Origin of the sequence: Xanthomonas sp. 3307, from assembly GCF_014199735.1 — a bacterium.
Taxonomy (GTDB): domain Bacteria; phylum Pseudomonadota; class Gammaproteobacteria; order Xanthomonadales; family Xanthomonadaceae; genus Xanthomonas_A; species Xanthomonas_A rydalmerensis.
In genome coordinates this window covers 573,912-660,491 of the sequence record NZ_JACHOG010000003.1, presented here as the reverse complement: position 1 = coordinate 660,491, position 86,580 = coordinate 573,912, and the positions used below count along the sequence as shown (strand labels likewise).

Here is an 86,580-nt window from a genome sequence, read left to right as displayed (position 1 = left end):
CGGGTGTGCGTGCTCAACCCGGCGCAGACGGCCGCGTACGCACGCAGCCAGCTCAGCCGGGTCAAGACCGATCGCAGCGATGCCAAGCTGATCGCTAGCTATGCCCTGCGTCACCGCGAGCAGTTACGCCGTTGGCACCCTGATCCGCCGGCGCTCAAGCAGCTCAAGGCACTGGTGCGCCGGCGCCAGGACTTGCAACAGATGCTGCAGATGGAGCGCAACCGGCTGGACGTCGCTCCGGCCCAGGTGAAGGACTCGATCCAGGTCCATCTGGCCGATCTGCAACATCACATCGCCCAGATCGAGCAGGCCATCGATGACCATATCGACCAGGATCCGACCTTGCGGGGGCAACGCGAGTTACTGGTGAGCATCCAGGGCATCGCCGACACCAGTGCGGCCTTGATGCTGGCTGAGCTTGGCGATGTGAGGCGCTTTGCCGATGCCTCGGCGGTGACCGCCTTCGCCGGCCTGAATCCGTGCCTGCAGGAGTCGGGCGACCGCAAAGGCCATGTCTGCATCTCGCGCACCGGCTCGCCCCGCCTGCGCGCGGGCCTGTTCATGCCGGCCCTGGTGGCCATGACCCACAACCCGGTCATCCGGGCGCTGAAACAGCGGCTAAGCGAACGCGGCAAAGCCGGCAAGCAGATCGTGTGCGCCGCTATGCGCAAGCTCCTGCACCTCGCCTATGGCGTCCTCAAATCGGGCACCGCGTTCGACCCGAAAAGGGGCCTTGCCTGCTAGGGGGTAAGACGGTATCTACGAGGACAACGCCACGTCCCGCTGAGCCGCGGCAAAGCGCGTTGCTCGAAGCTCCCTCAGCCACCGACGCCGAGCTTGCGCAGCGCCTCGCCCCAGATCGCGTAGCCCGCTTCGCTGGGATGGGTGCCATCAGGCATCAGCGCCGCCGGCAGCGTGCCGTCCGGCTGCAGGAAGCGCGCGCCGATGTCGAGCCAGCGCACCTGCGGGTCGTGACCGAAGCGCGCGGCCAGCAGGCGGTTGGTCTCCAGGATCGGCGCACGCTGCGGCGCATCGGCGGCGAAGCCGCGCGGGAAGATCCCCATCAGCACGATCCGGCTGCGCGGCAGGCGCCGCCGGATGTCGGCGACCACCGCCGCCACGCCGTCGGCGGTCTCCTGCGGCGTATTGGTGCGCGCATGTTCGGTGCCGGCGAGATTGTTGGTGCCGAGGTTGATGACCACCCAGCGCGGCGCCAGACCGTCGACCTCGCCCTGGCGCAGCCGCCACAGCACGTTCTGGGTGCGGTCCCAGCCGAAGCCCAGATTCAGCACCCGCGCATCGCCGAAGGTGCGCTGCCAGGCCTGCGGCCCGCTCACCCGGATCGCCTGCGGCGCGCCAGCCCAGAAATGGGTGATCGAATCGCCGAGCATCACCACCTGCGGCCGCAGCTGTCGCGCCGCGTCCAGCGCGGCACGGTGGCGGCCGTACCAGTCGTAGGAATCCTGCTCCAGCCAGGGCACCGGGATGCGTGCGGTATCGATGTCGGTCATCGCGTCCAGCGGCACCCGCGGCGCTTCGTCGAGCAGCCGTGCCAGGGTCGGCTCGATGGCTTCGGCCATGCGCCGCTGCCCGCGCGTGTCCGGGTGCAGCGCGCCGCTACCCGGACGCTGCCGCGGGTCGTAGAACAGGCCCTGCTCCAGCGTGCCGTCGGCGCGCTGGAACACCGTGCCGATGTCCAGATAGGCCACGCGCGGATGGTCGCCGTAGCGCACCGCCAGCGCGCGGTTGACCTCGGCATCGCGCGCGCTCTTCTGCGCCGACAGCGCGCTGGGCAGCAGGCCCAGCAACAGGATGCGCGTGCGTGGCAGGCGCTGCTCCAGCGTGGCCACCACCGCATCGATGCCGCGCACCGTGTCCGCGGCGCTGTGCCCGTCGCGGCCGGTGTTGTTGGTGCCGATCAGCAGAACCGCGACCTTGGGCCGCAGACCGTCGACTTCGCCGTGCTGCAGGCGCCACAGCACGTGTTCGGTGGCGTCGCCGCTGAAGCCGAGGTTGAGTGCGCCACGGCTGCCGTAGAAGGTCTGCCAGGTCGACTGGAAGTCCTGGTCCGGCGCCTGCGCCTTCTCGTAGTTCTGGGTGATCGAATCGCCGATCAGCAGCAGCGGTGCATCCGGATGCGCGCGCACCTGCGCCAGCACTTGCTGATGACGGTCGGCCCACCAGGCTTCCTGCAGGCGATCGGCCGGGGTCACCGGAACCTGGGAGGCCGCGGGCGGCGGCGCGGCCTGGACGCTGCCCGGATGCGCAGCGAGACAGAGCAGCGAGAGGACGGCCGCACGCGGGAGCGATACGGCGAAGCGGGCGCCGAGGGCGCGGAGAAAGCGCTGCATGTGCGGGGCTGCCGAAGCCTGCGAAGAGCCGCATTCTGGTGTGCGGGCCGCAGCAGCGGCAAGTGCCCCGCGCCGGAGCGCGACGCCGGGCACGCATGCCGTGCCGGCAGCGTTGGCACGGCATGCCGGGCGCTACGCCAGCGTGCAATGGGACGCACGCGACGCGATCGCATCACCGGCGCGGACTGTCTGCAGCCCGCGCCGGCCGAACCCCGGACTCAGTGGCCGCCGGCCGCCGCCGCGCCACCACCGCCGCCGAACGGCGGCTTGGCCAGCCACAGGAAGAAGATGATCCCGAGGAAGGTCCAGCCCAGCAGGTAGAAGATGTCGTTGAAGCCCATCTGCGAGGCCTGGTGGTTGATGGTGTTGTTGAGAAAGGCCGCGCCGCTCTGCAGGCTGCCGTTGCCCATCATCTGCACCTGTTCCTGCATGCCCGGCGTGTAGGTGGAGATGTGCTCGGTCAGGTGCGCATGGTGCAGCTGCGTGCGCTTGGCCCACAGGTAGGTGGTCAGCGAGGCGGCGAAGCTGCCGCCCAACGTACGCAGGAACGTGGCCAGGCCGGAACCGGCGGCGATCTCGCGCCCGTCCAGGTCCGACAGCAGGATCTGCAGCACCGGCATGAAGAACAGCGCCACGCCCACGCCCATCAGCAACTGCACCCCGGCCACGTGCGGGAAATCCACCTGCAGGTTGAAGTCCGAGCGCATGAAGCTGGTGGCGGCCATGAAGATGAAGGCGATACTGGCCAGCATCCGCAGGTCGAAGCGCGAGGCGTACTTGCCGACGAACGGGGTCATGATCACCGGCAGGATGCCGATCGGCGCGGTGGCCAGGCCGGCCCAGATCGCGGTATAGCCCATGTCGCGCTGCAGCCACTGCGGAATCAGCAGCGACACGCTGAAGAACGCGGCGTAGGCCACGATCAGCGCCATGGTGCCGGCGCGGAAGTTGCGGTGGCGGAACAGGCGCAGGTCGACGATCGGATCCTTGTCGGTCAGTTCCCAGATCAGGAACACCGCCAGCGCCACCGCCGAGATCGCGGCCAGCACGATGATCTTGGTCGAATTGAACCAGTCTTCGTCGTTGCCCAGGTCCAGCACCACCTGCAGGCAGCCGACGCCGATGATCAGGGTGATCAGGCCGACGTAGTCCATGCGCGGGCGTTCGGTCGGCTCGGGGCGATCGCGCAACTGCGAGCCGACCACGGTCGCGGCGATGATGCCCAGCGGCACGTTGATCAGGAAGATCCATTCCCAGCTGTAGTTGTCGGTGATCCAGCCGCCGAGGATCGGCCCGGCGATGGGCGCGACCACGGTGATCATCGCCAGCAAGGCCAGCGCCTGGCCGCGTTTCTCGCGCGGGTAGATCGACACCAGCAGGCTCTGGGTGATCGGGTACATCGGGCCGCAGACGAAGCCCTGCAGCGCGCGCGACACCACCAGCATGCCCATGCTCTGGGCCAGGCCGCACAGCAGCGAGGCCGCGGTGAAGGCCAGCGTGGCCCACACGAACAGCTTGGTCTCGCCGAAGCGGCGGCTGAGGAAGCCGGTCAGCGGCAGCGCGATGGCGTTGCTGACCGCGAACGAGGTGATGACCCAGGTCGCCTGCTGCGAACTGGCGCCGAGGTTGCCGGCGATGGTGGGCAGCGAGACGTTGGCGATGGTGGTGTCGAGCACCTGCATGAACGAGGCCATCGCCAGGCCCACCGTGCACAACGCCACACTGGGCGGACGAAACGCGGCGGCCGGTGCGCCCGGAACCCCGGGCGCGGCGGGAGCGGCTGCTTGGTTGGACATGGCCGGGCTCAGTTCGCCTTGGCGGCGTCGGGCAGGTTGGCGTGGATGATCTGCTTCACGGCCGCATCGGCCTGCTGCAGTTGCTGGGCATAGACGTCGGTATCCAGCAGCACGCCGCTGGCCGGCTTGCTCGGCAGCACCGAGCCGTTCTGGTCATGCAGGTTGACGTTGACCTTCATCGACAGGCCGATGCGCAGCGGGTGCTGCTCCAACTGCTTGGCGTCGATGGCGATGCGCACCGGCACGCGCTGCACGATCTTGATCCAGTTGCCGCTGGCGTTCTGCGCCGGCAGCAGCGAGAACGCGCTGCCGGTGCCGATGCCCAGGCTCTGCACGGTGCCGCGGTAGCTCACCGCGCCGCCGTACAGATCCGACTCCAGCTCCACCGGCTGGCCCAGGCGCATGTGCTTGAGCTGGGTTTCCTTGAAGTTCGCGTCCACCCACACCTGGTTCAGCGGCACCACCGCCATCAGCGCGGTGCCGGGCTGCACGCGCTGGCCGACCTGCACCGAGCGCCGCGCCACATAGCCGGACACCGGCGCGACGATGGCGCTGCGGGCGTTGTTGAGGAAGGCCTGGCGCACCTGCGCGGCGGCACCCTGCACGTCCGGCTGGTCGGCCACGCCGTTTTCGTCGATCAGCGCGCGGTTGCGCGCCAGGCTCTCGCGCGACCCGCTGACCGCGGCCTCGGCAGCGGCCAGCTGATCGCGGGCATGCGCCAGCTCTTCGGCGGAGATCGCACCGGTGGCGACCAGGCTGGCGCGGCGGGCCACGTCGGCGCGGGCACGCTGCAGGGTCACCTGCTGCGCGGACAGTTCGGCCTGGGCGCCCTCGACCGAGCGGTACAGACCGCGTACCTGGCGCACGGTGCGCGCCAGATTGGCCTCGGCCTGCTGCAGCGCGACCTCGGTGTCGGCCGGGTCGAGCTTGACCAGCGGCTGGCCGCGCTCCACGCGCATGCCGTCGTCGGCGTCGATGCGCACCACGGTGCCGGCCACCATCGGGGTGATCTGCACCAGGTTGCCCTGCACGTAGGCGTCGTCGGTGTCCTCGTGCCAGCGGCCGACCAGGAAGTACCAGATCGCCAGCGCGATCAGCACCAGCACCACTACCACGGCCAGGCCGCGCAGCAGCTTGCCGCGCCGGCTGGTGGCGGGAGCGGGGGAAGCGGGGGTCGTTGTCTGATTCATTGCAGCGATCTCAGGAATGCGAAGGTGCGGAAGAAGAAGAGCTCGGCGCGTCGGCGGCGGAGGTGGCGTCGTAGCCGCCGCCCAGCGCCTGATTCAGGCGCACCGAGACCAGGATCTGATTGGATTGCAGCGAGGCCAGGCGCTGCTGCGCGTCCAGCAACTGCTGCTGCGCGCTGAGCACGTCCAGGTAGTTGCCGATGCCGGCGCGATAGCGCTGCTGCGACAGGTCGAAGGCGGCCTGCGCGGTCTCCAGCGCCTGCGTCTGCTGCTGCACCTGTTCGGCCAGCGAACGCGCTGCGTTGACCTGATCGGCCACCTCGCGCAACGCCGCCACCAACGTCTGGTTGTAGTTGGCCACCGCCAGGTCGTACTGCGCATCGCGCTCGGCCAACTGGCTGCGCAGCCGCCCGCTGTCGAACAGCGGCAGGCTCACGCCCGGGCTGAGCAGGCCCAGCACCGAAGAACTCTTGAACAGGTCGCCCGGATTGGTGGCGGCAACGCCGCCCAGCAGGGTCAGATTGATGCTGGGATAGAACTGCGCCTTGGCTGCATGGATGCCCTGCGAGGCGGCTTCCACCCGCCAGCGCGCGGCGACCACGTCGGGCCGGCGGCCGAGCAGGTCGCTGGGCAGCACCGAGGGCACCCGCGCGGCCTGCGGATCGAGCAGGCGCGGCCGCTCGATCTGCAGCCCGCGGTCCGGGCCGCGGCCGAGCAAGGCGGCCAGCGCGGTGCGCGCTTCGTCGATCTGCTGCTGCGCCGCCGCCTGCTGCTGCCGCGCCGCCGGCACCCGCGCTTCGGCCTGGCGCAGTTGCAGGTTGTTGTCGATGCCGGCATCGCGGCGCTGCCGCACCAGCTTCAGGCTGTTCTCCGAGCGCGCCAGTTCGGCGCCGGCCAGGTCGTACAGATGCCAGGCATACCCCAGCTGTACGTAGGCGCGGGCGACGCCGGCCGACAGGTCCAGGCGCGCGGCCTGCGCGTCGACCTCGGCCGCATGCGCCTGGTCCACCGCCGCTTCCCAGGCCGCGCGCTTGCCGCCCCACAGGTCGAAGCCGTAGCTGAAATCCAGCAGCGCCTGTTCGTTATGGAGGTACTTGCCGCCGATCTCGTCGCCGGCCAGGCCCTTGGGCAGTTGCAGGCCGGTGTAGCCGGCCGACAGCGACAGCTTGGCACCGCGGTCGGCATCGGCGGCGCCGGCCTGCGCCTGCGCCAGGCGCAGCCGCGCATCGGCCGCGTCCAGGCTGGGCGTGCCCTGCAGGGCCTCGGCGATCAGGGCGTCGAGCTGCGGGTCGCCCAGCGCCTTCCACCAGTCCTGCTGCGGCCACGGCGCCGGCGCCAGGGCGTCGGCGGCCAGGGTCTTGCCGATGTGCAGTTGGCGATCGGCATCGAGCCGGCGCCCCTGCGGTTCCAGGCCGCGGCTGCTGGCGCAGGCGGCCAGTGCCAGGGTGAGGGCCGCGACCGCGAACGGGCGCAGGCGGGAGAGAGAAGGAGACAGAGTCATGTGGGCGGGTTCAGGGCGAATTGAGGGAATCGCGGACGCGGGCCAACAACGAAAACAGGTGCTCGCGCTCTTCGGCGGACAGATCGCGCAAGGCGTCGGCGATGGCGTCGTCGCCGCGGCGCTTGAGCTGCTGCCACAACGCCTGGCCTTCGTCGGTGAGCACCAGCCGCAGCGCGCGGCGGTCCTGCGCGTGCGCCTCGCGGCGTACCCAGCCCAGGTCTTCCAGCTTGTCCAGCAGGCGCGTCACCGCGCTGGGGTTCTGGTCGATGGCCTGGGCCAGTTCGTTGGCGGTGCACGGCGCCATGTGGGCCAGGGCCTTCATGCCGATGTAGTGGCTGAAGCCCAGGTCGGGCTCCAGCCCGGCCATGGCCTGGTCGAGACGGCGCATCAGGCCGTCACGCACCTGGCGCAGCAGCAGGCCGAACGACGGCGGGCCAGGCAGGGAGGGAGCGCAGTTCATGGGCGCCTATTATTTTCATTTAGAAATATATGTCAAGAAAATATCCCTAAGGAAAGTAGATGCTGCGTTGCAGCGGAGGAACGCTGGCGGCGAACGCACTGTAGCGGCGCGCGGCCATGGCTCGGTATTACAATCCGGACAATGGATATCGAAATCGAGCCATCCCACTCCACCCCCACCCCCGCTACTGCCGGCTCCGACAGCGCCCTGGACCCGCGCGCCATGGAGTGGTTCGAACGCGCCGATGGCCCGCCCGCGCTGGCGTTCATGGCGCATTCGCCGGTGTCGCTGCGGCGCGAGGTGGACTGGCATCGCCACGTGCGCGGGCAGTTGATCTACGTGGAGGACGGCGTACTGGGCACCCGCACCGCGCACGGCCAGTGGTCGTTGCCGCCGGGCTGCGCCGGCTGGATGCCGCCGCAGGAACTGCACACCGTGCAGGTGTCCGGGCGGGTGCGCAGCTACCTGGTGCTGATCCGCCCCGACGTCTGCGCCGACCTGCCGCCGCGGACCTGCGTGATCGGCATGAACGGCCTGTTCCGGGAGCTGCTGCGGCGGATGACCCAGTGGGGCGTGCCGCTGGAACTGGAAGCCGAGCAGCAGCGCCTGTGCGCGGTGCTGCTGGACGAGGTCCGCAACGCCCCGGTCGAGCACCTGCACCTGCCGATGCCGCGCGACCGGCGCCTGCTGCGCATCGCCACCCAGTTGCTGGAAACCCCCGCCGACGACCGCTCGCTGGCGCAATGGGCGCACTGGGCCGGGCTGTCGCCGCGCAGCCTGAGCCGGCACTTCCGCGACGAGACCGGCTTCGGCTTCGCCGGCTGGCGCCAGCAGGCGCGGCTGGCCGAGGCGCTGCGCCGGCTCAGCGATGGCGCCAGCGTCGCCGATACCGCCTTCCGGCTGGGCTACAGCAGCCCCAGCGCCTTCGTCACCGCCTTCCGCGGCCGTTTCGGCCATCCTCCGGCCCGTTACCTGGCCAGCGCCGGCGGCACGCGCGGCTTGGCATCGCCGGCCGCATCCGGATAATCGACCGGCTGACCTGCGGCGCCTGGCGCCGCGTCCCCCTATAGGTACTTCCCACGCATGACCGATCTCGCCCGCCCCGCCTTCCACGGTTTCGAACAGCTGCCGCTGCGCGAATACGCCGAACGCGCCTACCTCGACTACTCCATGTACGTGGTGCTGGACCGCGCCCTGCCCTTCCTCGGCGACGGGCTCAAGCCGGTGCAGCGGCGCATCATCTATGCGATGAGCGAGCTGGGCCTGAACGCGACGGCCAAGCCGAAGAAGTCCGCACGCACCGTCGGCGACGTGATCGGCAAGTACCACCCGCACGGCGACAGCGCCTGCTACGAAGCGCTGGTGCTGATGGCGCAGCCGTTCTCCTACCGTTACCCGCTGATCGAAGGCCAGGGCAACTTCGGCTCCACCGACGACCCGAAGTCGTTCGCGGCGATGCGCTACACCGAATCCAAGCTGACCCCGATCGCCGAAGTGCTGCTGGGCGAACTGGGCCAGGGCACGGTGGACTGGTCGCCGAACTTCGACGGCACCATGGACGAGCCGACCTGGATGCCGGCGCGGCTGCCGCACCTGCTGCTCAACGGCACCACCGGCATCGCCGTGGGCATGGCCACCGACGTGCCGCCGCACAACCTCAACGAGATCGTCAGCGCGCTGATCCGCCTGCTCGACGACCCCGACGCCAGCGTCGCCGACCTGTGCGAACACGTGCGCGGCCCGGACTACCCGACCACCGCCGAGATCATCACCCCGGCCGCCGACCTGCGCACCCTCTACGAGACCGGCCATGGCAGCGTGCGCGCCCGCGCCACCTACCAGAAGGAAAACGCCAACATCGTGGTCACGGCGCTGCCCTACCAGGTGTCGCCGTCCAAGGTGATCGAGCAGATCGCGCAGCAGATGCGCGCCAAGAAGCTGCCGTGGCTGGAAGACATCCGCGACGAGTCCGACCACGCCAACCCGGTGCGGGTGGTGCTGGTGCCGCGCTCCAACCGGGTCGATGCCGACCAGTTGATGGGCCACCTGTTCGCCACCACCGACCTGGAGCGCAGCTACCGGGTCAACCTCAACGTGATCGGCCTGGACGGCCGTCCGCAGGTCAAGAACCTCAAGACCCTGCTGGAGGAATGGCTGCGCTTCCGCAGCGACACCGTGGTGCGCCGCCTCAACCACCGGCTGGAGAAGGTCGAGCGCCGCCTGCACCTGTTGGAAGGCCTGCTGGTCGCGTTCCTCAATCTGGACGAAGTGATCCGCATCATCCGCAGCGAGGACGAGCCGAAGCCGGCGCTGATCGCGCGCTTCGCGCTCAGCGAGGAACAGGCCGACTACATCCTGGAGACGCGCCTGCGCCAGCTGGCGCGGCTGGAAGAGATGAAGATCCGCGGCGAGCAGGACGCGCTGGCCAAGGAACGCGAGCAGTTGCAGGCGGTGCTGGCCAGCAAGACCAAGCTGAAGAAGCTGATCAAGGACGAACTGATGGCCGACGCCAAGAAGTTCGGCGACGCGCGGCGCTCGCCGCTGGTGCAGCGTGGCGCGGCCCAGGCCATCGACGAGACCGAACTGGTGCCGAGCGAGCCGATGACGGTCGTGATGTCGGAGAAGGGCTGGATCCGCGCGGCCAAGGGCCACGACGTGGACCCGGCGGCGCTGTCCTACCGCGACGGCGACGGTCTGCTGGCCGCGGTGCGCGGACGCAGCACGCAACAGGTGGCGTTCCTGGATTCGGAAGGCCGTGCCTATTCGACCCTGGTGCATACCCTGCCCTCGGCGCGTGGCAATGGCGAACCGCTGACCGGACGCTTCTCGCCCGCGGCCGGCGCGTCGTTCCAGGCGCTGGCGAGCGGCGAGAGCGATTCCCGCCTGGTGCTGGCGTCCTCGCACGGCTACGGCTTCGTCACCCGCTTCGAGAACCTGACCAGCCGCAACAAGGCCGGCAAGGCCATGCTCAACCTGACCCCGAACGCCAAGGTGCTGCCGCCGGCACCGGTGAGCGGCGCCGGCAGCGACCGCATCGTCGCGGTCACCAGCGCCGGCCACCTGCTGGCCTTCCCGGTCGCCGACCTGCCCGAGCTGGACAAGGGCAAGGGCAACAAGATCATCGACATCCCCAAGGCCAAGCTCAGCACCGAACGGGTGGTGGCAATCGCCGCGGTGGCGCCGGGCAACACCCTGCTGGTGAAGAGCGGCCAGCGCACCATGTCGCTGTCGTTCAAGGACCTGGACGCCTACCTCGGCGCCCGCGCCAGCCGCGGCGGGCTGCTGCCGCGCGGCTGGCAGAAGGTCGACGATCTGGCGGTGGAGTAAGCGCGGCTTCGCTGGACGAACGTCCAGAGCCGGCATGGCAATCATCTCAACGAAGGACCGTAACGATGAACGAGAACGTGATCAATGCCGACAATGACGCTTCCTTGATGGCCAGGGTGGAGCGGCTGGAGCAACAACTCCAGGCCAAGGATCAACGCCTGCGCCGTGCCGTGACCGTCAACCGGGTGCTGCTGTTCGGCGTCGCCGCCCTGGTAGTCGCCAGTGCCGGTGCCATCACCAGCGTCGGCGAACAACTGAGCCAGTACATGGATTTCTCCAGCACGCCGGTGTCCACGCCGGCGCTGGACACCTCGGTGCGCTGGGGCCGGCGCGATGCGTCCAATGTCGGCCCGGGCTACACCAACGAGATCCTGTCGCTGATCTCCGAGTCCGACCAACAGAACTCCTATAGTTGGCCGCTCTACATCCAGCTCAATGCGACCACCCATCCCAGCGCGACCCAGAACAGTTCGCAGAGCGTGGGCGCCACGGTCCGCGCGTTCCAGCGCAGCACCGGTTCGCCGTGGCTGGCGGGTTTCCACAGCGAACTGTTCCACGGCTACGACGGGATCGCGGGACAAAACGTCGCAACGCACGGCACCAGCATCCTGTTCAACGGCGAACTGACCTCCTACACCAACGGCGGTTCCACGATCGGCCTCAATCTGTTGAACACGCCTGGCTCGAGCGTTGCCGGCACGCATGCGATCCAGATCCAGCCAGGCACGCACGGCTGGCAGAACGGCATTCACTTCGACAGCGGCGCGCTAGGCAATGTCGGCATCAACTTCGACCAGTCCACCTACAACATGGGCATCGACCTTGGCGACAACAGTCTGAGAATGAATGCCAATCAGCGCATCATCCTCGAGAAGTACGGCAGCGTGTATCTGCGCTACAACAGTGCGAACGAAAAGGTGGAACTGGTCAAGAAGGGCAGCGTCGTCGCTTCCTGGTGAGGCATTGAGCGGGTCGACACTGTCCGCGTCGGCCAGCAGGTCCGTTTTTATCGTAGGAGCAACTTCAGCCGCGATGGCTCAGCGTGTCGCGGCTGAAGCCGCGTTTCACTGATTCACACCGATGTAAGCGCCGCGTGTAAGCGCCGCGTCCGTCCGCGTCGCCTGGGCTGCACCATACGCGGTCGCCAGTGCGCGAATGCGCACGGCCACATCGGCGTCGACCGGCGTGTAGACGATCATGCCCAGGTCCGGCCGGCCCTCCACGGCGAAGGCCGAGTACTCCAGCGCGATATCGCCGAGCAGCGGATGCCTGAGACGCTTTTCGCCATCGCCCTCGCCGTGGCTCAGCACCTCGTGGTCGTGCCACAAGGCCGCGAACTCGGCGCTGAGCGCGCACAGTTCGGTCACCAGGGCTGCCGCGTCCGACGCGACGCCAGCACGCACCACGTCGGCACGAAACGCACCCACCACGAAGCGTGCCACCCTGCCCCAATCGTGCTGCTTGGCACGGGTGGCGGGATGACAGAACAGGAAGCGCAGGATGTTGCGCTCGCCGACCGGCAGTTGGCCGTAGTCGGTTAGCACCACGGCCGCCGCGCGATTCCAGGCCACCACGTCCCAGGTCGGCGTCTTGACGATGGCCGGACTCGTTTCCAGCGCATCGAGCACGCGCTGCAGCCGCGGGGCGACGCCCGTCACCGCGCGGTAGCGCACCTCAGGCTGGCGCCCCAGCGCGACCATGAACAGGTGGTCGCGTTCGGCCTCGGTCAGCAGCAGCGCGCCGGCGATGCGCTCCAGCACCTGCGCCGACGGCGCGCCCCCGCGCCCCTGTTCGAGCCAGGTGTACCAGGTCGGGCTGATGTTGGCGCGCTGCGCGACTTCCTCGCGGCGCAGGCCCGGCGTGCGCCGACGACCGGAGAAGCCGAAGCTCGCGGGGTCGAGCCGGGTCCGCCGGCTGCGCAGGAAGTCGCCCAGGGAATTGGCTGGATCGGAATTCATGGCAAGCCTGTTAATCGTTTTACTACGATGATGTCCCTACTTTAACGGGATAAGCGAATACCGGAGAGTCGCTCGCACTGACCCAATGGAGTTCACGATGCGTATCTTTCTGACAGGCGCGACTGGTTTCATCGGCTCGGCCCTGGTTCCCGAACTGCTCCAGGCCGGCCATCGCGTGCTCGGCATGACCCGATCGGAGGCCGGCGCGCAGGCGCTGCGCGCGGCCGGCGCCGAGGTCCACCACGGCACGCTCGAGGATCCGGACAGCCTGGAGCGTGGTGCCGCCCAGGTCGATGCCGTGATCCATGCGGCGTTCGACCATGATTTCAGCAACTTCGCCGCCAACTGCGAGAAGGACAAACGCGCGATCGCGGCGCTCGGCGCGGCGCTGAAGGGCTCCGATCGCCCGCTGTTGATCACCTCGGGAACGGGCGTGGGCAGCGGCGAACACGGTGCGCCGGCCAGCGAGGACGTGTTCAACGCCACGCACCCGAATCCGCGCATCGCCTCCGAGCAGGCCGGCAACGCCTTGCTCGAGGCCGGCGTCAATGTCTCGGTGATGCGGCTGCCGCAGGTCCATACCCCGTACCGGCAAGGGCTGATCACGCCGCTGGTGGCGATCGCGCGCGACAAGGGCGTGGTCGCCTATGTCGGCGACGGCAGCAACCGCTGGCCAGCCGGCCATCTGTCCGACGCGGTGCAGCTGTATCGTCTTGCGATCGAGAAGGCGCAGCCCGGCGCGCGCTATCACGCGGTCGGCGAGGAAGGCGTGCGCATGCGCGAGATCGCCGAGGCGCTCGGGCGCGGCCTGAAGCTGCCGGTGGTGTCGATCGCGCCGGGCGAGGCGGCCGCGCATTTCGGCTGGATGGCGATGTTCGTGCAACTCGACATGCCGGCCTCGAGCGCGCTGACGCAGGCCAGGCTCGGCTGGACGCCGACCGGCCCCACGCTGATCGCGGATCTCGACGAAGGCACGTTCGCCGCCGCGCCCTGATCGCGGCCGCAGCGGCATGCGTACCAAGTTGCAGGCGCCGCGCCTTGTGCGCTGACGCCTCGCCTGCTGGCGGCCGTGTGGCGACGCGTGGTTCGCGACGTCGGCTGCCGCGCCTTGCGGTTCGGTTCCCTGGCCGCGTGCGCCAAGCAGGAGCCCACATCAGGAACCGCAGCCGAGGCTCACCCAGCCGATGCTCCATCGCGCAGCTGCTCGATATGGCTGGCGATCATCGCCGCCACGGTGTCGGCCACCGCGCGGGCGCTCAGGCGGGTGTCGAACAACAGTTCCACGGTGGCGTAGATCAGGTCGACCACGATGCGGCTGACCAGTCGCAACTGGCGCGGATCGGCGTCGGGAAAGGCCTCGCTGAGGAAGCGCACCTGGCCCTTGGTCACCTGCGCATGCGAATCCAGGCGCACCTGCTGCAACGCCGGCACCGCGCGCAGGGCGCGCAGCACCCACACTCCGCCCTCGGTCGCCTTGGTGACGCGGTAGGTATCCAGCACCAATCCGGCCAGCGCACGCTGCAGGTCCTCGCGCGTGCCGCTCATCGCCGGCAGGGTGATCCACTTGGGGATGAGCTGGTTCTGCCGCTCCATCAGCCGCCGGCCCAGTTCCGACAGCAGCGCGTACTTGTTGGGGAAATAGCGGTACAACGCCGGCGGCGTCAGCCCGGCACGCGCGCACACCAGGTTGGTGGACAGCCGCTCCACGCCAACGTCGCCGAGCAGTTGCGCGGTGACCGAAAGGATCTGTTCGTAGGTCTCGGTGGCGCGATGCTGGGCCGGCACCTTGTTCCCGGTCAGGCGCGGGCGGTGCGGTGCGGGAGGACGCGGCGTGTCGGCGGGCATGGGATCTCGATGGTGGTGAAGCGGCAGGCGCCGCGGTGGCGGCACTACGCCAGCCTCACGGCACGCATCGCCGCGGCAATGGGTGCGCGGACTGCGCCGCGAGGTCGCTGCACGCGCCGACATCGCATCTTACCGCGCCCGCACCTGGCACACCGGTAACGCCGCTCAGCGCCGCGCCAGCCAAGCGCTGAGGCCGGCCGCCAGCCGCTGCTGCAACGCGCTGTACGGAGGAAAGAATGCCTTGACGATGGGCAGGCGGCCGCCCTGCAGCAGTGCGCGCTCGTGCGAGAAGGTGCGGAAACCGTGTACGCCGTGCGCGCTGCCGAACCCCGAGGCGCCAACGCCGCCGAACGGCAAACCGCTGTGCACGAACTGCTGCAGGCAATGGTTCACGACCGCGCTGCCGGAACTGGTACGCGACAGCACCCGGGCGATGCCGGCGCGGTCGCGGCTCCACAGATACAGCGCCAGCGGCTTGGGCGCGGCGTCGAGGCGGTCGAGCACGTCGTCGAGACGTTCGAACTCGATCACCGGCAACACCGGACCGAAGATCTCTTCCTGCGCGATCTTCGCCTGCGCTGGCACCTGGGCCAGCAGCGTCGGCGCCACGTAGCGCCGCCCCGCGTCGTGCTCGCCACCGGCCAGCAGCTGCGCGCCGCCGGCGCGCGCCTCGTCGATCAGTGCGGCCACGCGCGCCGCATGCGCCGGGTGGATCATGCGCGCCAAGTGCGGACTGGCGGCGACCGCCTGCGCATCGGCACCGTAGCGCTGCGCCAGCAGGGCGCGGCAGTGGTCGAGCAGGCGCGCGCTGACGTCGCGATGCACGAACAAGGTATCCGGCGCGATGCAGGTCTGCCCGGCGTTGACCAGCTTGGCCCAGACGATCACCTCGGCGGCACGGCGCAGGTCGGCGCTGCGGTCGACGATCACCGGCGACTTGCCGCCCAGCTCCAGTGTCACCGGGGTCAACTGCCGCGCTGCCGCGGCCATCACCTGCCGGCCGACCGATGCCGAGCCGGTGAAGAACACATGGTCGAACGGACACGCCAGCAAGGCCTGCGCGGTCGCCGCGCCGCCCTGCACCAGGGCCACCTCCTCCGGCGCGAACGCTTCCTCCAGCACCGCCTGCAGCACCGCATTGACCTGCGGGGTGAACTCGGAGGGCTTGATCAACGCCGTGTTGCCGGCGGCCAGCGCCGACACCAGCGGCCCCAGCACGGTGGCCACCGGGTAGTTCCAGGGCCCGATGATCAGGCAGCGGCCCTTGGGCTGGAACGCGATGCGCGCACGCGTGCCCAGGGCGAGCAGGGTCGGCGCGACCTTGCGCGGACGCATCCAGCGCGGCAAGTGCGCGATGGCGGTGGCGATCTCGTCGACCACCGGCAACACCTCGGTCAATTCGACTTCCAGCGCGGGCTTGGCGAAATCGGCGGCGAAGGCCGCGATCAGCGCCTGCCGCCGCGCCAGCAGCGCATCGCGCAGCGCACGCAGATGTGCGCGCCGTGCGTTCGCCGAAGAGTTGCGCCAGGCCAGCGCGGTGGCCTGCTGCGCGGCGAACAGCGCCGCGATCGTCTCCGGCGCGGTGTCCTGCACGGGCTCAGGCGACATCGCCACGCTCCTGCTTGTCGGACATCGGCCATCGCCCTGTGCGTGGCAGCATCCTGCCCTGCACCACGCGCGGCCTGCCGGCGCGCGTCGCGATGGCGACCAGCGCGCTCACACGGCCACCATCACCGCGCATGCGATCCAGCCTCCACGACGGCCGGACGGTGTTGCCGCCGGCCGATCCACAGCGCCAGCAGCGCCGCGGCCAGCGCAAATCCCAGGCCGACCAGCGGCACCGGCGCCGGATCGTCGGCGTGCAGCAGCAGCGAGGCCAGCAACGGCCCGCAGGCCGATCCGATCAACTGCGCGGCCGGCACCAGCACCGCCACCCGCCCCTGCGCATCGGCGCGCAGCGCCAGACCCACATGGAACGGCATCAGGAACATCCAGGCGAAGCCGAACGCTACGCACACCGCGGCAAAGCCCAGCGCCGCATTGCCGGGAACCCGGTACATCGCCGCGGCGACCAGGCACAGCGCCACGCTGCCCAGGGTCAGGGTCGCCGTCACCGACAACCGGCGCACCCAGTAGATCGCCGCCAGCCCGCCGACGATCTGCATGCCCAGCACCCACGAGGTCTGCAGCTGCGCCGCGTGCGCATCCAGCCCCGCGCGCAGCGCCAGCGGCTCCAGATAGGCCCACAGCGCGCCGATCGCCGACATCTGCAGGAAGGCGACCAACAACGGCGCCAGCGTCGCCGGCGACCAGCGCAGCCTGGCGGTGGCGGTCGCCGCGCAGTGGGCAGTGGCTGCGGGGGCCAGGCGCGCCGGCGCCGGCAGCGCCGCCGCCAGCGGCAGCACCAGCAGGCAGGTCGCGGCCATCGCGACGAAACCGCCCTTCCAGCCGGCCGCCGGCAACACCCACAGCGCCAGCGCCGACGCCAGCGCGATCTGCGCCAGCGCCTGCAGCACCATGAACACCGCGGTGATCCGGTCCGGCGTGGCCGCGCGCACGATGCTGACGGTGGCCACCCAGACCAGCAGGCCCTCGGCCAGGCCGGCGATGGCGCGCAGGGCGACGAAGGCCGCATCGCCCTGCGCCTGCACGGTGGCCAGGTTCAGCAGCGCCGCCAGCAGCGCCGCCACGATCGCCGTGTTGCGCTGCCAGGACACCGGCAGTAGCGCATCCCCCAGCGCCACCCCGATGCCCAACGCGATGATCTCGCCCATCGCCACCACGCCCACCCCGGGCAGGGTGATCAGGTGCTGTTCGACCAGCGCGCCGAGCACGATCGGCTGCACGCCGAGGATCAGCAGGGCGATGGCGCCGATCGACAAGGCCGCGGCGAGCGGACGCGCCGCCTGCGCGGCCGCGGGCAGGATGGACGTTGGAGAGGGCGTGGCGGTCATCGCAGCGATTCCTCAATACCCGGTGGTTTCGGCCGGCAGTTCGCCTGCGGCAAAGGCCGCAGCGGTACGCGCCTGGTCCTTGCGCAAGCGCCCGTTGGCGATGCGCCGCACCCACCATGGCAGTTCCCGCACCTGCCCGCCGGTGGCCGCGGCAAGCACATAGGCCTTGGCGCACTTTTCGAACAGTTCCACGTTCAGTGCCAGCCGTTGCGCACTGGTCCCCAGGCACAGCGGGCGCCCGCCCAGCAGCAGGGCGTTGCCGATCTGCGACGGCGCACCGGCCAAGGCGTCCGCGGCCGCCAGCGGCGCCGGCATCGGCCCGATGTGCCGGGCCTGCTCGTCGAACACCTGCGGCAGCACGCCGCCGACGTCGGCCAGGCGGTTGCCGAATACGCCGGCCGACCAGGCGCTGGCCCCGATATCGGGACGCCGCAGGTAGACCTGCGCGTGCACCTGCGCCGACGCCGGCATCGCCGGGTCGCGCCAGTCCAGCCACTGCGGCCGCTCCGCGTCGAGCGCGCCGCAGCACATCGCCGTGGTGCCTGGGCAGCGCAGCGAAAGCGCTGCCGCATCGTCGCCAAGCAGGCGCTTGGCCACGAGCCGCTCGCGGGTGTGCAGCCACAGCGCTTCGATTTGCGGGACGGTGGGCATGCGCTACACCAGCTTGAATACGTCGTCGAAGCGATTCAGCGCCTCGTCGACCACCGCGTCGGTATCGGCACGGCTGGTGTAGATGCGGCTGCCGGCCAGGGTGATCAGCCCGTGTGCCGAATACGCCGCGCCCATCTCCTCCATCATGTGCTTGCGCTCCTTGGCCTCGTTGCGCACGCGCCACAGCTTGTACAGGTTGCCGGTGTCCAGCAGCAGCACGCCGGAGGTCTGCAGGTGCACGATCGAGCCCATGTTGTAGACCACGTACGGCAGGCCGAGACGGCGGATGATCGCCTCCAGGCCCTGGCGCAGGCGATCGCCGGCCCGGCCGGCCTGGCCGGCGGCGTCGCTGCGCTGCGCTTCCAGCAAAGCGTGGTAGCCGGCCACGCAGGACAGCGGATTGGCCGACAGCGTGCCGCCGACGAAGGCGCGTCGCGCGGTGGTGCCGATGCCGCCGACCAGGCTCATCATCACCTCGCGGCGGCCGCCGATCGCCCCGGCCATCGGATAGCCGCCGGCCAGGCATTTGCCGAGCACGGTGATGTCCGGCAGCACCCCGAAGTAGCCCTGCGCACCGCCCGGGCCGAGCCGGAAGCCGGTGACCACTTCGTCGAAGATCAGCAGCGCGCCGAACTCGTCGCACAGCTTGCGCACCTGCCGGTTGTAGTCGTGGTGCACCGGCCGCGTGCCGCTCTCCGGCCCCAGCGGCTCCAGCAGCACCGCCGCGGTGCCGCCGCGCAGGCGATTGAACTGCAGCTTGCGGCGCAAGGCCTCCAGATCGTTGGGATGGCATTCCTGGGTGTAGGCGGTGGCGCCGCGCGGGATGCCGATCGCCTCCATGCGCCCGGTGCCCGGCAGGCGCATGCCGTACACCAGCTGATCGCTCCAGCCGTGGTAGGCGCCGCCGATCTTGATGATCCATTTCTTGCGGGTGTGGGTGCGGGCCAGGCGCACCGCGCCCATCACCGCCTCGGTGCCGGAGCCGAGCAGGCGCAGCATCTCCACGGCCGGCATGCTGGCGCAGACCAGTTCGGCCAGCTTGACCTCGTACTCGTGCAGCAGGCCGGTCACCGGGCCGCACTGGTCCAGCACCGCCTGCACGTGCTCGCGCAGTTCCGGCGGATTGGAGCCGAGCAGGGTCGGACCACCGGCCTGCAGGAAGTCGATGTAGCGGTTGCCGTCCACGTCGGTCAGGTACGCGCCCTCGGCGCTGTGCATCGCCAGCGGGAACGGATGGTTGAACGCCAGGTTGTGCTGCACGCCGCCGGGGATCACCTGCTTGGCCGCCTCGCCCAGGCGCCTGGAGCCCTGGCAGCGCTCGTCGAAATAGCGCATCACCTTGGCCATGCCGGCGGCGCCGATCGGGCGCATCGGCTGGTTCACCAGTGCATGGAAACGCGCGTACAGCTGGTCCACATCGGGCCATTGCGAAATGGCGGGAGTCTGGCTCATGGTCGGTGCCGGGTTCGGGGGAACGGAAACGGAAAGGGCGTGCATGGGTTCAGGCCTCCAGTGCGGTGAGGACGGCGCGCAACGGCGCAGCCATTCCGGCGTCGTGCAGCGCGCGGCGTTCGATGCGGCGTGCCAGGTGATCGCGCGCCACCTGCTCCAGCGCATCGACCGCCGCCACCGCCTGTTCCAGGCTGCGGCCGCAGCACAGCACGCCGTGGTTGCGCATCAGATAGGCGTTGCGCGACGGGCGCAGTTGCCGCGCCAGCAGCCAGGCCAGCAACCCGGTGCCGGACGGGAAGTAGCCGACCATCGGCACGCGCGCGCCGATTACCGCCTGCAACGCGGTGTCCTCCACCGGCAGCGCCGCGCCAAGCAGCGCGCAGGCGCTGGCCACCGGCTGATGGGTGTGGATGCTGCAGGCCACGTCGGGCCGGCGGCGCAGCACCTGCGCATGCAGCCCGGTCTCCACCGACGGCGTGGCGGCACCGTCCAGTTGCCGCAGATCGGCCAGGCGCACCACGCAGATGTCCTCGGCGCGCATCGCCAGGTAGTCGGTGGCCGACGGCGTCACCGCGAAGCGCTCGGCGTCCAGGCGCAGCGCGACGTTGCCGCCGGTGCCGGCCAGGTAGCCGCGCCGCGACAACTCCACGCACAGCGCGACCACGCGCGCACGTTGTTCATGGGCAAACATGCTGGGGAACCTCCGGCACGCACTCGGGAGCGGGATTCATGCGCCGGTAGATCGGCGCCAGGGTGCGCTGCAATTCGCGGAACGTCGCATAGCGGTCGTCGTATAGCGCGCGGTTGCGCGGCGACGGCTCGTATACCCGGCGCGCGCGTTGCAGCGCCGGCAGGTCGGCGAAGCGCAGCCGGCCCAGGCCAACGCCGGCGATGAAGGTGGCGCCGATCGCATTGGCCTGGATCGGGTTGTGCAGTTGCCGGATCGGCTGGCCGCCGACGTCGGCGATGATCTGGCACCACAGGTCCGACTGCGCGCCGCCGCCGACCGCGGCGATCACGCCGGGATCGCGCCCGAGCAGGCGCGCGAACGGCTCCATCATCCAGCGCGTGTTCAACGCCACCCCTTCCATGAAGGCGCGGATGATGTCCTCGCGGGTATGCATCAGCGACAGGTTGACCAGCCCGGCGCGCAGGCTGTGGTCCTCCACCGGGGTGCGCTCGCCGAACAGCCACGGCATGTACACCAGGCCATTGGCCCCGGGCGGCACGCGCGCGGCGATGACGTTGAGCACTTCGTACACGTCCGGACGATCCTCGTCGCGGAGCAACTCATCGGGATGGAACAGGATGCGGTCGCGCAGGAACGACAGGTTGGCGCCGGCGGTGGACTGCAGCGCGGTGGCCAGGTAGCGCCCGCTCACCGCGCACGGCACCGCGGCGATGTTGCTGAACACATCGGTCTTCATCCGCGGCACGTGCGCGCCCAGCCATGACGAAGTGCCCAGGTACAGATGCGCGGCATAGTCGTCGACCGCCGCGGCCACCGCCACCGCCGAGTTGTCGATGGCGCCGGCGATCACCCGGGTCTGCGGCGACAGCCCCAGTTGCGCGGCCACCTGCGGCAGCAGCGGCCCCAGCACCTCGGTGGAGGCCACCAGGTCCGGCAGCTTGTCGCGCTCGATGCCGAGCAGCCGCAGCAAGCCATCGTCGTAGCGGATGCGCATCGGGTCGCGGTTGTCGGTGACCCAGGTGGTCAGCACCGAATCGGCGGTGGCGCAGAAGCGCCCGGTCAGCCGCAGGTTGAGATAGTCCAGCGCGTTGAGGAACTTGTGCGTGCGCTGGTAGCGCTGCGGTTCGTGGTCGCGCAGGTAGGCGATGTGGCCGGCGCAATCCTTGCCGCTGCCGGCCGGCGCGCCGCCGCTCAGGCGCAGCCAACGCAGCAGCTTCAGCGGCGCATAGCCGCGCACGTTGAGCCAACGCCCGCGCAGGCGCCGCGCGATCGCCGCCTGCCCGCGCATGTCCAGCCACAGCATGGCGTTGCCCAGCGCCTGGCCGTCGTGGTCCACGCACACGGTGCACTCGCCCTGGGTCGAGCAGCACACCGCGGTCACCCGCCGGCGCAGCGCCTCGCCCCCTTGCAGCACCGCCGCGGCGGTGACCAGCAGCGCGTTCCACCAGTCGCGCGGATCCTGCTCGGCACAGACCCCGTGCACGTGCAGCGGCACCGGTTCGAACGCCCAGGCGATCACCTGGCCGTCCAGCGTGACCAGCGCGCACTTGCAGCCGGAGGTTCCCAGATCCACCGCCAGCACCAGCGGCTGGTCGCCGCCACGGTCGGCATCGAGCAGTTCGCTGCGCATGGGTCAGAACGTGTAGCCGATCGAGGCCACGAGGGTGTCGCCGTCGGTCTTGCGGATGCGTCCGCCGTCCTGCACCCAGTACAGTTCGTGCGCGTTGACCCGGGTGCTGACCCAGTCCAGGTTCCAGTCCAGGCCCCAACGCTTGTGGGTGACGCCGATCTGGTAGTCGGCGAAGCTGCCCTCGCTGAAATTGCGCAGCTTCTGGTAGCCGGCGTGCAGGCGCAGCGTGGTCGACGGCAGCACCGACGGCAGCAGCGGGGTCTGGTAGTTGAGATCGCCCAGCAGGGTGCCGCGCGAGTCATGTTCGCCGCGGGCGAAGCAGCGCAGCGCCGTCGTCGGGTCGGCGGCGAACTGCAGGATCTGCGCGCACACGCCGCCGGTGTCGGCGCCGCGGTAGGTCTTGGAGAACACGTACAGCACGCGGCCTTCGATCGCGCCGTAGCCGAGTTCCAGCACGCCGAAATTGCTGTCGTAGTCGGTGCGGCGGACATCCGCCGGCGTGCCGGTCTGCAGATCGATCCGATGCGGGGCCAGGAAGCTGGCGCCGGGGAAGCGCTCGGTGGCCAGGCCGACGCCGGCATGCCAGGCATCGGGATTGCCGAAGCGGTAGCCGGCCGCCGCGGTGATACCCAGGCCGTCGCCGTCGAGGAACTGCTTCTTGCTGACCTTGGCCACCTCCAATAGCGCAACGAAGCCGCTGGCATGCACGAACTGGGTGGTCCACTTCAGCGACGGACGCATCAGCGAGTCGGACACGCCTCGCGTGCGCTGCTCGCTCATCAGCTTGATCTGGTTCTGGAACTCGTAGTTGACCATGCCATCGGTCTCGGCCTGCTGGGCGTGGGCCTGGGCGCAGCACGCGCCGTGCAGGGCCAGTGCGCCCGCGAGGGTCGCCATGAAGCGGACTGCCGTCATCTCAATCTCCCCTGGTTCGCTGAGGAAGGTGGGACGTGCGGTGGCCGTCGTCGGCCCCGCACGTCGATGGCGCCGGCGCGTTGCGCGCGCGGCGAGTCAACTACTTGGCGCAGACCGGCGTGCTGGGCAGCGCCTGCACGCGGGTGAAGCGTTCGGTCTCGCCGAGCACTTCCACGCCGACGAAGGCGCGCAGGTCCAGCGACTTGCCGCTGGCGCGCAGCGTGGCCTTGTAGCGCTTGCCGCTGCGCGGATCGAAGGCCCAGCCGTCGCGCCAGGTGTCGCCGTCCTCGCGGCCCAGGCGCGCGATCTGCACGCCGCAGGTATCGGTGGCGGTGCCGGCGTCCTTGTCCCAGACGATGCGCCCGCACAAGGCGCTGGCCGCATCCGCGCAAGGCGCGAACTCCACCACCGCATCCTTGGCCGCGGTCAGCCACAGCCCCTGCGCCGCGGCCGGTGCGGCGCCCGCCGCGGCCGGCACCAGCAGCCATCCCGCGACGAACGCACCGACCGCGCCGTACCGCTTCATTTCCAGATTCGCCTGCATCGAACGCCCCCTCGCCATCGCGCAATTCAGTAGTGAAAACTACCGTATAGCGATCACTACTGTTTTGCAAGCATTGCCGGTACGGCGCTTGGCGCGGACCTGACGAGGCGCGCAAATGCCTGGATTTCAAGGGATTCCGTGCGTAGCGCCATGCCGGCGCCGGCCGTTTTTTGCGGCATTGCAACAGCAGCCAGCGGGGGCTTCGAAGTGGCTCGGTGCGCTTTGTGGCCGTGTCCCAACCCTTCAGGCCGACTGAATCCGTCGATCGCACGTCCTCGGACAACGCAGCCACGCGTGCGCAGCCGAACACGGTCGGCAACGGCACGAAATGACCAGGGAAGCGAGGTTGGTCCGCGTTCGCTGCAGTCTGGCTGCAGCGACCAACGCGACGACATCGATGACACGCATCGCCCGCGAGTGCGGCAGTGCCGATGCGGGCCAACGAGAGAGATGGCGACGGGTACGATCGACCGGTCGCAAGCAGCCGGCGATGGCGCGGCCGCGGTGGCGGGAAGCTCCCGCTCAACGCATCGGCGCCTCCCGCAGGCGGGAGGCGCGCGCCTGGATCAGGCGTCCTTGCCGGACACGTGCCCGTCGATCTTCGAGGTCTGGTACAGCGCCATGCCGATGCGCTTGATCAGGCCAAGCTGCTGCTCCAACCACCACGCATGGTCTTCCTCGGTGTCGCGCAACTGCGCCAGCAGCACGTCGCGGCTGACGTAGTCGCCGTGCTGCTCGCACAGCTTCATGCCGGCGGCCAGGTTGGCGCGCACTTCGTACTCGACCTTCAGGTCCTTCTCCAGCATCTCCTCGACCGTGCGCCCGGGTTCGAACGCATGCGGACGCATGTCCGGGTCGCCCTCCAGGAACAGGATGCGCCGCAGCAGCGCATCGGCGTGCTCGGTTTCCTCTTCCATTTCATGGTTGATGCGCTCGTACAGCGCCTGCAGGCCCTGGTCCTCGTAACGCCGCGAGTGGATGAAATACTGGTCGCGCGCGGCCAGTTCGCCGCGCAGCAGCTCCTTGAGGCATTGCACAACGTCGGGGTGTCCCTTCATGGGGCGGGCTCCGTGGGGTCGACTGAGGGCGCCATAGTGCCCGATGCCGCCACGCCGCGTTCCAATCGGAATCATTCACATCCCGACTCGCACGTCCGCGATGCGTGACCCCGCGCACAGCGCGCCGCACCTACGCGGGAACGACACGCACTCGTGTCTAGAATCGGAGACTTGCCTATCCGGAGAGAGACGATGCGCGGTCGATGGAAACGCCTGCTGCTGGGGACGCTGCTGCTGGCGGCGGCCGTGGCGCTGGGCGTCTGGCTGCTGCTGCGCGGCAGCCTGGCCACGCTCGACGGCACCGCGCCGCTGCAAGGCCTGCGGGCGCCGGCGAGCATCCAGCGCGACGCGCTGGGCGTGGTCACCATCGATGCCGCCGACGAGGCCGATGCGATGCGCGCGCTCGGCTACGTGCACGCGCAGGAACGCTTCTTCGAGATGGACCTGCTGCGCCGCGCCGCCGCCGGCGAACTGTCCGAGCTGGTCGGCCCACATGCGCTGGGCGTGGACAAGGCGCGGCGCGCGCAGCGCCTGCGCGCCCGCAGCAGCGCGCAACTGGCCACGTTCGCCGGCACGCATACAGCGGCGCTGCAGGCCTACAGCGCCGGCGTCAACCAGGGCCTTCACGCATTGCGGGTGCGGCCCTGGCCGTACCTGATGCTGTTCGCCACGCCGCGCGACTGGCAGCCGGTGGATTCGGCGCTGGCCGGCCAGGCGATGTACTTCGATCTGCAGGGCAAGCAACTCGAGCGCAAGCTGGACCTGTACCGCCTGCAGCAGCGCTTGCCGGCGCCGCTGTATGCCTTGCTGCGCCACGAAGGCAGCAGTTGGGACGCGACACTGGACGGCAGCGTGCGCGGCGACGCGGTGCTGCCCGATGCCGGCCAGGTCGATCTGCGCCGCCTGGCCGACGCGCCCGCGCCGGCCGCGACGGAAGCGGTCGCCACCAGCGCGCCCGGCAGCAACAACTGGGCCATCGCCGGCAGCCGCACCGCCGACGGCCGTGCCATCGTCGCCAACGATATGCACCTGGCCCTGCGCGCGCCCAGTCTGTGGTTCCGGGTGCGCCTGCGCTATGCCGATGCGCAGGCGCCGGGCGGCCGCGTGGAGGTGTCGGGGTTCTCGCTGCCGGGCCTGCCGGCAGTGATCGTCGGCAGCAACGGCCACATCGCCTGGGGCTTCACCAACAGCTATGCCGATACCGCCGATTGGTACCGACTGACCCCATGCGCCGCCGTGGCCCAACCCGGCTGCACGCCGGTCACCGTGCATCGCGAACTGATCCGCGTCTCCGGCGCTCCCGACACCACGCTGCAGGTGGAGGACACCGCTTACGGCCCGATCCTGCAGCACGAGCCGGACGGCAGCGCGCTGGCGCTGCGCTGGGCCGCGCAGTTGCCGGGTGCGCTGAACCTGGGCCTGGCCGACTTCGCCCGCACCGAGACGCTGGGCAGCGCCTTCGCCCACGCGCAAGCCATCGCCACGCCGGCGCAGAACCTGGTGCTGGCCGACCGCGACGGCCACATCGGCTGGCGCGTACTCGGCCCGCTGCCGCTGCGCGGCCCGCACTGCGCGGCCGATGCGGTGATGCACGACGTGCGCGCGACGGTGCCGGCGCAGGCCCGCTGCGCGCCATGGCCGCTGTCCACCACCCAGTCGCCGCAGCGCATCGATCCCGCCGACGGGCAACTGTGGACCGCCAACGCTCGCGTGGTCGGCGGCGCCGAACTGGCCCCGATCGGCGACGGCGGCTACGCGCTGGGCGCGCGCGCGCAGCAGATCCGCGACGACCTGCGCCTGCACCCGCATCTCGACGAACAACAGTTGCTGGCGATCCAGCTCGACGACCGCGCGTTGTTCCTGCAGCGCTGGTGGGCACTGCTACGGCAACGCGATGCCGGCGCGGCCACGCCGGCGCTGCACGCCGTCGCGCAGGCGGCCGCGCACTGGGAAGGCCGCGCCAGCACCGGCTCGGTCAGCTACACCCTGGTGCGCGCATGGCGCCTGGCGGTACTGACCCGGATCCGCGACGGCCTGATCGCGCCGGCCCGGACAGGATCGGACGCCGATGCCGCGCCACCGCCGCTGCCGCAACTGGAAGGCGTGGCCTGGCCGCTGCTGCAGCAACAGCCCCTGCACCTGTTGCCGCGCCGCTACGGCAGTTGGCAGGCGCTGCTGGAGGACGCCGCCGCCGAGGTGCGCACGACGCTGCAGGCCGACGGCCCGCTGGACACGCGCCGCTGGGGCCAGCAGAACCGTGCGGCGATCTGCCACCCGCTGGCGCAGGGCCTGCCGGCGCCGCTGCGTGGCTGGCTGTGCATGCCGGACACGCCGCTGGCGGGCGACGACGACATGCCGCGGGTGCAGCGCCCGGCCTTCGGCGCCTCCGAGCGCATGGTGGTGGCGCCGGGCCACGAGGCCGACGGCATCGTGCACATGCCGGGCGGCCAGAGCGGCCATCCGCTGTCGCCGTTCTGGGGCGCCGGCCACGCCGACTGGGTGCAGGGCCGCGCCACAAAGTTCCTGCCCGGTCAAACCCGGCACACGCTGACATTAAGCCCGTCCACGCCACAATGACCCGATGTTTCCGCGCCGGCGTTCGTCCCATGCGCCGGTCCGCCGCCTCCCCTCCCCCCACTGCCGAGTCTGCCTACCGATGAAGCGCCCTCCCCTGCTCGCCCTGTTGCTGCCGCTCGCCGCGGCCGTGTCGTTCTCCGCCTGTGCCACGCCGGCCGCCGACGCGCCCGGTGCCAACTCCGACTGCAGCGTGCGCGCCGAACCCGGCGACGATCTGCAAGCCGCCATCGACCGCGTCCCCAACGACGGCAAACCCGCCACCGTGTGCCTGAGCGCCGGCGAATTCCCGGTCGGCAAGCTGATCTCGATCCAGCGCGACGGCCTGCGCCTGCGCGGCCAGGGCGACAGCACCGTGCTGCGCATGCGCGACCACGTGCAGCAACCGACCATCGTCATCGGCGATTACCAGAACGAGCGCCCGCTGAAGCCGATCCGCGACGTCCGCGTGGAGCAGTTGCAGATCGTCGGCGGCACCATCGACAAGGAGTTCATGCCCGAGCGCCCGTACCTGAGCAACAGCCTGGTGGTGGTGCGCAACGGCCAGGACATCCAGCTGACCCACCTGCGGGTGAGCAAGTGCCGCAGCGCCTGCCTGCTCAGCGAGTTCGACAGCCGCGACCTGCTGATCGCGCACAACGACGTGTCCGGCGCAACCTGGGATGGGGTGTCGTTCAACCGCACCGCCAAGGTCAAGCTGATCGACAACGTGATCCACGACAACGTCGCCGCCGGCATCACCACCGAGCACCTGGAAGACAGCGAGATCCGCGACAATCGGCTGGAGCGCAACGGCAGCCAGGGCGTGTACCTGGCCGACGCGCGGCGCAACCTGTTCGCCGGCAACCAGTTCATCGACAACAAGGGCGCCGGGCTTTACCTGACCTGCTCGATCCGCCAGCGCACGCCGCAGATCCTGTGCTGGGACAACAGCATGAGCCAGGACAACACCTTCGAGAACAACACCTTCCGCGGCAATCCCTACACCTACACCATCGGCGTGGACAGTGCGGCCAACTGCACCGGCCCGGACTTCCGCCCCAACCTGTGGCGCAAGAACAACCAGGCCGACGCCTCCGGCATCGATATCCAGCCCGAACGCTACGGCCACTGCGTGCGCTTCGAGTAAGGCCGGGACCCGGGACGCGCCCCCCCGGAAAGGCGGTGCCGCGACCCGAAGCACTGCCGACTCCCGCTGCTTGGATCCCGAGTCCGACACGTCCCGCCGGCGTATCGCCGGCGGGACGTGCGAGTTCAGGCTCCCAGCGCCTGCGCGTGCACACCCGCCACCGCACGGCCGGAGGGATCGGCCATGGCCGCGAAGCTGGCGTCCCAGGCGATCGCCGCCGGCGAGGAGCAGGCGATCGACTTGCCTCCGGGCACGGTCTCGGCCGCGGCCGGCGTCGGGAACACGCGCTCGAACAGGCTGCGGTAGTAATAGGCTTCCTTGGTCTGCGGCGGGTTCACCGGGAAGCGCTTGTCGGCCGCGGCCAGTTCGCGGTCGCTGACCTGGGCTTCGGCATGCGCCTTCAGGCCGTCGATCCAGCCGTAGCCGACGCCGTCGCTGAACTGCTCCTTCTGCCGCCACAGGATCGATTCGGGCAGATAGCCCTCGAAGGCCTCGCGCAGTACCGCCTTCTCGATGCGCTTGCTGCCGTCGGCGCGGGTACCGGCCATCTTGTACTGGGCGTCCATGCGCATGGCCACGTCCAGGAACTCCACGTCCAGGAACGGCACACGCGGCTCCACGCCCCAGGCCATCATCGACTTGTTGGCGCGCAGGCAATCGTAGTTGTAGAGCGCGTCGAGCTTGCGGATCAGTTCCTCGTGGAATTCGCGCGCGTTCGGCGCCTTGTGGAAATACAGGTAGCCGCCGAAGATCTCGTCGCTGCCTTCGCCGGACAGCACCATCTTCACTCCCATCGCCTTGATCCGCCGCGCCAGCAGGAACATCGGCGTGGAGGCGCGGATGGTGGTGACGTCGTAGGTCTCGATGTGCCGGATGACTTCCGGCAATGCGTCCAGGCCTTCCTCGAAGGTGTATTCGAAGCCGTGGTGCACGGTCCCCAGGGCCTCGGCCGCGATCGCCGCGGCGGCCAGATCCGGCGAGCCCTTCAGGCCGATCGCGAACGAGTGCAGACGTGGCCACCAGGCCTCGGCCTCGTCGTTCTCTTCGATGCGCTTGCGCGCGAAACGCGCCGCCACCGCTGCCACCAGCGAGGAATCCAGCCCACCGGAGAGCAGCACGCCGTACGGCACGTCGGTCATCAACTGCCGATGCACGGCACGCTCGAACGCCTCGCGCAGTTCCTGCTTGCCGACCTCCACGCCCTGCACCGCCGCATAGTCGCGCCAGGGCTTGCGGTAGTACTGCACGAGCTCGCCGCTGGCGCTGTCGTAGTAGTGGCCCGGTGGGAACTGGGCGACGTCGGCGCAGCTGTCGGCCAGCGATTTCATCTCCGAGGCCACCCGCAGCCGGCCCTGCGCGTCATGGCCCCAGTACAGCGGGCACACACCCATCGGATCGCGCGCGATCAGCACGCGGCCGGCGGCCTTGTCCCACAGTGCGAAAGCGAAGATGCCGTTGAGGCGGTTCAGCAGCGCGTCCGGCGTGGTTTCGCGGTACAGCGCGTTGATCACCTCGCAGTCCGAACCGGTCTGGAAGGCGTAGGGCTGGACGAGTTCCTTCTTCAGCTCGCGATGGTTGTAGATCTCGCCGTTGACCGCTAGCGCCAGGCGTCCGTCGTCGGAGAGCAGCGGCTGCGAGCCGCCAGCCGGGTCGACGATGGCCAGGCGCTCATGGACCAGGATCGCGCCGTCGTCGACATACACGCCGCTCCAGTCCGGGCCGCGATGGCGCTGCCGCTGCGAGCAGTCCAGCGCCTGCCGCCGCAGCGCCTGCAGGTCGTCGCCCGGTTGCAGGCCGAAGATGCCGAAGATCGAACACATGGGAAAGCTCCTGATCGTGGGGTAAGGGTTGCGAGGGAATCCACACGCCCAGGCACAAAAAAACCCGCATCGGCCGATGCGGGTTTTCTGGTGGCTGGGCGTGGTGTTTCTGGTAGCGCCTAGTCGCAGACCCGCATCGGCCGCGCACGATTATTCGCCAGCGCATTATTGCGGCCGTTGGCGGTGGTCGAGCGGAGGACGGACAACGAGGTCATGCGGCGACCGTAACCCGGCGCGCGGGCCGGCGCAACTGTTACCGCAGCAACCGTTCGATCAGGCGCAGATACAGATCCGGCAGCGCCTCCAGGTCGGCCACGCGCACGTGCTCGTCGACCTGGTGGATGCTGGCGTTGACCGGGCCGACCTCGATGCATTGCGCGCCCAGTGGCGCGATGAAGCGCGCATCGGAAGTGCCGCCGCCGGTGCTCTCCTCCGGCGGCGCGCCGGCGACCTCGCCCAGCACCTCGCGCGCTACCCGGCGCAGCGTGCCTTCCGGGGTGTAGAACGGCTCGCCGCTGCGGTGCCAGCGCAGGTCGTAGTCCAGGCCGTGGTGATCGAACAGCGCGGCGATCTCCGCTTCCAGCCGCGGCGCATCCCAGTGCGGGGTGTAGCGCAGGTTGAAGGCGACCTGCAGTTCGCCGGGGATCACGTTGTTGGCGCCGGTGCCGGCATGCACGTTGGAGATCTGCAGGCTGGTCGGCGGGAAGCTTTCGTAGCCGTCGTCCCAGTGCCGCGCGACCAGTTCGGCCAGCGCCGGCGCGGCCAAGTGGATCGGGTTACGCGCCTTGTGCGGATAGGCCACATGCCCCTGCACGCCGCGCACGCGCAGCGCGCCGGAGAGGCTGCCGCGGCGGCCGACCCGCAGCAGGTCGCCGAGACGTTCGGTGGACGAGGGTTCGCCGGTGACGCACCAGTCGATGCGTTCGCCGCGCTCGGCGAACAATCGCGCCACGTGGCGCACGCCGTCGATCGCATCGCCTTCCTCGTCGCTGGTCAGCAGCACCGCCAGCGTGCCCGGGTGCTGCGGCTGCGCGGCCACGAACCGTTCGGCGGCGACCACGAAGGCGGCCACGCTACCCTTCATGTCGGCAGCGCCGCGCCCGTACAGCACGCCGTCGCGAATCTGCGGTACGAACGGATCGCTGGCCCAGGCCTCGCGCGGCCCCGGCGGCACCACGTCGGTATGGCCGAGCAGCGCCAGCACCGGGCCATCGCCACCGCGATGGGTCGCCCACAGGTTGTCGACCTGGCCGCAGCGCAAATGCTCGATGGCGAAACCAGCGCGTTCCAGCCGGCGCGCGATCAGTGCCTGGCACCCGGCATCGTCGGGAGTCACCGACGGGCGGGCGATCAGGTCGCGGGCGAGTTCAAGGACATCGGACATGCAGGGACACCGTTGGGGAAAGCGCTAGGGCGCGATGATGATCGGGGCCGGTAACGTCGCGTGCGGGCGACGCAGCAAGTGCAGTGTACGAGCGGGACTGGCGGATTCGAAGTCTCGGCCCGGGTCGCCCTGGCGGATGCACGTTCGCGAGCCTGACCTTCGCTACGGCGCGACACCCGGCCAGCGCATGCAGCGCACGCGCACCGCGAAGGCCTCGTTGCCGGGCATGCGCCCATGCTGCACGCCGGTTTCGACGAAGCCGCAGGCACGGTAGAACGCGAGTGCCGCGACATTGCCATCCAGCAATTCCAGCGTCAGGCCAGCCGGGCTGGCGTCCTGCACCGCGGTCACCAGCGCCTGGCCGACGCCGCGCCGGCGCGCGGCCAGATCCACGTACAGCCAGGCCAGTTCCTCGCCGTCGTCGGCGACGAACCCCAGCACCTGGCCTTGCCATTCGGCGACCTGCACGCGGTAGTCGAACAGGTGTTCACGCTCGGCCGCGATCGGCAGCGGCAGGAACGCATCCGCCAACACCGCCGCCTGCAGTTCCTCCAGGCGCGCGGCGTCGTGGATGACGCACAGGCGTGCCCAGTCGTCTGCCCGGTACGGGCGGATGTTCACGCGATACCGAATCGTTGCTTGAAGCCGTTGTCGGAGAAGCCCTGGCTGAGCCGGCCGTCGTCGGTCACCACCACCGGCCGCCGGATCAGCTGCGGATACTCGCGCAGCAGCAGCTTCCATTCGGCATCGGAGCCAGGCGCTTTCTTGTTGTCGGGCAGTTGCCGCCAGGTGGTGGAAGACTTGTTGACCAGCGCGTCGAACCCACCGGCCTGGCCGGCCCACTCCAGCAGGGTCTCCGGCGTCGGCTTGTGCTCGCGGTAGTCGACGAAGGTGTAGGCCACGCCGAAGCGGTCCAGCCACTTGGTCGCCTTCTTGCAGGTGTCGCAGTTCTTCAATCCGTACAACGTCGTCATCGAAATGTCCCATCAAGCGGATGAAGCCCCTCTCCCGCCGGGAGAGGGGTTGGGGTGAGGGTTGGCGCGCCGTGGCGACATGGCACGCGCAGATATCGTGTTTGATCTTACCCGGCGCACGCGCCGTCGGCTCTCCCGCGCAGCGAGAAAACGCACTTGGCCACACCGCGTCTTACTGCGCTGGCACTTCCTTGAGCCGGGCCGAGTCGATGCGCCAGCGCAGTTGCGCGGCCGAGGCGCCGTCGACACCGTTGACCCGACGCAGGACGTAGTCGCCACGGAAGCGTTGCCGCGTGCCGTCGGCCAGCGTCGCCTCCACGGTGACCGGCACTGGCTGATACACCGAGCCGGCGGCACCGTCGCTGGCACCAAGCGCGCCGATCGTCACCTTCACCGCGCGCGTCTGGGCGAAGCCGGCCTTGAACGCGTCGTAGGACTGCCCCGGGCGCCCGTCCTCGCCCCACTGCTGCCAGGCCACCGCGTAATCGCGCGCGTTGATCGCCGCGTAATAACGCCGCACCACGTCAGCCGCGGCCTGCGGGCTGTCCGCCGCCGGGCCGCAACCGGCGGTGGCCGGTCCATCGTGACCGAGCAGCGCGCAGCTGCGCGCGATCTCGTCGTCGATCATGGCGCAGCTGTTGGCGGCACTGCAGGGCGGATGCGTGGCCGGCGACACCGAGCGACAGGTCGCCACGCGCGCCGCCGCAGCATCGGCGCCGATTTCGGCGGCGCAGGACAGTGGTTCGCTTGCCACGCTGGCGCTTTCCGTCGTGGCAGGCGCTTTTGCAGGCGCGGCGGTCGCGGCAGGCACGGGGTTTGGCGCAGCGCCCGTCTCGGTGGGCGTATGACCGTCCGCAGGTGCCGCTGGCGTCGGCGCGCCCTCGCGACCGCACCCGGCCAGCGCGACCGCCACCGTCATCCAGCAAGCCCATTTCATCTTCCGCATTGGTGTCTCCCTGTCAGGGCAGTGCAGCACCCGGCAACAGTCGCACCGGGCATCGTCGGTCCGATGCACACTGCCGCGGCAGCGCTCGAACCCGCGTGTGGCAGCGTATCCGGCCACCGATGTACGTCGGGTGTGCGCCCGCTCTGCCCTTGGTTCGGAATCGCGAACCCTACGATGAACCAGTCGACCAACTCTTACGGGCGACAGCCATCAGTTGAGCTTGCCTACCTACAAGCGGCACAGTGCCACTAGGCCGAACGCCGCGTTCTTGCCGACGCACGGCTGTTCGCACTGGAGCCGAATCCGCCGAAGACTTTGCATGCGGGTCCCGACGACAGAAGCCACCGCGTGCTTTACCGCCTTTGCGTTTGCTTTTGATTTACCGGGTTCCCTTCCGCAGCGGCGGGTGGACCGGGGAAAACCCCCGAAGGGGCGGCGCACATGGACATGCGCCGTTCGCGGCAGGGGCAGGGCTCGCCGGAAAAAGGCGAAGCACTGCTTCGCCCCGGCGGGCGGGCTGGCGCCGTGAGGCGCCTGCCCCGGGCTTGGCTGCAAAGCAGCCAAGCCCCTTCCGCGAATCCCCGGTGCATCCGCGGACCCGGAGCGCGCAGCGCGGAGGGCGCAAGGCAGGGCGCGCTTGACCAGCCTTCGGCTGTGGTAAAGCGTTTCTTTTGGTTACCTTTTCTTTGCGCGAGCAAAGAAGCGCTTCTCAGCAGCCAAAGGCTGATCAAAGTAACTCGCCCGCAAGGGCGAAAGCCTTTCTAGAACAGGAACAGGCAGGCGCCGCCCAACTCAGTCAGCCAACCCACGCAGCAGATCGTTGACGCTGGTCTTGCTGCGGGTCTTGGCGTCGACCTGCTTGACGATCACCGCGCAGTACAGCGAGTGCGAGCCGTCCTTGGCCGGCAGTTGCCCGGACACCACCACGCTGTACGGCGGCACGTAGCCGTAGGAGATCTCGCCGGTGGCGCGGTTGTAGATGCGCGTGCTCTGGCCCAGGAACACGCCCATGCCGATCACGCTGTGGTGGCCGACCACCACGCCCTCCACCACTTCCGAGCGCGCGCCGATGAAGCAGTGGTCCTCGATGATGGTGGGGCTGGCCTGCAGCGGCTCGAGCACGCCGCCGATGCCGGCGCCGCCGGACAGGTGGCAATGCTTGCCGATCTGCGCGCAGGACCCGACCGTGGCCCAGGTGTCGACCATGGTGCCCTCGCCGACGTGCGCGCCGATGTTGGTGAAGCTCGGCATCAGCACCACGTCCTTGCCGAAGTAGCTGCCGCGGCGCGCCACCGCGCCCGGCACCACGCGCACGCCGGCCTTGCGGAACTCGGCCTCGTGGTAGCCGGCGAAGCGCGACTCCACCTTGTCCCAGAACGGCGCCGGCTGCGCTTCCACCACCGCCATCTCGTTGACCCGGAAGTACAGCAGCACCGCCTTCTTCAGCCACTCGTTGACCTTCCAGCCGCCGTGCCCGTCCGGCTCGGCGACGCGGAACTCGCCGCTTTCCAGGCCGTCGATGACCCGGTTGACCACCGGCCGGGTCGATCCCTCGATCTCGTCCAGGGTCAGCGTGGCGCGGCGCTCGAACGCGCTGTCGATGGTGAACTTGAGTTCGTCGGCGCTGGGCATGGCGACCGGCTTGGCGCGCAGCGGCTTCGGCGCGGGCTTGGCCGCCGCGGTCGGTGCCGCAGGCTTCGCGGCGACCGGCTTGGCGGACTTGGCCGGCTTGGCGGTCTTCTTGGTGGCCGGCTTCTTCGCAGCGGGCGTCTTGGCGGCAGGCTTCTTGGTGGCCATCAGCGGGGGTCTCCAGGCGGGGTATCGGGGTCCAGGCAGGCCTGCAGCGCGGCCTGCAGCGCCTGGCGGCAGGCGTCGGGCAACGGCAGGTTGTGCTCGTCGGTGATGTGGAACAGATCCTCGGCGCGCTCGCCGAAGGTGGCGATGCGCGCGTCGTGCACGCGCAGCTGGTGCCGGCGCAGCACCTGGGCCACGTCCGACAGCAGCCCGGGGCGGTCTGGCGCAACCAGGCTGAGCCGGGTCAGGCGGCCGTCGAGGCTCTCGCGGAATTCGATGCGCGGGGCGAAGCGGAAATGCCGCAGCTGGCGCGGCACCACGCGCCGCGCCGGACGCAGCCGCGCCAGGTCGCCGGCCAGCGCCTCGCGCAGTCCGGCCTGCAACTGCGCGATGTCGCCGCTGGCGAAGGCATCGGCCGGCATCACCTCGAAGGTGTCGAAGATCGCCTCATGCGGCGCATCGAGCACCCGCGCGCGATGGATGCCGTAGCCGAGCCGGTCCAGGGTCATCACGATCGCGGCGAACAGGCCGTCGCGGTCCGGCGAGTACACGAACACTTCCAGCGCCGCGTCGTCGGGGGTGACCGGACGCACCTTGACCAGGGTGCCGCCCAGTTCCACCTCCATCAGCGAGGTCGCCTGCCAGGCCAGTTGCTCGGGACGGAAGCGCAGGAAACTCTCGTCCGGCATGCCGGCGAACTGGCGGTCGATGGTGACGTCGTCGTGGCCCTGCAGGTGCATCAGCGCACGCGTGGCCTCGCGTGCCTCCTGCAGGCGCTCGGCCACCGGCAGCGGGTGTTCCAGGCCCTCGCGCAGCGCGCGGCGGGCGGCGAAGTACAGGTCGGCCAGCAGCCGGTCCTTCCACGCGTTCCACAGCTTGGGGCTGGTGCCGGCGATGTCGGCACAGGTCAGCAGATACAGATGATCCAGCCGCTCGCGGTCGCCGACCAGGCTGGCGAAGCGATGGATCACGTCCGGATCGGCGATGTCCTGCTTCTGCGCGGTCACCGACATGCGCAGGTGCTGCTCGACCAGCCAGGCGACCAGGTCGGTGTCGGCGGCGCTGAGCGCGTGCGCGGCGCAGAACGCGCGCGCATCCACCGCGCCCAGTTCCGAATGGTCGCCGCCGCGGCCCTTGGCGATGTCGTGGAACAGGCCGGCCAACAGCAGCAGTTCCGGCTTGCGCAGCCGCGGCCAGACCTCATGCGCGATCGAGAAGCGGTCGTCGGCGCGCGCGCTGGCGAACACCGCCATGTTCTTCAACACCATCAGCGTGTGCTGGTCGACCGTGTACACATGGAACAGGTCGAACTGCATGCGCCCGGACACCTGCGCGAACGCCGGGATCCACTGCCCGAGCACGCCCAGCCGCGCCATCCGGGTCAGCGTCTGCACCGCGCGCGGGCCGCGCAACAGCGCCAAAAAGCGCTCGCGCGCGGCCGTGCTGGCGCTGGCGTAGGCCGGCAGGTGCGGCAGCGCCTCGGCCAGCGCGCGCGCGGTCAGCGAATGCAGGCCGCGGATCTCGCCGTGTGCGGCCCAGGTGGCGAACAGCGCGAACACCTGCACCGGGTCGGCCTGCGGCCAGTGCTCGTCGTCGGCGGCCAGGTAGCCGCGGCGCAGCGAGAAGTCGCCGGCCAGCGGCTGCGGCTGCGCCTCGCCATCGAACTGTTCCTCGAAGCGCTGCAGCAGCCGATCGCTGAGCCGACGCACGATCGCCGCGCTGCGGTAGAAGCGCTGCATCATCTTCTCGACGCCCAGGCTCTCGACGTCGTCGGAGAAGCCCAGGCGCTGCGCCAGGGTCTTCTGGTAATCGAAGCGCAAGCGCTCTTCGGGGCGGTTGGCGACCAGGTGCAGGCCGTAGCGCAAGCGCGCCAGTTCGCGGCGCTCGCGGCGCAGCGCGGCGGCTTCGTCGCCGCCGACATGGCCCAGCCCGATCAACGGCTCCAGGTCGCGCACGCCGAACGCGCGCAACGCCATCCAGCCCAGGGTGTGCAGGTCGCGCAGGCCGCCGGGGCCGTCCTTGATGTCCGGCTCCAGGTTGTCGGCGGTATCGCCGAAACGCTGGTGGCGGGCCTGCAGCTCCTCGCGCTTGGCCATGAAGAATTCGCGCGGCGGCCACACCCGCTGCGGCGCGATGGCCGCCGCCAGCGCCGCCTTAGCCGCGGCGTCGGCCTGCAGCGGGCGCGCCTCGATCAACGCGGTCAGCACGGTCTGGTCGGCGCAGGCCGCGGTGCACTGCGCGGCCGAGCGCACCGCGTGGCTCACCGGCACGCCGGCGTCCCACAGCAGCGGAAACAGCCGCGCCAGCGCCGGTTCGTAGACGGGGTCGAGCTCGCCGAACACCAGCAGGTCGATGTCCGAGCGCGGGAACAGTTCGCCACGACCGTAGCCGCCCACCGCGAACAGGGCCAGCCCGGCCTCGCGCGGCACGCAGCGGCTCCAGGCGTGACGGATCAGTTGGTCCAGCGCGCGCGCGCGCAGCGCCAGCAGGCGGTCGATGTCGTCGCCCTGGTCGAAGCGCTTGCTCAGCCGCGCATCGGTCTGCGCCAGCAGTTGCCGCACCGCGGCCGCCCAGCCGGCATCGTCGACGCCGGCGTCGGGCATGCCGGCATCGGCACCGGCCGGCAGCAGGCTCACGGCTCGCCGAGGCCGCCCGGCGACAGGGTCAGTACCTCCACCCCATCCTCGGTGACGGCGACCATGTGCTCCCATTGCGCCGAGAGCTTGCGGTCCTTGGTCACCACGGTCCAGCCGTCCGGCAGCACGCGGGTGTAGCGCGTGCCCTCGTTGATCATCGGCTCGATGGTGAAGGTCATGCCCGGCTTCAGCACCAGGCCATCGCCCGGCCGGCCGTAGTGCAGCACCTGCGGCTCGTCGTGGTAGACCTTGCCGATGCCGTGGCCGCAGTACTCGCGCACCACGCTGAAGCGCTCGCTCTCGGCGTACTGCTGGATGGCATGGCCGATGTCGCCGAGCGTGGCGCCCGGCTTCACCGCGCGGATGCCGCGCCACATGGCCTCGTAGGTGGCCTCGATCAGGCGCCGCGCCATCACCGAGGGCGTGCCCGCGCAGTACATGCGGCTGGTGTCGCCGTGCCAGCCGTCCTTGATCACGGTGACGTCGATGTTGACGATGTCGCCGTCCTTCAGGACCTTGCTTTCACTGGGGATGCCGTGGCAGATCACGTTGTTCACCGACGTGCACACGGTCTTCGGAAAGCCGCGGTAGCCGACGTTGGCCGGCACCGCCTGCTGCACCTTGACGATATGGTCGTGGCAGATGCGGTCCAGCTCGGCGGTGGTGACGCCGGGCTTCACGTACGGGCCGATCAGGTCCAGTACCTCGGCGGCCAGGCGGCCGGCCACGCGCATCTTCTCGATGTCCTGCGGAGTTTTCAGATTGACGGTCATGGTCGTCATTATCGCTCATCCCGGCGCTGGCTGAACGCGCCGGGCGCATCGGTGGTTTTCCGGCGCGTTGCCCTGACCACCATCGTCTTCATCGCACTGAACGCGCTGTCCTGTGGTCGCCATCTCATGTGAAATCTAGATGACGATCCAAAAAAATGTGAACTGGCCCGCAGTTTGCATTGATGGCGACACCGGCGGTTGTCCGCCCTCACCGAAGAACCCTGCCATGTACCTCTTCCATCGCGTTCTCGCCTTCCTCGTGCTGTTCGTCGCCGGGACCGGCCTGGCCTGGGCCCAGTCCGACTCGCGCACCTTCAACGTCAAGATCCAGATCACCAGCGTCTGCGACATCCAGACGGCCCCCACCGACGTGGATTTCGGCAGCGTCAATTCCAACCAGACGGCGATCAACAGCACCGGCACCTTGAACGTGCGTTGCACCTCCGGCACGCCGTACAACATCGCGCTCAACGCCGGTTCCGGCTCCGGCGCCACGGTCACCACCCGCACCATGGGCAGCGCCGTCGCCGGCAACACCACGCGGGTGCCTTACTCGCTGTATCGCAATGCCGCGCGCACGCAGAACTGGGGCTCGACCATCGGCACCGACACCCAGGCCGGCACCGGCAATGGTGCAGTGCAGCCGATCACCGTCTACGGCCAGGTCGCCAACACCAACTACCCTGCCGGTTCATACAGCGACATCGTCACCGCCACCGTCAGTTGGTAACCGGAGCCGCCTGCATGCATGTGCGACTGCATTCCTTCCTGCGCCTGCCGGCGCTCGCCGCGTTGTGGCTGGCGGCAGCCGGCGCGGCAGTGGCGGCGAGCCTGCAGGTGGCGCCGACCTCGGTGTCGCTGCGCGCCGAGGAGACCGCCCAGGGCGTGTGGCTGAGCAACAGCGGCGACGTGCCGCTGCGTGCGCAGGTCCGCGTATTCCATTGGCAGCAGCGCGACGGCGAGGATGTGCTCGACCCCAGCGACCGCATCGCGCTCAGCCCGCCGATGCTGGAGCTGGCGCCGCATTCGCGGCAGTTGGTCCGCGTGATCCGCCTGGATCCCGCGCCCGGCGCCGGCGAGGACGCCTACCGCATCCTGGTCGACGAGTTGCCCAGCCAGGACGCCAGCGGCAACGCCAGCGCCGGGCTGCAGTTCGTGCTGCGCTATTCGGTGCCGGTGTTCCTCAAGCCGGCCGTGGCCACCGCGCCGGCACTGCGCGCGCGGCTGGTCCGCGACGGCGCGGGCACGGCGCTGGAAGTGCTCAACCATGGCAACGGCCACGCGCAATTGGTGGACCTGCAGTTCGTCGCCGGCGATGGCCAACGCAGCGCCGTCGCCCAAGGCCTGGCCGGCTATGTGCTGCCGGGCCAGCGCAAGCGCTGGCCGCTGCCGGAAGCGCTGGCCCGGGCGCAGGGAACGTTCGAGGCAAGGATCAATGGCGAGCCGCGCGCGCAGTCGCTGGTCGTGGACGCGGCGGCGCCCTGAGCTGTTGCTGGCCCTGTGGGCCGGCACTGCCGCGCTCGCCGTCGCCCAGCCTCAGCCCTCCACCCCGCCCCAGGCCGCTGCGCCGGCGCAGGAGACCCTGTACCTGGAGGTCACCCTGAACCAGACCCGGCAGCCGGGCCTGTTCCAGTTCCAGCGCGACGGCGAGCAACTGCGCGCCAGTGCCGCAACTCTGCGCCAGCTCGGTCTGCGCGTGGACGGCAGCGACGCCACCGCGGCGATCGCCCTGGGCGATCTGGACGGCGTGCGCTTCCGCTACGACGCCAGCCTGCAGCAACTGGCCATCGACGCGCCGGTGGCGCTGCTCGACGTCGCCACCACCCGGATCGACGCCCGCGGCGGCGTGCCGTCGCTACCGGCGACCAGCTCGCCCGGCGCCCTGCTCGACTACGACCTCTATGCCAGCCGCCAGGGCAGCGCCAGCAATCTCACCGCCAGCGGCGAACTGCGCGTGTTCGGCCTGGGCGATGGCCTGCTGCGGCAGTCCTTCGTCGGCAGGCTGTACCGCGAGCCGCAGCAGAACTGGCATGCCGAGGCGATCCGCCTGGACACGCAGTGGCAATGGTCGTTGCCCGAGCGCATGACCAGCGTGGTGCTGGGCGACACCTTCAGCAGCAGCACCAGTTGGAGCCGCACGCTGCGCCTGGGCGGGGTACGGGTGGGCAGCGATTTCGGCCTGCAGCCGTACCGCGCGCTCACCCCGCTGCCGGAATTCCTCGGCGAAGTGGCGGTGCCGTCCAGCGTGGACCTGTACGTCAACGGCATCCGCCAGTACGGCGCGCAGCTGCCGGCCGGGCCGTTCCAACTGTCCGCCGCGCCGGGCGTGGACGGCGCCGGCAATGCCCAGGTGGTGATCACCGACGCCTACGGCCGCACCCGCTCGCTGGCCTTTCCTTTCTATGCGACCCAGGATCTGCTGGCCAGCGGCCTGACCGACTGGTCGCTGGCGCTGGGCCGGGTGCGCGAGGACTACGGCGTCGCCGACTTCGCCTATGCCGGCGACACGGTCGGCAGCGCCAGCTGGCGGCGCGGTGTCAGCCCGCGCTTCACCGCCGAGGCGCACGCCGAGGCCGGGGCCGGCGTGCGCAACGCCGGCGTCGGCGGCCTGTGGCTGCTGCCGCGCGCCGGCGTGTTCGGCGCCTCGCTGGCGCACGGCGGCGATGCCGGCCAGCAAGGCCTGCAGTACGCGCTCAGCTACCGCTGGAACAACGGCCGCTTCAACCTGGCGTTGGATACCCAGCGCGCGCAATCCGGCTACCGCGACGTGGCCGCGCGTTACGGCGCCGCGCCGCCGCGGGTCAGCGAGCGCGCCCTGTTCGGCAGCACCTGGGACGGCCTGGGCAGCATCGCCCTGAGCTATGTGCGCCTGGCCTATCCGGACAGCGGCGACCAGCGCTACGCCAGCCTGTTCTGGACCCGGGCCCTGCCGCGGCAGTCGTCGTTGAACCTGAGCATCAACCAGAACCTGGACCAGGCCAGCGACCGAAGCGTGTATCTGGGCTGGTCGATCGCGCTGGAGGGGCGCCGCCAGGCCGGCGTCGCCCTGCAGCGTTTCGGCGAACGCACCAGTGCGACGGCCGATCTCAGTCAGGCAGCGGCTGCCGACGGCGGCAGCGGCTGGCGGCTGCAGGCGCGCGGCGGGCAGGACGGCGGCGGCGGCCTGGCCGAAGCCAGCTGGCGCGGCGACAGCGCCCGTTACGCCGGCGGCATCGCCAGCGCCGGCGGCCAGACCTACGGCTACGCCGAAGCCTCGGGCGGCGTGGCCTGGATCGGCGGCGGCTGGTTCCCTGGCCGCGATCTCGACCAGGCCTTCGCCCTGGTCTCCACCGGTGGCGTCGCCGACGTGCCGGTGTTGCTGGAGAACCGGCCGATCGGCCGCACCGATGCGCGTGGCTTCCTGCTGGTCACGCCGCTGCTGGCCTGGCAGCACAACCAGCTGTCGATCGATCCGATGCGCCTGCCGGCGGAGTTGCGGCCGGAGCAGGTCGACCAGATCGTGGTGCCGCGCGACCGCACCGGGGTGGTGGTGGCGTTCCCGATCCGCCGCAGCGACGGCGTGCTGGTGCAACTGCGCGATGCCGACGGCGTGCCGCTGCCGGTCGGCAGCCGGATACGTGGACCGGGGGTCGACACGGTGGTCGGCTACGATGGTCAGGCCTATGTGGAAGGACTCGGGCCCGGCCGCAACGATCTGGAGGTGGACATGCACGGCAGCCGTTGTCGATTCCGGATCGACCGCGCGACGCAGGCGCGGCCCACCGGCCTGGAGCCGCTGCGCTGCCTGCCGGAGACCACGCCATGAGCGCGCGCGCCTGGCGAATGCTGCTGCCGGCCCTGCTGTTGGCGGTCACACTGCTGCTGCCCTCGCGCGCCGCGGCCACCACCACCTGCACCGCGCAGGCCACGGCGCTGAGCTTCGGCACCCTCTCCGACACCGCCGCCACCGACGCCACCGCGCAGATCGTGGTCACCTGCCAGACCGGCGCGCTGAGCATCCTGGGCACCATCTATGTGCGCATGTGCCTGAACATCGGCGAGGGTGCCCAGGGCGGCGGCCTAGGCATCGCGCCGCGGCGCATGCTCAACCCGCTCAACGACAGCCTCGGCTTCCAGCTCTACCGCGACAGCGCACGCAGCCTGATCTGGGGCAGCACGCTGGCCGGCTCCACCCCGCTCCAGGTCGATCTGACCTACTCCTCGCTGGTGACCGGCGGCAGCGGCAGCGCCAGCTACACCCTGTATGGACGCATCCCGCTGCAGAGCGGTATCGCCACCGGGCTCTACCAGAACAACTTCAGCGGGGTGTTCACCAACCTGCAGTACCGCTACGACGAGCCGTTGATCGGCACCCCGGCGAGCATGCCCGCCTCCTGCACCACCGGCGGCGCCGGCGGCGGCACCTCGGTGCAGTTCCCGTTCGTGGCCAGCGTCACCGCCGCACCGACCTGCACCATCGCCAGCATCGCCGACCTGGATTTCGGTACGCAGTCGGGCCTGATCGACAATCCGCTGAACTACACCACCGCGCTCAGCATGAACTGCCGCTACCGCACCGCCTGGCAGGTGAGCCTGGACAACGGCCAGAACGCCAGCGGCAACGTGCGTCGCATGCGCAACGCCAGCGGCCAGTTCCTCACCTACGAGCTGTACCGCGACGCCGCCCGCACCCAACGCTGGGGCAGCACCCTGAACACCGATACCCAGACCGGCACCGGGACCGGCAGCGCGCAATCGCTCACCCTGTACGGCCAGGTGCCGGCCCAGCAGACCCCGGCCCCGGGCAGCTACAGCGACGTGGTCAAGGTCACCGTGACCTACTGAGGGCTGAACGGCGCCGTCGCGCCGGTCAAGTTGCCAGGATGGGAGCCGTTATCAGTTGTGTCTACCGCGGAGTCCCGATCGATGCGCCTGCCGTTCCTACGACCGCTGCTGTTGGCGAGCCTGTGCGTGGCCGGCGTCGATGCGGCGGCACAACCGACCGCCGGCAGCGGCAGCGCTGCATTGCGGATCGGCATCCGCATCGAGCGCAGTTGCGAGGTCGGCACCGAGGTCCGCGCGCAGCCCGGAGCGATGCCGACGATCGCCTGCAACCGCCCGATGGCCTACCAGGTCAGCGTCGACGGCGCGCCCGCGCCCAGTGCCGGCACCGCGCTGGCGTTGAGCCTGTCCACGACCGGCGCCGCGCCGCGCGACCCGGCGCGCTACGCCACGGTCGCGTTCTAGTGGGCGGTGCCCGTGGCTTGCTCATGCGCCTGCTGCCGGCGCTGCTGCTGGCGTTGGCCGGCAGCGCCCATGCGGGTGGAGTGCGGATCAGCCCGACCCTGGTACAACTGGCCCCCGACGAGACCAGCACCGAGATCTGGCTCGACAATACCCAGGACCGCACCTGGCAGGCGCAGGTACAGGTCTATCGCTGGCAGCAGACCAACGGGCTGGAACAGTTGGACAGTACCGACGACCTCCATGCCAGTCCGCAGTGGATCACGATTCCGGCACAGGGGCGGCAACTGTTGCGCCTGGTACGCAGCGCCCCCGCCGATACCGCCGAGCGTGCCTACCGGCTGGTGGTGGAAGAACGCACCGCGCCGGCCGACGTTGCATCGGCACCCGCGGCGACGCCCCCTCCCCTGCTGCTGCGCTATTCCACGCCGGTGTTCCTAAGTGCATCGGACCCCGCGGCGGCGCCGCGCCTCAGCGTCCACCTGCTCGCCGGCGCGGGCGGGCCGGAGCTGGTGGTGCACAACCGCGGCAACGCCCACGCCCGGCTCAGCGACCTGAGCTTCATCGGCGCCGACGGCCATACCATGACCCTGTTCCCCAGCCTCGCCGGCTACGTCCTGCCCGGCGAATACAAGCGCTGGCCGCTGCCGGCCGCCGCGACCGCACCGGGCGGCCACTTCGCGGCACGGCTCGACGAGCAGTCACCGCTGCAGCCGCTGCCGGCCGAGTGAGCCACCCGGCGCATTGCGCCGCCCAGCGCCGCCAGGTATAGTGCGCGGCTTCGTCGTGCCTGTCATGTCCCGATGGACCGTCCACGCCGGACGCACCGGCGAATTCACACCTGCTGCCATCGCCCGTGCCGGGGTGCTCCGCAAGGAGTTCGGCCACGGAGACAGCAGGGAGGCCCAACCCCGGAATCGTCGTGCGGACCCACAAGGCCGCACCGTCATGCGCGCGCTTCACCCATTCCTGCCCGCGCACGGCCGGTTCCCCATCAGGAGTCACTGCAATGCCCCAGGTCACCATGCGTCAGATGCTGGAAGCCGGCGTCCACTTCGGCCACCAGACCCGCTACTGGAACCCCAAGATGGCGCCGTACATCTTCGGCGCGCGCGGCAAGATCCACATCATCAACCTCGAGAAGACGGTTCCGCTGTTCAACGACGCGATGAACTTCATCTCCAGCGTCGCGCAGAAGCGCGGCACCATCCTGTTCCTGGGCACCAAGCGCAGCGCCCGCGACGCGGTGAAGGAAGAAGCCGAGCGTTGCGGCCAGCCGTTCATGACCCAGCGCTGGCTGGGCGGCACGCTGACCAACTTCCGCACCGTCAAGCAGTCGGTGGCGCGCCTGAAGGAACTGGAAGCGGCCGAGACCGACGGCACCTTCGACAAGCTGGTCAAGCACGAAGTGCTGACCCTGCGCCGCGAGCGCGACAAGCTGGAAGCCTCGCTGGGCGGCATCAAGGAAATGAACCGCCTGCCCGACGCCCTGTTCGTCATCGACATCGGCCATGAAGACATCGCCATCAAGGAAGCCAAGAAGCTCGGCATCCCGGTGATCGCGGTGGTCGACACCAACTACAACCCGGACCTGGTGGACTACGCCATCCCGGGCAACGACGACGCCATCCGCGCCGTGCAGCTGTACGCCCGTGCCGCCGCCGACGCCGTGCTGGAAGGCAAGGCCGCTGCGCCGAACGCCGCCAGCGTGCGCGAGGAAGAGTTCGCCGAGGGCGGCGACGACAAGGGCCGCGGCCCGCGCAAGAACGGCAAGAAGGCCGAAGAGACCGCTCCCGCCGCCGAGTAACCGGCGCGCCATGCGACTGCGCGATCATGCGCAGCCGCCGCCCGGCGCGTTCGGCGCGCCCGGCTTCGCGAGCGCCGCCTGCGGCGCCCGCTCCCCAGATCTTCCGGCCGGCCGCAAGCCGGCCTTTTCCCACCTTTCGTGAGGACATCCCGTGGAAATCACTGCTTCCCTGGTCAAGGAACTGCGCGAGCGCACCGGCGCCGGCATGATGGAGTGCAAGAAGGCACTCACCGAGAACGCCGGCAACATCGACAACGCCGCCGAGTGGCTGCGCAAGTCGGGCCTGGCCAAGGCCGACAAGAAGGCCGACCGCGTCGCCGCCGAAGGCCGCATCGCGATGGCCCAGGACGGCGGCAAGGCGGTCCTGGTCGAAATCAACTCCGAGACCGACTTCGTCGCCAAGGACAACAACTTCCTGGCCTTCACCGACGCCGTGGTCCAGGCCGCGCTGACCTCCGGCGCCGCTGACGTCGAAGCGCTGAAGAGCGCCAAGCTGCCCGGCGGCGAGACCGTCGAGGAAGCCCGCGCCGCGGTCATCGCCAAGGTCGGCGAGAACGTGCAGGTGCGCCGCCTGGTGCGCATCGACAGCGCCAACAACGTCGCCGCCTACGTGCACGGCGGCCGCATCGGCGTGCTGGTCGAGGTCAAGGGCGGCGACGCCGACCTGGCCCGTGGCATCGCCATGCACATCGCGGCGATGAACCCGCCGCACATCAAGGCGTCCGACGTCCCGGCCGAGTTCGTGGCCAAGGAAAAGGAAATCGAGCTGGCCAAGATGTCGGAGAAGGACAAGGCCAAGCCGGCCGACATCCTGGAGAAGATCATCAGCGGCAAGATCGCCAAGATCGTCAACGAAGTCACCCTGTACGGCCAGCCCTACGTGCTGAACACCGACCAGACCGTGGAGCAGGCGGTGAAGGCCGCCGGCGCCGATGTGGTCGGCTTCCAGCGCCTGGCCGTGGGCGAAGGCATCGAGAAGGTGGTGGAAGACTACGCCGCCGAAGTGATGAAGCAGGCCGGCCTGGCCTGATCCCGCCCCCGGGAAGAAAAGAGCCGCGCATTGTCGCGGCTTTTTTTTTGCGGGTGTACGCTGCGCGGGCTGGGACAGGCCGCTGCCCCACCTCTTATTCCATGCCGTATCGGAAGTGCATGCATCCTGAACTCGAAGCGATCCTGAGCCACTCCCGCGACCTGCCCTCGCCCCCGGGCATCGCCCTGCGCATCATCGAACTCGCGCAGGATGCGGACGTGGATCTCGCTGCCACCGCCGATGCCATCGCCATGGACATGGCGCTGAGCGCGCGGATGCTGCGCATCGCCAATTCCCCGCTGTACGCCAGCCGGCGACGCATCGACAACCTCGGCCAGGCGCTGACCATGCTCGGCCTGAACGCCGCGCTGAGCCTGGCACTGGGCTTTTCGATGGTGCAGAGCCTGCGTGGCGACGCCAGCGCACCGCAGGAACGGCTGTGGCGGCGCAGCGTGCTGGCAGCCCTGGCCAGCCGCCTGCTCGGCCAGGCCGTCGGCCTGCGCAAGCACGAGGAACTGATGCTGGCCGGCCTGCTGCAGGATATGGGCGCACTGGCCCTGCTGCACGTCTGCCACGACCAGTACGCCGCACTGCTGCACGAGGCCGCCGGCGATCCGCAGCGGCTGAGCGCCCTGGAGCGCGAGCACCTGGGCGCCGACCACGCCGAGGTCGGCGCCTGGCTGGCGAAGAAATGGAAGCTGCCCGCCTACCTGCAGCGCAGCATCGCCAACGGCAACGATGCCGCGGCGAGCGAGCCCTTCGACATCTGCGTGCGCCTGTCCGGGCCGATTGCCGATATCTGGCTCAGCGAGGACACCGAAGCCGCGCGCACCTACGCCATGCAGCGCGCCTATCGCGACATGCAGCTGGACAGCCGCCGCTTCGACGAAGTGATCGGCCACATCGCCGAGGCGCTGCCGGCGGTCAGCCCGATCTTCGACGTGCGCATCGCGCAGCCGGAGCGGGTCGACGCGATCATCAGCCACGCCCGCGAACTGATGGTGCTGCGCAACCTGCGCGACGTGCAGGAAGCCAACCGCGTGCGCCAGCGCGCCGACGAATACGAGCAGCACGCCCGGCGCCTGGCCGAGCAGGCCAGCCGCGACGCCCTCACCGGCGTGTTCAACCGGCACCAACTGGACACCCTGCTGCAGCAGCAGTTCGAGCTGGCCAACCGCCACGACTGGCCGCTGTCGGTGGCCTTCATCGACCTGGACGATTTCAAGAAGATCAACGACGCCCACGGCCACCTGGTCGGCGACCAGGTGCTGCGCGCGTTCGCCCAGGCCCTGCAGCCGCTGGTGCGCAGCAGCGACATCGTGGCGCGCTTCGGTGGCGAGGAATTCCTGGTGCTGTTGCCCAACACCGGCGAAGACGCTGCGCTCGGGGTCATGCGGCGCATCCTGTCCGAGATCGCGCAGCGGCCGATGACCGAGACCAAGCAGGGGCCACTGCACATCAGCTTCTCCGCGGGCGTGGCCACCCAGGGCGGCCGCGAGCGCTTCAACAGCGCGCAGGAACTGCTGCAGGCGGCCGACGACATGCTGTACAGCGCCAAGCACGGCGGCCGCAACCGCGTCACCGCGCGCTCGTGCGGCGAGGTGCAACGCTGAAGCATCGCCGACGGCACAGACGCGCTGGCGCGCATCGGCTAAAATCGTGTGGTTTGCCCGTCATCCCCCAACGAGGTCGCCATGTCCCAGCTCGCCTATCGCCGTATCCTGTTGAAACTTTCCGGCGAAGCGCTGATGGGGGACGGGGACTACGGCATCGATCCCAAGATCATCAATCGCCTGGCCCATGAGGTGATCGAGGCGCAGCAGGCCGGCGCGGAAGTGGCGCTGGTGATCGGCGGCGGCAACATCTTCCGCGGCGCCGGCCTGGCCGCCGGCGGCATGGACCGGGTCACCGGCGACCACATGGGCATGCTCGCCACCGTCATCAACGCGCTGGCGATGCAGGACGCGCTGGAGAAGCTCGGCGCCAAGGTGCGGGTGATGAGCGCGATCAAGATCAACGACGTGTGCGAGGACTTCATCCGCCGCCGCGCGATCCGCCACCTCGAAAAGGGCCGCATCGCGATCTTCGCCGCCGGCACCGGCAACCCCTTCTTCACCACCGACTCCGGCGCGGCGCTGCGCGCGATCGAGATCGGCGCCGACCTGCTGCTGAAGGCGACCAAGGTCGACGGCGTGTACGACAAGGACCCGAAGAAGCACGCCGATGCGGTGCGCTTCGACAGCCTGACCTACGACGAGGTCATCGCCCGCAACCTCGAGGTGATGGACACCGCCGCCTTCGCCCTGGCCCGCGACAGCGACCTGCCGCTGCGCATCTTCAACATGGGCCAGCCCGGCGAACTGCTGAAGATCCTGCGCGGCGCCGAGATCGGCACGTTGGTGAAGGGTCGGGGCTGACGCCCCGACCCGGGATTGGGGATTCGGAATTGGGGATTCGCAAGAGCATTGCGCGCTGCAGCATCGCGCCTGCGGTAAGAGCCACCGCGGTGCATGCGCCTGAAGCGCGGCTTTTACGAATCCCCAATCCCGAATCCCCAATCCCGAATCCCCAATCCCGGCCCCACGCCTTTCCCGGCTATAATCGTCCGATTCAGATTCAGCACGGACACCGGCGATGCTCAACGAAATCAAGCAAGACGCACAGACCCGCATGGCCAAGAGCATCGACGCGCTGCGTCATACGCTCGTCAAGGTGCGCACCGGGCGCGCGTCGACCGCGCTGGTCGAGCACCTGAAGGTCAACTACTACGGCTCGGACATGCCGCTGAGCCAGGTCGCCAGCGTGGCCGTCGCCGATGCCCGCTCGCTGACCATCACCCCGTGGGAAAAGCAGATGGTCAGCGCGGTCGAGAAGGCGATCCTGGCCTCGGACCTGGGCCTGACCCCGAACACCGCCGGCACCACCATCCGCCTCAACCTCCCCGCCCTCACCGAGGAACGCCGCCGCGAGCTGTCCAAGGTCGTGCACGGCGAAGGCGAGGACACCAAGGTCGCGATCCGCAACATCCGCCGCGACGCCAACCAGCAGGTCAAGGATCTGCTGAAGGACAAGAAGGTCACCGAGGACGAAGCCCGCGCCAGCGAGGACGACATCCAGAAGCTGACCGACAAGGCGATCAAGGACGTGGACGAGGTGGTCAAGGGCAAGGAACAGGAACTGATGGCGGTCTGAGCCTGCGCCTGCCGGCCATGCCTTCCGACCCCGTCCCCATGTCCCTGCCCCGCCATCTGGCCATCATCATGGATGGCAACGGCCGCTGGGCGCAGCGCCGCCGTCGGCCGCGCGTGATCGGCCATCGCGCCGGCGCCCGCGCGGTCAACCGCACCATCGATTTCTGCCTGGAGCGCGGCATCGGCGCGCTGACCCTGTTCGCCTTTTCCAGCGAGAACTGGGGGCGCCCGCAGGAGGAAGTGGACGCGCTGATGAAGCTGTTCCTGCACGCACTCGACCGCGAGGTCGAGGAGCTGCAGCGGCGCGGGGTGCGCGTGCGCTTCATCGGCGACCGTTCGCGCTTCGCGCCGTCGCTGTGCGAGCGCATGGCCCAGGCCGAGGCGCGCACCCGCGACAACCAGGCCCTGCACCTGTCGATCGCCGCCAGCTACGGCGGCCGCCAGGACATCGCCCTGGCCGCGCGCGCGCTGGCCGAGGACGTCGCCGCCGGGCGCCTGCGCCCGGAGCAGATCGACGAGGATGCCCTGTCGGCGCGCATGGCGCTGGCCGACCTGCCGCCGCCGGACCTGTTCATCCGCACCGGCGGCGACCTGCGCATCAGCAACTTCCTGCTGTGGCAGCTGGCCTATACCGAACTGTGGTTCACCGAGACCCTCTGGCCCGAGTTCGGACCGGAGGTGCTGCAACAAGCCCTGGACGACTACGCCCGCCGCGAGCGGCGTTTCGGCCTCACCAGCGCGCAGGTCGCCGAAGCGGCGACGGAGAACGTTTCCGCATGACCCGTACCCGCGTCATCGCCGCGCTGATCATGGCCCCGCTGGCCATCTGCGCCATTCTGCTGCTGCCGACCCAGTGGCTGGTCGCGCTGGCCGCGTTGATCTTCCTGATCGGCTTGTGGGAATGGCTGAAGCTGGCCGAGGTCGACGACACCCTGCCGCGCACCATCCTGCTGATGCTCAACCTGCTGCTGATGGTGCTGCTGGTGTGGGCCTCGGCCGGCTCGCTGGTGCTGTTCCAGCTGACCACCCTGATCGGCGTCGGCTGGTGGTGCGCGGCGCTGCTGTGGCTGGGCTTCTACCGCTTCGGCTCCGACCACGCCACCTATGCGCGGGTGTTCAAGCTCGCCGCCGGCACCCTGGCGATCGTCCCGGCCTGGGCCGCGCTGGGCCTGATCCACGCCAGCGAACCGAACGGTCACCGCTGGCTGCTGACCGCGCTGGCCACGGTGTGGGCCGCCGATTCCGGCGCCTATTTCGCCGGCCGCCAGTTCGGCAAGCACAAGCTGGCGCCGCGGATCAGCCCCAACAAGACCGTGGAAGGCCTGATCGGCGGCTTGCTGGCCGGCCTGATCGTGGCCGCCGGCTTCGGCTGGCTGGCCGGGGTGAGCCTGCCGCACCTGCCCGGGCTGCTGATCGTGGCCGCGGTCAGCGTGCTGGCCTCGGTGGTCGGCGACCTGTTCGAAAGCCTGCTCAAGCGCCACGTCGGCGCCAAGGACTCGGGCAACGTGATTCCCGGCCACGGCGGCGTACTGGACCGGATCGACGGCGTGCTGGCGGCGCTGCCGATCTTCGCGCTGGGCAAGGACATCTTCGGGTTCTGAGGCCAGTGAACACGCAACGCAACAAGGCCGACACGGTGCGCACCATCGCCGTGCTCGGCGCCACCGGCTCGATCGGCGCCTCGGCGCTGGACGTGATCGCGCGCCATCCGCAGCGCCTGCGCGCCGGCGTGCTGGCGGCCGGGCGCAACGTCGACGCGCTGCTGGCGCTGTGCGCCACGCATCGCCCCGCCCATGCGGTGATCGCCGATCCGGCCCTGTACCCGGCACTGCGCGACGGGCTGCGCGCGGCCGGGCTGGCGACCCAGGCGCATGCCGGCGACGCCGCGCTGGACCAGCTGGTGGCCAGCGACGCCTGCGACAGCGTGGTCGCCGCCATCGTCGGCGCCGCCGGCCTCGCCTCGACCCTGGCCGCGGCCCGCGCCGGCAAGCGCCTGCTGCTGGCCAACAAGGAAGCGCTGGTGCTGGCCGGCGAGCTGGTCACGGCTGCCGCCGCGGCGGCCGGCGCCGAGATCATCCCGATCGACAGCGAGCACAACGCCATCTTCCAGTGCCTGCGTTCGCGCCAGACCGGCGCCGAAGTACGGCGTGTGCTGCTGACCGCCTCCGGCGGCCCGTTCCGCGGCTGGGACCGCGCGCGCCTGCAGGCGGTGACCCCGGCGCAGGCCGTTGCGCACCCGAAGTGGTCGATGGGGCCGAAGATCTCCGTCGATTCGGCGACGTTGATGAACAAGGGCCTGGAAGTGATCGAGGCCCACCACCTGTTCGCGCTGGCGCCCGAGCGCATCGAGGTGCTGGTGCACCCGCAGAGCCTGGTGCATTCGCTGGTCGAGTTCATCGACGGCTCGACCCTGGCGCAGATGGGCCTGCCGGACATGCGCACCACCCTGGCGGTGGGCCTGGGCTGGCCGGACCGGATCGCCTCCGGGGTCGCCGGGCTGGACCTGCTGGCGCAGGGCCGGCTGGATTTCGAGGCGCCTGATCTGGACGCCTTCCCCTGCCTGGGCCTGGCCTGGCGCGCGATGCAGGCCGGCGGCAGCGCCCCGGCGATCCTGAACGCGGCCAACGAAGTGGCTGTTTCAGCCTTTCTTCAGGGCCGGATCGGTTTCCTATCGATTCCTGCGCTGGTCGAGAACGCCCTGACCGAGCTGCCTGCGGTCGCGGCCGATTCCCTGGACGCATTGCTGGCGGCGGATGCGCAATCGCGCAAGATCACCGAACTCGCCATTGCCCGCCAATTCGCCCATGCTTGATTCCCACGCCGCCATGAGCCACGCGCATGGGTAATTTCTTTGGCTCCATCTGGTGGATGCTGGTCAGCCTGGGCATCCTGGTGACCTTCCACGAGTTCGGCCATTTCTGGGTCGCCCGCCGCTGCGGGGTCAAGGTGCTGCGCTTCTCGGTGGGCTTCGGCAAGCCGCTGTGGTCGCGCTACGACCGCCACGGCACCGAGTTCGCGATCGCCGCGATCCCGCTCGGCGGCTACGTGAAGATGCTCGACGAGCGCGAGGGCGAGGTGGCCCCGGCCGAGCGATCGCAGGCCTTCAACAACAAGAGCGTGTGGCAGCGCATCGCCATCGTCGCCGCCGGCCCCATCGCCAACCTGATCCTGTGCGTGGCGCTGCTGTGGGCCATGTTCGTGATCGGCAAGCAGGACTACGCGCCCATCGTCGGCCGCGCCGAGGGCCTGGCCCAGCAGGCCGGGTTCCAGCCCGGCGAACGCATCGTCCGCGTCGGCGACCGCGACGTCGCGACCTGGAGCGAGGCGGCCATGCAGCTGACCGTCGCCGCCATGGACCGCGAGGACGTGCCGGTGCAGACCGAGGACGCGCAGGACGGCGCCAGCCGCACCCATACCCTGCGCCTGTCGCAGCTGCCGGTCGGCTTCGACGAGCAGCAGGTGCCGGCCCTGGCCGGCCTGACCTGGCGCTTCACCCTGCAGCCGGCGGTCATCGCCAACGTCGCCGCCGGCTCGGCCGCCGACGGCGTGCTGCGCCCCGGCGACCGCGTGCTGGCGGTGGACGGCGCCCCGATCACCAGCGCCGACCAGGTCGCGCCACGGGTGCAGGCGCTGGGCCGCGACGGCGGCAACGGCCTGATCGAGGTCGAGCGCAACGGCGAGCGGCTGGCCCTGGAGGTTCATCTCAAGCCGACCACCGGCCCCGGCGCGCCGAGCTGGAAGCTGGGCGTGGGCATCGGCGAGCAGCGCCGGCCGGCCTACGACGCCACCCTGCGCTACGGCCCGCTGGCGGCGATCCCGGTCGCCTTCCGCGAGACCGGCCGGCTGGCCGGCGACACCCTCGGCATCCTGCGCCGCATGCTGACCGGCGAGGCCTCGCTGAAGAACGTGTCCGGCCCGATCACCATCGCCAAGGTCGCCAACGTCTCGGCCAAGCAGGGCCCGGACTGGTTCCTGAATTTCCTGGCCCTGCTGTCGCTGAGCCTGGCGATCATGAACCTGCTGCCGATCCCGATCTTGGACGGCGGGCACTTGCTGTATTACCTTATCGAGTTGGTCAAGGGCAGCCCGCTGAGCGAGCGCGCCATGGCGGCAGGGCAGTTCGTGGGCCTGACGTTGCTGGCAGGACTGATGGGGTTGGCGTTCTACAACGACCTCTTCGGCCAGGCACTGCGATGACCCGCGCCGATCCACTCGACCCGCTGTCGTCTTGCGCCGGCGCCCATGCAACAACGATATCGACCTCTACCGGACGTGACATGACGAGATTTCCCACTCGCCGCCTGCTTGCCCTCGCCCTCGCCGCCAGCCTCAGCCTGCCGGCCATGGCCCAGGTAGCGGAGCCCTTCACCGCCAGCGACATCCGCGTCGACGGGCTGCAACGCATTTCGTCCGGCACCGTGTTCACCTACCTGCCGGTGGAACGCGGCGACAGCGTGGACGAGGCCAAGGTCGCCGAGGCGATCCGTGCGCTGTACCGCACCGGCTTCTTCGAGGACGTGCGCGTCGACCGCCAGGGCAACATCCTGGTGGTCACGGTCAAGGAACGTCCGGCGATCAACAAGCTGACCGTCACCGGCAACAAGGACATCAAGAGCGAGGAACTGCTCAAGGGCCTGTCCGACATCGGCCTCAGCGAGGGCGGCACCTTCGACCGGCTGAGCCTGGACCGGGTGACCCAGGAGCTGACCCGCCAGTACAACAACCGCGGCAAGTACAACGTCGAGATCACCCCGACGGTGAGCCCGCTGGACCGCAACCGCGTCGACGTGGCCATCGCGATCAAGGAAGGCAAGGCGGCCAAGATCCGCCACGTCAACCTGATCGGCACCGAGAAGTTCCTCAACCAGGACATCATGGAGAACTGGGAGTCGCGCGAGCACAACTGGCTGTCCTGGTACCGCCGCGACGACCAATACTCCAAGGAAAAGCTGTCCGGCGACCTGGAGAAGCTCAACTCCTGGTACCTGGACCGCGGCTACGTCGACTTCAGCGTCGACTCCACCCAGGTCGCGATCAGCCCCGACAAGCGCGACATGTACCTGACCGCCGGCATCACCGAAGGCGAGCAGTACAAGATCTCCGACATCAAGGTCACCGGCGACACCATCCTGCCGCAGGAAGAGATCGAGAAGCTGGTGATCCCCAAGCCGGGCGACACCTTCTCGCGCGCGCTGCTGGAATACAGCTCCGACGCGATCACCAACACCCTGAGCAACATCGGCTACGCCTTCGCCAAGGTCACCCCGATCCCGACCACCGACCGCGAGAAGCGCACGGTGGCGGTGAACCTGCAGGTGACCCCGGGTCCGCGCGTGTCGGTGCGGCGCATCGTGTTCCGCGGCAACACCCGCACCTCCGACGAAGTGCTGCGCCGCGAAATGCGCCAGTTCGAGGACACCTGGTACTCGCAGGCCGCGATCGACCGCTCCAAGATCCGCCTGCAGCGCCTGGGCTACTTCGAGTCGGTGGACGTGGAAACCCCGCCGGTGCCGGGCAGCAACGACAAGGTCGACGTGGTCTACAACGTCAAGGAGACCACCTCGGGCAGCTTCACCTTCGGCCTGGGCTACTCGCAGACCTACGGCGTCACCACCTCGGTGCAGCTGTCGCAGAACAACTTCCTCGGCGGCGGCAACCGCGTCTCGGTGGACGCCTCGCGCAGCAGCTACCAGGAGCGCTACGCGTTCTCCTACACCAATCCGTTCTTCACCGACGACGGCGTGTCGCTGGGCTACAACCTGTCGTGGCGCAAGCTGGACTACTCCGACTTCGGCACCGCGCAGTACAACAGCACCAACGGCGCGGCGCAGGTGATCTTCGGCGTGCCGATCACCGAGACCGACAGCGTCTCGCTGATGTTCGGCGTGGACAGCAACCAGATCACCACCTATCCCGGCTTCACCCCGCAGGCGATCATCAACTACATCGACGCGATGGGGACCAAGACCTTCCACGCCTGGCGCAGCGAACTGGGCTGGGCGCGCGACACCCGCAACGACTACTTCATGCCGACCCGCGGCATGTACCAGCGCGTGGGCCTGGAAGCCACCCTGCCCGGCTCGACCGTGGAGTACTGGAAGCTCAACTACCAGATCTCCAAGTACTGGCCGATCTCGCCGGCCCTGGTGCTCAATACCCGCGCGGAGTTCGGCTACGGCGACAGCTACGGCAGCGACGTGTCGCGCGACATCTGCGGTGTCACCGTGCCCGATGCGCAGGGCACGCCGGTCTACAACCCGCAGGCCTGCGACGGCACCAACCTGGTCCGCCGCGTCACCGCCTCGGGCCTGCCGTTCTACGAGAACTTCTACGCCGGCGGCACCAACTCGGTCCGCGGCTTCGAGGACAACACCCTCGGCCCGCGCTCGGAGGCCACCGCCTCGTACAGCCGCGGCCAGCCGCTGGGCGGCTCGTTCAAGACCGTGGGTTCGGCGGAAATGTACTTCCCGAAGCTGTTCGACAGCCCGTCGGCGCGCATTTCGGCGTTCGTGGACGTCGGCAACGTGTTCAACGGCGTGGACAATTTCAAGTCCAACGAACTGCGTGCCTCCACCGGCATCGCGTTGCTGTGGCGCGCGCCGGTCGGTCCGATCTCGATCAGCTATGCGGTTCCGCTGAAGAAGGAAGACAACGACGAGATCGAGCGTCTGCAGTTCACCTTTGGTGGTCAGTTCTAAAGAACTGCCCACCCGCTGCCAGGGCGTTGCCCTGGCAGCCAGGTTTTCGCGACGCGAAAACCTGCTGGGGCGTGGCCTGCCTAATCCCCGCGCCTTCGGCGCGCCCCGAGCGCGTCACCGCATTCGCGCTGACGCCCCACGATTCGCGTTGCGAATCGCGGGCCCCGGCTCATTACTCTCCGAATCCCCACGCCTTCGGCGCGCCCCCTTTACCAAAGGGGGCTTTGCTCCAGCAGGCTGATCCTCACCTGTAGATTGATCGAGTCTGTTCGAGACGGTGTTGCGCGAGCGGGTCACGCGCCCTACGCGGCCGTACGTATGACCGTGTCGATGGCACACGGTAGAATCCCCCGGTGAATACTTCGACCTATACCGCTGACGAGATCGCCGAGCGTTTCGGCCTGCAGGTGCATGGCGACGGCAGCGTCGCGGTGCATGGCGTGGCCACGCTGGCGCAGGCCGGCCCGGGACAGCTCAGCTTCCTGGCCAATCCCCGCTATCGCGCACAACTGGCCGACAGCACCGCGGCGATCGTGGTGCTGCGTGCCGACGACGCCGAGGCCGCGCCGGGCACGGCGCTGATCGCGCGCGATCCGTATGTCGCCTTCGCCAAGATCGCCGCGCTGTTCGACGTGGCGCCGGCGCGTCCGCCGGGCGTCCATCCCAGCGCCAGCATCGATCCCAGCGCACAGGTGGCGCCCACCGCGCACATCGGCGCCTTCGTCAGCATCGGCGCGCGCAGCGTGGTCGGCGATGGCTGCGTGATCGGCCCCGGCTGCGTGATCGGCGAAGACTGCCAGGTCGGCGCCGGCAGCGAACTGATCGCCCGCGTCACCCTGGTCACCCGGGTGCGCCTGGGCCAGCGCGTGCGCGTGCATCCCGGCGCGGTGCTCGGCGCCGACGGCTTTGGCCTGGCGATGGACGCCGGCCGCTGGATCAAGGTGCCGCAGCTGGGCGGGGTCAGCATCGGCGACGATTGCGAGATCGGCGCCAACACCTGCGTGGACCGCGGCGCGCTGGAAGACACCACCCTCGAAGAAGACGTGCGCCTGGACAACCTGGTGCAGGTCGCGCACAACGTGCACATCGGCGCGCACAGTGCCATCGCCGGCTGCACCGGCATCGCCGGCAGCGCCAAGATCGGCCGCTACGTGATGCTCGGCGGCGCGGTCGGCGTGGTCGGCCACCTGGAGATCTGCGACAAGGTCGTGGTCACCGGCAAGTCGGTCGTGCGCAACTCCATCCACGAGCCGGGCGAGTACTCGTCCGGCACCCCATTGACCGACAACCGCACGTGGCGCAAGAACGCCGCGCGCTTCAAGCAGCTCGATGCCCTGGCCCGTCGCATCCTGTCTGTCAGCAAGGAGAAGGAATGAGCCACGATCAGCCCCTGCCGGACATCGCCCAGATCCGCGCACTGCTCCCGCACCGCTACCCGTTCCTGCTGGTGGACAAGGTGGTCTCGCTGGATTTCGAGAACCGCCGGATCGTCGCGCACAAGAATGTGAGCATCAACGAACCGTACTTCCAGGGCCATTTCCCGGGCCAGCCGATCATGCCGGGCGTGCTGATCATCGAGGCGCTGGCGCAGGCCGGCGGCATCCTGACCCAACTGGCGATGGGCCGCGACGCGCAGTCCAAGCTGTTCTACATGGTCAAGGTCGACAACGCCCGCTTCAGCGCCCAGGTGGTGCCAGGCGACGTGCTGGAGCTGCACGTGGAGATCAAGCGGGTGATCCGCAACATGGCGGTGTACTACGGCGAAGCCAAGGTCGACGGCAAGGTCGTGGCCTGCGCCGAAGTGCTGTGCGCCGGCACCCGCGAATGACCCTGGCAGGAGATCTGCGATGAGCGCCAACGCCCCACTGATCCACCCGTCAGCCGTCATCGACCCTGCGGCGACGCTGGCGGCCGACGTGCGCGTCGGCGCCTTCACCGTGATCGGCGCCGAGGTGGAGATCGGCGAAGGTTGCGAGATCGGCTCGCATTGCAGCATCGTCGGCCCGACCCGGCTCGGCCGCGACAACCGCCTGGTCGGCCACGTCGCGCTCGGCGGCGACCCGCAGGACAAGAAGTTCGCCGGCGAACGCACCGAACTGGTGATCGGCGACCGCAACGTGATCCGCGAGTTCGTCACCATCAGCCGCGGCACCGGCAGCGGCGGCGGCATCACCCGCGTCGGCAGCGACAACTGGTTCCTGGCCTACACCCACGTCGCCCACGACTGCATCGTCGGCAACCACTGCGTGTTCTCCAACAACACCACCCTGGCCGGGCACGTGGAAGTGGGCGACCACGTGATCATCAGCGGCTTCGCCGGCGCGCATCAGTTCTGCCGGATCGGCGATCACGCCTTCCTCGGCATGGGCGCGCTGATCAACGGCGACGTGCCCCCGTTCACCATGGTCGGCGGCAATTCGCTGGGGCGCCCGCGCGGCATCAACAGCGAAGGCCTGAAGCGCCGCGGCTTCGATCCCGAGCGCGTGGCCGCGATCAAGCGCGCCTACCGCGCGCTGTACGTTGCCGGCCTGCCGCTGGCCGAGGCCAAGCACCAGCTGGCGGTGCTGGCCGAAGGCAGCGAGGACGTGCGCGCGATGCTGGAATTCATCGAATCCAGCGAGCGGCCGTTGTTGCGATGAATGCCGGGATTCGGGATTCGGGATTCGGGATTGGTAACGGCGCTGATAGCGCCGCTTCCGCTGTTGCGAATCCCCAATCCCCAATCCCCAATCCCCGCGCAGCGCCGCTGCGCATCGCGCTGGTCGCCGGCGAAGCCTCCGGCGACCTGCTGGGCGCGGGGCTGATCGAGGCGCTGCGCGCGCGCTACCCCGACGCCGAGTTCGCCGGGGTCGGGGGCGAGGCGATGCGCCAGGCCGGTTGCCAGACCTGGTTCGACGCCAGCGAGCTGGCGGTGATGGGCCTGCTGGAAGTGCTGCGGCACCTGCCGCGCCTGCTGAAGCTGCGCCGCGCGCTGCGCGAGCGGCTGCTGGCCTGGCGCCCGGACGTGTTCGTCGGCATCGACGCCCCCGATTTCAATCTCGGCGTGGAGCGCTGGCTGAAGCAGCGCGGGCTGCGCACCGTGCATTACGTCAGTCCGTCGGTGTGGGCCTGGCGCGAGCAGCGCGCGGCCAAGATCGGCGCCAGCGCCGACCGGGTGCTGTGCCTGTTCCCGATGGAGCCGCCGATCTACGCCAGGCACGGCGTGGACGCGCGCTTCGTCGGCCACCCCATGGCCGACGCGATCGCGTTGCACGAAGACCGTGGCGCGGCGCGCGCGGCTCTCGCTGTGCCCGCCGACGCACCGGTGCTGGCGGTCCTGCCGGGCAGCCGCCTGGGCGAGATCGGCAAGCTCGGCGACACCTTCTTCGCCGCCGCCGCACGGGTGCTGCAGCAGCTTCCGAACGCGCGCGTGCTGGTGCCGGCCGCCAATGCCGCGTGCAAGACGCTGATCGCCGAGCAACTCGCGCGCTCGGCCTTGCCGCCGGCCGCCACCCAGGTGCTGGACGGCCAGGCGCGCGCCGCGCTGCTGGCCGCCGACGCGGTACTGCTTGCCTCCGGCACCGCGACCCTGGAAGCGATGCTGGTGAAGCGGCCGATGGTGGTCGGCTACAAGGTCGCCCCGCTCACCTACCGCATCGTCAAGGCGCTTGGGTTGCTGAAGGTGGACCGCTACGCCCTGCCCAATATCCTCGCCGGCCATGACCTGGCGCCGGAGCTGATGCAGGACGCCTGCACCCCCGACGCGCTGGCCACCGCGCTGCTGCACTGGCTGCGCGATCCGCAAGCGGTGGCGGCGCTGCAGCCCGAATACGAACGCCTGCATCTGCTGCTGCGCCAGGACGCCTCGGCGCGGGCGGCCGATGCGGTGCTCGAGTTGCTTGAGAGCCGGGAGTCGGGAGTGGGGATTCGGGATTCGAGAGAAGCAAAGGCATGAAGCGCCCAGACTCCCCATCGCCGCAGCAGGAACTGCTCTGCGAATCCCCACTCCCCAATCCCCAATCCCGGCTCTACGCCGGCGTCGACGAAGCCGGCCGCGGGCCCCTCGCGGGGCCGGTGGCGGTGGCGGCGGTGGTGTTCGATCCGGCGCGTACCCGCATCAACGGGCTGGACGATTCCAAGCAGCTGACCGCGGCGCGCCGCGAGACGCTCTATGCGCGCATCGTCGAGCGTGCGCTGGCCTGGCAGGTGGTGTTGATCGAGGCCGAGGAGATCGACCGCCTGAACATCTATCAGGCGACCATGCTGGGCATGCGCCGCGCGGTCGAGGGCGTGGCACACGTGGCAGGCTTCGCCCGCATCGACGGCAACCGGGTGCCCAAGGGCCTGCCTTGCGCCGCGGAGGCGCTGGTCGGCGGCGACGGCCTGGACCGCGCGATCATGGCCGCCTCGATCGTCGCCAAGGTCACCCGCGACCGGATCATGCAGCGCCTGCACGACGAACACCCGCACTACGGCTTCGACCTGCACAAGGGCTACGCCACCCCGGCGCACCTGGCCGCGCTGGCCGCGCACGGCCCCTGCGTCCACCACCGGCGCAGCTTCGCGCCCGTGCGGATGGCCCTGGAGGGCCGGGATTCGGCAGTGGGGATTCGGGATTCGATGGAATCGCTGCAGCTGGCGTAGGACGTTCAGCGGAATCCCGGGCAATCGCGCGCACTCAACGCCCAGTGAGACCGCAACGAATCCCCAATCCCTACTCCCGAATCCCCGCTCCCACCTGTCAAGCCTTGCCCGGCTCGGCCCCCGCCGCTACCCTGCCCGGGCATCGCTCTGGTTCCGCATGTCCACTTCCCGCTTCGCCCATCTGCACATCCACACCGAGTTCTCGCTGGCGGATTCGACCATCCGTGTGCCCGAGAAACCGGATCAGGCTGACCCGAAGAAAGCCAAGCAGGCCAACCTGCTCAGCCGCGCGGTGGAGCTGGACCTGCCGGCGCTGGCGGTCACCGACCTCAACAACCTGTTCGCGCTGGTCAAGTTCTACAAGGCCGCCGAGAGCGTAGGCATCAAGCCGATCGCCGGCGCCGACCTGCTGATCGCCGACGGCACCCAGGCGCCGTGGCGGCTGACCGTGCTGTGCCGCAACCGCGACGGCTACCTCAGCCTGTCGCGTCTATTGACCCGCGCCTGGCTGGAAGGCCACCGCAACGAAGGCGGCGTGGCGCTGCGCCCGGAATGGCTGCAGACCGGCAGCGACAACCTGTTCGCCCTGGCCGGCCGCGAGAGCCTGGCCGGGCGCCTGGCCAGCGAAGGCCGCCACAACCTGGCCGAGCAGCAACTGGCCGACTGGCAACGCATCTTCGGCGACGGCCTGCACCTGGAACTGACCCGCACCGGCCGCGACGGCGAGGAGGCGTTCAACCAGTTCGCCCTGCACGCCGCCGGCACCCGCGGCCTGCCGGTGGTCGCCAGCAACGACGTGCGCTTCCTGTACGCCAGCGACTTCGCCGCGCACGAGGCGCGCGTGTGCATCTCCTCCGGCCGCGTGCTCGACGATCCCAAGCGCCCGCGCGACTACAGCGATCAGCAGTACCTGAAGTCGGCCGAGGAAATGGCCGCGCTGTTCGCCGACATCCCCGACGCGATCGACAACACGCTGGCGCTGGCAAAACGCTGCAACATCGAGATGCAGCTGGGCACCTACTTCCTGCCCGCCTACCCGGTGCCCGACGACGAGACGCTGGACAGCTGGATCCGCAGCCAGTCGCGCGACGGCCTGGCCGCGCGCCTGGAAAAGAATCCGCTGGCGCCCGGCAAGACCCGCCAGGACTACGTGGACCGGCTCGAGTTCGAGCTGGACACCATCATCAAGATGGGCTTCCCCGGCTACTTCCTGATCGTGGCCGACTTCATCCAGTGGGGCAAGAACCAGGGCATTCCGATCGGCCCGGGCCGCGGTTCCGGTGCCGGCTCGCTGGTGGCGTGGGCGCTGCAGATCACCGACCTGGATCCGCTGCCGTACAACCTGCTGTTCGAGCGCTTCCTCAACCCGGAACGCGTGTCGATGCCCGACTTCGACATCGACTTCTGCATGGATCGCCGCGACGAGGTGATCGACTACGTGGCGCGCAAGTACGGCCGCGACCGGGTCAGCCAGATCATCACCTACGGCACCATGGCGGCAAAGGCGGTGGTGCGCGACTGCGGCCGCGTGCTCGGCTTCCCGTACGGCCTGGTCGACGGCGTCGCCAAGCTGATCCCCAACATCCTCGGCATCACGCTGAAGGATGCGATGGGCGAAGGCAAGGACAGCGAGATGGCCTCGCCGGAGCTGATCCAGCGCTACCAGGCCGAGGACGACGTCCGCGACCTGATGGACCTGGCGCGGCAGCTCGAGGACCTGACCCGCAACGCCGGCAAGCACGCCGGCGGCGTGGTGATCGCGCCGACGCCGCTGTCGGACTTCTGCCCGCTGTTCGCCGAACACGACGTCGACAACTTCGGCAAGAACCCGGTCACCCAGTTCGACAAGGACGACGTCGAGCAGGTCGGCCTGGTCAAGTTCGACTTCCTCGGCCTGCGCACCCTGACCATCATCGACTGGGCGGTGAAGGCGATCAACGTGCGCCACGCGCGCGCCGGCATCCCGCCGGTGGAGATCGCCGCGATCCCGCTCGACGATGCGCCCACCTACAAGGGCATCTTCGCCTTGGGCAACACCGGCGCGGTGTTCCAGTTCGAATCCTCGGGCATGCGCCGGCTGCTGAAGGACGCCCGCCCCGACCGCTTCGAGGACCTGATCGCGCTGGTGTCGCTGTACCGCCCCGGCCCGATGGACCTGATCCCCGACTTCAACGCGCGCAAGCACGGGCAGCAGGAGATCGTCTATCCCGATCCGCGCACCGAAGCGATCCTGCAGGACACCTACGGCATCATGGTGTACCAGGAGCAGGTGATGCAGATGGCGCAGATCGTCGGCGGCTACTCGCTGGGCGGCGCCGACCTGCTGCGCCGCGCGATGGGCAAGAAGGTGCCAGCGGAAATGGCCAAGCACCGCGAGATCTTCCGCGAGGGCGCGGCCAAGGGCGGCGTCGGCGAGGCCAAGGCCGACGAAATCTTCGACCTGATGGAGAAGTTCGCCGGCTACGGCTTCAACAAGTCGCACGCCGCCGCCTACGCGCTGGTCAGCTACCAGACCGCGTGGCTGAAACGCCATTACCCGGCCGAGTTCATGGCGGCCACGCTGTCCTCGGACATGGACAACACCGACAAGGTGGTCGGCTTCCTCGACGAGGTGCGCAACCTCGGACTGACCGTGCTGCCGCCGCGCATCAACGCCTCGGCCTACATGTTCGAAGCGGCCACCCCGGACACCATCCAGTACGGCCTGGGCGCGATCAAGGGCGTGGGCCGCGGCGCCTGCGAGGCGATCGTGGCCGAGCGCGAGCGCGGCGGCGAATACGCCTCGCTGCTGGATTTCTGCACCCGCGTCGAATCGGCCAAGCTCAACAAGCGCACGCTGGAAGCGATGATCAACGCCGGCGCGATGGACGGGCTGGGCAGCAACCGCGCCACGCTGATGCTGCAGTTGCCGGAGGTGATGAAGGCCACCGAGCAGATGGCGCGCGAGCGTGCCTCCGGGCAGAACTCGCTGTTCGGCGGTGCCGACACCAGCGCCCCGGCGCTGCGCCTGGACCTGCCGGAGAGCAAGGAATGGCCGCTGGGCCAGTTGCTGGCCGGCGAGCGCGAGACGCTGGGCTTCTACCTCAGCGGCCATCCGTTCGACCCGTACCGCGACGAAATGCGCGAACTGGTCGGCTGCGACCTGAGCGCGCTGGAGAAGATCTGCGCACAGTCCGGCGGCGGCCGCAGTGGCGGCGGCGATGGCGAGAAGCGCGCCTGGCGTCCGGAGGTCAGCGCGATCCTCGCCGGCCAGGTGGTCGGCGTGCGCCGCAAGGGCGACAGCCAGGTGTTCGTGCAACTGGAGGACGGCCGCGGCCGCATCGAATGCAGCGCGTTCTCCGACGCCATCGCCGAGTTCGGCCACCTGCTGACCCGCGACCGCATCCTCATCGTCAAGGGCGGCGTGCGCGAGGACGAATTCAACGGCGGCTACGCGATGCGCATCCGCCAGTGCTGGGACTACGAACAGATCTGCACGCACCACGCGCAGCGCCTGTCGCTGCGCCTGGACCTGCGCCAGCGCAGCGCCTGGCCGCGCATCGACGGCCTGCTGGCCCGCCACCGCCCGGGCAAGACGCCGCTGCGCCTGGACCTGCTGCTGCAGTCGGCGCAAGGCGGCATCGCCGGCATGCTCGACCTCAACGGCAGTCATTCGGTGCGTGTGGATCCGCAGCTGCTGGACGCACTGCGCGGCGACCCGGCGGTGCGCGCGGTGAAGGTCAAGTACAGCCCGCCGTGGGCGAGCTGACCCGCGCTGCAAGCCGAATCTACCGTCTCTTTTTTCCCTACGTTCTGGATATCCGCGTGCGCTTTTTGCTTCTGTCCTGCTGCATTTTGTTGTTGACCGCCTGCGGCAAGGGTCCGCAAACCTTCCGCTTCGACAATCCGACCGGGCAGGCCTTGCCGATCCAGGTCGATGGACAGCCGCACAGCATCCCCGCACATGCCGAACTGGCCCTGGAACTGGCGCCGGGCGCGCACACCCTGCAGACCGCGCAACTCGGACGCGTGCCCTTCACCGTGTACGCCGATCACGACGGCGCCCTGGTCAACCCCACCCTGTCGGATTACTACTGGGTCGACGAGGTCTACTGGACCAGCACCGCCAAGCCGCGCGAGTTCCAGGGCGATGCGGTGGTCGAGGTGCGGGGCGTGGCACTGAAAGGCCGCTACGGGCAAGTCCACGACTTGTTCATCGTCAAGGACTGGGACTTCGACGTGCATACCCCATTCCCCGAGAACGCCGTCGGCGCAGTCGACAGCAGCGGCGGCCGGCGCATGCGCAAGATTTTCGCGCCCGACGACTTCGTCGCCTACGTCGAGAGCAGCCACGATGCCCCTGGCTATGTCGCGGCGCATCAGCCACGCGATTGGCAGCCGCCGCAGCGCCGGGTCACGCCCGCGGCCGAACGCCTGCCGGCCTTGCCGCCAGTGATGGAGGCGCACGCCGGGCCGCTGCGCGCGCTGGTCAATGCCTACCTGCATGCGACCGATCCGGCCGAGCAACAGCGCCTGCGCAAGACCTACGTATCCACGCAGATCGACTTTACCCATGCCACCGCGCGCCTGTTCAGCGGCCTGTCGGTGGACGACAACAAACGCGTCAACGCCTTCGTCGAGGGCGTCAGCCAGATCATGACCAGCCCCGCGCTGGTGACCGGCCCCTGAGCCGAGTCACCGGACGGCCGCGTACGGGTCGCCACGCGGCATTCGGCTAAACTCCACCACATTCACGTTCACCACGGCGTCCAATGAACCCGAACTACCTCGACTTCGAGCAACCCATCGCCGATCTGGAAGCCAAGATCCAGGAACTGCGCAACGCCAGCACCGGCCCGGCGGTCAACGTCGACGCGGAGGTGGGCGCGCTGGAGGACAAGCTGCGGGTGCGTACCGCGCAGATCTTCCGCGACCTGTCCTCGTGGCAGATCTCGCAGCTGGCGCGGCATCCGCAGCGCCCGTACACGCTGGACTACATCAACGTGTTCTGCGACGAGTTCCAGGAGCTGGCCGGCGACCGCGCGTTCGCCGACGACAAGGCCATCGTCGGCGGCCTCGGCCGCATCGACGGCCGCGCGGTGGTGATCATCGGCCACCAGAAGGGCCGCGACACCAAGAGCAAGATCGCACGCAATTTCGGCATGCCGCGTCCGGAGGGCTACCGCAAGGCGCTGCGCCTGATGAAGCTGGCCGAACGCTTCAAGCTGCCGCTGCTGACCTTCATCGACACCCCCGGCGCCTACCCCGGCATCGGCGCCGAGGAGCGCGGCCAGAGCGAGGCGATCGCACGCAACCTGCTGGAGATGGCCGAACTGAAGGTGCCGGTGATCTGCACCGTGATCGGCGAAGGCGGCTCCGGCGGCGCGCTGGCGATCGGCGTGGGCGACCGCACCCTGATGCTGGAGTACGGCACCTACTCGGTGATCTCGCCGGAAGGCTGCGCCTCGATCCTGTGGAAGGACGCGTCCAAGGCCAAGGACGCCGCCGAACAACTCGGCCTGACCGCCAAGCGCCTGTCCGCGCTGGGCCTGGTGGACAAGGTGATCCGCGAACCGATCGGCGGTGCCCACCGCAACCCGACGCAGATGGCCAAGCGTCTGAAGGCGGTCCTGCTCAACGAACTGGACGCGCTGGAACAGCTGCCGATCGAGCAACTGCTGCAGAAGCGCTACGAGCGCCTGCGCGGCTACGGCGCCTACGAGACGGCGTGAGGCGCCAGTCGCCGCGCGCGGCGACTCGGGATTGGGGAATCGGGATTCGGGATTCGCAAAAGCGGGGCCTTCCGCTCCAGTGTTGATCGCGGCAACCCATAACACGTCGGCGCCGGGGAACTCGCTGTTACGAATCCCCAATCCCGAATCCCCAATCCCCGCTCAAAACGGCTTGGCCAACACCAGCCAGATCACCACCAGCAGTCCGAGCACCGGCAGTTCGTTGAACAGGCGCAGCGCGCGCGAGGACGGCAGCGGCTGTGCCTGGCCCACGCGCTTGAGCCAGCGGCCGGTGAAGATGTAGTAGGCCAGCATCAGCGCCACCAGGCCGAGCTTGGCGTGCAGCCAGCCGCTGTGGCCGGGCGCGACCATGGTCGGGAAGTCCGGCAGCACCTTGTAGCCCAGCCACAGCGTCAGCCCCAGCAGCAGCGCCAGGCCGAACATGCTGTGGCCGAAGCGGTACAGGCGCCGCCCCATCAGCGCCAGGCGTTCCTGCACCTGCGGCTGGCCCGCGCTCTCGGCGACGTTGACCAGGATCCGCGGCAGGTAGAACACCGCCGCCATCCATGCGATCACGAACAGCAGATGCAGGGACTTGATCCACAAATAGAGTTGCATGCGCTGGCTCCGGGTCGCTGGCGTAGGATGTGCGGCCATTTTCGCCGATTCGTCCGGCGCCCGCACGGATCACACGCGCTCATGAGCAAACAGTACGACGCCGACTACTTCCAGCGCTGGTATCGCCGCGACGGCATCGGCGATGCCGCGCGCCTGACGCGCAAGGTCGCCCTCGCCGTGGCCCAGGCCGAGTACTACCTGGAACGGCCGATCCGCAGCGTGCTCGACATCGGCTGCGGCGAAGGCGCCTGGCGCGCGCCGCTGCTGAAGTTGCGGCCGAAGCTGCGCTATCTCGGCTTCGACAGCAGCGACTACGCGGTCGCCCGCTATGGCCGCCACCGCAACCTGCACCCGGCGCGCTTCGGCGATTTCGCCTGGCTGCGGCCGTGTGCGCCGGTGGACCTGCTGGTGTGCTCGGACGTGCTGCATTACGTGCCCAGCCGCGAGTTGCGCCAGGGCCTGCCCGGCCTGGTGGAGTTGTGCGGCGGCGTGGCATTCCTGGAGACCTTCGCCGCCGAAGACGACTTCGACGGCGACCACGCCGGCTTCCAGCCGCGCGCGGCGCGTTGGTACCGGCGCCAGTTCGGTGCGCTCGGGCTGCGCCCGGTGGGCAGTCATTGCTGGCTGGCGCCAGCGTTGGCGGGGGATGCGGCGGCGCTGGAGACGATTGGTCTGGTGCCCCATTAAGGTGCAAACAGCGCGGATGCGCTATGCTGCACGGCAGCATACGCTCAGGATGGAAACGCCGGCATGCTCTACCAGTGGCACGAACTGACCCGTAACCTGCTCGCCCCCTGGGTGCACCAGGCCGAAGCCAACGCCAAGATCTTCTCCGATCCCAACAGCCTGTGGTCGACGCTGCCAGGCGCCGAGCGCCTGGCCGCCAGCAACGAGCTGATGCACCGCCTCGGCAAGGACTACGAGAAGCCGGCCTGGGCGCTGGACCATGTCGAGGTCGACGGCCACGCGCTGCCGATCGTCGAACAGGAAGTGCTGCGCAAGCCGTTCTGCCGCCTGCTGCGCTTCAAGCGCTTCAGCGACGACGCCAAGGTCGTGGACGGTCTCAAGAAGCAGCCGGCCGTGTTGGTGGTGGCGCCGCTGTCCGGCCACCACGCCACGCTGCTGCGCGACACCGTGCGCACCTTGCTGCGCGATCACAAGGTCTACGTCACCGACTGGATCGACGCGCGCATGGTGCCGCAGGCCGAAGGCGACTTCGGGCTGGACGACTACGTGCGCTACGTGCAGGACTTCATCCGCCACATCGGCGCCGAGTCGCTGCACGTGATGAGCGTGTGCCAGCCGACCGTGCCGGTGCTGGCCGCGGTGTCGCTGATGGCCGGGCGCGGCGAGACCACGCCGCGTTCGCTGGTGATGATGGGCGGCCCGATCGACGCGCGGCGCAGCCCCACCGAGGTCAACAACCTGGCCACGCGCAATCCGCTGTCCTGGTTCGAGCACAACGTCATCCACACCGTGCCGCCGTCATACCCGGGCCACGGCCGCGAGGTCTATCCGGGCTTCCTGCAGCACATCGGCTTTCTGGCGATGAACCCGAGCCGGCACTTCATGTCGCACTGGGATTTCTACGCCAACCTGGTCAAGGGCGACCTGCAGGACGCCGAGGCGCACCGCCGCTTCTACGACGAGTACAACGCGGTGCTGGACATGCCGGCCACCTACTACCTGGACACCATCCGCGTGGTGTTCCAGGAGTTCCTGCTGCCGCGCGGCGAATGGGTGATCGACGGCGAACGCGTCGATCCGGCCGCGATCCGCGACACCGCGCTGCTCAGCATCGAAGGCGAGCTGGACGACATCTCCGGCCTGGGCCAGACCGCGGCCGCGCAGGACCTGTGCACCGGCATTCCCGCCGCGCGCCGCCAGCACCTGGAAGTGCAAGGCGCCGGTCATTACGGCATCTTCAGCGGCCGCCGCTGGCGCGACATCGTGTATCCGCAAGTGCGCAGCTTCATCGCCGCCAACGCCGCTGCCAGCCGCGCGCCGGCGGCCGGCAACGTCACCCCGCTCAAGCGCCGCGGCAGCCGCAAGGCCGGCTGAGCCGGTAACGTCCGCGGCCGGCAGTCGCCGGCCGCGGCACCTCGTCATTGCCCCGCGCTGTGCACCAGCAGGTGCTTTGCCAGCAGGCCATGCAGCTTGCCGACCGCGCGCGCCAGGTGCAGCGTACCGAACAGCAGCACGATGCCCAGCGCGCTCCACACCGGCAGCAGCCACGGCGCGCTTTCGATGAGGTTCCCGTCGACGAACATCGCATTGAACTGCTGCGGCAGGAAGAACCCCAGCGGCGCCGCCGCGAGCGCCAGCCCAATACTCAGCAGGGTGATGAACACGCTGAAGTAGAAGGTGCCCAGCGGCAGCATCAGCAGGAAGTACAGCATCGTGGTCCAGGTGCGCGCATCGGTGAACATCTGCCCGATGCGCCGCAGCCACGGTTGTTGCGGCGCGCTGTACAACGGCCGCCGCGGCATGCGCTCGCCCAGCAGCACTTCCACGATGCGCCCTTCCACCAGCGACAGCACGCGCACCGAGCCGAAGAACAGCACCAGCAGCGGCACGCCGACGATCAGGATCAGCATGCCCGCCGACACGCTGATGCCGGTGACCAGCCAGGTGAAGTAGAAGATGCCGGTGACCAGCGACAGCAGCATGTAGAACAGGCTGCCGTAGGCGCGCGGGTCGGCGACAACGCCGAAGAAGCGACCGGAAAGCGAGCGGCGCTTGGGAAGCGTCGGCGGGCGCAGTGCACGGTTCACCGTCACTTCGGTCTCACGGTAGATCTCGGCCACCTCATCCGGCGCACCGTAGCTGCCGGCCACACCGGCGATGACCTCGGCCTCGCTCTTGCCCGGCTGCTCGGCCAGCTCCGAACGCAGGTATTCCTCCGCGTCGTACAGCGCGTCCTGGACCAGCGCCGGGTCGGCGCCGGCCAGCGCCGCGCGCAGTTGCGCCAGGTAGTCGGGAATGGTGGTCGGCAAGGGCCGCGGTGCGGTGTGTGCGCTGCTCATTCTGAAATCCCCTTCAGCACGGAATCGACGGAATCGCGGGTGGCGCGCCACGCCGCGGCCCATTGCCGCAGCGTGGCCAGGCCCGCCGCGGTGATGTGGTAGTAACGCCGCGGCGGCCCGGCCACCGACGGCTCGACATGGCTGGACAGCAGGCCAGCCGCCTCCAGGTTGCGCAGCACCGGGTACAGCGCGCTCTGCTTGCCGCTGAGCACGCCCTCGCCCACCTGCTCCAGGCGCTTGGCGATCAGGTAGCCGTACAGCGGCGCCTCGGCCGCGGCCAGCACCGCCAGCAGAGCCAGCGACACCGTGCCGGCGCTCAGCTCCTTCTGGAACTTCTTCAGTTGTGCATCCGGCTCGACCATGGCGCCCTCGCTAGGTTGAGGTAGATACTAGTACCGAGTTCGACATAGTCCCTGTGCCGTTGGTCATGCCTGCCTCGCCTGCCCGCCACCGGTGCGACAAACGATTCGACAACACCGCGCTGACTACACTGGGAAGACTTCTTTCTCGCATGCCATCCAGGAGGTCACGCATGAGTTCGACGCCCGCCACCCCACAGCCCGGGCAGGCCACCGACGCCAGCTTCGCCGGATCCGGCAATCAGTTCTCGGTCGGCGGGGTCAAGCGCGACCCGGCGGCCGGCTCGGGTTCGCTCGAGTACAGCCGCACGGCCGCAGAGGCCAAGTACGGCCCGCTGGAATACGCGGTGGTGCATACCGGCAAGGTCGGCGCCGGCCGCAAGGAGGAAGACGGCAAGACCACGTTCAACGTCGAGATGGAGTTCACCCAGGGCCATCGCATCCAGGGCGACTTCAAGGCCGGGCGCCTGGCGGCCGACGGCAGCCTGACCCAGGCCACCGGCGAGCGCGGCCGCTACGAGGTCAGGCTGCCCGGCGCGGCCACGGCCGACGCCGCCGCGCGGGTGAATCCCTTCGATCCCACGACCATCCCGGAAGGCGGCCGCGTCAGGCTCGATGGCCAGGTATTCGCCAAGACCTCGATGGAGGCCGCGTTCCGCGGCTTCGCCACGTCCAGCGAGCGCACCGACGCGGCCGGCATGAGCTCTGCGGTGGAGCGCCTGGACGCCGACCGCGTCCGCGTCGCGGTCGGCCCGACCCAGGCGGTGGAGCGCCTGGAGGCGGTGGGGCTGAAGACCGACATCGCCCAGGCCATGCTCGGCCGGCAGGACGCGCTGGGTCAGGCGACCATGCACACGGCCACCTTCGACCTGCGCGAGCCGCAGGCCCAGGCCGCCTATCGCGCGTTCCTGGCCAGCGGCCGACTCGCCGCCGACGCGCCCGGCGTCGGCGACGTGCAGAAGGTCGAAAGCCTGACCATGAGTTCGGAGACCCGCGCCCAGCTCGGCCTGGGTCCGTTCAAGGCCGAACTGGGCGGCCAGCGCAACAGCGGCGAGAACGTGCGCACCACCTATGCCGATGGCAGTTCCAGCGTGGTCGGCAAGGTGCAGTACGCCGGCAACGTGCCGATGACCCTGACCCGTCAGTTCGATCCGGCGGGCAAGGAGCGCGTGGACGAGCGCAGCTACCAGTTCACCTTCGACAAGGTCGACCACAACCAGGCGCAGCTGCTCAACGCCGCGCTGACCGGCAAGGACACCGCCTCGGCCGATACGCCGATCGCGGCCGGCCAGAACGCCACCCTGCGCTTCTCCGAACAGCAGATGGACGCGCTGCGCCAGCAGTACCAGCGTGCCGCCCAGGCCAGTCCGATGACCGCGCACGAGGCCGCCCAGTATGAAAAACAGAGTCCGCAGGACTTCGCGATCGGCCTGGCGCGAAACCTGGGCAATTCCCAGTACGGCCTGAGCGAGCGCCTGTTTCGCGTAGCCAGCAGCGCCGGCGGCACGCCGGGCGGCGACCTGGTGCGCATCGACGCGCAGGTCGAGCGCGCCGACCAGCCATCACCGTCGGCGCCCGCGCGCTCCGCCCCGAGCACCGGCGCTGCGTCCGAGGTACGTGCCGCCGCCGATCCGCAGCAGCAGGCGATGCAGCAGGCGATCGCGAGCAAGCTCAGCCCCTACGATGCCAACGTCGCCGGCAGCCTGCTGCTGGCGGCACGGCGCGACGGCCTGACCCAGGTCGACCACGTCCTGCGCAACGACAACGGACGCGTGTTCGCGGTGCAGGGCGATCCCATGTCCGGCGACAAGCGGGTGGCCTACGTGGACGCCGCGCAGGCCGCGACCATCCCGGCCGCCGAAAGCGCCAGGCAACTGGCCGCGCTGCCGCCGGCCCCAAGCCAGGCGCCGGTGCAGGAGGCGCAGGAACCGCAGCGGCGCGCGCTGTCGTAGGCGGCACTGCCGGCGGCACGGCGGTCGCGCCATGCCGCCGGCGCATTGGCAGCGGCCGCCGCTTCGGTGAGAATCGAGCGCTCACCGACCGGGCCGCCCTCATGCCGCTGCGCACTTCCCTGCTCGCCCTCGCGTTGTCGCTGTCCACCTTCGCCGCATCGGCAGGGGCGCCGCCGCCGGCCGTGCCGTACCGCAGCCCGCAACAGATCCTGGACGCCTCCAAGCCCAGCGACTGGCGCACCCTGGATCCGGCGAACACGCTCTACCTGGAACTGGAGACCGGCCGCGTCGTCATCGAGCTGGCGCCGGCGTTCGCGCCGCAGCACGTCGGCAACATCCGCACCCTCGCCCACGAGCACTTCTGGGACGGCCTGAGCATCTACCGCTCGCAGGACAATTTCGTGGTGCAGTTCGGCGACCCCGACGGCGAGGAGCCGGGCAAGGCCAAGTCGCTGGGCAGCGCCAAGACGCATCTGCCGGCCGAATTCCAGCGCCCCGCCGCGGGCCTGGCGTTCCAGCCCCTGCCCGACCGCGATGGCTGGGCGCCGCAGGTGGGCTTCGTCGACGGCTTCCCGGTGGCGCGCGATCCCAAGGCCGGCACCGCCTGGCTGGCGCACTGCTACGGCACGCTCGGCGCCGGCCGCAACAACGATGAGGACAGCAGCATCGGCGCCGAACTGTACGTGGTCACCGGACAGTCGCCACGGCAACTGGACCGCAACATCACCGTGGTCGGCCGCGTGGTCAAGGGCATGGAACTGCTCAGCGTGATCCCGCGCGGGCCGGACCCGATGGGCTTCTACGAAAAACCCGAGCAGCGCACGCCGATCCGCGCGATCCGCCTGGCCAGCGACGTGCCGGAAGCCGAACGTACCCCGCTGCAAGTGTTGCGCACCGATACCCGCACCTTCCGCGAAGTCGCCGAAGCGCGGCGCAACCGCCGCGACGCGTTCTACAAGCGCCCGGCCGGGCACATCGACCTGTGCAACGTGCCGCTGCCAGTGCGCACGCCGCCGCAATAGCGCATTCCGCGCGACACTGCGCGCTCAGGCGCCGCCGCCAGCGCGCCGTTGCGGCTGCTGCGCGTGCAGGAAGCGGGTGAACAGTTCGCGCGGCTGCTCCACGTCGCACTCGGTCAGCAGCATGGCGATGTTGCCGCGGTGGAAGGCGCCGTGCGCGAGCACGTGGAACAGCATTTCCTGCCGGCTCATGCTGCCGGCGTCGCCATCGGTGAAGCGGAACGCGAGCGTCTGCTGCATGGCGGGCGCGTCGAGCCGGGCGACGTAGTCGGCATACCATCGGTCCGATTCGGTCACGGCCGCGCCCAGCGCCACCAGTTCCGGCGTCTGCGGCGTGTTGCTCGCGGTGAACGCATGCGTGCCGCCCTGCAGATGCGCGGCGAAGATCCGGTCCACCACGTAGGTGTGGTTCAACAGCCGGATCGCGCGCTCGCGCTGCGCCGGAAACGCATCGCCGTCGATCTGCGCCAGCGCCTGCAGCAGTTCGGCGTTGGCCCAGGCCTTGAAGGCGAACTGCGATGCGAGCAGGGAATCGGTCATTGCGTTGTTCTCCAAGCCAAAGGCGTGCGCCACACGGCGATTAGGGCGCGCCGGTGCGCCGCCAGTTCGGGCATCTTCGCGCACGTTGCCGCGGCGCTGCTACCGCGCGCGCTGGCTGAAGGCGACGCTGCCCAGGATCAGCATGCCGGCCAGCAACATGGTCCAGGTCAGCGGTTCGCCGAGCAGCGCCCAGGCCAGCAGCGCGCCGAACACCGGCACCAGATAGGTCACCGTCGACGCGCGCGCCGGGCCGATGCGCTGGATCAACCGGTAGTACAACAGGAACGCCAGCCCGGTGCACAGCACGCCCAGACCGCCGGCGCAGGCCCAGGCGACGGCCGGCACCGGGGCGGCCGGCCAATGCGTCCAGGCCAGCGGCGCCAGCAGCAAGGCGCTGCAACCCAGGGTGGACGCGGCGGAAGCGGCCGGCGGCAGATCGCTCATGTGCCGCTTCACCAGGCTATAGCCGATGCCGTACAGCAGCGAAGCGGTGGTGCCGGCCAGCGCGGCGGGTCCCACGCTGATGCCGGCCGACTTACCGGTGGCGAGCACCACGATGCCGGCGAAGCCGATCAACAGTGCCAACGCGCGGCGCGTGCCGATCTTCTCGCCGAAGAACAGGAACGCGATCAATGCGGTGAACAGCACGGTCATCGCGTTGCAGATCGCGCCGATCGCCGCCGGCGCATGTTGCGCGCCCCAGGCGAACAGCAGGAACGGCAGCGCGGAGTTGAGCAAGCCGATCCCCGCCAATGTCGGCCAGCGCCGCAGCGGGAAGCGCGCCCGCGCCAGCCACAGGAACGGCAGCAGCACCGCCGCGCCCAGCGCCAGGCGCAGTTCCACCAGCGCATAGGCGCCGAACTGCGGCGCGGCCACGCGCATGAACAGGAACGAGCAGCCCCAGACGACGCCAAGGAAACCCAGTTCCAGCGGCGTACGCCAGTCGCGCGTGGCAACGCCGTCGGATGCGGATGCAGCAGCAGCGGAGGCGATGGCCGGCTGCAGAGAGGTATCGGAAGTAGGCATGGAGGAGGCTCGTGGTCGACCGGGAACGCGCCGCAGCGATCGTGCGACGCCGGCATCCGCGGCCGGCTGCGGGTGCCGAGCGGCGCCTTCGCGCCGACCCCGCCTCGCCGCTGCGCGCCGCGCATGTCGCGTTCGGCTGCCAGCATCATCCTGCGCCACGGGGCCGACAAGCGCGTAGTATCGTCGCGAGCCACAAATCTGCCGCGTGTCTGCTCATGCAACTGCGCCCGTCCCTGCTGCCCGCGCTTGGCGTGTTCGCCGCCGCGGCCCGCCACCAGAACTTCGCCCATGCCGCGGAGGAACTGCACCTCACCGCCAGTGCGGTCAGCCACCATGTGCGGCGCCTGGAAGCCCTGCTTGGCGCCACGCTGTTCCAGCGCCACGCGCGCGGGGTCAAGCTGACCGCCGAAGGCCGGCAACTCGCCGATGCCGCCAGCGCGGCGCTGGCCGACATCGCCGCGGTGGCCGGCAACCTGCATCCGCAGGCCGACACCGCGCCGCTGCGCCTCACCACGCTGCGCTCGCTCTCGTACTGCTGGCTGCTGCCGCGCCTGCCGCGGTTCTGCCAGGCCTACCCGCACGTACGCCTGGAGATCCAGACCGACTCCGCGTTCTCGCGCTTCGAAGACGGCGGGCCGGAACTCGGCATCCGCTACGGCCAGGGCGACTGGCCGGGACTGACCTCGCACCACCTGATGGACGACGAACTGTTCCCGGTGGCCTCGCCGGCCCTGCCGCAACTGGCGACGCTGCGCCGGCCCGAGCAGATCGCGCAGTTGCCGCTGCTCACCGACATGTCGCCGCAGGGCTGGCGCGACTGGTTCCGCGCCGCCGGCGTGCGCGGCGTGGCGCTGCCGCCGATGCACACCTTCAACGACAGCACCGATGCGATGCGCGCGGCGGTGTACGGCGTGGGCGCGGTGCTGGCGCGCAAGCACATCGCCCAGCCCTACCTGCAACGCTACGAGCTGGTGCGCCTGCCCGGCCCGGCGCTGACCGCGCGCTATTCCTACTACATCGTGCATCCGACCCACCGCCTGCTCAGCCCGGCCGCCAGCCACTTCGTCGACTGGCTCAAGCGCGAGGCGCTGGACGAGCGCACGCCGATGCCGGCGCTGCCGGCGGAACTGCTGGGGTTGCCGCCGAAGGCGGGTTAGCTCGCCTGGCCGCGCGTGTTCGCAGGCGCGGCATCGACCACGACCGATGCCGTGCGTGCGCAGTGCGTGTGCAGTGAGGTGGTGGCGCGACCGAGATCTTGCGTCTCACGGCGGATCGCGTCGGGACTGAAGTCCCTCCCACAGAGAGCGGAAGCCCCTCTCCCATCGAGAGAGGGGTTGGGGTGGGTCCGACGCACAAGCGACTCGCGGAATCCGGATGGACGAGGCTGCGCCCATCCCCTCGCCCGCGCCTGCGCTGCACCTTCCCCCGAAAAGCGGGCCATGATCCCGATGAGGAAAGGACACGCCGTCGCCTCTCTTCGATCGGGACAGCGGGTCAAGGTGAGGTTCCAGCCGTCTCAACGGCCTGCAGCGCACGCCCGCCCGACTGCGAATGCGGCAACGGCCGAATGCGCACGCGGTGCGCGCAAATGTCCACATCCCGATACAGCATCGAACGTCCGTTGCGAAAGGTGAAGCGAAGATCGTAGCGGCAGGCATGACCGGCGAGCGGAAAGGTCGCTGCGTCGCCGCCGCCCCGCAACGGCGCGTGGAGCGCGACCTCGCGGAACTGTTCACTGCCTGGTGCAGCGACGGCCAGCGACGTCAGCGCGTCGTAGGCGCGGTTGCTCAGTTCCAGATAGCGCACCGGCTCGGCCGCGGCAGCCGGTGCGGTCGCAACGGACAGGGCAAGAGTCAAGGCAAGGACGCGGATCGAGGGCATGACGGATCTCCGATGGAAGGATGCGCCAGCCACGCGGGGTGGATTCCGCTGTGCTGGCCTGCCCATCAGGCCGGGTGATCGTGCGGCTGCAAATCGATTCGGGACGAATCGTCGTTCTCGCGCTCCCAATCGTAGTGGGCGCGCGCCGGCGCTTTCCACGGCGTGTCGCTGCGCCTAGGATGCGCCCGTCACCCCTCGACCACCTCTGGATGAACGTCCGACTCGGCAATACCGAAATGAGCCTGGGGCGCTATATCGCGCTGTGGACGCTGGTGGCCATGGTGTTCATGCTCCAGAACATCGTCAACAACGGTGCGATTGCCAGCAGATGGCCTTTGGAGGTGCTCATCCGATGGTCGCTGATCCAGTGGTACAGCTGGGCCCTCCTGGCACCCACCGTCTTCCGGCTCGCCGAACGCTTTCCTGTCCGTGGCGCTCAGCGCTTCCACGGGCTTGGCGCGCAGGCAGTCGCAAGCCTGTGCGTGACGTTTGCCGCGATGGTCATCGGCGCGCTGGCCTCCACCCTGTTCGAGCCCAGTGGTTTCGCTGAACAGCTGGGATATTTCCTGGAGCAGCACTTCGCCATCGGGTTGCTGACCTACTGGACCCTGTTCGCGATCCAGCAAGCGCTGCACTTCCACGCCGAGAAGACCCGGCGCGAAGTGGAAGCCAGCCGTCTGGCCGCCGAGCTCGCGCAGTCGCGCCTGCAGGTGCTGAAGAGCCAGCTGCAACCGCATTTCCTGTTCAACACGCTGCATGCCATCGTCACCCTGCTGGACGAAGACACCGTCGCCGCCGAGGACATGCTGCTGCGGTTGAGCGAACTGCTGCGCGCGTTCCTGGAAGAATACGACGGCCAGGAAATCACCCTGGAACGCGAACTGGCCCTGCTCGACCTGTATCTCGGCATCCAGCGCAAGCGGTACGGCGACCGCCTGAGCGCGAAGATCTATGTCGCCCCCGGCACCCTGCACTGCGCGGTGCCCAGCCTGCTGCTGCAACCCCTGGTGGAGAATGCGATCCGCCATGGCATCGGCCAGCGTGTCGGCAGCGACCGCATCGAGATCGAGAGCCGGCGCGAAGGCGACACGCTGTCCATCGAAGTGCGCAACGGCAACAGCACGCTGGAGGAAAACAGCAAAGCGGGCGGACACGGCATCGGCTTCTCCAATACCCGCCTGCGGCTGCAGGAACTCTACGGCGACAACGCCGACATCCGGCTCGACATGCTCTATCCGCACGGCGTTGCCTGCCGCATCCGGCTGCCGTTCCGCGAGCTGGACGCCGAGGAAGCCCCGGAGCACCTCCCTGCATGAGCGTCACCGCGCTGGTGATCGACGACGAGCCGATCGCACGCCACGCCATCGTGCGGCTGCTGCGCGCCGATCAGGACATCGAACTGCTCGGCGAATGCGGCGATGGCGCCTCTGCGGTGATCGCGATCCGCAGCCAGTCGCCCGACCTGGTGTTCCTGGACATCCAGATGCCGGCGATGACCGGCATGGATGTCGTCGCCACGATCGGTGCGGCCAACATGCCGGCGACGATCTTCGTCACCGCCTACGAGCACTACGCGGTCCGTGCGTTCGAGGCCAACGCGGTGGACTACCTGGTCAAGCCCTTCAGCCGCGAACGCTTCGCCGAGACATTGCAGCGCGCGAAGCGGCGCCTGTCCGCCGGCATCGGCGTTGGCACCTCTTCCGAGGCGCGCATCCTGCAGACCCTGGATGCGTTGCGCCAGCGCGACGACTATCTGCAACGGATTCCGGTGCGCGTCGACGAGGCGGTGGTGCTGGTCGCGGTCGAGGACATCGTCTGGATCAAGGCCAGCCGCAACACGGTGCTGATCCACCTCGCCGACCGCACCCATGAACTGCGCGAGACCATGGCCGCGCTGGCCGCGCGGCTGGACCCGCGCCAATTCGCCCGAGTGCACCGGTCCGCGATCATCAACCTGCGCCGGGTCAGGGCGATCCACCCCTGGTTCAACGGCCACCATGTGGTCACGATGGATACGGGGCAGCAATTGCGCATGAGCCGCTACCAGCACGAAGCCTTCCTGCGGCTGGTGACGACGCGCAAGGACCCTTGAACGAAACGCGGGCACTGCGCCGACCGCCTCGTCCGCCACGACCGCTCTGCTGATGGATGGCGAACGCCATGGAAGGGCACCGAGTCATCGCCATGCCGCCCGCCTGTGCGCGGACCGAAAATCCCCGTCGCGGCCGAGCCGCTTCCACCAGAAGGCAGCGCACGTGGCCCCCACCGCCGCGCCCGACGGCGCTGCCTCGGCACTTGACAGTTGCATGGCGACACGTCATTAATTAACTAATTCGTTAATTAGCTAAACCCCGATGTCCATCGATCGCGTTTTCGAAGCCCTCGCTTCGCGGCCACGCCGCGAGATCCTGGCCTACCTGTCGGCCCAGGAACTTACCGCCGGGGAGATCGCGCAGCGCTTCGCGATGAGCGCGCCGGCGATCTCGCGGCATCTGTCCGTGCTGGAAGCGGCGGGACTGGTGGCGAGCGAGCGCCGCGGCCAGTTCGTGGTCTACCGGCTCACCCCCGACAACCTGGTCAACACCCTCAGCGGTTTCGCCTTCGAGATCTGCCCCAGTGCCGGCCCGCTCAAACGCGAGTCGCGCAGACAGGCCAAGCGCACCGCCTGATCCTTCCGCCACGGCAACAGGAGTCCGCCGATGACCGCCGCACCGCTCAGCGAACACGCCACCGCGCAAACCGGATTTCCCTCGGTGCGCCTGCCCTCCTACAGCGGCGGCTTGCCGGTGGAGGTCATCCTGATCGCCCAGCTCGGCGTGGGTGCCGGCGATCCGTTGATCGCCCAGGCCTGCCTGCGCCAGCGCGCGCATCCGCAGTTCCGCGATGCGCTGGACGAACCCTCGGCGCGTCTGGCCGGCACCGATTTCGGCAATGGCGAGTCGACCGCACTGTATTCGTTCGCGGTCGGCAGCGGCGGCCATCCGTTCCATTGCCATGCCGGGCATCGCATGTTCACCGCGATCACCGGCAGCGGCGGCGCGCTGCTGCGTTTCAGTACCGCCTCGCCAGCGCAACTGCAGGAGGATCCGCAGCATTTCCTCGCCGCGCTGCGCCATGTCGAACTGCCCGCCGACTGCCTGTTCAGCGTGCGCTTCGGCGGCGGCACCTGGCACCAGTTCGCGCCGCTGCGCGCGCAGTCCGGGCATCCGGCGTTCTTCGCCCTGTCCTGCCACAGCGACGAAGCTGGCGGCGCGCTTGCCGAGGACGTGCGCGCGCAGGTCCTGGCCGGCACCGCCGACATCGCCACCCTCACCGAACTGCTTCCGGCCCCGGTCGCGGCGCTGCTCGCATCGCCGCAGACGCAGGCGCTGCCCGTACCGGCGGTGCGGCTGTCGCTGGCGGCGTCGCCAGGCAGCCGGCGCCTGGCCTGGTGCGCCGGCCTGCGCGCCCTCAGCGGACGCCTTCGGCAGCGGCTGGGCGCCTGGCGGCATCCAGCCGGTTTCGCGGCGCTCGCGCCACGCTTGCCGCGTGCACGGGTGACGCGACAGTTGCTGCCCGGCTCGCTGCTCGAACAGCAGCTGCCCGCGCATCATCATCAGGACAGCGTGCGGCTGACGGTGCCGGCGCAGGCGCTGCGGCCACTGGGCGCACACGCACTGATGGCCGCCTTGCTGGACGGCTTCCTGCGGCACCCGCCGCGTACCGTGACCTGGCTGATGCGCCTGCGCAACGTGCTGGTCGCGCCGCTGCGGCTGCGCACCTCGCCGCTGGGCTGCCCGGTGTCCTCGCTGCTGTCGCCGCAGCGCGATCAGTTGTTCGCCGGCCGCTTCCCGGTGCTGGCGCAGGCCTCCACGGCGCAGGCGCGGCGCGTGCAGGTGCTGCTCGGCGCCGACGACCGCCACCTGGTGTTCCGCAGTTGCGTGGGCGTGACGCTGCGCGACGACGGCAGCGCCGAGCTGAGCCTGGAGACGCGTGTGGCCTGCCGCAACCGCTTCGGCCACCTGTACATGGCCCTGATCGCCGCCGCGCACCGCCGCTACATCGCACCGACGCTGCTGCACGCGGCCGCCGAGGCGCTGCTGCTGCCGGTGGCCGAGCATGCCGGGCCGGACGCGGTCGTGCCACTGCGCTGAGCGCGTCATCACCCCGCCTTAGCCGATGCCTGCCTAGCCTGCGCCTTCCCCCCAAGAGGAAGGCACATGCCCCAGCTCCGCATCCGCATCACCGGCAGCGAGGACGACGCCCGCGCCATCATCAACCTGCTGTCGAGCCTGGAAGGCATCGAACACGTCGAGGAAATCGACGACCTGATGCCGCACATGGACGACGACGATTCGAGTTCCGCCGGTCTGCCCGACGATCAGGGACCGGGCACCCACGAAGTGGAAGTGGAAGCCGGCAACGCCGCCACCGCACAGAAGGTGCGCGAAGCGGTGGAAGCGCTGGCGTTCGAGCTGGACGTGATCGTCGAGTTCGAACAGGACGAAGGCTGACGCCGGCCGATGGGACGTTGCGCCGCGTGGCGCCGCGTCCCGGCAGGCCGCATGGCCTGCTTGCGTAGAAGTACGGTCAGCCGCGTCCCCTGGTTCGGGCACGTTGCGGCCATGCGTCGGGATTGAAGCATTCCCACGCTGCCAGCACGCGCATCGTCGATGTACCTGCAGGGGCGGCGTCAGCCGCGACCCGGGATCAATGACCGACCAGACCTGTTCGATGCCACGCCACCCTGCGTGGCATGCGTGCGGCAAGCGCAGCGCCGCCCCACCTCGCTGGCGTATCGCCTGGGGCGCTCCCGCCCGATCCACATCGGACGGGAAAGCCACGTCTCCTAAGCTGCGCGCCGCCGACGTCGACGCCAGGCGATCAGCCGCCACAGCGCATAGCCGAGCAGCACGAACGGCGCCAGGCCGACCACTGCGCGAATCGCCCAGGCGATCGATCCGGCAAAGATTTCGCCACTGTCGCGCAGCGCATCGCCGATGTCGCTGCGGCTACGCTCGGCGGTCGGCGCGGCGAAGGTCAGCGTCACTCGCTGCGTATCCAGGCGTCGGCGCTGCTGCGCGGCTTCCTGGCTGGTGGCGAGCAACTGCGTCTCCACGGCGGCCAGTTTCTCCGACAGCGCGATCATGTCGGCCACGCTGAGATCGCGGCGCTGCTGGAACTCCTGCAGGCGCCGCTGCTCGGCCTGCAGACGCTGGCGCTGCGCATCGTTGTCCTGCACCTCCTGCGCCAGATCCTCGGCATGGGTGGTGCGGCTTTCGATCTGGCCACCCTGGCCTGCTTGCGCGATCAACGGCTCGACCCCGGCCGGCGCGATCCGCACGCTGAGTTCGCCGTGCGGCTGCTCGCCGCCACGCTGTTCGACCTGCAACACCGTGCAGGCCCCGAAACGCGACTGCTGGCACTCCTCCTGGAGTTGTTTGAGCCGCGCGGGGATCTGCGCCGCCGGCAGCGCCACATCGACCTCGTGCTCATAGGCCAGTGTCGCCATGGCGCGATGCTCTTCGCCAGGCGCGCCCGCGGCGAAGGACGCATCTGCCGCCTGCGACGCGGCCTCGGCGGCACTGGCAGCACTGCTGGCAGCATCGGCGGCATAGGGCGGCGCCGCAGCGCTCTCGCCGCCACGGCTGCAGGCAGCAATCGCCGCCATCAACGCCAGGGAAACGCCCCAGCCGCGCCAGCGCCGGCTGCCAGGCCGCGGGCCGCGCCGAGCGCTCGCAGTCTCGGCACGCCCTGCCCCGGCTGCGGCAGGCAGTGCGGCATCGACCGTGGCGATCTCGGAATCGCACACACTGGGGCCGCGATGGCGACGTCCCTTGTCCTGCATTTCGATGCTCCTGAGTGGCGAAAGCGTCAAGGGTAATCCAATGGCAGGGGCGCCGGCAGCACGGCGGGGCTACCCTGGCGGATCGACCCACTCCAGGAACCCCGATGCGCAAGCACCTGCTCGCCGCCGCCCTGCTCGCCGCCCTCGCCGGCTGCCAGAAACCCGCCGATGCGCCCGCCGCCAGCAACGCCGCTCCCGGCCAGGCCGCGGCCGCCACCGATGCCGCCGCCGACGCCAGCTTCGCCGCGCTGTCCAAGCGCGCCGTCGACACCTGGATGCAGCTGTCCCCGGTCGGCGCCACCCAGACCGGCGACCACCGCTACGACAGCGAACTGGACGACCTCAGCGCCGCCGGCCGGCAGAAGAGCCTGGAGGCGAGCAAGCAGCTGCTGGCCGAGCTGGACAAGCTCGACGTGGCCAAGCTCTCGCGCGAGAACCAGGTGGACGCGGCGATCCTGCGCAACCAGTTGCAGTCCGACATCTGGAGCAACGAGGTGGCGCAGGGCTGGGCGACCGACCCGCAGGTCTACAACGGCCTGGCCGGCGGTGCGATCTACGGGCTGATGGCGCGCGAGTTCGCGCCGCTGCCGGAGCGGCTGAAGTCGGCCACCGCGCGCATGGAGAAGATCCCGGCGTTGTTTGCGCAGGCGCGCGCCAACCTCGACCCGGCCCGCGTGTCGGAGATCAGCGCCAGGACCGTGGCCAAGCAGAACCGCGGCATCCTCAGCATCGTCGACAGCTTCATCGTCCCGCACATCCAGGAACTGCCGCAGGCCGACGCGCAACGCCTGCAGGCGGCGATCGAGGGCCTGAAGAAGGCCGTGGCCGAGCAGCAGACCTGGCTGGACCAGACCCTGGTGCCCAACGCCAAGGGCGATTTCCGCCTGGGTGCGGAGAAGTACGACCAGAAGCTGAAGTTCGCGCTCAACTCCTCGCTGTCGCGTGCCGACATCAAGCAGCGCGCCGAAGCCGAGCTCACGCGCGTGCGCCAGGACATGTACGCCATCGCCCGCACCGTGCTCAAGGACAAGCCCGGCGCCCCGGCGCTGGTCGACGCGCCCAGCGACGCGCAGCAGCAGAAGGCGATCGAGGCGGCGCTGGAGCTGGCCTACGCGCAGCATCCGGCGCGCGACAAGGTGGTCGAGGACGCCAAGGCCTCGCTGGCCGATGCCACCGACTTCGTGCGCAAGAAGGATCTGGTGACCCTGCCCGACGCGCCCGTGGACATCATCCTGATGCCCGAGTTCCAGCGCGGCGTGGCGGTGGCGTACTGCGATTCGCCCGGTCCGCTCGACAAGAACCTGAAGACCTTCTATGCGGTGTCGCCGATCCCCGACGACTGGACCGCGCAGCAGGCCGACTCGTTCCTGCGCGAATACAACAGCCGCATGATCCACCTGCTGAGCATCCACGAGGGCGTGCCCGGGCATTACGTGGAAGGCTGGCACTCGGCCAAGTTCCCGTCCACCCTGCGCGGCGTGCTGCGCTCGGGCGTGTTCGCCGAAGGCTGGGCGGTGTACACCGAGCGGATGATGCAGGAGCAGGGCTACCTGGACAACGATCCGCTGTTCCACCTGGTGCAGCTGAAGTTCTATCTGCGCAGCATCGCCAACGCGCTGCTCGACCAGGGCGTGCATGTGGACGGCTGGAGCAAGGAGCAGGCGCTGCACCTGATGGTCCACGACACCTTCCAGCAGCAGAGCGAGGCCGAGGGCAAGTGGGTGCGCGCGCAGCTGACCTCGACCCAGTTGCCGACCTACTTCGTCGGCGTGCAGGAACACCTGGACCTGCGCAAGGCGATGCAGGACAAGCTCGGCGACAAGTTCAACCTCAAGGCCTACCACGACCAGGTGCTGTCCTACGGCGCCCCGCCGGTACGGTTCGTGCGCGAGCTGATGCTGGACGAGCCGATCAAGTAGTGGGGATTGGGGAGTCGGGATTGGGGATTGGCAACGGCGGCGTTGCCGATGCGCCTAGAGAAAAGCCCCCTCGATGGAGGGGGCTGCCGAAGACGGCACAAGGTGCGAACCGGAAGGCATGGCTGCAATTGACGGTGCGCAGCGCACAGCGGCCATCTCGCTGCGATCAGGCCGCGACCGCAGCGGCCCGAGGCGAAACCAGCGCGTGAAGGCATTGGCAGATACCGCCGCAATCAGCGGCGGCACCTGCGTCACTCACTCGCCGTAGACTTCGATTTCCGAGTAGGCCAACCACGAGTACGGGTTGTTGGCCTCGATCTTCAGGTACTGGGCGGTGCTGCCGTTCAAGGCGATGTACACCGGCGCCACGTCGGACTGATCGGGCTCGGTGTAGTACTGCGGGTTGTCGAAGTACACCGGCCCGGGATTGGTGCTGCCGCCGAACACCGCGCCATGCCGGCCGGCGGAAACGGCGAAGTCGATCGGCTGCGCGACGCCCGCGGTTTCGCTGGCCGCGGTGCGCACGGTGATGCGCACGCCGGTGACCTTGCGCGTCTGCCCCAGGTTCACGGTGACGCTGCCCCAGTTGGTGCGTGCGTTCCAGTAGTCGGTATCGCTGAAGAAGCGGCCGTCGTATAGCGAGGCCAGGTTGTCCGAGTTGGTCGGCGATGTCGCGCCGATGATCGGCAGGCGCTTGATCAGGTTCAGCGACGACGGCGCCACGTACTGCACCTTGCGCAGCGGCAGGCCGGCCTCGCTGTAGCCGGTGTTGCTCAGGCCGGCCTTGATGTAGGCCTCTCGCTCGAGCGGCCGGGTCTGGGTGTTGCCGTAGCGCGAGGCGATCGCGGCGACGATCGGCGCGGCGAACGAGGTGCCGGAGACAGCTTCGGTGCCACCGTCGTAAATGAGGTTGGTGATTTCGTGCGCCGGCGCCCACGCCTCGACGCAAGGGCCGACGGTCGATCCCTTCGCATAGCCGCCCCAGCGATCGCTGTTCTGTGCGCCGGCAAAGCGCGAGCCGTCACGCTGCAAGCCACCGACCACGACGATGCCATCCATGTCGCGTGCGGCCCCCTGCTGGGTCTGCGGATCGATGTAGCCGAACGCCACCTTGCACGCGTCCTGCTCTAGCGGCGAGAGCCCGACGGTGTAGGCATTGCCCGCCGACTGGGTGATGAAGAAACGATTGCTCGCCGCGCGCATCCGACGGCCCCAACGATTGCTGGCGTTGAACGGGTTGTAGGTCCCACCCGGGCTCTGATTGAACGACATGTTCAGGACGGCGAATTCGCCCGACGCTTCGGCGTAGCGTACTGCGGCATCCAGCGCCGTGGCCACGGTGCTTTCGTTCAGATCGGCAAGGCCGAACGCCTTGATCGGCTGGCCAGGATTGACGCCGCGCACCAGTTGTCCATTCTGCCTGGCACCGATCAAGCCTGCCGTCGCCGTGCTGTGCAGGGGGTTGGGCGAAAGCGTCGGGAAATCCTGGCGATACACCACGTTGAGCTCGGGATGCGGCGGATTGTCGAGCACCGCATCGAGCAGATACGCGGGATTGGACGTGGTGACTCCATCGTTGGTCTGCGTGTACGGCAGCGCCCAGGGCGTGATCTCGCCGCCATTGACGATGTCGCCCGCAGCGGAGAACGTGGCGTGCGTGGCTTCGACCCCGCGCACCGAGACCACCCAGTCGGCCTTGAGCAGTTGCGCCGCGGTGCGCTCCGGCATCCAGGCATAGACGGTGCTGGAAACCGTGGACAGCACCCGCTCGATCTTCACC

Annotated in this window: 75 protein-coding genes (1 of these 75 cut by a window edge); 43 read left to right on the top strand and 32 right to left on the bottom strand. The window is 69.5% G+C overall.

Annotated features, from left to right (window positions below; genetic code table 11):
* The coding region (locus GGR64_RS11365) for an IS110 family transposase (protein ID WP_184645862.1) at positions 1-744 on the top strand (744 nt) is incomplete at its 5' end.
* A gap of 74 nt (positions 745-818) precedes the next feature.
* Here GGR64_RS11365 and GGR64_RS11360 read toward each other — a convergent pair.
* The 5 genes from GGR64_RS11360 to GGR64_RS11340 form a co-directional block, all read right to left on the bottom strand.
* The gene (locus GGR64_RS11360; protein WP_184645861.1) at positions 819-2,351 is read right to left on the bottom strand and encodes a GDSL-type esterase/lipase family protein; all 1,533 of its coding nucleotides are present in this window, start codon (positions 2,349-2,351) and stop codon (positions 819-821) included.
* Positions 2,352-2,569: 218 nt separating this feature from the next.
* Positions 2,570-4,147 (bottom strand): DHA2 family efflux MFS transporter permease subunit, encoded by a 1,578-nt coding sequence (locus tag GGR64_RS11355; protein WP_160965710.1) that lies wholly within the window; start codon positions 4,145-4,147, stop codon positions 2,570-2,572.
* Positions 4,148-4,155: 8 nt separating this feature from the next.
* Complete coding sequence (locus GGR64_RS11350) at positions 4,156-5,337, bottom strand: efflux RND transporter periplasmic adaptor subunit (protein WP_160965708.1); 1,182 nt, start codon at positions 5,335-5,337, stop codon at positions 4,156-4,158.
* Positions 5,338-5,347: 10 nt separating this feature from the next.
* Complete coding sequence (locus tag GGR64_RS11345; RefSeq protein WP_184645859.1) at positions 5,348-6,835, bottom strand: efflux transporter outer membrane subunit; 1,488 nt, start codon at positions 6,833-6,835, stop codon at positions 5,348-5,350.
* Positions 6,836-6,845: 10 nt separating this feature from the next.
* Positions 6,846-7,295, bottom strand: a complete 450-nt coding sequence (locus GGR64_RS11340) for a MarR family transcriptional regulator (RefSeq protein ID WP_160965704.1) — start codon at positions 7,293-7,295, stop codon at positions 6,846-6,848.
* 222 nt (positions 7,296-7,517) lie between these two features.
* On the opposite strand from GGR64_RS11340, the gene GGR64_RS11335 reads away from it, so the two are divergent.
* The 3 genes from GGR64_RS11335 to GGR64_RS11325 all read left to right on the top strand — a co-directional run bounded on the left by GGR64_RS11335 (position 7,518) and on the right by GGR64_RS11325 (position 11,581).
* Positions 7,518-8,321: a helix-turn-helix transcriptional regulator gene (locus tag GGR64_RS11335; protein WP_184645928.1), complete on the top strand. Its 804-nt coding sequence runs from the start codon at positions 7,518-7,520 to the stop codon at positions 8,319-8,321.
* A 57-nt stretch (positions 8,322-8,378) separates the two neighbouring features.
* Positions 8,379-10,622, top strand: a complete 2,244-nt coding sequence (parC, locus tag GGR64_RS11330; RefSeq protein ID WP_184645857.1) for a DNA topoisomerase IV subunit A — start codon at positions 8,379-8,381, stop codon at positions 10,620-10,622.
* A gap of 65 nt (positions 10,623-10,687) precedes the next feature.
* Positions 10,688-11,581, top strand: coding sequence for a hypothetical protein (locus GGR64_RS11325; protein ID WP_184645855.1), 894 nt, complete (start codon positions 10,688-10,690; stop codon positions 11,579-11,581).
* 105 nt (positions 11,582-11,686) lie between these two features.
* Here the strand turns inward: GGR64_RS11325 and GGR64_RS11320 are convergent, their stop codons facing one another.
* Positions 11,687-12,580, bottom strand: a complete 894-nt coding sequence (locus GGR64_RS11320; protein ID WP_184645853.1) for a helix-turn-helix transcriptional regulator — start codon at positions 12,578-12,580, stop codon at positions 11,687-11,689.
* A 97-nt stretch (positions 12,581-12,677) separates the two neighbouring features.
* On the opposite strand from GGR64_RS11320, the gene GGR64_RS11315 reads away from it, so the two are divergent.
* A complete protein-coding gene (locus tag GGR64_RS11315) occupies positions 12,678-13,574 on the top strand; it encodes an SDR family oxidoreductase (protein WP_184446776.1) in 897 nt (298 codons plus the stop codon).
* Positions 13,575-13,753: 179 nt separating this feature from the next.
* Here the strand turns inward: GGR64_RS11315 and GGR64_RS11310 are convergent, their stop codons facing one another.
* The 10 genes from GGR64_RS11310 to bfr all read right to left on the bottom strand — a co-directional run bounded on the left by GGR64_RS11310 (position 13,754) and on the right by bfr (position 24,320).
* Positions 13,754-14,425, bottom strand: a complete 672-nt coding sequence (locus GGR64_RS11310) for a TetR/AcrR family transcriptional regulator (protein ID WP_184645851.1) — start codon at positions 14,423-14,425, stop codon at positions 13,754-13,756.
* Positions 14,426-14,590: 165 nt separating this feature from the next.
* On the bottom strand, positions 14,591-16,033 hold the full coding sequence (locus GGR64_RS11305; RefSeq protein ID WP_184645849.1) for an aldehyde dehydrogenase family protein: 1,443 nt from the start codon (positions 16,031-16,033) through the stop codon (positions 14,591-14,593).
* A 122-nt stretch (positions 16,034-16,155) separates the two neighbouring features.
* Positions 16,156-17,307: an MFS transporter gene (locus GGR64_RS11300; RefSeq protein ID WP_184645926.1), complete on the bottom strand. Its 1,152-nt coding sequence runs from the start codon at positions 17,305-17,307 to the stop codon at positions 16,156-16,158.
* Between the two features lie 84 nt (positions 17,308-17,391).
* Positions 17,392-18,030 (bottom strand): hypothetical protein, encoded by a 639-nt coding sequence (locus tag GGR64_RS11295; protein WP_184645847.1) that lies wholly within the window; start codon positions 18,028-18,030, stop codon positions 17,392-17,394.
* Positions 18,031-18,033: 3 nt separating this feature from the next.
* Positions 18,034-19,482 carry an aminotransferase class III-fold pyridoxal phosphate-dependent enzyme gene (locus GGR64_RS11290; RefSeq protein WP_184645845.1) on the bottom strand — a complete coding sequence of 483 codons (1,449 nt, stop codon included), beginning with the start codon at positions 19,480-19,482 and terminating at the stop codon, positions 18,034-18,036.
* 49 nt (positions 19,483-19,531) lie between these two features.
* Positions 19,532-20,173: a class II aldolase/adducin family protein gene (locus GGR64_RS11285; protein ID WP_184446781.1), complete on the bottom strand. Its 642-nt coding sequence runs from the start codon at positions 20,171-20,173 to the stop codon at positions 19,532-19,534.
* Positions 20,160-21,803 (bottom strand): FGGY-family carbohydrate kinase, encoded by a 1,644-nt coding sequence (locus tag GGR64_RS11280; protein WP_184645844.1) that lies wholly within the window; start codon positions 21,801-21,803, stop codon positions 20,160-20,162. Before GGR64_RS11280 ends, GGR64_RS11285 begins: the two co-directional genes overlap by 14 nt.
* A 3-nt stretch (positions 21,804-21,806) precedes the next feature.
* Entirely contained in the window at positions 21,807-22,700 is an 894-nt protein-coding gene (locus GGR64_RS11275; protein WP_184645842.1) for a TorF family putative porin, read from the bottom strand.
* 118 nt (positions 22,701-22,818) lie between these two features.
* A complete protein-coding gene (locus GGR64_RS11270) occupies positions 22,819-23,244 on the bottom strand; it encodes a DUF2147 domain-containing protein (RefSeq protein WP_184645840.1) in 426 nt (141 codons plus the stop codon).
* Between the two features lie 584 nt (positions 23,245-23,828).
* A complete protein-coding gene (gene bfr / locus GGR64_RS11265) occupies positions 23,829-24,320 on the bottom strand; it encodes a bacterioferritin (protein ID WP_160965686.1) in 492 nt (163 codons plus the stop codon).
* Between the two features lie 192 nt (positions 24,321-24,512).
* Between bfr and GGR64_RS11260 the strand changes: the two genes are divergently transcribed.
* A complete protein-coding gene (locus tag GGR64_RS11260; RefSeq protein ID WP_184645838.1) occupies positions 24,513-26,897 on the top strand; it encodes a penicillin acylase family protein in 2,385 nt (794 codons plus the stop codon).
* 79 nt (positions 26,898-26,976) lie between these two features.
* Complete coding sequence (locus GGR64_RS11255) at positions 26,977-28,023, top strand: right-handed parallel beta-helix repeat-containing protein (RefSeq protein ID WP_184446785.1); 1,047 nt, start codon at positions 26,977-26,979, stop codon at positions 28,021-28,023.
* A 125-nt stretch (positions 28,024-28,148) separates the two neighbouring features.
* Here the strand turns inward: GGR64_RS11255 and asnB are convergent, their stop codons facing one another.
* The 5 genes from asnB to GGR64_RS20720 all read right to left on the bottom strand — a co-directional run bounded on the left by asnB (position 28,149) and on the right by GGR64_RS20720 (position 32,829).
* Positions 28,149-29,843, bottom strand: coding sequence for an asparagine synthase B (gene asnB / locus GGR64_RS11250; protein WP_184645836.1), 1,695 nt, complete (start codon positions 29,841-29,843; stop codon positions 28,149-28,151).
* A 253-nt stretch (positions 29,844-30,096) separates the two neighbouring features.
* Entirely contained in the window at positions 30,097-31,227 is a 1,131-nt protein-coding gene (dapE, locus tag GGR64_RS11245) for a succinyl-diaminopimelate desuccinylase (RefSeq protein ID WP_184645834.1), read from the bottom strand.
* A 162-nt stretch (positions 31,228-31,389) separates the two neighbouring features.
* Positions 31,390-31,848, bottom strand: coding sequence for a GNAT family N-acetyltransferase (locus GGR64_RS11240; RefSeq protein ID WP_184645832.1), 459 nt, complete (start codon positions 31,846-31,848; stop codon positions 31,390-31,392).
* The gene (locus GGR64_RS11235) at positions 31,845-32,201 is read right to left on the bottom strand and encodes an arsenate reductase (protein WP_184446789.1); all 357 of its coding nucleotides are present in this window, start codon (positions 32,199-32,201) and stop codon (positions 31,845-31,847) included. Before GGR64_RS11235 ends, GGR64_RS11240 begins: the two co-directional genes overlap by 4 nt.
* Before the next feature lie 172 nt (positions 32,202-32,373).
* On the bottom strand, positions 32,374-32,829 hold the full coding sequence (locus GGR64_RS20720) for a hypothetical protein (RefSeq protein WP_221236163.1): 456 nt from the start codon (positions 32,827-32,829) through the stop codon (positions 32,374-32,376).
* On the opposite strand from GGR64_RS20720, the gene GGR64_RS20715 reads away from it, so the two are divergent.
* Positions 32,828-33,049, top strand: a complete 222-nt coding sequence (locus tag GGR64_RS20715; RefSeq protein WP_221236162.1) for a hypothetical protein — start codon at positions 32,828-32,830, stop codon at positions 33,047-33,049. The two genes, GGR64_RS20720 and GGR64_RS20715, sit on opposite strands and share 2 nt — an antisense overlap.
* Before the next feature lie 890 nt (positions 33,050-33,939).
* Here the strand turns inward: GGR64_RS20715 and dapD are convergent.
* From dapD to map, 3 genes are read right to left on the bottom strand one after another with little or no spacing between them, the layout of a single operon-like run.
* Complete coding sequence (gene dapD / locus GGR64_RS11225) at positions 33,940-34,944, bottom strand: 2,3,4,5-tetrahydropyridine-2,6-dicarboxylate N-succinyltransferase (protein WP_160965672.1); 1,005 nt, start codon at positions 34,942-34,944, stop codon at positions 33,940-33,942.
* Positions 34,944-37,544, bottom strand: coding sequence for a [protein-PII] uridylyltransferase (locus GGR64_RS11220; protein WP_184645922.1), 2,601 nt, complete (start codon positions 37,542-37,544; stop codon positions 34,944-34,946). Before GGR64_RS11220 ends, dapD begins: the two co-directional genes overlap by 1 nt.
* A 29-nt stretch (positions 37,545-37,573) precedes the next feature.
* Entirely contained in the window at positions 37,574-38,359 is a 786-nt protein-coding gene (gene map / locus GGR64_RS11215) for a type I methionyl aminopeptidase (protein WP_160957186.1), read from the bottom strand.
* 217 nt (positions 38,360-38,576) lie between these two features.
* Here map and GGR64_RS11210 point away from each other — a divergent pair, with 217 nt between their 5' ends.
* The 24 genes from GGR64_RS11210 to GGR64_RS11095 all read left to right on the top strand — a co-directional run bounded on the left by GGR64_RS11210 (position 38,577) and on the right by GGR64_RS11095 (position 66,633).
* Entirely contained in the window at positions 38,577-39,080 is a 504-nt protein-coding gene (locus GGR64_RS11210) for a spore coat U domain-containing protein (RefSeq protein ID WP_160965670.1), read from the top strand.
* A gap of 14 nt (positions 39,081-39,094) precedes the next feature.
* Entirely contained in the window at positions 39,095-39,835 is a 741-nt protein-coding gene (locus GGR64_RS11205) for a molecular chaperone (protein ID WP_184645830.1), read from the top strand.
* On the top strand, positions 39,786-42,155 hold the full coding sequence (locus GGR64_RS11200; RefSeq protein WP_184645828.1) for a fimbria/pilus outer membrane usher protein: 2,370 nt from the start codon (positions 39,786-39,788) through the stop codon (positions 42,153-42,155). Before GGR64_RS11205 ends, GGR64_RS11200 begins: the two co-directional genes overlap by 50 nt.
* Positions 42,152-43,174 carry a spore coat U domain-containing protein gene (locus GGR64_RS11195; protein WP_184645827.1) on the top strand — a complete coding sequence of 341 codons (1,023 nt, stop codon included), beginning with the start codon at positions 42,152-42,154 and terminating at the stop codon, positions 43,172-43,174. The genes GGR64_RS11200 and GGR64_RS11195 overlap by 4 nt, the downstream gene beginning before the upstream one ends.
* Positions 43,175-43,255: 81 nt before the next feature.
* Positions 43,256-43,576 carry a hypothetical protein gene (locus GGR64_RS11190; RefSeq protein WP_160970854.1) on the top strand — a complete coding sequence of 107 codons (321 nt, stop codon included), beginning with the start codon at positions 43,256-43,258 and terminating at the stop codon, positions 43,574-43,576.
* A gap of 23 nt (positions 43,577-43,599) precedes the next feature.
* Positions 43,600-44,304 (top strand): fimbria/pilus periplasmic chaperone, encoded by a 705-nt coding sequence (locus tag GGR64_RS11185; RefSeq protein WP_184645920.1) that lies wholly within the window; start codon positions 43,600-43,602, stop codon positions 44,302-44,304.
* 278 nt (positions 44,305-44,582) lie between these two features.
* Positions 44,583-45,380 carry a 30S ribosomal protein S2 gene (gene rpsB, locus GGR64_RS11180; RefSeq protein WP_017908839.1) on the top strand — a complete coding sequence of 266 codons (798 nt, stop codon included), beginning with the start codon at positions 44,583-44,585 and terminating at the stop codon, positions 45,378-45,380.
* Between the two features lie 151 nt (positions 45,381-45,531).
* Positions 45,532-46,410, top strand: coding sequence for a translation elongation factor Ts (gene tsf / locus GGR64_RS11175; protein ID WP_160970852.1), 879 nt, complete (start codon positions 45,532-45,534; stop codon positions 46,408-46,410).
* A gap of 119 nt (positions 46,411-46,529) precedes the next feature.
* Positions 46,530-48,023, top strand: coding sequence for a GGDEF domain-containing protein (locus GGR64_RS11170; RefSeq protein ID WP_184645824.1), 1,494 nt, complete (start codon positions 46,530-46,532; stop codon positions 48,021-48,023).
* Positions 48,024-48,104: 81 nt separating this feature from the next.
* The gene (gene pyrH, locus GGR64_RS11165; RefSeq protein ID WP_160970848.1) at positions 48,105-48,827 is read left to right on the top strand and encodes a UMP kinase; all 723 of its coding nucleotides are present in this window, start codon (positions 48,105-48,107) and stop codon (positions 48,825-48,827) included.
* Between the two features lie 217 nt (positions 48,828-49,044).
* Entirely contained in the window at positions 49,045-49,602 is a 558-nt protein-coding gene (frr, locus tag GGR64_RS11160) for a ribosome recycling factor (protein WP_160970846.1), read from the top strand.
* 38 nt (positions 49,603-49,640) lie between these two features.
* Positions 49,641-50,381 (top strand): polyprenyl diphosphate synthase, encoded by a 741-nt coding sequence (gene uppS, locus GGR64_RS11155; protein ID WP_160970844.1) that lies wholly within the window; start codon positions 49,641-49,643, stop codon positions 50,379-50,381.
* Complete coding sequence (locus GGR64_RS11150) at positions 50,378-51,202, top strand: phosphatidate cytidylyltransferase (protein ID WP_184645822.1); 825 nt, start codon at positions 50,378-50,380, stop codon at positions 51,200-51,202. The genes uppS and GGR64_RS11150 overlap by 4 nt, the downstream gene beginning before the upstream one ends.
* A gap of 5 nt (positions 51,203-51,207) precedes the next feature.
* The gene (gene dxr, locus GGR64_RS11145; RefSeq protein WP_184645820.1) at positions 51,208-52,413 is read left to right on the top strand and encodes a 1-deoxy-D-xylulose-5-phosphate reductoisomerase; all 1,206 of its coding nucleotides are present in this window, start codon (positions 51,208-51,210) and stop codon (positions 52,411-52,413) included.
* Positions 52,414-52,439: 26 nt separating this feature from the next.
* Positions 52,440-53,798 carry an RIP metalloprotease RseP gene (gene rseP, locus GGR64_RS11140; RefSeq protein ID WP_184645818.1) on the top strand — a complete coding sequence of 453 codons (1,359 nt, stop codon included), beginning with the start codon at positions 52,440-52,442 and terminating at the stop codon, positions 53,796-53,798.
* Between the two features lie 80 nt (positions 53,799-53,878).
* Positions 53,879-56,299, top strand: a complete 2,421-nt coding sequence (gene bamA / locus GGR64_RS11135) for an outer membrane protein assembly factor BamA (protein WP_184645817.1) — start codon at positions 53,879-53,881, stop codon at positions 56,297-56,299.
* A gap of 353 nt (positions 56,300-56,652) precedes the next feature.
* The gene (lpxD, locus tag GGR64_RS11130; RefSeq protein WP_184645815.1) at positions 56,653-57,675 is read left to right on the top strand and encodes a UDP-3-O-(3-hydroxymyristoyl)glucosamine N-acyltransferase; all 1,023 of its coding nucleotides are present in this window, start codon (positions 56,653-56,655) and stop codon (positions 57,673-57,675) included.
* Entirely contained in the window at positions 57,672-58,127 is a 456-nt protein-coding gene (fabZ, locus tag GGR64_RS11125; RefSeq protein ID WP_160970832.1) for a 3-hydroxyacyl-ACP dehydratase FabZ, read from the top strand. The genes lpxD and fabZ overlap by 4 nt, the downstream gene beginning before the upstream one ends.
* Before the next feature lie 19 nt (positions 58,128-58,146).
* Entirely contained in the window at positions 58,147-58,938 is a 792-nt protein-coding gene (gene lpxA / locus GGR64_RS11120; protein WP_160963990.1) for an acyl-ACP--UDP-N-acetylglucosamine O-acyltransferase, read from the top strand.
* A complete protein-coding gene (gene lpxB, locus GGR64_RS11115) occupies positions 58,935-60,233 on the top strand; it encodes a lipid-A-disaccharide synthase (protein WP_184645813.1) in 1,299 nt (432 codons plus the stop codon). Before lpxA ends, lpxB begins: the two co-directional genes overlap by 4 nt.
* Positions 60,230-60,922 (top strand): ribonuclease HII, encoded by a 693-nt coding sequence (locus tag GGR64_RS11110; protein ID WP_184645812.1) that lies wholly within the window; start codon positions 60,230-60,232, stop codon positions 60,920-60,922. Before lpxB ends, GGR64_RS11110 begins: the two co-directional genes overlap by 4 nt.
* Positions 60,923-61,079: 157 nt before the next feature.
* Positions 61,080-64,670 carry a DNA polymerase III subunit alpha gene (gene dnaE / locus GGR64_RS11105; RefSeq protein WP_184645810.1) on the top strand — a complete coding sequence of 1,197 codons (3,591 nt, stop codon included), beginning with the start codon at positions 61,080-61,082 and terminating at the stop codon, positions 64,668-64,670.
* Between the two features lie 56 nt (positions 64,671-64,726).
* Complete coding sequence (locus GGR64_RS11100; RefSeq protein ID WP_184645808.1) at positions 64,727-65,590, top strand: hypothetical protein; 864 nt, start codon at positions 64,727-64,729, stop codon at positions 65,588-65,590.
* 83 nt (positions 65,591-65,673) lie between these two features.
* Positions 65,674-66,633, top strand: a complete 960-nt coding sequence (locus GGR64_RS11095; RefSeq protein WP_160969946.1) for an acetyl-CoA carboxylase carboxyltransferase subunit alpha — start codon at positions 65,674-65,676, stop codon at positions 66,631-66,633.
* 162 nt (positions 66,634-66,795) lie between these two features.
* Here the strand turns inward: GGR64_RS11095 and GGR64_RS11090 are convergent, their stop codons facing one another.
* Positions 66,796-67,251 carry a CopD family protein gene (locus GGR64_RS11090; protein ID WP_160969948.1) on the bottom strand — a complete coding sequence of 152 codons (456 nt, stop codon included), beginning with the start codon at positions 67,249-67,251 and terminating at the stop codon, positions 66,796-66,798.
* Between the two features lie 81 nt (positions 67,252-67,332).
* Between GGR64_RS11090 and GGR64_RS11085 the strand changes: the two genes are divergently transcribed.
* Both GGR64_RS11085 and phaZ read left to right on the top strand, forming a co-directional pair.
* Positions 67,333-67,938, top strand: coding sequence for a class I SAM-dependent methyltransferase (locus tag GGR64_RS11085; protein WP_160969950.1), 606 nt, complete (start codon positions 67,333-67,335; stop codon positions 67,936-67,938).
* Between the two features lie 63 nt (positions 67,939-68,001).
* Entirely contained in the window at positions 68,002-69,312 is a 1,311-nt protein-coding gene (gene phaZ / locus GGR64_RS11080) for a polyhydroxyalkanoate depolymerase (protein WP_160969952.1), read from the top strand.
* Between the two features lie 44 nt (positions 69,313-69,356).
* Here phaZ and GGR64_RS11075 read toward each other — a convergent pair whose 3' ends face one another.
* Both GGR64_RS11075 and GGR64_RS11070 read right to left on the bottom strand, forming a co-directional pair.
* Positions 69,357-70,277 carry a sensor domain-containing protein gene (locus tag GGR64_RS11075; protein ID WP_184645806.1) on the bottom strand — a complete coding sequence of 307 codons (921 nt, stop codon included), beginning with the start codon at positions 70,275-70,277 and terminating at the stop codon, positions 69,357-69,359.
* Entirely contained in the window at positions 70,274-70,639 is a 366-nt protein-coding gene (locus GGR64_RS11070; RefSeq protein WP_184645804.1) for a PadR family transcriptional regulator, read from the bottom strand. Before GGR64_RS11070 ends, GGR64_RS11075 begins: the two co-directional genes overlap by 4 nt.
* A gap of 170 nt (positions 70,640-70,809) precedes the next feature.
* Between GGR64_RS11070 and GGR64_RS11065 the strand changes: the two genes are divergently transcribed.
* On the top strand, positions 70,810-72,588 hold the full coding sequence (locus tag GGR64_RS11065; RefSeq protein ID WP_184645802.1) for an XVIPCD domain-containing protein: 1,779 nt from the start codon (positions 70,810-70,812) through the stop codon (positions 72,586-72,588).
* A gap of 101 nt (positions 72,589-72,689) precedes the next feature.
* Entirely contained in the window at positions 72,690-73,610 is a 921-nt protein-coding gene (locus tag GGR64_RS11060) for a peptidylprolyl isomerase (RefSeq protein ID WP_184645800.1), read from the top strand.
* A 24-nt stretch (positions 73,611-73,634) separates the two neighbouring features.
* Here the strand turns inward: GGR64_RS11060 and GGR64_RS11055 are convergent, their stop codons facing one another.
* On the bottom strand, positions 73,635-74,147 hold the full coding sequence (locus GGR64_RS11055; protein ID WP_184645799.1) for a DinB family protein: 513 nt from the start codon (positions 74,145-74,147) through the stop codon (positions 73,635-73,637).
* Positions 74,148-74,246: 99 nt separating this feature from the next.
* On the bottom strand, positions 74,247-75,173 hold the full coding sequence (locus GGR64_RS11050; protein WP_184645797.1) for a DMT family transporter: 927 nt from the start codon (positions 75,171-75,173) through the stop codon (positions 74,247-74,249).
* Between the two features lie 215 nt (positions 75,174-75,388).
* Between GGR64_RS11050 and GGR64_RS11045 the strand changes: the two genes are divergently transcribed.
* Positions 75,389-76,330 carry a LysR substrate-binding domain-containing protein gene (locus GGR64_RS11045; RefSeq protein WP_160969964.1) on the top strand — a complete coding sequence of 314 codons (942 nt, stop codon included), beginning with the start codon at positions 75,389-75,391 and terminating at the stop codon, positions 76,328-76,330.
* 337 nt (positions 76,331-76,667) lie between these two features.
* On the opposite strand, the gene GGR64_RS11040 is transcribed toward GGR64_RS11045, so the two are convergent.
* On the bottom strand, positions 76,668-77,054 hold the full coding sequence (locus tag GGR64_RS11040; RefSeq protein WP_184645795.1) for a hypothetical protein: 387 nt from the start codon (positions 77,052-77,054) through the stop codon (positions 76,668-76,670).
* A gap of 20 nt (positions 77,055-77,074) precedes the next feature.
* Between GGR64_RS11040 and GGR64_RS11035 the strand changes: the two genes are divergently transcribed.
* The 5 genes from GGR64_RS11035 to GGR64_RS11015 all read left to right on the top strand — a co-directional run bounded on the left by GGR64_RS11035 (position 77,075) and on the right by GGR64_RS11015 (position 81,547).
* Positions 77,075-78,370, top strand: coding sequence for a histidine kinase (locus GGR64_RS11035; protein WP_260302986.1), 1,296 nt, complete (start codon positions 77,075-77,077; stop codon positions 78,368-78,370).
* The gene (locus tag GGR64_RS11030) at positions 78,367-79,146 is read left to right on the top strand and encodes a LytTR family DNA-binding domain-containing protein (RefSeq protein ID WP_184645793.1); all 780 of its coding nucleotides are present in this window, start codon (positions 78,367-78,369) and stop codon (positions 79,144-79,146) included. Before GGR64_RS11035 ends, GGR64_RS11030 begins: the two co-directional genes overlap by 4 nt.
* 262 nt (positions 79,147-79,408) lie before the next feature.
* Positions 79,409-79,723 (top strand): metalloregulator ArsR/SmtB family transcription factor, encoded by a 315-nt coding sequence (locus GGR64_RS11025; RefSeq protein WP_019798027.1) that lies wholly within the window; start codon positions 79,409-79,411, stop codon positions 79,721-79,723.
* Between the two features lie 30 nt (positions 79,724-79,753).
* Positions 79,754-81,187, top strand: coding sequence for a DUF2867 domain-containing protein (locus GGR64_RS11020; RefSeq protein WP_184645791.1), 1,434 nt, complete (start codon positions 79,754-79,756; stop codon positions 81,185-81,187).
* A gap of 66 nt (positions 81,188-81,253) precedes the next feature.
* Positions 81,254-81,547, top strand: coding sequence for a hypothetical protein (locus GGR64_RS11015; RefSeq protein WP_160969972.1), 294 nt, complete (start codon positions 81,254-81,256; stop codon positions 81,545-81,547).
* 335 nt (positions 81,548-81,882) lie between these two features.
* Here the strand turns inward: GGR64_RS11015 and GGR64_RS11010 are convergent, their stop codons facing one another.
* Positions 81,883-82,704, bottom strand: a complete 822-nt coding sequence (locus GGR64_RS11010) for a DUF4349 domain-containing protein (RefSeq protein ID WP_184645790.1) — start codon at positions 82,702-82,704, stop codon at positions 81,883-81,885.
* 281 nt (positions 82,705-82,985) lie between these two features.
* Between GGR64_RS11010 and GGR64_RS11005 the strand changes: the two genes are divergently transcribed.
* On the top strand, positions 82,986-84,800 hold the full coding sequence (locus GGR64_RS11005; RefSeq protein WP_184645788.1) for a DUF885 domain-containing protein: 1,815 nt from the start codon (positions 82,986-82,988) through the stop codon (positions 84,798-84,800).
* Between the two features lie 255 nt (positions 84,801-85,055).
* On the opposite strand, the gene GGR64_RS11000 is transcribed toward GGR64_RS11005, so the two are convergent.
* Positions 85,056-86,580: the 3' portion of a S8/S53 family peptidase gene (locus tag GGR64_RS11000; protein WP_184645785.1), read on the bottom strand. The gene runs 323 nt beyond the window's last position; only the last 1,525 of its 1,848 coding nucleotides appear in the window; its start codon lies off the right edge, out of view; its stop codon occupies positions 85,056-85,058.

What these genes read in the sequence shown, in the direction of transcription:
- GGR64_RS11310 (WP_184645851.1), bottom strand. Translation starts at nt 14,425, where the DNA reads ATGCCCGCCGACACGCCGCGTCCTCCCGCACCGCACCGCCCGCGCCTG.
- GGR64_RS11195 (WP_184645827.1), top strand. Translation starts at nt 42,152, where the DNA reads ATGAGCGCGCGCGCCTGGCGAATGCTGCTGCCGGCCCTGCTGTTGGCG.
- GGR64_RS11255 (WP_184446785.1), top strand. Translation starts at nt 26,977, where the DNA reads ATGAAGCGCCCTCCCCTGCTCGCCCTGTTGCTGCCGCTCGCCGCGGCC.
- GGR64_RS11350 (WP_160965708.1), bottom strand. Translation starts at nt 5,337, where the DNA reads ATGAATCAGACAACGACCCCCGCTTCCCCCGCTCCCGCCACCAGCCGG.
- GGR64_RS11005 (WP_184645788.1), top strand. Translation starts at nt 82,986, where the DNA reads ATGCGCAAGCACCTGCTCGCCGCCGCCCTGCTCGCCGCCCTCGCCGGC.
- GGR64_RS11200 (WP_184645828.1), top strand. Translation starts at nt 39,786, where the DNA reads ATGGCGAGCCGCGCGCGCAGTCGCTGGTCGTGGACGCGGCGGCGCCCT.
- pyrH (WP_160970848.1), top strand. Translation starts at nt 48,105, where the DNA reads ATGTCCCAGCTCGCCTATCGCCGTATCCTGTTGAAACTTTCCGGCGAA.
- GGR64_RS11040 (WP_184645795.1), bottom strand. Translation starts at nt 77,054, where the DNA reads ATGCCCTCGATCCGCGTCCTTGCCTTGACTCTTGCCCTGTCCGTTGCG.
- lpxB (WP_184645813.1), top strand. Translation starts at nt 58,935, where the DNA reads ATGAATGCCGGGATTCGGGATTCGGGATTCGGGATTGGTAACGGCGCT.
- phaZ (WP_160969952.1), top strand. Translation starts at nt 68,002, where the DNA reads ATGCTCTACCAGTGGCACGAACTGACCCGTAACCTGCTCGCCCCCTGG.
- GGR64_RS11325 (WP_184645855.1), top strand. Translation starts at nt 10,688, where the DNA reads ATGAACGAGAACGTGATCAATGCCGACAATGACGCTTCCTTGATGGCC.
- GGR64_RS11090 (WP_160969948.1), bottom strand. Translation starts at nt 67,251, where the DNA reads ATGCAACTCTATTTGTGGATCAAGTCCCTGCATCTGCTGTTCGTGATC.
- dnaE (WP_184645810.1), top strand. Translation starts at nt 61,080, where the DNA reads ATGTCCACTTCCCGCTTCGCCCATCTGCACATCCACACCGAGTTCTCG.
- GGR64_RS11320 (WP_184645853.1), bottom strand. Translation starts at nt 12,580, where the DNA reads ATGAATTCCGATCCAGCCAATTCCCTGGGCGACTTCCTGCGCAGCCGG.
- GGR64_RS11210 (WP_160965670.1), top strand. Translation starts at nt 38,577, where the DNA reads ATGTACCTCTTCCATCGCGTTCTCGCCTTCCTCGTGCTGTTCGTCGCC.
- GGR64_RS11260 (WP_184645838.1), top strand. Translation starts at nt 24,513, where the DNA reads ATGCGCGGTCGATGGAAACGCCTGCTGCTGGGGACGCTGCTGCTGGCG.
- GGR64_RS11355 (WP_160965710.1), bottom strand. Translation starts at nt 4,147, where the DNA reads ATGTCCAACCAAGCAGCCGCTCCCGCCGCGCCCGGGGTTCCGGGCGCA.
- GGR64_RS11340 (WP_160965704.1), bottom strand. Translation starts at nt 7,295, where the DNA reads ATGAACTGCGCTCCCTCCCTGCCTGGCCCGCCGTCGTTCGGCCTGCTG.
- GGR64_RS11035 (WP_260302986.1), top strand. Translation starts at nt 77,075, where the DNA reads ATGCGCCAGCCACGCGGGGTGGATTCCGCTGTGCTGGCCTGCCCATCA.
- GGR64_RS11275 (WP_184645842.1), bottom strand. Translation starts at nt 22,700, where the DNA reads ATGGCGACCCTCGCGGGCGCACTGGCCCTGCACGGCGCGTGCTGCGCC.
- GGR64_RS11055 (WP_184645799.1), bottom strand. Translation starts at nt 74,147, where the DNA reads ATGACCGATTCCCTGCTCGCATCGCAGTTCGCCTTCAAGGCCTGGGCC.
- GGR64_RS11305 (WP_184645849.1), bottom strand. Translation starts at nt 16,033, where the DNA reads ATGTCGCCTGAGCCCGTGCAGGACACCGCGCCGGAGACGATCGCGGCG.
- GGR64_RS11150 (WP_184645822.1), top strand. Translation starts at nt 50,378, where the DNA reads ATGACCCGTACCCGCGTCATCGCCGCGCTGATCATGGCCCCGCTGGCC.
- GGR64_RS11220 (WP_184645922.1), bottom strand. Translation starts at nt 37,544, where the DNA reads ATGCCCGACGCCGGCGTCGACGATGCCGGCTGGGCGGCCGCGGTGCGG.
- GGR64_RS11235 (WP_184446789.1), bottom strand. Translation starts at nt 32,201, where the DNA reads ATGACGACGTTGTACGGATTGAAGAACTGCGACACCTGCAAGAAGGCG.
- GGR64_RS11185 (WP_184645920.1), top strand. Translation starts at nt 43,600, where the DNA reads ATGCGCCTGCTGCCGGCGCTGCTGCTGGCGTTGGCCGGCAGCGCCCAT.
- frr (WP_160970846.1), top strand. Translation starts at nt 49,045, where the DNA reads ATGCTCAACGAAATCAAGCAAGACGCACAGACCCGCATGGCCAAGAGC.
- fabZ (WP_160970832.1), top strand. Translation starts at nt 57,672, where the DNA reads ATGAGCCACGATCAGCCCCTGCCGGACATCGCCCAGATCCGCGCACTG.
- GGR64_RS11360 (WP_184645861.1), bottom strand. Translation starts at nt 2,351, where the DNA reads ATGCAGCGCTTTCTCCGCGCCCTCGGCGCCCGCTTCGCCGTATCGCTC.
- GGR64_RS11095 (WP_160969946.1), top strand. Translation starts at nt 65,674, where the DNA reads ATGAACCCGAACTACCTCGACTTCGAGCAACCCATCGCCGATCTGGAA.
- asnB (WP_184645836.1), bottom strand. Translation starts at nt 29,843, where the DNA reads ATGTGTTCGATCTTCGGCATCTTCGGCCTGCAACCGGGCGACGACCTG.
- GGR64_RS11295 (WP_184645847.1), bottom strand. Translation starts at nt 18,030, where the DNA reads ATGCCCACCGTCCCGCAAATCGAAGCGCTGTGGCTGCACACCCGCGAG.
- GGR64_RS11050 (WP_184645797.1), bottom strand. Translation starts at nt 75,173, where the DNA reads ATGCCTACTTCCGATACCTCTCTGCAGCCGGCCATCGCCTCCGCTGCT.
- rpsB (WP_017908839.1), top strand. Translation starts at nt 44,583, where the DNA reads ATGCCCCAGGTCACCATGCGTCAGATGCTGGAAGCCGGCGTCCACTTC.
- GGR64_RS11345 (WP_184645859.1), bottom strand. Translation starts at nt 6,835, where the DNA reads ATGACTCTGTCTCCTTCTCTCTCCCGCCTGCGCCCGTTCGCGGTCGCG.
- parC (WP_184645857.1), top strand. Translation starts at nt 8,379, where the DNA reads ATGACCGATCTCGCCCGCCCCGCCTTCCACGGTTTCGAACAGCTGCCG.
- GGR64_RS11205 (WP_184645830.1), top strand. Translation starts at nt 39,095, where the DNA reads ATGCATGTGCGACTGCATTCCTTCCTGCGCCTGCCGGCGCTCGCCGCG.
- GGR64_RS11270 (WP_184645840.1), bottom strand. Translation starts at nt 23,244, where the DNA reads ATGAAGCGGTACGGCGCGGTCGGTGCGTTCGTCGCGGGATGGCTGCTG.
- GGR64_RS11075 (WP_184645806.1), bottom strand. Translation starts at nt 70,277, where the DNA reads ATGAGCAGCGCACACACCGCACCGCGGCCCTTGCCGACCACCATTCCC.
- dapD (WP_160965672.1), bottom strand. Translation starts at nt 34,944, where the DNA reads ATGGCCACCAAGAAGCCTGCCGCCAAGACGCCCGCTGCGAAGAAGCCG.
- dapE (WP_184645834.1), bottom strand. Translation starts at nt 31,227, where the DNA reads ATGTCCGATGTCCTTGAACTCGCCCGCGACCTGATCGCCCGCCCGTCG.
- GGR64_RS11315 (WP_184446776.1), top strand. Translation starts at nt 12,678, where the DNA reads ATGCGTATCTTTCTGACAGGCGCGACTGGTTTCATCGGCTCGGCCCTG.
- GGR64_RS11290 (WP_184645845.1), bottom strand. Translation starts at nt 19,482, where the DNA reads ATGAGCCAGACTCCCGCCATTTCGCAATGGCCCGATGTGGACCAGCTG.
- map (WP_160957186.1), bottom strand. Translation starts at nt 38,359, where the DNA reads ATGACGACCATGACCGTCAATCTGAAAACTCCGCAGGACATCGAGAAG.
- GGR64_RS11010 (WP_184645790.1), bottom strand. Translation starts at nt 82,704, where the DNA reads ATGGCGGCGATTGCTGCCTGCAGCCGTGGCGGCGAGAGCGCTGCGGCG.
- GGR64_RS20720 (WP_221236163.1), bottom strand. Translation starts at nt 32,829, where the DNA reads ATGATCGACGACGAGATCGCGCGCAGCTGCGCGCTGCTCGGTCACGAT.
- bfr (WP_160965686.1), bottom strand. Translation starts at nt 24,320, where the DNA reads ATGAAGGGACACCCCGACGTTGTGCAATGCCTCAAGGAGCTGCTGCGC.
- lpxA (WP_160963990.1), top strand. Translation starts at nt 58,147, where the DNA reads ATGAGCGCCAACGCCCCACTGATCCACCCGTCAGCCGTCATCGACCCT.
- GGR64_RS11025 (WP_019798027.1), top strand. Translation starts at nt 79,409, where the DNA reads ATGTCCATCGATCGCGTTTTCGAAGCCCTCGCTTCGCGGCCACGCCGC.
- GGR64_RS11060 (WP_184645800.1), top strand. Translation starts at nt 72,690, where the DNA reads ATGCCGCTGCGCACTTCCCTGCTCGCCCTCGCGTTGTCGCTGTCCACC.
- uppS (WP_160970844.1), top strand. Translation starts at nt 49,641, where the DNA reads ATGTCCCTGCCCCGCCATCTGGCCATCATCATGGATGGCAACGGCCGC.
- GGR64_RS11110 (WP_184645812.1), top strand. Translation starts at nt 60,230, where the DNA reads ATGAAGCGCCCAGACTCCCCATCGCCGCAGCAGGAACTGCTCTGCGAA.
- bamA (WP_184645817.1), top strand. Translation starts at nt 53,879, where the DNA reads ATGACGAGATTTCCCACTCGCCGCCTGCTTGCCCTCGCCCTCGCCGCC.
- GGR64_RS11020 (WP_184645791.1), top strand. Translation starts at nt 79,754, where the DNA reads ATGACCGCCGCACCGCTCAGCGAACACGCCACCGCGCAAACCGGATTT.
- GGR64_RS11015 (WP_160969972.1), top strand. Translation starts at nt 81,254, where the DNA reads ATGCCCCAGCTCCGCATCCGCATCACCGGCAGCGAGGACGACGCCCGC.
- GGR64_RS11070 (WP_184645804.1), bottom strand. Translation starts at nt 70,639, where the DNA reads ATGGTCGAGCCGGATGCACAACTGAAGAAGTTCCAGAAGGAGCTGAGC.
- GGR64_RS11030 (WP_184645793.1), top strand. Translation starts at nt 78,367, where the DNA reads ATGAGCGTCACCGCGCTGGTGATCGACGACGAGCCGATCGCACGCCAC.
- GGR64_RS11170 (WP_184645824.1), top strand. Translation starts at nt 46,530, where the DNA reads ATGCATCCTGAACTCGAAGCGATCCTGAGCCACTCCCGCGACCTGCCC.
- GGR64_RS11085 (WP_160969950.1), top strand. Translation starts at nt 67,333, where the DNA reads ATGAGCAAACAGTACGACGCCGACTACTTCCAGCGCTGGTATCGCCGC.
- GGR64_RS20715 (WP_221236162.1), top strand. Translation starts at nt 32,828, where the DNA reads ATGGCGCAGCTGTTGGCGGCACTGCAGGGCGGATGCGTGGCCGGCGAC.
- GGR64_RS11280 (WP_184645844.1), bottom strand. Translation starts at nt 21,803, where the DNA reads ATGCGCAGCGAACTGCTCGATGCCGACCGTGGCGGCGACCAGCCGCTG.
- GGR64_RS11335 (WP_184645928.1), top strand. Translation starts at nt 7,518, where the DNA reads ATGGAGTGGTTCGAACGCGCCGATGGCCCGCCCGCGCTGGCGTTCATG.
- GGR64_RS11045 (WP_160969964.1), top strand. Translation starts at nt 75,389, where the DNA reads ATGCAACTGCGCCCGTCCCTGCTGCCCGCGCTTGGCGTGTTCGCCGCC.
- GGR64_RS11285 (WP_184446781.1), bottom strand. Translation starts at nt 20,173, where the DNA reads ATGTTTGCCCATGAACAACGTGCGCGCGTGGTCGCGCTGTGCGTGGAG.
- rseP (WP_184645818.1), top strand. Translation starts at nt 52,440, where the DNA reads ATGGGTAATTTCTTTGGCTCCATCTGGTGGATGCTGGTCAGCCTGGGC.
- GGR64_RS11065 (WP_184645802.1), top strand. Translation starts at nt 70,810, where the DNA reads ATGAGTTCGACGCCCGCCACCCCACAGCCCGGGCAGGCCACCGACGCC.
- GGR64_RS11190 (WP_160970854.1), top strand. Translation starts at nt 43,256, where the DNA reads ATGCGCCTGCCGTTCCTACGACCGCTGCTGTTGGCGAGCCTGTGCGTG.